Annotated in this window: 97 protein-coding genes, 3 tRNA genes and 2 pseudogenes (2 of these 102 only partly in view); 61 read left to right on the forward strand and 41 right to left on the reverse strand. The window is 45.0% G+C overall.

The window, feature by feature from the left end; all coding sequences use genetic code 11:
- From IEW69_RS04225 to IEW69_RS04240, 4 genes are all read right to left on the reverse strand, one after another.
- Positions 1 to 1,044, reverse strand: partial view of a hybrid sensor histidine kinase/response regulator gene (locus IEW69_RS04225; RefSeq protein WP_188625577.1) — the beginning only. Its footprint begins 2,892 nt before the window's first position; the window shows 1,044 of its 3,936 coding nt (coding positions 1-1,044); its start codon is at positions 1,042 to 1,044; the stop codon falls past the left edge of the window.
- A 317-nt stretch (positions 1,045 to 1,361) separates the two neighbouring features.
- Positions 1,362 to 2,873, reverse strand: coding sequence for a carbon-nitrogen hydrolase family protein (locus IEW69_RS04230; protein ID WP_188625578.1), 1,512 nt, complete (start codon positions 2,871 to 2,873; stop codon positions 1,362 to 1,364).
- A gap of 105 nt (positions 2,874 to 2,978) precedes the next feature.
- Positions 2,979 to 3,428 (reverse strand): hypothetical protein, encoded by a 450-nt coding sequence (locus IEW69_RS04235; protein WP_188625579.1) that lies wholly within the window; start codon positions 3,426 to 3,428, stop codon positions 2,979 to 2,981.
- A 94-nt stretch (positions 3,429 to 3,522) separates the two neighbouring features.
- Complete coding sequence (locus IEW69_RS04240) at positions 3,523 to 4,128, reverse strand: porin family protein (protein WP_188625580.1); 606 nt, start codon at positions 4,126 to 4,128, stop codon at positions 3,523 to 3,525.
- 350 nt (positions 4,129 to 4,478) lie between these two features.
- Here IEW69_RS04240 and IEW69_RS04245 point away from each other — a divergent pair, with 350 nt between their 5' ends.
- Positions 4,479 to 6,185 (forward strand): glycoside hydrolase family 3 protein, encoded by a 1,707-nt coding sequence (locus tag IEW69_RS04245; protein WP_188625581.1) that lies wholly within the window; start codon positions 4,479 to 4,481, stop codon positions 6,183 to 6,185.
- Between the two features lie 77 nt (positions 6,186 to 6,262).
- On the opposite strand, the gene IEW69_RS04250 is transcribed toward IEW69_RS04245, so the two are convergent.
- Positions 6,263 to 6,811, reverse strand: coding sequence for a thioredoxin family protein (locus IEW69_RS04250; protein ID WP_188625582.1), 549 nt, complete (start codon positions 6,809 to 6,811; stop codon positions 6,263 to 6,265).
- A gap of 334 nt (positions 6,812 to 7,145) precedes the next feature.
- Here IEW69_RS04250 and IEW69_RS04255 point away from each other — a divergent pair, with 334 nt between their 5' ends.
- Positions 7,146 to 7,769, forward strand: coding sequence for a hypothetical protein (locus IEW69_RS04255; RefSeq protein ID WP_229663505.1), 624 nt, complete (start codon positions 7,146 to 7,148; stop codon positions 7,767 to 7,769).
- Between the two features lie 82 nt (positions 7,770 to 7,851).
- Here IEW69_RS04255 and IEW69_RS04260 read toward each other — a convergent pair whose 3' ends face one another.
- From IEW69_RS04260 to IEW69_RS04275, 4 genes are all read right to left on the reverse strand, one after another.
- A complete protein-coding gene (locus IEW69_RS04260; RefSeq protein ID WP_188625583.1) occupies positions 7,852 to 8,427 on the reverse strand; it encodes a sugar O-acetyltransferase in 576 nt (191 codons plus the stop codon).
- A 64-nt stretch (positions 8,428 to 8,491) separates the two neighbouring features.
- Complete coding sequence (locus IEW69_RS04265; RefSeq protein ID WP_188625584.1) at positions 8,492 to 8,926, reverse strand: carboxymuconolactone decarboxylase family protein; 435 nt, start codon at positions 8,924 to 8,926, stop codon at positions 8,492 to 8,494.
- Positions 8,927 to 9,020: 94 nt separating this feature from the next.
- Positions 9,021 to 9,590 (reverse strand): Crp/Fnr family transcriptional regulator, encoded by a 570-nt coding sequence (locus IEW69_RS04270; protein WP_188625585.1) that lies wholly within the window; start codon positions 9,588 to 9,590, stop codon positions 9,021 to 9,023.
- Between the two features lie 14 nt (positions 9,591 to 9,604).
- A complete protein-coding gene (locus tag IEW69_RS04275; protein WP_188625586.1) occupies positions 9,605 to 10,150 on the reverse strand; it encodes a hypothetical protein in 546 nt (181 codons plus the stop codon).
- A gap of 172 nt (positions 10,151 to 10,322) precedes the next feature.
- On the opposite strand from IEW69_RS04275, the gene IEW69_RS04280 reads away from it, so the two are divergent.
- The 7 genes from IEW69_RS04280 (at position 10,323) to IEW69_RS04310 (ending at position 21,425) form a co-directional block, all read left to right on the forward strand.
- Entirely contained in the window at positions 10,323 to 10,895 is a 573-nt protein-coding gene (locus tag IEW69_RS04280; RefSeq protein ID WP_188625587.1) for an Xre family toxin-antitoxin system antitoxin, read from the forward strand.
- A 2-nt stretch (positions 10,896 to 10,897) separates the two neighbouring features.
- Positions 10,898 to 11,365: an RES family NAD+ phosphorylase gene (locus IEW69_RS04285; protein ID WP_188625687.1), complete on the forward strand. Its 468-nt coding sequence runs from the start codon at positions 10,898 to 10,900 to the stop codon at positions 11,363 to 11,365.
- Between the two features lie 48 nt (positions 11,366 to 11,413).
- On the forward strand, positions 11,414 to 14,635 hold the full coding sequence (locus tag IEW69_RS04290) for a UvrD-helicase domain-containing protein (RefSeq protein ID WP_188625588.1): 3,222 nt from the start codon (positions 11,414 to 11,416) through the stop codon (positions 14,633 to 14,635).
- An 8-nt stretch (positions 14,636 to 14,643) separates the two neighbouring features.
- Entirely contained in the window at positions 14,644 to 17,547 is a 2,904-nt protein-coding gene (locus IEW69_RS04295; protein WP_188625589.1) for a PD-(D/E)XK nuclease family protein, read from the forward strand.
- Positions 17,548 to 17,557: 10 nt separating this feature from the next.
- Positions 17,558 to 17,908 carry a bleomycin resistance protein gene (locus IEW69_RS04300; protein ID WP_188625590.1) on the forward strand — a complete coding sequence of 117 codons (351 nt, stop codon included), beginning with the start codon at positions 17,558 to 17,560 and terminating at the stop codon, positions 17,906 to 17,908.
- A 72-nt stretch (positions 17,909 to 17,980) separates the two neighbouring features.
- Positions 17,981 to 18,967: a pyruvate dehydrogenase complex E1 component subunit beta gene (locus tag IEW69_RS04305; RefSeq protein ID WP_188625591.1), complete on the forward strand. Its 987-nt coding sequence runs from the start codon at positions 17,981 to 17,983 to the stop codon at positions 18,965 to 18,967.
- Between the two features lie 73 nt (positions 18,968 to 19,040).
- Positions 19,041 to 21,425: a Tex family protein gene (locus IEW69_RS04310; RefSeq protein ID WP_188625592.1), complete on the forward strand. Its 2,385-nt coding sequence runs from the start codon at positions 19,041 to 19,043 to the stop codon at positions 21,423 to 21,425.
- Here IEW69_RS04310 and IEW69_RS04315 read toward each other — a convergent pair whose 3' ends face one another.
- Positions 21,426 to 21,902: an Lrp/AsnC ligand binding domain-containing protein gene (locus IEW69_RS04315; protein WP_188625593.1), complete on the reverse strand. Its 477-nt coding sequence runs from the start codon at positions 21,900 to 21,902 to the stop codon at positions 21,426 to 21,428.
- Between the two features lie 157 nt (positions 21,903 to 22,059).
- Here IEW69_RS04315 and IEW69_RS04320 point away from each other — a divergent pair.
- A tRNA-Asp gene (locus IEW69_RS04320) sits at positions 22,060 to 22,166 on the forward strand.
- Positions 22,167 to 22,238: 72 nt separating this feature from the next.
- Here IEW69_RS04320 and IEW69_RS04325 read toward each other — a convergent pair.
- The gene (locus IEW69_RS04325) at positions 22,239 to 23,546 is read right to left on the reverse strand and encodes an amidohydrolase family protein (RefSeq protein ID WP_188625594.1); all 1,308 of its coding nucleotides are present in this window, start codon (positions 23,544 to 23,546) and stop codon (positions 22,239 to 22,241) included.
- A complete protein-coding gene (locus tag IEW69_RS04330) occupies positions 23,539 to 26,559 on the reverse strand; it encodes an amidohydrolase family protein (protein WP_188625595.1) in 3,021 nt (1,006 codons plus the stop codon). The genes IEW69_RS04325 and IEW69_RS04330 overlap by 8 nt, the downstream gene beginning before the upstream one ends.
- A gap of 713 nt (positions 26,560 to 27,272) precedes the next feature.
- Between IEW69_RS04330 and IEW69_RS04335 the strand changes: the two genes are divergently transcribed.
- The 8 genes from IEW69_RS04335 to IEW69_RS04370 all read left to right on the forward strand — a co-directional run bounded on the left by IEW69_RS04335 (position 27,273) and on the right by IEW69_RS04370 (position 33,728).
- A complete protein-coding gene (locus tag IEW69_RS04335; RefSeq protein WP_188625596.1) occupies positions 27,273 to 27,716 on the forward strand; it encodes a cytochrome B in 444 nt (147 codons plus the stop codon).
- A 404-nt stretch (positions 27,717 to 28,120) separates the two neighbouring features.
- Positions 28,121 to 29,524 carry an anthranilate synthase component I family protein gene (locus tag IEW69_RS04340; protein WP_188625597.1) on the forward strand — a complete coding sequence of 468 codons (1,404 nt, stop codon included), beginning with the start codon at positions 28,121 to 28,123 and terminating at the stop codon, positions 29,522 to 29,524.
- A 90-nt stretch (positions 29,525 to 29,614) separates the two neighbouring features.
- Entirely contained in the window at positions 29,615 to 30,187 is a 573-nt protein-coding gene (locus tag IEW69_RS04345) for an anthranilate synthase component II (protein ID WP_188625598.1), read from the forward strand.
- A 1-nt stretch (position 30,188) separates the two neighbouring features.
- Positions 30,189 to 30,980, forward strand: a complete 792-nt coding sequence (gene trpC, locus IEW69_RS04350; RefSeq protein WP_188625599.1) for an indole-3-glycerol phosphate synthase TrpC — start codon at positions 30,189 to 30,191, stop codon at positions 30,978 to 30,980.
- Between the two features lie 23 nt (positions 30,981 to 31,003).
- Positions 31,004 to 32,200, forward strand: coding sequence for a GTPase HflX (gene hflX / locus IEW69_RS04355; protein ID WP_188625600.1), 1,197 nt, complete (start codon positions 31,004 to 31,006; stop codon positions 32,198 to 32,200).
- 11 nt (positions 32,201 to 32,211) lie between these two features.
- Positions 32,212 to 32,595 carry a 30S ribosome-binding factor RbfA gene (gene rbfA, locus IEW69_RS04360; protein WP_188625601.1) on the forward strand — a complete coding sequence of 128 codons (384 nt, stop codon included), beginning with the start codon at positions 32,212 to 32,214 and terminating at the stop codon, positions 32,593 to 32,595.
- Complete coding sequence (locus IEW69_RS04365) at positions 32,585 to 33,289, forward strand: peptidoglycan DD-metalloendopeptidase family protein (RefSeq protein ID WP_188625602.1); 705 nt, start codon at positions 32,585 to 32,587, stop codon at positions 33,287 to 33,289. The genes rbfA and IEW69_RS04365 overlap by 11 nt, the downstream gene beginning before the upstream one ends.
- A gap of 16 nt (positions 33,290 to 33,305) precedes the next feature.
- Positions 33,306 to 33,728 (forward strand): hypothetical protein, encoded by a 423-nt coding sequence (locus IEW69_RS04370; RefSeq protein WP_188625603.1) that lies wholly within the window; start codon positions 33,306 to 33,308, stop codon positions 33,726 to 33,728.
- Here the strand turns inward: IEW69_RS04370 and IEW69_RS04375 are convergent.
- Positions 33,697 to 34,572 carry a diacylglycerol/lipid kinase family protein gene (locus IEW69_RS04375; RefSeq protein WP_188625604.1) on the reverse strand — a complete coding sequence of 292 codons (876 nt, stop codon included), beginning with the start codon at positions 34,570 to 34,572 and terminating at the stop codon, positions 33,697 to 33,699. The two genes, IEW69_RS04370 and IEW69_RS04375, sit on opposite strands and share 32 nt — an antisense overlap.
- 53 nt (positions 34,573 to 34,625) lie before the next feature.
- On the opposite strand from IEW69_RS04375, the gene IEW69_RS04380 reads away from it, so the two are divergent.
- Both IEW69_RS04380 and aat read left to right on the forward strand, forming a co-directional pair.
- Positions 34,626 to 35,639: an App1 family protein phosphatidate phosphatase gene (locus IEW69_RS04380; protein ID WP_188625605.1), complete on the forward strand. Its 1,014-nt coding sequence runs from the start codon at positions 34,626 to 34,628 to the stop codon at positions 35,637 to 35,639.
- A 13-nt stretch (positions 35,640 to 35,652) separates the two neighbouring features.
- Positions 35,653 to 36,297: a leucyl/phenylalanyl-tRNA--protein transferase gene (gene aat / locus IEW69_RS04385; RefSeq protein ID WP_188625606.1), complete on the forward strand. Its 645-nt coding sequence runs from the start codon at positions 35,653 to 35,655 to the stop codon at positions 36,295 to 36,297.
- Positions 36,298 to 36,326: 29 nt separating this feature from the next.
- Here aat and IEW69_RS04390 read toward each other — a convergent pair whose 3' ends face one another.
- Entirely contained in the window at positions 36,327 to 39,221 is a 2,895-nt protein-coding gene (locus IEW69_RS04390) for a DEAD/DEAH box helicase (protein ID WP_188625607.1), read from the reverse strand.
- A 265-nt stretch (positions 39,222 to 39,486) separates the two neighbouring features.
- Between IEW69_RS04390 and IEW69_RS04395 the strand changes: the two genes are divergently transcribed.
- A complete protein-coding gene (locus IEW69_RS04395) occupies positions 39,487 to 40,074 on the forward strand; it encodes a GIN domain-containing protein (RefSeq protein WP_188625608.1) in 588 nt (195 codons plus the stop codon).
- A gap of 170 nt (positions 40,075 to 40,244) precedes the next feature.
- Here IEW69_RS04395 and IEW69_RS04400 read toward each other — a convergent pair whose 3' ends face one another.
- Complete coding sequence (locus tag IEW69_RS04400) at positions 40,245 to 41,252, reverse strand: helix-turn-helix transcriptional regulator (protein ID WP_188625609.1); 1,008 nt, start codon at positions 41,250 to 41,252, stop codon at positions 40,245 to 40,247.
- A 69-nt stretch (positions 41,253 to 41,321) separates the two neighbouring features.
- Here IEW69_RS04400 and IEW69_RS04405 point away from each other — a divergent pair, with 69 nt between their 5' ends.
- From IEW69_RS04405 to IEW69_RS04425, 5 genes are all read left to right on the forward strand, one after another.
- Positions 41,322 to 43,748 carry a TonB-dependent receptor gene (locus IEW69_RS04405; RefSeq protein ID WP_188625610.1) on the forward strand — a complete coding sequence of 809 codons (2,427 nt, stop codon included), beginning with the start codon at positions 41,322 to 41,324 and terminating at the stop codon, positions 43,746 to 43,748.
- A gap of 26 nt (positions 43,749 to 43,774) precedes the next feature.
- Complete coding sequence (locus IEW69_RS04410; protein ID WP_188625611.1) at positions 43,775 to 45,154, forward strand: DUF4374 domain-containing protein; 1,380 nt, start codon at positions 43,775 to 43,777, stop codon at positions 45,152 to 45,154.
- A gap of 84 nt (positions 45,155 to 45,238) precedes the next feature.
- Positions 45,239 to 46,759 carry an ankyrin repeat domain-containing protein gene (locus tag IEW69_RS04415; protein WP_188625612.1) on the forward strand — a complete coding sequence of 507 codons (1,521 nt, stop codon included), beginning with the start codon at positions 45,239 to 45,241 and terminating at the stop codon, positions 46,757 to 46,759.
- Positions 46,759 to 47,247, forward strand: coding sequence for a DUF2271 domain-containing protein (locus IEW69_RS04420; RefSeq protein ID WP_229663506.1), 489 nt, complete (start codon positions 46,759 to 46,761; stop codon positions 47,245 to 47,247). The genes IEW69_RS04415 and IEW69_RS04420 overlap by 1 nt, the downstream gene beginning before the upstream one ends.
- Before the next feature lie 14 nt (positions 47,248 to 47,261).
- Positions 47,262 to 49,460: a PepSY domain-containing protein gene (locus IEW69_RS04425; RefSeq protein WP_188625613.1), complete on the forward strand. Its 2,199-nt coding sequence runs from the start codon at positions 47,262 to 47,264 to the stop codon at positions 49,458 to 49,460.
- Here the strand turns inward: IEW69_RS04425 and IEW69_RS04430 are convergent.
- Positions 49,457 to 50,449, reverse strand: a complete 993-nt coding sequence (locus IEW69_RS04430; RefSeq protein ID WP_188625614.1) for an FAD:protein FMN transferase — start codon at positions 50,447 to 50,449, stop codon at positions 49,457 to 49,459. The genes IEW69_RS04425 and IEW69_RS04430 overlap by 4 nt on opposite strands.
- A gap of 333 nt (positions 50,450 to 50,782) precedes the next feature.
- On the opposite strand from IEW69_RS04430, the gene IEW69_RS04435 reads away from it, so the two are divergent.
- The 8 genes from IEW69_RS04435 to IEW69_RS17060 all read left to right on the forward strand — a co-directional run bounded on the left by IEW69_RS04435 (position 50,783) and on the right by IEW69_RS17060 (position 56,688).
- A complete protein-coding gene (locus IEW69_RS04435) occupies positions 50,783 to 51,454 on the forward strand; it encodes a YceI family protein (RefSeq protein WP_188625615.1) in 672 nt (223 codons plus the stop codon).
- Between the two features lie 199 nt (positions 51,455 to 51,653).
- The gene (locus IEW69_RS04440) at positions 51,654 to 52,370 is read left to right on the forward strand and encodes a pirin family protein (RefSeq protein WP_188625616.1); all 717 of its coding nucleotides are present in this window, start codon (positions 51,654 to 51,656) and stop codon (positions 52,368 to 52,370) included.
- Positions 52,370 to 52,666, forward strand: coding sequence for a hypothetical protein (locus IEW69_RS04445; protein ID WP_188625617.1), 297 nt, complete (start codon positions 52,370 to 52,372; stop codon positions 52,664 to 52,666). The genes IEW69_RS04440 and IEW69_RS04445 overlap by 1 nt, the downstream gene beginning before the upstream one ends.
- A 5-nt stretch (positions 52,667 to 52,671) precedes the next feature.
- On the forward strand, positions 52,672 to 53,778 hold the full coding sequence (locus IEW69_RS04450) for an MBL fold metallo-hydrolase (protein WP_188625618.1): 1,107 nt from the start codon (positions 52,672 to 52,674) through the stop codon (positions 53,776 to 53,778).
- A gap of 94 nt (positions 53,779 to 53,872) precedes the next feature.
- Positions 53,873 to 53,992 (forward strand): helix-turn-helix domain-containing protein, encoded by a 120-nt coding sequence (locus IEW69_RS04455; RefSeq protein WP_444543959.1) that lies wholly within the window; start codon positions 53,873 to 53,875, stop codon positions 53,990 to 53,992.
- Between the two features lie 360 nt (positions 53,993 to 54,352).
- Positions 54,353 to 54,727, forward strand: coding sequence for a DUF1493 family protein (locus IEW69_RS04460; protein WP_188625619.1), 375 nt, complete (start codon positions 54,353 to 54,355; stop codon positions 54,725 to 54,727).
- A gap of 512 nt (positions 54,728 to 55,239) precedes the next feature.
- Positions 55,240 to 55,935 carry a hypothetical protein gene (locus IEW69_RS04465; RefSeq protein WP_188625620.1) on the forward strand — a complete coding sequence of 232 codons (696 nt, stop codon included), beginning with the start codon at positions 55,240 to 55,242 and terminating at the stop codon, positions 55,933 to 55,935.
- Between the two features lie 564 nt (positions 55,936 to 56,499).
- Positions 56,500 to 56,688: a winged helix-turn-helix domain-containing protein gene (locus tag IEW69_RS17060; protein WP_188625621.1), complete on the forward strand. Its 189-nt coding sequence runs from the start codon at positions 56,500 to 56,502 to the stop codon at positions 56,686 to 56,688.
- A 296-nt stretch (positions 56,689 to 56,984) separates the two neighbouring features.
- On the opposite strand, the gene IEW69_RS04475 is transcribed toward IEW69_RS17060, so the two are convergent.
- The 8 genes from IEW69_RS04475 to IEW69_RS04510 all read right to left on the reverse strand — a co-directional run bounded on the left by IEW69_RS04475 (position 56,985) and on the right by IEW69_RS04510 (position 62,883).
- Positions 56,985 to 57,653: a DUF2490 domain-containing protein gene (locus IEW69_RS04475; RefSeq protein ID WP_188625622.1), complete on the reverse strand. Its 669-nt coding sequence runs from the start codon at positions 57,651 to 57,653 to the stop codon at positions 56,985 to 56,987.
- Positions 57,654 to 57,658: 5 nt separating this feature from the next.
- The gene (locus tag IEW69_RS04480; RefSeq protein WP_188625623.1) at positions 57,659 to 58,264 is read right to left on the reverse strand and encodes a hypothetical protein; all 606 of its coding nucleotides are present in this window, start codon (positions 58,262 to 58,264) and stop codon (positions 57,659 to 57,661) included.
- Positions 58,265 to 58,388: 124 nt separating this feature from the next.
- On the reverse strand, positions 58,389 to 58,859 hold the full coding sequence (locus tag IEW69_RS04485) for a cupin domain-containing protein (RefSeq protein ID WP_188625624.1): 471 nt from the start codon (positions 58,857 to 58,859) through the stop codon (positions 58,389 to 58,391).
- Positions 58,860 to 58,869: 10 nt separating this feature from the next.
- Entirely contained in the window at positions 58,870 to 59,928 is a 1,059-nt protein-coding gene (locus tag IEW69_RS04490; protein WP_188625625.1) for an alpha/beta hydrolase, read from the reverse strand.
- An 8-nt stretch (positions 59,929 to 59,936) separates the two neighbouring features.
- On the reverse strand, positions 59,937 to 60,668 hold the full coding sequence (locus tag IEW69_RS04495; protein WP_188625626.1) for a carboxymuconolactone decarboxylase family protein: 732 nt from the start codon (positions 60,666 to 60,668) through the stop codon (positions 59,937 to 59,939).
- 8 nt (positions 60,669 to 60,676) lie between these two features.
- Entirely contained in the window at positions 60,677 to 61,324 is a 648-nt protein-coding gene (locus IEW69_RS04500; RefSeq protein ID WP_188625627.1) for a flavodoxin, read from the reverse strand.
- 86 nt (positions 61,325 to 61,410) lie between these two features.
- The gene (locus IEW69_RS04505) at positions 61,411 to 61,866 is read right to left on the reverse strand and encodes a cupin domain-containing protein (RefSeq protein ID WP_188625628.1); all 456 of its coding nucleotides are present in this window, start codon (positions 61,864 to 61,866) and stop codon (positions 61,411 to 61,413) included.
- Between the two features lie 33 nt (positions 61,867 to 61,899).
- Complete coding sequence (locus IEW69_RS04510) at positions 61,900 to 62,883, reverse strand: aldo/keto reductase (RefSeq protein WP_188625629.1); 984 nt, start codon at positions 62,881 to 62,883, stop codon at positions 61,900 to 61,902.
- Between the two features lie 219 nt (positions 62,884 to 63,102).
- Between IEW69_RS04510 and IEW69_RS04515 the strand changes: the two genes are divergently transcribed.
- The 5 genes from IEW69_RS04515 to IEW69_RS04535 all read left to right on the forward strand — a co-directional run bounded on the left by IEW69_RS04515 (position 63,103) and on the right by IEW69_RS04535 (position 68,686).
- The gene (locus tag IEW69_RS04515) at positions 63,103 to 63,999 is read left to right on the forward strand and encodes a helix-turn-helix domain-containing protein (protein ID WP_188625630.1); all 897 of its coding nucleotides are present in this window, start codon (positions 63,103 to 63,105) and stop codon (positions 63,997 to 63,999) included.
- Between the two features lie 203 nt (positions 64,000 to 64,202).
- Positions 64,203 to 64,850, forward strand: a complete 648-nt coding sequence (locus IEW69_RS04520) for a hypothetical protein (RefSeq protein WP_188625631.1) — start codon at positions 64,203 to 64,205, stop codon at positions 64,848 to 64,850.
- 28 nt (positions 64,851 to 64,878) lie between these two features.
- Positions 64,879 to 67,128, forward strand: a complete 2,250-nt coding sequence (locus IEW69_RS04525) for a xanthine dehydrogenase family protein molybdopterin-binding subunit (RefSeq protein WP_188625632.1) — start codon at positions 64,879 to 64,881, stop codon at positions 67,126 to 67,128.
- A gap of 28 nt (positions 67,129 to 67,156) precedes the next feature.
- Positions 67,157 to 67,624 carry a (2Fe-2S)-binding protein gene (locus IEW69_RS04530; RefSeq protein WP_188625633.1) on the forward strand — a complete coding sequence of 156 codons (468 nt, stop codon included), beginning with the start codon at positions 67,157 to 67,159 and terminating at the stop codon, positions 67,622 to 67,624.
- Positions 67,625 to 67,711: 87 nt separating this feature from the next.
- Positions 67,712 to 68,686, forward strand: a complete 975-nt coding sequence (locus tag IEW69_RS04535; protein ID WP_188625634.1) for a chemotaxis protein CheB — start codon at positions 67,712 to 67,714, stop codon at positions 68,684 to 68,686.
- Between the two features lie 20 nt (positions 68,687 to 68,706).
- Here the strand turns inward: IEW69_RS04535 and amaB are convergent, their stop codons facing one another.
- Complete coding sequence (gene amaB / locus IEW69_RS04540; RefSeq protein ID WP_188625635.1) at positions 68,707 to 70,242, reverse strand: L-piperidine-6-carboxylate dehydrogenase; 1,536 nt, start codon at positions 70,240 to 70,242, stop codon at positions 68,707 to 68,709.
- 335 nt (positions 70,243 to 70,577) lie between these two features.
- Between amaB and IEW69_RS04545 the strand changes: the two genes are divergently transcribed.
- From IEW69_RS04545 to IEW69_RS04575, 7 genes are all read left to right on the forward strand, one after another.
- Positions 70,578 to 71,981 carry a tetratricopeptide repeat protein gene (locus IEW69_RS04545; RefSeq protein WP_188625636.1) on the forward strand — a complete coding sequence of 468 codons (1,404 nt, stop codon included), beginning with the start codon at positions 70,578 to 70,580 and terminating at the stop codon, positions 71,979 to 71,981.
- A gap of 65 nt (positions 71,982 to 72,046) precedes the next feature.
- Positions 72,047 to 72,814: a phosphosulfolactate synthase gene (locus IEW69_RS04550; protein ID WP_188625637.1), complete on the forward strand. Its 768-nt coding sequence runs from the start codon at positions 72,047 to 72,049 to the stop codon at positions 72,812 to 72,814.
- 44 nt (positions 72,815 to 72,858) lie between these two features.
- On the forward strand, positions 72,859 to 73,602 hold the full coding sequence (locus tag IEW69_RS04555) for a shikimate dehydrogenase family protein (protein ID WP_188625638.1): 744 nt from the start codon (positions 72,859 to 72,861) through the stop codon (positions 73,600 to 73,602).
- A gap of 2 nt (positions 73,603 to 73,604) precedes the next feature.
- Complete coding sequence (gene gldD / locus IEW69_RS04560; protein ID WP_188625639.1) at positions 73,605 to 74,195, forward strand: gliding motility lipoprotein GldD; 591 nt, start codon at positions 73,605 to 73,607, stop codon at positions 74,193 to 74,195.
- Between the two features lie 4 nt (positions 74,196 to 74,199).
- Positions 74,200 to 74,838 (forward strand): MBL fold metallo-hydrolase, encoded by a 639-nt coding sequence (locus IEW69_RS04565; RefSeq protein ID WP_188625640.1) that lies wholly within the window; start codon positions 74,200 to 74,202, stop codon positions 74,836 to 74,838.
- An 11-nt stretch (positions 74,839 to 74,849) separates the two neighbouring features.
- Positions 74,850 to 76,073: an ABC transporter permease gene (locus IEW69_RS04570; RefSeq protein ID WP_188625641.1), complete on the forward strand. Its 1,224-nt coding sequence runs from the start codon at positions 74,850 to 74,852 to the stop codon at positions 76,071 to 76,073.
- A gap of 77 nt (positions 76,074 to 76,150) precedes the next feature.
- Positions 76,151 to 76,531, forward strand: a complete 381-nt coding sequence (locus tag IEW69_RS04575) for a hypothetical protein (RefSeq protein ID WP_229663507.1) — start codon at positions 76,151 to 76,153, stop codon at positions 76,529 to 76,531.
- 3 nt (positions 76,532 to 76,534) lie between these two features.
- On the opposite strand, the gene IEW69_RS04580 is transcribed toward IEW69_RS04575, so the two are convergent.
- Together IEW69_RS04580 and mqnB are read right to left on the reverse strand one after the other, a co-directional pair.
- The gene (locus tag IEW69_RS04580; RefSeq protein WP_188625642.1) at positions 76,535 to 77,380 is read right to left on the reverse strand and encodes a menaquinone biosynthesis family protein; all 846 of its coding nucleotides are present in this window, start codon (positions 77,378 to 77,380) and stop codon (positions 76,535 to 76,537) included.
- A 34-nt stretch (positions 77,381 to 77,414) separates the two neighbouring features.
- Positions 77,415 to 78,047, reverse strand: a complete 633-nt coding sequence (mqnB, locus tag IEW69_RS04585) for a futalosine hydrolase (protein ID WP_188625643.1) — start codon at positions 78,045 to 78,047, stop codon at positions 77,415 to 77,417.
- Between the two features lie 65 nt (positions 78,048 to 78,112).
- Between mqnB and IEW69_RS04590 the strand changes: the two genes are divergently transcribed.
- From IEW69_RS04590 to IEW69_RS04605, 4 genes are read left to right on the forward strand one after another with little or no spacing between them, the layout of a single operon-like run.
- On the forward strand, positions 78,113 to 78,523 hold the full coding sequence (locus IEW69_RS04590) for a 6-pyruvoyl trahydropterin synthase family protein (RefSeq protein ID WP_188625644.1): 411 nt from the start codon (positions 78,113 to 78,115) through the stop codon (positions 78,521 to 78,523).
- 11 nt (positions 78,524 to 78,534) lie between these two features.
- Positions 78,535 to 79,170 (forward strand): GTP cyclohydrolase I FolE, encoded by a 636-nt coding sequence (gene folE, locus IEW69_RS04595; RefSeq protein ID WP_188625645.1) that lies wholly within the window; start codon positions 78,535 to 78,537, stop codon positions 79,168 to 79,170.
- Between the two features lie 10 nt (positions 79,171 to 79,180).
- Positions 79,181 to 80,056 (forward strand): ACP S-malonyltransferase, encoded by an 876-nt coding sequence (gene fabD / locus IEW69_RS04600; RefSeq protein WP_188625646.1) that lies wholly within the window; start codon positions 79,181 to 79,183, stop codon positions 80,054 to 80,056.
- 34 nt (positions 80,057 to 80,090) lie between these two features.
- Positions 80,091 to 83,801 (forward strand): sensor histidine kinase, encoded by a 3,711-nt coding sequence (locus IEW69_RS04605; RefSeq protein ID WP_229663508.1) that lies wholly within the window; start codon positions 80,091 to 80,093, stop codon positions 83,799 to 83,801.
- 17 nt (positions 83,802 to 83,818) lie between these two features.
- On the opposite strand, the gene IEW69_RS04610 is transcribed toward IEW69_RS04605, so the two are convergent.
- A complete protein-coding gene (locus IEW69_RS04610) occupies positions 83,819 to 84,727 on the reverse strand; it encodes a DUF8428 domain-containing protein (RefSeq protein ID WP_188625647.1) in 909 nt (302 codons plus the stop codon).
- 195 nt (positions 84,728 to 84,922) lie between these two features.
- On the opposite strand from IEW69_RS04610, the gene IEW69_RS17065 reads away from it, so the two are divergent.
- Positions 84,923 to 86,599, forward strand: coding sequence for a glycoside hydrolase family 10-like protein (locus IEW69_RS17065; protein WP_373284094.1), 1,677 nt, complete (start codon positions 84,923 to 84,925; stop codon positions 86,597 to 86,599).
- A gap of 309 nt (positions 86,600 to 86,908) precedes the next feature.
- On the opposite strand, the pseudogene IEW69_RS17070 reads toward IEW69_RS17065, so the two are convergent.
- The 3 genes and pseudogenes from IEW69_RS17070 to IEW69_RS04630 all read right to left on the reverse strand — a co-directional run.
- A pseudogene (locus tag IEW69_RS17070) lies at positions 86,909 to 87,598 on the reverse strand (acyltransferase family protein); the annotation flags it as partial.
- A gap of 9 nt (positions 87,599 to 87,607) precedes the next feature.
- Positions 87,608 to 89,527 (reverse strand): glucosamine-6-phosphate deaminase, encoded by a 1,920-nt coding sequence (gene nagB, locus IEW69_RS04625; protein ID WP_188625649.1) that lies wholly within the window; start codon positions 89,525 to 89,527, stop codon positions 87,608 to 87,610.
- A gap of 98 nt (positions 89,528 to 89,625) precedes the next feature.
- On the reverse strand, positions 89,626 to 90,372 hold the full coding sequence (locus tag IEW69_RS04630) for a DeoR/GlpR family DNA-binding transcription regulator (protein WP_188625650.1): 747 nt from the start codon (positions 90,370 to 90,372) through the stop codon (positions 89,626 to 89,628).
- Between the two features lie 227 nt (positions 90,373 to 90,599).
- Here IEW69_RS04630 and IEW69_RS04635 point away from each other — a divergent pair, with 227 nt between their 5' ends.
- From IEW69_RS04635 to IEW69_RS04650, 4 genes are all read left to right on the forward strand, one after another.
- Positions 90,600 to 93,707, forward strand: a complete 3,108-nt coding sequence (locus tag IEW69_RS04635; protein WP_188625651.1) for a SusC/RagA family TonB-linked outer membrane protein — start codon at positions 90,600 to 90,602, stop codon at positions 93,705 to 93,707.
- Between the two features lie 17 nt (positions 93,708 to 93,724).
- Complete coding sequence (locus IEW69_RS04640; protein WP_188625652.1) at positions 93,725 to 95,287, forward strand: SusD/RagB family nutrient-binding outer membrane lipoprotein; 1,563 nt, start codon at positions 93,725 to 93,727, stop codon at positions 95,285 to 95,287.
- Positions 95,288 to 95,296: 9 nt separating this feature from the next.
- A complete protein-coding gene (locus tag IEW69_RS04645) occupies positions 95,297 to 96,094 on the forward strand; it encodes a DUF4397 domain-containing protein (RefSeq protein ID WP_188625653.1) in 798 nt (265 codons plus the stop codon).
- Between the two features lie 89 nt (positions 96,095 to 96,183).
- Complete coding sequence (locus IEW69_RS04650) at positions 96,184 to 96,399, forward strand: hypothetical protein (protein ID WP_188625654.1); 216 nt, start codon at positions 96,184 to 96,186, stop codon at positions 96,397 to 96,399.
- 2 nt (positions 96,400 to 96,401) lie between these two features.
- On the opposite strand, the gene IEW69_RS04655 is transcribed toward IEW69_RS04650, so the two are convergent.
- Positions 96,402 to 96,728 (reverse strand): 2Fe-2S iron-sulfur cluster-binding protein, encoded by a 327-nt coding sequence (locus IEW69_RS04655; RefSeq protein ID WP_188625655.1) that lies wholly within the window; start codon positions 96,726 to 96,728, stop codon positions 96,402 to 96,404.
- A gap of 1 nt (position 96,729) precedes the next feature.
- Positions 96,730 to 97,740, reverse strand: coding sequence for an NAD(P)/FAD-dependent oxidoreductase (locus IEW69_RS04660; RefSeq protein ID WP_188625656.1), 1,011 nt, complete (start codon positions 97,738 to 97,740; stop codon positions 96,730 to 96,732).
- 93 nt (positions 97,741 to 97,833) lie between these two features.
- Between IEW69_RS04660 and IEW69_RS04665 the strand changes: the two genes are divergently transcribed.
- The 3 genes from IEW69_RS04665 to IEW69_RS04675 all read left to right on the forward strand — a co-directional run bounded on the left by IEW69_RS04665 (position 97,834) and on the right by IEW69_RS04675 (position 99,921).
- Positions 97,834 to 98,577: a UDP-2,3-diacylglucosamine diphosphatase gene (locus IEW69_RS04665; RefSeq protein WP_188625657.1), complete on the forward strand. Its 744-nt coding sequence runs from the start codon at positions 97,834 to 97,836 to the stop codon at positions 98,575 to 98,577.
- 87 nt (positions 98,578 to 98,664) lie between these two features.
- Positions 98,665 to 99,738 carry a peptide chain release factor 1 gene (prfA, locus tag IEW69_RS04670; protein ID WP_188625658.1) on the forward strand — a complete coding sequence of 358 codons (1,074 nt, stop codon included), beginning with the start codon at positions 98,665 to 98,667 and terminating at the stop codon, positions 99,736 to 99,738.
- Between the two features lie 109 nt (positions 99,739 to 99,847).
- Positions 99,848 to 99,921, forward strand: a tRNA-Asp gene (locus tag IEW69_RS04675).
- A gap of 107 nt (positions 99,922 to 100,028) precedes the next feature.
- Here IEW69_RS04675 and IEW69_RS16885 read toward each other — a convergent pair.
- Together IEW69_RS16885 and IEW69_RS16890 are read right to left on the reverse strand one after the other, a co-directional pair.
- Positions 100,029 to 100,952, reverse strand: a pseudogene (locus IEW69_RS16885) (ISAon1 family transposase); the annotation flags it as partial.
- A gap of 43 nt (positions 100,953 to 100,995) precedes the next feature.
- Positions 100,996 to 101,358, reverse strand: coding sequence for an ISAon1 family transposase N-terminal region protein (locus IEW69_RS16890; RefSeq protein ID WP_229663510.1), 363 nt, complete (start codon positions 101,356 to 101,358; stop codon positions 100,996 to 100,998).
- Positions 101,359 to 101,611: 253 nt separating this feature from the next.
- Here IEW69_RS16890 and IEW69_RS04685 point away from each other — a divergent pair, with 253 nt between their 5' ends.
- Both IEW69_RS04685 and IEW69_RS04690 read left to right on the forward strand, forming a co-directional pair.
- Positions 101,612 to 103,264, forward strand: a complete 1,653-nt coding sequence (locus tag IEW69_RS04685) for an RNA/DNA-binding domain-containing protein (RefSeq protein ID WP_188625659.1) — start codon at positions 101,612 to 101,614, stop codon at positions 103,262 to 103,264.
- A 243-nt stretch (positions 103,265 to 103,507) separates the two neighbouring features.
- Positions 103,508 to 103,581, forward strand: a tRNA-Asp gene (locus IEW69_RS04690).
- Between the two features lie 59 nt (positions 103,582 to 103,640).
- On the opposite strand, the gene IEW69_RS04695 is transcribed toward IEW69_RS04690, so the two are convergent.
- Both IEW69_RS04695 and IEW69_RS04700 read right to left on the reverse strand, forming a co-directional pair.
- Positions 103,641 to 104,330, reverse strand: a complete 690-nt coding sequence (locus tag IEW69_RS04695) for a response regulator transcription factor (RefSeq protein WP_188625660.1) — start codon at positions 104,328 to 104,330, stop codon at positions 103,641 to 103,643.
- Positions 104,320 to 105,792: a sensor histidine kinase gene (locus IEW69_RS04700; protein WP_188625661.1), complete on the reverse strand. Its 1,473-nt coding sequence runs from the start codon at positions 105,790 to 105,792 to the stop codon at positions 104,320 to 104,322. Before IEW69_RS04700 ends, IEW69_RS04695 begins: the two co-directional genes overlap by 11 nt.
- Positions 105,793 to 105,901: 109 nt before the next feature.
- Between IEW69_RS04700 and IEW69_RS04705 the strand changes: the two genes are divergently transcribed.
- The gene (locus tag IEW69_RS04705) at positions 105,902 to 108,274 is read left to right on the forward strand and encodes a TonB-dependent receptor (RefSeq protein ID WP_188625662.1); all 2,373 of its coding nucleotides are present in this window, start codon (positions 105,902 to 105,904) and stop codon (positions 108,272 to 108,274) included.
- 4 nt (positions 108,275 to 108,278) lie between these two features.
- Here the strand turns inward: IEW69_RS04705 and IEW69_RS04710 are convergent, their stop codons facing one another.
- The 4 genes in view from IEW69_RS04710 to IEW69_RS04725 are tightly spaced (at most 25 nt apart) and all read right to left on the reverse strand, a layout consistent with a single transcriptional unit that may run on beyond the window.
- A complete protein-coding gene (locus tag IEW69_RS04710) occupies positions 108,279 to 109,661 on the reverse strand; it encodes a mercuric reductase (protein WP_188625663.1) in 1,383 nt (460 codons plus the stop codon).
- A gap of 19 nt (positions 109,662 to 109,680) precedes the next feature.
- The gene (locus IEW69_RS04715) at positions 109,681 to 111,528 is read right to left on the reverse strand and encodes an alkaline phosphatase (RefSeq protein ID WP_188625664.1); all 1,848 of its coding nucleotides are present in this window, start codon (positions 111,526 to 111,528) and stop codon (positions 109,681 to 109,683) included.
- A gap of 25 nt (positions 111,529 to 111,553) precedes the next feature.
- The gene (locus IEW69_RS04720) at positions 111,554 to 113,086 is read right to left on the reverse strand and encodes a SusD/RagB family nutrient-binding outer membrane lipoprotein (RefSeq protein WP_188625665.1); all 1,533 of its coding nucleotides are present in this window, start codon (positions 113,084 to 113,086) and stop codon (positions 111,554 to 111,556) included.
- 19 nt (positions 113,087 to 113,105) lie between these two features.
- Positions 113,106 to 115,343, reverse strand: partial view of a SusC/RagA family TonB-linked outer membrane protein gene (locus IEW69_RS04725; RefSeq protein WP_229663511.1) — the 3' portion only. Its footprint extends 1,032 nt past the window's final position; only the last 2,238 of its 3,270 coding nucleotides appear in the window; its start codon lies off the right edge, out of view — the gene reads right to left on this strand; the stop codon is at positions 113,106 to 113,108.

Genomic DNA, 115,343 nt, shown 5'->3' on the forward strand with positions numbered 1-115,343 from the left:
GTATTTAAGTACGCCAACGCTGCTGGTGCCTACCCAAAGGGTGCCGGCACGATCTTCCAGAATGGAATACACCCCATCATTAGGCATATTACTCTCGTCATCCACTTCGTCTTCCACTGAAATCAACTTCCTTGTGGTCGCATCAAATAGCTGTAACGTCGTGTTCGTGCCAATCCAGAAGCGGTTGCCCGTTGTTTTTGCGAAGGTGTAAATCGGATTATATCCACCAGCAGAGAATTTATCCCCCCTGATGCTATAGGACTGAAAGCGGCCGGTTTTGCGATCCAGTCTGTTCAGGTTCACTTCAGTGCCAACCCAGATATTATGCTGCTCATCTTCTACAATGGCATTTATGGAGGCGACCAGCTCATCATCTTTTTCACCCTCCAGGAAATACCTGTGAAAGCGCTTCTGCGCTTTATCATACCGGTTTAGGCCTTTGGTCGTGCCCACCCACATACTCCCCGACGCATCCATAAACAAGGATAGAATTTGTGAACTGCTGATGCTATATGGGTTTTTCGGTTGGTGCGTCACGCGCTCCACCTTTCCACTCTGCGGATCCAGGATGTTCAAGCCCTCATCGGTACCCACCCAGATCTTGCCGTCGCCCGCCCGAAGCACAACGGAAATATTGTTGCTGCTTAAGGTGTTTTTATCTTTAGGATTGTGTTTAAAGGTCGTAAAGGTCTGGCTGCGTCTGTTGTATCGACTTAAGCCGTCTTTGCGCGTGCCGATCCAAAGGTTTGTATTTGAATCTTCGGCAATGTCTAAGATGCTGTTTGCTGCTATAGAATTTGGGTCGCCATGAACATGCTTGTACACGGTAACCTTATAGCCATCGTATAAGTTTAGTCCATCCATGGTGCCAAACCACATCAACCCATAAGAATCATTGTATATATCCTGTATACTGTTTTGGGATAAACCTTTTGCAGTTTTTAAGGGTATTAAGTCGATAATTACCCTTTGAGCAAAACACAAAGATCCCTGCAGAACGATGAACAGGAGGACCAGAAAGCATTTTTGTTTATGGATGAACATGCTTGAGCGCAATTTTACACGAATATATGGATTTATACTGGTTCGCAAATACGGAAAGTTCTAATACTTAGCGTCTTTGACATAAAGTGTCCACGTGTAAAGCGCATTTTGGTTCCGTGCTGAATCGCTTATCAACCGCCTATCGTTCGCCTTTTGTTCGCCTGGAGGCGAAGGATAGGCGAACGAAAGGCGAACGAAAGGCGAACAAAGGGCGGTTGAGCTGGCTTGTTGCCTGCTTTTCCTCCCGCTGCTAACCTGGGTATAGTGACAGGTGTTAGCCCCGGAAAATCATGGGCAAAAAAAATAAGGCCGGAGCCTTATTTTAACAATTTAATCTTATAAAGATCAGATCGTCGATCTGTGAGGGTCTTTACTGTACCATAATGATGCAGTTCATCAAGCAAGTGCAGGTCGACGTCGACCACGAGCACCATTTCCGTGTTTGGCGTTGCTTCTGCCTTAACCGCATTGGTAGGGAAAGCAAAGTCAGACGGGGTAAATACCGCAGATTGTGCAAACTGGATATCCATATTATTAACCTTCGGCAGGTTACCTACGCAGCCAGCAATGGCAACATAACATTCATTCTCAATCGCCCTTGCTTGTGCGCAGTGCCTAACACGCGTATAGCCATTCTGTGTATCGGTAAGGAAAGGCACAAAAAGAATCTGCATGCCCTGATCTGCCAGGATGCGGCTCAATTCAGGGAACTCTACATCGTAGCAAATCAGAATACCAACCTTTCCGCAATCCGTGTCAAACACCTGAATGGCATCACCACCCACCATACCATAGTATTTCTGTTCATTTGGCGTGATGTGCACCTTACGGTATTCTTCGGTTTTTCCGCTCCGGTGACATAGGTAAGCCACGTTATACATCTTATTGTCTTCATCAACAATCGGCATGGTTCCGGAAATCACGTTCACGTTGTACGATACCGCGTACTCTTGTATTTTCAATACGATGTCTGGGGTCATTTCTGCCAGCTTGCGCATGGCTTCCATTTCCGACAGGTGATTATAAGGCGCCAGTAGAGGGGTGTTGAAGAATTCAGGGAACACGACGAAGTCGGATTTGTAGCCCGAAACGGTGTCCACGAAGAATTCCACTTGCTCGTAGAAAGCTTCAATATCTGGGAACAAACGCATCTGCCATTGAACAAGTCCAATACGAATGGTCTTTGCCGAACGTGCAGAAGCATCAATACCTTGATAGTAAATGTTGTTCCATTCAATCAGCGTGGCAAACTCATGCGATTCGTGATCGCCAGGCAGGTAGTTCTTTAACACCTTCCGTACGTGGAAGTCATTCGAGATCTGGAACGTTAAAGTAGGATCATAAAGTTCCTTCGCTTTTACCTTGTCGATATACTGTCTTGGTGTAAGCGTATCTGCATGCGGGTGATATCCTGGAATACGGCCACCGGCGATGATGCTTTTCAGGTTTTGATTCTCACAAAGCTCCTTACGTGCTTCATAAAGACGGCGTCCCAATCTTAATCCACGGTAATCCGGAGATACAAAGATTTCAATGCCATAGAGCGTATCGCCATTTGGGTTATGTGTAGAGAAGGTATAGTTACCGGTAATAAGTTGGTAGGTGTGTTTATCGCCAAACTGGCTGTAATCAACAATGATGGATAGTGAACAGGCCACTACTTTATCATCAACTGATATACATAACTGCCCGTCAGGGAAGATGCTCAGTAGTTTTGCAATACTTTGCTTACTCCAGATCTGACCACCCATGGTGTCATAGGCTTGTTCCATCGACTCTTTTAAGTCGTCGTAATCAGCGAGTGTAAGTTTTCTGGTTTCAATATTCATGTTGTAGATCTATATATTTCAGCAATCTCTGCAGGATGCATGGTGCTGGCTGGCAAAGGTACTATTATACTATGGTTACAGCTGTGTTGCTGTTGCATGTAGCGCTTAGAACTTGCGTTTGCTTTCTAGTCCCTTGATCACAGCCGCAGCAACGAGGCCGCCGAACAGATACCAGGATACCGTTAGCGCCTTTGTTGGCTTGGAGTATGTAACTGGGAGGTCGTCCAGACCCATCGGTTCAGGTAGTTGCAGGGCGCCCACACCAGCGGCAAGTCCGGCTACGGCTCCTTTGATGTAGATGTTTTTGGTGCTGCCAAAGCCGATGGCGCTATAATATAAGCCATTGCTGATGACATCACCGGCAAGTGTCGCCAGGTAAAGGTTTTTGCCTTCCGGCGGATCAATGCCTACTGCATCCAACGATTTCTCCAGCGCTTCCTCGCCGAGCAGGTCTATGCGAGGTGCTTTTTCATAATACTGCTTTACGGTTTCGTGCAGGATGTTCAGTGCGATGGCACCTACAAATCCACCTATAAGTGAGTTGATGAGTTTCATAAGTATAAAAGGCTTGAGTACGGGAAATTGTTTGAAAAACGAAAACCCCGCCAATTGAATTGGACGGGGTTTTTCATAGGGGAATTGTGGTAGCTTAGAACTTATAGCCTAAACCAAATGACCATACCTGATTTTTAAATTCAGGTGTGTTGCTGTTTCCGTTTTCATTGATTTTCTGGAAATCTAAAGCATAACGGCCATGGATATCTAGGTTCTCAGTTAAACCGTAACGTGCACCGATTACACCACCAAGTAAGCTTTTCTTGAATTTATCGCTGTTATCATTTACGTCTTCTACAGAACCGTAACCAGTTTCAAACTTGTTTTTAGTAGACATTAAGAAGGAAACCTGTGGACCAACAACTAAGTCTAACGGACCTGCCAGTCTTACACTTGCAAGAATTGGAATGTCAATAAAGTTTGTGGTTTGCGAATATTCGCCGAAGTTGTTTGTTAATTTATAACCTTTCTGCGAGAACAATACCTCTGGGGTAAAAGATACCGCATCAGTTAAAGGAATGTCTGCAGTAACACCGGCGTTGAAACCAGTTTTACCTTCTGTATTGAAGTTATTGTTTCCATCATCTTTAATGATGTTAGCAATGTTTACGCCTGCTTTAACGCCAAATCTAACCGGGCTCTGTGCATTTGCTGCGCCAGCGATAAACAAGCCTGCAGCTAAAATAAAGATCTTTTTCATGTGTCTAATTTTTCTTTGTTGATTATACAACCTGTCTTCTGTTTTATGGAAAGAACAGGCTGGTTTCATAATGTTTGTTCGATACCACCTATGAAAGAAATGTGCCAAGGAAAGTCACAGGTTGTGAAATACTGAGAAAAGAAGCTGTTTTAGGCCCCTAGAAAGGCCGCTGAGGCAGATATGATGCCCATTGAGCAGGCTTTTCTGGCATCTTAAAAGTGTATCGAATTTGATACATTTAGGGGTAAAAAGCTGCGTTTGTAGCCTTTAGACCGATAATTGTAATAGCAGGCTCCGTACACGAATGTTCAGTGCTTTTCATAATTTAGCAGCTTATTTTAAACCCGGTAATGAATTTCAAGAAATACGCCGTGCTGTCCATGCTCGTTTTTGGCGCAGCAACTCAGGTTAACGCACAACAAAAATCCTATTTACAGACCCTGGCAGAGCCCAATGCCTGGGTAGATTCTGTCTTAAATAAAATGAGTAAGCGTGATAAGGTCGCGCAGATGTTCTTTATCCGTGCGCTTACCAATGCGGATAAAAAATATGAAGATTCCGTTGGCAAAGTGATTCGCCGTGCACGGATTGGTGGATTGGTTTTCTTTCAAGGTGGACCTGGTCGCCAGGCAAACCTAACCAGCACCTACCAGAAAAACGCCCGTGTACCTTTATTAGTAACCCTTGATGGGGAGTGGGGTTTGGGCATGCGCCTGGACAGTACCGTTTCTTATCCATACCAGATGGCGCTTGGTGCTGTTCAGGATACCAGCTTAATTTACAAGATGGGGCTTGAAGTGGCTAAAGATTTCAAGCGTGTTGGGATGCACATGAACCTTGCGCCTGATGTGGATGTAAACAACAATGCCGGCAACCCGGTAATCAACTACCGCTCTTTTGGAGAGAACAAGTATAATGTAGCTGCAAAGTCTGAAGCCTATATGCGGGGTATGCAGGATGGCGGTTTATTGGTAAGCTTGAAACACTTCCCCGGCCACGGTGATACCGATGTAGATTCGCACCATGATCTGCCGCAATTAAAGTTCACGAAAGCACGCCTGGATAGTCTTGAGTTGTATCCTTTTAAACACCTGATTGCTAAAGGTGCATCCGGTGTGATGATCGCGCACATGAATATTCCTTCGTTAGACAACACGCCTAATCTGCCTTCCACTTTGTCAAAACCTATTGTTACGGGATTATTGAAAGAGGAGCTTGGCTTTAAAGGCATCATCATTTCCGATGCAATGGAAATGAAGGGTGTGGTGAAGTTCTTTAAGGATGGTGAAGCAGATGTGATGGGCATTGAAGCCGGTAATGATATTCTTGAGCTGTCGGAAGACACCAGAAGAGGCATCAAATTGGTTCGTCAGGCGGTAAAATCCGGAAGGATCAGTATGGAACGGATTGATGAAAGTGTACGCAAGATCCTTACCGCGAAGTACTATGCCGGACTGAACGTGGAGCCGGAAATTAAGCTAGAAAATGTAGCTGCAGAAGTTAACCGTCCGGAAAGCCATGCTTTGGTGCAGGACTTGGCGAATGCTTCCATGACCATGCTGCGTGGCAAGCAGTTTATCAAGACTTTTGATAAACAGAAACGCACGGCCGTAATCAGCATCGGCACGCCAGGGGTAACCACTTTCCAGCACAGCCTGGCTACACAATACACAAATGCTGTGATGTTCACGCTGGATAAGAACGCAAATGCCAACGCCATTGCGAAGGTGCTTCGGGAATTGGGCATGTTTGATCAGGTGATCATCGGCATTCATGACACCCGCACTCGTCCTGGGAATGGGATGCCTTTAAGTGCAGACCTGAAGATGTTTATCAAAAACATGGCACAAAAGAATACCGCATTTGCTGTTTTTGCAAATCCATATAACCTGGCCAGCTGGTCCGGACTAGAAAATAGTAAAGGTTTGCTGATCGCTTATCAGAAGGAAGACTTCATGCAGAAAGCTGCTGCTGCAGTATTTAGTCATTCGGTAGAACCTACAGGTAAGCTACCGGTGAGCGTAAATACTTTCTTCAAGTATGGCGACGGGGAATAAGCCAAAAATGTAAGTATAAAGAAAGAGGCCTTTACATGTTTGTGAAGGCCTCTTTCTTTTTTATACTGTTTATGTTGTTAAGATTTTGCTGGTGCTTTTACTGCCGCGGTGGTCCAGTTCTTTAGGAAGGTCTGGATCTTTTTAACACTGTGACCAGGGCCATCAATTTTGGTTTCATCCTGATCGCGCTCCAGGTATCCGGAATCCTGAATGTGTAGCACTTCGCCTTTACTGTTTAATACGACGAATACGGGATAACCAAAACGGCCTGGGTTGCCAATTTTGGTTAGTACTTCCGTGTTTTTCACTTCAGGGCTGTAGTTTACCAGTACCCATTCGAAGTTGTCGGTTAGGTATTTGTTCAGTTCGGGTGTTTTATTTACCAGATCGTGGAAGCGGATACACCAGATGCACCAGTTGCCACCGACTTGTACCAATACGTTTTTGTCTGCTTTAGCAGCTCTTGCAACAGCGGCATCAATGTCGGCCTGTGCATTTGCCTGCGGGTTATAAATGGTTACGGCTTCTTTTTTCGCACCTTCCGTAGCTGTTGCTGGTTTCGTTTGCGCAAAAGCGCTGATGGAAAATACCGAAGCAAGCGCCAGGGAGAAGATCAATTTTTTCATTTTTGAATTGTGGTTTAGTTTATAATACAAAGGTAAGTGCAAAAATAAAGCCTAGTGTTTTTGTAGAGTAAAATTGTAGGGGAGCAATAACAAGTGATTTCACTTACACATAAACACTTAGCAATTGTTAGCTATATATAATGCGTGCAAATTTGTTAGTTTTGTTAAGATGGAAAAGATTGGCCATATAGAAATTCGTGTATCAGGGAAAAAGGGCAAGTTGGATTTAAAACCCGACACCCTGGATGTGCGCGAATTGATTGATGTTTTGTAATATTCTGAAGATCTATTATTTCCAGGAGATAAAAAGGGGCGTCCTTTAATGTCTTACGAGATGGAAGAAGGGTCCGTGCGCCACATTTTGAAAACCAGTATTCAGACCATAATTGGTTTTAATGCGATCATTGCTCAAGTAGATTCTAGCAGGAGTATTGATTTTCTGGAAATAAATACCGCTAAAGCGCTGGAGTCGTTTCAGGAAACAGCATATAAGAAAGACTTCAGCTTTTTAATTACGACATCAATAATGGATTCGGCGACGTTAACCATTGATAAGAGCACGCATTATATGCGTTCAGAAACCGTTTGGTTAGATGCAGAGTTCTACTTTTATGGCAAGATCACCAATGCTGGAGGCAAGGATAAAGCAAATATCCATGTTTTAACAGACGAGTACGGGACAATTCGAATTGATATCCCGCAGCGTGTGTTACAAAGTCTTGAAGACAACATTTTGTATAAACCTTTTGGTGTAAGAGCCATGGGACGACAGCAGGCTGAAACGGGAGAGTTGGACAAAAGCTCACTTCATTTTGTTGAGCTTGTAGATTATCATCCAAAATATGACGAGTCGTATTTGAAAGGTCTCCGGAATAAGGCTGCCTGGTTGAATGAGATAGAACCGGAATCATGGCTTAGAGAAGTTCGATATCATTTATATCAATTAAAGTTATGGTGATCGATTCGGCATTCTACCTTTATAAGGTAGTATTTTATGTCAGTATTTAGGTGACGAAACTTTACATATAGATCTTCGCGCGCTAAACGAACTCGGTTTTATCAGGATTAATCTGCTTAATTACCCGGCATGGATTTCCGGCAGCGAAGACATTGTCAGGAATATCTTTGGTCACGACGCTACCAGCACCGATGGTCGTGTTGTTTCCGATGGTTACACCGGGGCAGATGATTGCGCCACCACCAATCCAGACATTGTCGCCAATGGTGATGGGTGATGCGAGTTCAGGACCTTTAATGCGTTCTTCAGCAACCAGCGGGTGATAGGCAGTATAAATCTGTACGTATGGCCCGCACATTACGTTCTTGCCGATCGTAACTTGCGCACAATCCAGGATTACACAGTTGAAGTTCATGAAGAAGTTCTCGCCGGCGGTAATGTGGCTGCCGTAGTCGCAGAAAAATGGGGGTTGAATATCAATGGTGCTGCAGGCGCCCAGCAATTGTTTAAGGGTATCGTTGCGTTCGGCTAAAGGTTTCCCCATCTGCAGATTGTACTGTGCAGTTAAAGTCCTTGCTTTATCACGCATTTCAACGAGGGTGGCGTCACTGGCATCGTACAACTCACCATCGAGCATTTTTTGAAGTTCTGTTTTCATGAGACTCATTTATATTTAGTGAACAATGAGGATACCGCCATTGTTCACTAATCAGCATGAGGAATTAAGAAACGATGAGTCTGGATGTTATTGCAATTCTATTCCATGCATTTATGGTGGCAATGGCAATAATGAGCTGCGCGACTTCCTTTTCTTCGAAGAAGGACGCAACATTGTTGTAGATCTCATCTGAGACATGGTTGCCAATATGCGTTACCGCTTCCGTTAACGCCAGAACTGCTTTTTCTCGTGCTGTAAACAAGGTTGTTTCTGTCCAGGCATTCAATAGGTAGAGGCGTTGTTCGGTTTCGCCAATTTTACGTGCGTCTGCTGAATGCATGTTCAGACAGAAGGCACAGCCATTAAGCTGCGAAGCCCTCATCTTGATGAGTTCGAGTAAGATCGGTTCTATTTTGCTGCTGGATAAATACTTCTCTAACGCATACATAGCCTGGTATGCTGCTGGTTCTACTTTCTGGATGTCAATTCTGCTTTTCATAACTTTATTTATTTTTCATTTCAAAGGTCAGCAACAACAGAAAGGAAAATCTTAATGTAGATTAAGAAAGCAGGAATAGGTGTTTGGCAGGTAGTTATTTTTTCGCGCGGATTTTACTGAGGAACTCCGGCGTAAAGCCTAAATAGGAAGCCAGCATGTACTGTGGTACACGTTGTACAAATGCCGGAAAAGCACTATTAAAGTTGGTATACCGTTCTTCAGCGGTTTGGCTATAGAGATACTTAATACGGATCTGCGAGGCCTGGTGCAGCTTCTGGTAAATCAGCCTGAAGTACTTTTCCATGCCAGGGAGCTGTTCAAAGATATGGTCATACAGGTGGCGTTCGACAACGATGACTTCCGTTTCTTCTGCGGCCTGAATGTAGAAATCAGATTGGCTTTGGAACAGAAAACTGGTTAGATCAGAGATCCACCAGTTTTCAATCGCAAATTGCGTAGTTTGTTCAGCACCTTTGATGTCGATAAAGTATAGACGTAAGCAGCCTTTAACGACGAAATAGTTTTCACGGCAAATTGCCCCAGCTTCATGCAAGAAGGCTTTCTTCTTATAAGAAGCAGTCTTCAACATGCTCGCAAGTATCACTTGCTCATCCTCATCGAGATTCGTAAATCTATTTACGTGGTCAAAAAGTGCATTATACATCTTGCAATATGGTTTTATAGCTTTTTCACGGTTACGTTGAAGTCTACCCCGGCAACTGGCATTTTCTTCCACTCCGTGCCTTGAAAGCGGTAAGTGCCGCCATTAAACAGGCCTATTGAAAATACCGGGTTGTAGCCAGATTTAGTTTCCGTAAACTCAATAGCGACTAAGATGTCGCCTTTGGCTTTGATGTCATATTTCGCAAGATCTATGTTCATGCGCGACTTACCAGAAGGAATTGCAGTTACAATGGCTTCCTTAACCAGGTTCTCCGTTGGTTGTTCCTTCTTGAATTCATAGACATTCACCTTGATTCCGATCGGCTCTTTTTTGGTGTTCTCAATGCCAAAGTCGAGGTTCATCAACTGCAACATCTTACGGCCCGCATTCATCTTAATGCCTATTTGATGGCCTTTAGTTACTGCAAAACTGGTGTTGCTTGAGCCCGTTCGGGGTTTGTTGCCAATGCGTTTTGTTCTATCCTGCGCCTGCACGGAGCAGCTGAATAGCATAAATGCGAGGACAAGAAAGAGGGCTGGTTTAGGTGTAAAGATTTTCATATGCTGTTTGTTTTATGATGAAGACGATTGAACGGCGTAAAACGTTGCAAGCGTGCTTTAAAGTAGTATCAGATGGCCGTGTTTTTCCTTGGATTTGGTAAGAGGATTTAGTATGGTATAAAAACATTTAGAAAAAACTTTCGTTTACAATGGTAAATAATTATCTTTAGTTATGGGAGCGAAAAAAGGAATATCTACAACAGGTCAGTTCACGAACAAAGATTTAAGTTCCGGGCTAAGTGATTCTTCAGTAAGGGCTAAGCAATACGATATTGCAAATAGGGGCGGTTCGCAGCAGCTATCAGAGGCTGAAGTTGCGTATCAGAATACAAGAAGAGCAAATCATTTGTTGAATCCTTACCGTGCAACATTCAAGTCGCCAACGGTAAAGCTTTCCAGGATCAGAAAAGGCCTGGATGCCCAGGCAATTACCGATCTCATTGAAATATCGGGCGCCACTCAGGCCACCGTGGCGAGTATTTTAGATCTCACAGAGCCAACATTAAGAAAACACATCAAGGCAGGCAAGGAACTTAATACCGGCCTTAGTGAACACATCTTGCAGTTATTTCAGCTTTTTGATAAAGGCATGGATTCCTTCGGTTCATTAGAAGAATTCAAAAACTGGATGGCTCATGAGAGTATTGCGCTTTCCGCTCGCCCCATTGAAGTACTGGATACAATTACAGGAATTAACATGGTCATGGATGAGTTAATCCGAATCGATTATGGCATTACGGTTTAGTGATGCTGGTCTACAGGATTACGCAGACTAGATATGCGAATACATTAAATCCGCCAGGTATTGCTGCACGCTGGAATTCAGCAGGCGTACGGGTGCTATATACCGGGGGGAGCCTTGCGCTCTCCTGTCTGGAGTCTCTTGCACATAAGAATGGTGCTTCAATCGCTGCGGGTGATTTTTCTGTAAGCATTATCAATATAAACGCATCGGTGTCCATCATGGAGATTTCCATTGCAGAACTTGAGTCGCTTCACCAGGACTGGGCGGCTGTAGCAAACTATCCCATCACGCAGGCGCTTGGCGATAAATGGATTCGGGAAGGGGCATCTGCCGTTTTAAAAGTGCCTTCGGCGATTATTGACCTGGAGTACAACTACCTGATAAATCCAGATCATCCGGCTTTTGCGAAAATAAGCATCTCCAGTATATCTAAATTCACGTTTGACCCACGACTAAAAGCAAACCCTTAGTCGCGCCACGTAAAACTTATAATACCTAATTTCGGTTTTTCTTTACATATGCTTCAACCCATAAAGATTCTTCAGGCTTCGGCAGGCTCGGGCAAGACTTTCAGCCTTACGGTCCATTATCTTACGCTGCTTTTTAGTGCTGAAACCAAGTACCGCGAGATTCTTGCGGTGACCTTCACCAATAAGGCGACCGAAGAGATGAAAACCAGGATACTGGAGGTATTACAGGGGCTGGCTACCGGTGAAGATTCCGGACAAATCAATGCCTACCGCGAGTTGGTGCTTAAAGCACACCCCAACCTGAATCCACAGAGCCTTAAAGAAAGTGCGGACATCATCTACCGAAAGATCTTACACGATTACAGCCGCTTTTCTGTCAGCACCATCGACGGCTTTGTGCAGAAGGTGATCCGTGGCTTTGCTTTTGAGCTCGGCCTGGACTCCGGGTATGCGCTGGAGATGAATTATGATAAGGTGAAGAATGAACTGGCAGACCGGCTGGACAAAGCACTGGATAGTAAACCCAGGCTATTGCAGTGGATCATCGACCTCGCGCTGGAGCGTATAAATAATAACACGAATTGGAACTACCGGCGTGAACTGCTAGACCTCAGTAGCGAGATCTTTAAGGAGCGCTACCAGCCTTTTGAACAAGCGATCGATGCACTGTCGGAAGTTGTGGACTTGGATGAATTGTTCAAGGACTATCAAAGTCTGACGCGTGAGAACATCAGGCAGTTTGAAGACCAGGTGCTTCAACTTGCTGGCGACGGCTGGTCGCTGTTTAATGTGCTGGATGTGGATCCGAATATGCTAAAAGGCAAGTCGAGATCGCCACTCTTCAACCTGAAGCGCGTAGCGGAGGGTGATTTTAGTAAGGTCAGCAACCTGAATAAGTTGATTGATGACCCGGAACAATGGTTCCAGAAAGGGCTGAGCCATGAGCTTTATGACCAGCTTAACCCCATGCTTAAGCAGCTGCAGGAAGTGTATACAAACGGCCTGGCCGAATACGTGCTGGCACAAAGCTTTAACAAGAACCTGTACTTTCTGCGATTGATGCAGGAGATGGCGGCACTGCTGAAAAGCTACCGTGATGAAAGTAAGAACCTGCTGATCAGCGATGCGCAGAACCTGCTGAAAGGCATTACAGATGATGCGGGTGACAATCCTTCTTTCATCTGGGAAAAAATGGGAGGACGTTATAAGAACTTCCTGTTTGATGAATTTCAGGATACCTCTTCCAACCAATGGGGTAGCTTTAAATCGCTATTGAGTAATGCTATTGCATCACCCAGCAATACCCTGATTGATCACCTGATTGTCGGGGATACCAAGCAGTCCATTTATCGTTGGCGGAACGGCGATTGGAACATCCTGCACCAGCAGGCCAAATTGGAACTGGGTGCGCACAACGTAATGGACGACAGTCTGGAGGAGAATTACCGCAGTACCGCACACATCATCAACTTCAATAACAGACTTTTCAAAGACTTGCCCGATTTGTTGCAGCGGCAGCTTAACGATAACATTGCTTGCCAGGAGGCGAATCAGGGTCTACCTGAATGGTGGCAACAACAGGGTTTTGATCGTGTGGTTACCGACGTGTATTCCGGTGCTGCACAGAAACTAACAGCAAGAACCCTGGAGGGTGGTACGATAAAATTTCAGGTCATTAAGACCGATGCTGCCGGTAATCCGGTAAGCAAAAATAACTATAGCCAGGAAGCCATCAACCAGATGGTTGCTGAAGTCAAAATGCTGCTGGAAGAGAAGCAATATCAGCTGCGCGACATCTGTGTGCTGGTACGAAAGAACGCTGAGGCCATTGCAACGGTAAAAGCTTTACTGGACAATGGAATCAAGGTGATCTCCGGAGAGGCGCTGCTTCTGGCAAATAATAACGCGATAAAGTTGCTGCTCAATACGTTAAACGTACTGGCGGGTCTGCCTTCAAATACGGGCTTATACAAAGCGAATTGCATCAGTCTTTATGCACGATTACGGAACACGTCCGTTGATACGGCGCACTACTTTGCGCTGAAGTTTAAAACGCTGGACCAGCTTAGCGCGGTGTTACCAGCAGATTTGTGTTTGAACTGGCAAAGCTGGATTCAGCAACCGCTGCCAGAACTGATAGAGCGCATCATGCGGGCTTATGGTTTGGACCAGATGGAAGGGCATCTGCCATATCTTTTTGCCTTCAGAGACCTTTGCGGTAATTTCACACGGCAAGGTGAACGTGGGATCACGGCATTTCTAAGGTACTGGAATGAGGAAGGGACGCGTAAGACGCTGCCTTCTTCTGAAAATGCCGATGCGGTGCAGGTTGTAACGATACACAAGGCAAAAGGCCTGGCCTTTAAAGCCGTGTTGCTGCCTTTTTGCACCTGGGAAATTAATGGCAAACCCAACAGCATCTTCTGGGTACCCTCGGCAGGTACGCCATACCACCATTTGCAGAGCATTCCATTGAAATACAATAAAGAACTGGGCAATTCCAGCGTTGCCAGGCCATACTTCGAGGAACTGCTATTTAACAATATGGATGCGCTAAACATGCTTTATGTGGCCACAACCCGCAGTAAGGAGTACTTGTCCATCAGCACCATGGGTAAAAAAACAGATTCCATAACAAACATTGGGGATCTGCTGATCAAGGTGCTGGAGTTTGACCTTTCGCCTGAAGGCAGCTACTTATTGGATGACCCGGTGAATGCCAGGCAAAAAAGCGATGACCTGAAGCCGTCGATAAACCTTAAGGTTTATCCGACTTCCGACCGCCTGAGCAAGGTCTTTGATGCAGATTTAAAGCGCCGCGATTTCGACTTGCTGACTGGCAACACTGCGGGCCGCACGGGGAGTATCCTGCATGACGTGCTGGCCAATGCGAACACGCCTGATGAACTTGAGTCAGTGCTTGGTGACATGCTGGCTGCAGGGAACTTTAAAGCAGAAGAGTTGCCGCACTTGAAGGTTCAGGCGAAAGCGGTGCTGGAGCATACAGCGCTTCAGGACCTGCTGCGGAACAGCAAACAGAGCTTAACCGAGCAGACCATTGTTGACCGGCATGGAAAAAGTTATAGGCCAGACCGGGTACTCATCAATGAAAACGGACTTACACTGATCGACTATAAGTTTACGATGGAGCAGAGTGACAAGCACATTAAACAGGTGACGCATTACCGCGACCTGCTGCTGGAGATGGGCTATAAAAACGTTCAGACATTTTTGTTCTACGCAGTTACGGGGCAGTTAAAACAGGTATAATATATACAATGAAAGCATTTTTAAGAGAAGTAGCGGAACATCTGATATCGGAACTGGGTGATCAACTGCAGCATTCGGCAATCGTCTTTAACAATAAACGTCCGGTTGCCTACCTGCAGAAACACCTGGCAGACATCATTCAGAAGCCGTTCTGGAGCCCTTCTTTCTATACCATACAGGAGTTTTTCGCATTGTCTGCAGGCTTAAACCTAGCGGATGCCTTCACGCAGTTTTTTACGTTGTTTAAAGTTTACAACAAACTCGTGATTGCAGAAGGGGGGCACCCCATGGAACCGGCCAAGTTTTACCCGATTGCACGTATCATTCTAAGTGATTTCGCGCAGATTGATAACGACCTGGTGGATGCAGTGAAGTTATTTCAGGAACTGGAAGATATTGCGGAGATCGACCTGCAGTTTGAATACCTGACCATAGAGCAGCAGGAATTTCTGAGGAGTTTCTGGAGTTCTTATAGTGAAGGTAAGCAGAAGAAGCAGCAGGAGCAGTTTATCCGCATGTGGCGCAGGATGCCTGCATTGTACGAAAGCTTCCACGCAGAACTGCGGGAAAAAGGCATGATCACCATTGGACAGGTCTATCGCCAGTTGGCAGAAGACCGCGCTGCTAAGCCTGATTTTACAGATGCATTCGGTGCTGGTAAACTGGTGTTTGTGGGTTTTAATGCTTTGAGTCAGGCGGAAACCGTGGTGTTCAGAAAATTACAGGCCCAGGGGAAAGCGGTCTTTTACTTTGATACCGATACCTATTATATGAAGGACAAGTCGCAGGAAGCGGGCTTGTTCCTGAGAAAGAATCTGGAGCGTAATGGCTTGCTGAACGCTTTCACGCAGGAGCGCTCATTTTTAAAGGCGACGCATAAATCGGTAAATGTTTACCAGACGCAAGGTCATGCTGCGGAGGCTAAGGTGCTTCATGAGGCCTTGCAGCAGGATTATCCTTTGCTGCAGGATGCACAACATGCCGGTCGGGTTGCGCTGATTCTTGCCGATGAAACGCTGCTGCTGCCGGTACTGCAGACCATCCCAACGCAGTACCACGATGGGCAGAAGAGTCATAAGGTGGACCTGAACGTAACCATGGGTTATCCGCTTGCCGCTTCGTCCGTGTACGGGCTGGCGGATCTATGGCTTTGTGTGCAGGCCCAGATGATTGAGGGAAAAAAGGATACGGTGAACTTCAAGGAGGTGGAGGCTTTTCTTTCACATCCGCTGACAGGCGCTTCGGAGCGTAGCCGGAATAAGATCATGGATAAGCTGATTCTGGAGCAACTGGTGGAAGTCCCTGTTTCCAGGTTGATTGGACAGAAAGGCTTGCTGGCACTGTTCTTCAGTCCGGTTAAAAGGGTGGAAGATGCAACGCTGGCTTTTCAGGCCGTGATAAAATATATTTTGGAGCTGCAGCTTGCACAAAAGACGCTGAAGCAGACGGAAGCAGACCTCTTTATTGCAACACTGAAGGAGTTGAATAGGCTACATGATACGCTGACGGAACACCTGCAGCTCTCCAGAGATGGCTTTTCGTTGCAATTTGTGCTTTCGCTGATTCAAAAGGCGGTGCAGGGGATTTCGGTTCCATTAAGTGGAGAACCGTTGGAAGGCATACAGGTGATGGGCTTGCTGGAAAGCAGGAACCTCGACTTTGAGCACATTTATGTGCTGGGCGTAAATGAAGGGATACTGCCGCAGACCAGCATTGCAACGAGCTTTATTCCGGACAGCATCCGCCGTGCGCATGGCTTGCCGGTGATTGAAAACCTGGATGCAATTTCTGCATATATGTTTTACCGCCTGCTGCAAAGGGCTGAGCAGATTAGCCTGGTGTACAACGTGCAAACGGATGAAAGTAACACCGGTGAGCCGAGCAGGTTTTTGCGCCAGCTGGAATATGAGAGTGGGTACCAGTTTAACTACTTCGTGCACCAGCAGGAAGTGACTACCGATGGCCGTGTGCCTGTAGTGATCGAGAAAGATGCGCAGGTTATGGGATTGCTGGACAAGTATCTTACGGGTGAAAACAGGCTTTCGGCCAGTGCGCTGACCACTTATGTGACCTGCCCGCTGCAGTTCTTTTACCGCTATGTAGCGAAGATTGAAGAGCCTAAGGACGTGGTGGAAAACGTGGAAGCCAATGTGGTTGGTCTGATGCTGCACTGGGTGCTGGAGACGTTCTATCGCGATCTGCAGAAAACAGATGCCATGATGACGCAGGAGCGGATTAAGGCAAAAAGGCAGGAGCTGGACAGCTTATGTGAAAGGGCTTATGCTAAGATCGTTTTCAATGATGACAAGCATCCGGTGGAGCATAATGGGATGCAGAAGGTCGTGTTGGCCATTGTTGCGGCTTACGCGAATATTGTGCTGGACCAGGATGAAGCGCATGCGCCTTTCCGCCTGTTGGGACTGGAAAAAAAGGATGAGATTAGCTTCAAATTCAAGGTTAAAGGCGTGGAGCAAACCATTAAGTTGCATGGTATTATCGACCGTATAGATGAGAAAAATGGCATCATCCGAATTGTGGATTACAAGACCGGCAGTGACGATCTGCGGTTCAATTCCCTCGAAGAGGTCTTTGAGACGAACGGTAAAAAGCAGAATAAAGCTCTGATACAAACGCTGTTTTATACCCATGTTTTTGAGCAGGCAAATCAACACGCCAATGTTGCGCCTCACCTATACAGCATCCGGAATTTACGCACGGAAGGTGCATTGTTCATGGAGGGTAAAGCGAAGATGCCCCTGGAGGGTGAGCGCCTGGAGGCGATTAAAGCGCAGTTTATTTTGCTTCTACAGGAAAAACTTGGCGAGCTCTTCAATGCGGATATTCCATTTACCCCTACTACAAACGAAGAAAGTTTCACATATTCACCTTATACCACCCTTTGTGGTATGTAAAAGTACAGTCATGTTAAAGACCGCTATACCAATCCTTGCATCCTTGGATGCGCAGCAAACCATCGAGTTCTACACCAGTAAGTTAGGTTTCAAGCTGAACTCTCAATGGGACGGGTACCTCATCTTCTCAAAAGATGAGATTTCCATCCATTTATGGGCGACAGATGACCCTGAAATCCCGAAAGCAACGGGATGTTATGTCCGCGTAACGGAAGTAGATGAACTCTATTCGGCCTACGATGCGGCTGGGGTTGTGCACCCCAACGGACGATTGGCGGATATGCCATGGGGCATGCGACAGTTCTCCATTTTGGATAATAATGGTAACATTATACACTTTGGACAGGATAACACCCTGTAATTGTAATTAAAACACTACTTTTTAATTAGGTTACAATAGTTATATTTGCGCCAGTTAATACTTGAATAAACAATGAGAGAAATTCAGTTTAGAGAAGCCTTGCGTGAAGCCTTAAGCGAAGAGATGCGTAAGAACGAAAACATTTTCCTTATGGGAGAAGAGGTTGCGCAATATAACGGTGCTTATAAAGTTAGTCAAGGTATGCTTGATGAGTTTGGTGATAAACGTGTTATTGACACCCCAATCGCTGAGCTAGGTTTTACCGGTATTGGCATTGGTGCTGCAATGAATGGATTGATTCCGGTTATTGAGTTTATGACCTTCAACTTTTCTCTTGTAGCGATCGATCAGATCATCAACAGTGCTGCAAAGATGCTTTCTATGAGTGGTGGTCAGTTCTCCATCCCTATTGTTTTCCGTGGACCAACAGGTAACGCGGGTCAGTTAGGTGCACAGCACTCCCAAAATTTTGAAAACTGGTATGCGAATACACCTGGACTAAAGGTTGTTGTTCCATCTACGCCATATGAAGCCAAAGGATTGTTAAAACAATCTATCCTTGATCCGGATCCAGTGATTTTCATGGAATCTGAGGTGATGTACGGTGATAAAGGTGAAGTTCCAGAAGAGGATTACTACATTGAGATCGGTAAAGCAAACGTGGTAAAACAAGGTACTGATGTAACCATCGTTACTTTCGGTAAAATGCTAACCCGTGTTGTTAATCCAGCAGTTGAAGAATTGACCAAAGAGGGTATCAATGTAGAGGTGATCGACTTACGTACCGTTCGTCCGATTGACTATGCAACCATCATTGAGTCTGTTAAGAAAACCAATAGATTGGTTATCGTTGAAGAAGCATGGCCATTGGCATCTATCTCATCTGAGATTGCGTTCAATGTTCAGAAAAATGCTTTCGATCACCTGGATGCTCCGGTATTGCGTATCACTTGCGCTGACGTACCGCTTCCATATGCACCTACTTTAATCGCAGCAAGCTTGCCTAATGCAGAGCGCGTAATCAAAGCGGTTAAAGAAGTTATGTACGTAAACAAATAATATTCTTAAAAACTAAGATAAAGAATCCCGTTGGCGAAGAGCTACGGGATTTTTTTGTTTTAACCATTCCGACATGAGTCAACATTCTAACATCATTGCTGCGGAGCTTGGACTAAAGCCGCAACAGGTTAATGCAACCATCACCCTTTTAGATGAGGGGGCAACCGTGCCCTTTATTTCCCGCTACCGTAAGGAGATGACGGGGAGCCTGGATGAGGTGCAGGTTGCGGGTATTCGCGACAGGTTCCAGCAGCTTCGGGAACTGGATAAGCGACGCGAAGCGATTCTGAAGGCCTTAACGGCACTGGACAAACTTAGTCCGGAGCTGGAGCAGCAGATCAATGCGGCAGCTACGATCACCGAGATCGAAGATCTGTACCTGCCTTACAAACCTAAACGCAAGACCAGGGCTTCCGAAGCGCGTAAGAAAGGTCTGGAGCCTTTAGCACTAGCCCTTTTGGAGCAGCAGGTGAATCCGGATACAGAAGCAACGAAGTTCATCAATGCGGAACTGGGTGTAAGCAGCACCGATGATGCATTAGCTGGTGCAAGAGACATCATCGCGGAGATCATCAATGAGCATGTGGAAACCAGAACCACCATGCGCGAATACTTCAAACAGAAAGCCACCTTCAAGTCTACGCTGGTGAAAGGCAAAGAAGAAGAGGGTAATAAATATAAAGATTACTTCAACTGGGAGGAGCCTTTGAAATCGGCACCTTCACACCGGGTACTGGCTATACGCCGCGGGGCGCAAGAGGGTTTCTTAAAGCTTGATATCATGCCACCTGAAGATGGTGCGATCACCATTCTCGAGCGTCAGTTCATCAAGGGAAAGGGCGCTGCGGCGGCACAGGTAAAGCTTGCCATTGCAGATGCTTACAAACGCTTACTGGGGCCTGCTATGGAAACGGAAATCCGCAATGCTGCCAAGGAGCATGCCGATGAAGATGCCATCCGCGTATTTGCGGAGAACGCCAGGCAACTACTTCTTGCTGCACCAATGGGGCAGAAGCGTGTCATGGCCATTGATCCAGGATTCAGAACGGGTTGTAAGGTGGTTTGCCTGGATGAGCAAGGCAAGCTGCTGGAGAACACCACCATCTACCCGCACACGGGACAGGGCAACGTCGCGAAAGCTGCTGCTGCGCTGAAGGACCTTTGTGCAAAGCACAACGTTGAAGCCATCGCCATTGGCAATGGGACCGCAGGCCGGGAAACGGAAACGTTTGTCCGTGGCCTGCATTTAGAAAATGTCGTGGTTGTAATGGTCAATGAGAACGGAGCCTCCATTTACTCCGCTTCAGATGTGGCCAGGGAAGAGTTCCCTACGCAGGACATTACCGTGCGTGGGGCAGTGTCTATCGGCCGCCGCTTGATGGACCCATTGGCAGAGCTGGTGAAGATCGACCCGAAGTCCATCGGGGTGGGGCAGTACCAGCACGATGTGGACCAGCAGAAGCTGCAGCAGTCGCTGGATGATACCGTGATGAGCTGTGTAAACGCCGTAGGCGTAGAGCTGAACACTGCGTCAAAGCAGGTGCTGGCTTACGTGTCTGGACTGGGTCCGCAGCTTGCGCAGAACATCGTGTCCTACCGGAACGAGCATGGTGCGTTCAAGAACCGCGAGAGCCTGAAGAAAGTTCCCCGTCTGGGCGATAAAGCCTTTGAACAAGCCGCAGGCTTTTTAAGGATCCGCAATGCGGAACATGCACTTGATGCCAGTGGGGTACACCCGGAGCGCTATCAACTGGTGAACAAGATGGCCAGAGACCTGAACTGCACCGTCAGTCAGCTGATGAAAGATCCAGAACTACAACAGCAGATCAAACCACAGCAGTATGTAAGCGACGAGATCGGCTTGCCTACGCTAAACGATATTCTAAAGGAGCTTGCCAAGCCAGGCCGCGACCCACGGGAGCAGTTTGAAGCCTTCGCATTTACGGAAGGCGTAAACGAGATCAAGGACCTGAAGGTCGGTATGAAGCTACCGGGTATCGTCACCAACATCACCAACTTCGGTGTTTTCGTCGACATCGGTGTACATCAGGATGGTTTGGTGCACACCAGTCAGCTTGCAGACCGCTTTGTCGCAAACCCGAATGATGTGGTGAAGGTGAGTCAGCGCGTTGAAGTCACCGTTACGGAAGTGGATGAAGCACGTAAGCGCATCTCCCTGTCCATGCGCACTGGCCAGGCAGGTGCTGCGAAAAGCAAGGGGTCGAAGACTCAGGGCGCAGCAGCACAAAGCACTAAAAGCCACACCGCTTCGGAACATAGAAGTACGCAGGCCAAGGGCGGCTCGCAGCAGCCATCATCAAGAACTGCAAGCGCGAAGCCCCAAGGGAAAGTCAACGCGAAAGCATTACCTGCGAAAGCTGCGGCAGCCAAAGCAAAAACCGCAGACGGCGATTTACAGATGAAATTAGCGGCTTTGAAAGACCTCTTTAAGAAATAATTACCCCAGTTCTATTTGTCTACGGATACTTTCCTCCAGCGATATGAGCGTTTCAGTACGTTGAATCCCTTCAACAGCCTGAATCTCTTCATTCAAAACATGTCTGAGGTGGGAAGTATCCCGGCAAATGATCTTTGCGAACATGCTGTAGGCACCTGTGGTGTAATGTAATTCCACTACTTCCTTAATCTTGCTCAGCTGGTTTACCGCATCTTTATACTGAATACCTTTTTCAAGGTAGATGCCCAGGAAGGCACAGATGTCATATCCTGCTTTCTGCGGGTCAATGATCAGGTGTGAGCCCCTAATGATCCCCATTTCCTGAAGTTTCTTCATTCTAACGTGTATCGTTCCACCCGAAACGATCAGGTCTTTAGCGATTTCCGTGTAAGGCTTGGTGGCATCCTGCATCAGCTGTTTCAGGATCTCGATATCCAGATTATCAATTTCTAAATTTTGGCTTTCTTTTTTTAGCATCGTTTAAGAGATTAATTGCTTAATGCTAATGTAATTATTAATATCGTAATAATAAAAATAAATCATTATAATATTTGCAACGTAATGGAAGTGTTGTTACATTTGTATCAAGCAAGACGGAAAAAATGATCGTTCTTTTGAAAACTTGCTCTTATCCTGTTGGGTGGTGGAACTGGCAAACACACCTCCTTGTCTCGGTGGTGGAGAATCGGAAAACCCGTAAGGGCTAACTACTCCTTGAAGGTTCGACTCCTTCCCCAACAGCTGTTTTTTATGAATATTAGTTAACCAAAAAGAGCGACCCATTCCGGGTCGCTCTTTTATTTTACAGCCGGCCTAATTTACTTTTAAGCCGTATTTCTCACTGAACTTCTTGTTTAATTGTTTGTGCAGGTTATCAAGCGAGATGTTTCTGCCTTGGATAAATGCCTGCTCCACATTGATGGTCTTCATATCCAGCGCATCACCTGTGGAAATGAACAGTGTTGCATCTTTCCCAACTTCCAGGCTACCGGCGGTTTTATCAATGCCCAGCGCCCTTGCGGTGTTCAGCGTGATGGCCTGCAGTGCTTTCTCCTTGTCAAGACCCCATGCCGCTACTGTTCCAGCCATAAAAGGCAGGTTCCGCTGTTGCCAGTAACCATCAATGCTAATCACAATCGGCACACCGGCATTTGCCAGCACTGCAGCATTCTTGTAAGGCATATTCACATCATCGTCCACCGAGTTTGGCAGCGCATGCGGCTGTTTAACCACTACGGTGATGTTGTTTTCCTTCAGAAAGTCCGTGATCAGGTGCGCTTCATCGCCGCCGACAAGTACCGGCGTGATCTTGTGCTTCTTCGCGAAGTTTACCGCAGCCACGATGTCTTTCTGGTTGTCTGCCGTGATGAACAGCTTTTCTGTGCCGTCAAACACGTGCTTCATCGCTGCCAGTCGTGGGTTGGTCACTGATGGCTTTCCTTCAGCATAGGCTTTCGATTCCGCGAAGAAAGCTTCCAACTCGCTCAATGCCGCGTCACGTCTTTCACGCATGGCTTCTTCCGACATGGTCGAACGGCCAAAGCGCGAGCGCGGAATTGCAGGCCAATTTATGTGCATGGCGTCATCTGCACGCAATGCCGCGTCTTCCCAGTTCCAGGCATCCAGCTGCACCACAGAAGAACTTCCGGCGATGGTGCCGCCCTGCGGCGTAATCTGCGCCATCAGCACGCCGTTTGAACGCAATGTTGCGGGTACCTTCGAGTCGGTGTTGTAAGCCACCAACGAACGGATATGCGGGTTCATATTCCCAATCTCATTAAAATCAAGCGTCGCTTTAACGGATTCAAACTCTGTTAATCCCAGGTTCGTAATTGGCGCAATGAAGCCCGGGTAAATGTGCTTGCCATTTGCTTTAATCTCCGTGGCACCGGATTGTGCCCCGCCGCCGGCCGATACCGATACAATCTTTCCCTTATCGAACACCAGCGTACCGTTTTCAATTACGGTACCATTGCCGATATGAATGGTGGCGCCAGTGATGGCGATGGCCTGACTTTGTTTTGCCGCAGGGGAGATGTTTGCCTGCGCATAGCTTGTCGTGCTCACAAAAGTCGAGACACTAAGCAGACTTAATGCTGCGGCGATAATATATTTATTCATGTGAATGGCTCCTTTCTAAAGTATTGTATTCTGCAGCATATTCTTCCATGGTTTCGCAGTTGTAAATGCGCTGTGCTGGTGCTGCAGGTCTTTGCGTTCTGCCGCCCTTGTTTTTGCTGTCTAACATTTTCTTGATGATTCTCGCTTTCTCCGTTTGCTGGTCAGCTCGGACTTTCTCGTCACGCTCCATATCCCAGTACGCAACGCCGTCAACGAAGGTTCTTTCCGCTTTGGCGTAGATGGACAATGGATTTGCAGACCAAACCACAACGTCAGCATCCTTGCCTGGCTTCAAGCTACCCACTTTGCTGTCGATGTGCAGCATACGTGCAGGGTTCAGAGTCACCAGTTTCAAAGCTTCTTCCTCCGGCAGGCCACCATAAAGCACCGCCTTACCAGCTTCCTGGTTCAGGCGTCTTGCCATTTCCGCATCATCGGAATTGAAAGCGGTGGTAATGCCCACATTGTGCATGATCGCGCCGTTATAAGGAATCGCTTCCGCAACTTCCATTTTGTAAGCCCACCAATCCGAGAAGGTAGAAGCCGCAATACCGTGCGCCTTCATCTTGTCGGCCACTTTATAGCCTTCCAGAATGTGCGTAAACGTGTTGATCTTAAAGCCTAAGCTATCCGCAACATGGATCAGCATGTTAATTTCCGACTGCACATAAGAGTGGCAGGTAATGAAACGTTGGTTGTCCAAAATTTCCACCAGGGCATCCAGTTCAAGGTCGCGGCGGGTATTGCTCCCTTTTGCTGCCAGCGCTTTTTTGTACTCCTTCGCACGGGTAAAATCGTCAACAAACACCTGCTCCACGCCCATGCGGGTTACCGGGAAGCGCATGCCTGAACCAAAATTACTTTGCTTCACATTCTCTCCCAAGGCAAATTTGATGAAGCCATCGCTGCCGGCAAACTTCAGCTCCTCGGCGTTTTTACCCCAGCGAAGCTTGATCAGCTGACTCTGTCCACCGATCGGATTAGCCGAACCATGCAGCAGGTGAGAAGTTGTAACCCCACCCGCCAGTTGACGATAAATGTTTACATCTTCCGGGTTCACGACATCTGCAACGCGCACTTCCGCGGAGTTGGACTGTGCACCTTCGTTTACGCCACCAGTGATGGCAATGTGTGAGTGCTCGTCGATAATACCAGGGGTGATGTGTTTACCAGTGGCGTCAATAACTTTCGCAGAACCAGCTGCAAGACCTTTCCCTACGGCTTTAATCTTTCCATTTTCAAGCAGTACATCTGCATTCTGCAGGATACCATCTTTCTCATTGGTCCATACCGTAGCATTTCTAAGCAACACAGACTCCTGTACAGGTGCAGTTGCCAGTCCGAAGCTGGTGAATGGATAGATTAGGGTGCCATTTTCAGCAAGCTGTTTAGGGCTCTCCTTTTTAGGCTCTTCCTTATTTGCCGCGGTGAAAGTTGCCGTCCAGCGGCCGCTTTTGCCGTTTGAAACCACAGACTCTCCCTTGAAGGTCAAAGGGTTTTCGTTGGTTACATAACCACTTAAACGTACTTCCGAAGCGGGGTTCTTCAAGCTGAAGCTCATGCTTACCCAGTCGCCATTGCGGTTAAAGCTGGAGTTAATTTTTGTACTGTCGGTCGCCGAACGTTGTATCGTCGCACTATTGCCGCTGCCGGTACCTGCAATCTTAAGTACCAAAGGCGATTGTCCGTCGATGTTCAGGCTGTATGTTCCGCGCAGATCCGTTGTATTGATGCGGTTAACCACGAAACGTTTGCCCTGAACCCAGTTTTCAAACACGATGTTGCTGCTGTTGAAAAGCTTATCTGATGTAATCAGGAAATTCGCAAGTTTACCTTTATCTAAGGTGCCGACCTTATCTGAAATGCCAAGCATGGTCGCCGGGATTTCCGTAGTGGAAAGTAGGGCCTGCTTTTCCGAAAGTCCGTTTTCTATTGCCGTTCTCAGGTTTGTCCAGAAGTCACGAACCTGTTCCAATCCCGTTGTTGTTATTGCAAATCGGATCCCTGCTTTTTCCAGCGCAGCTGGATTTGTGGGCGACAGTTCCCAGTCTTTCATCTGGGTCAAAGTGATGTTTCTGGCTTCCGCAGGATCTTCCACCTCGAAAGCCTTGGTGAATGCAATTGGAATAATCAGGCTTGCGCCGGTCGCTTTAATTGCCGGGATGCGTTGGTATTCATCTCCTGAAGATTTGAAGATGTACTGTTTACCGAACGTTTTACCAATTTTATCTGCACGCAGGATGTTCTGCCAGCCATCTACCTCAAAAATCTGCGGTAAAGTTTGCTGCCTGTTAAACGCGTCCAGCGAGATGTTGTATTCCTGTTGTTGCTTGCCGTACCATTCCCCATCGTAATAGGTCTGGCGCAGCAAAGCAATCGAGCCCATTAGGGATGTTGGGTAATCATTCTTGGAAGTACCCTTGTTAAAAGAGAAGTTCGCAGCCGTTTCCCCTTTGATGATGTTCTGGTTTTCGCGCTCATTGCTTAAAGTCACTGCCGCAGAGGTTCCCCGCACAATACCGTCGCGGTTTACCACATTGACACTTCCGAAACCAATCTTTCTAAGTTCCTCGGCTTTTTTGTCGTCATTGCCAAAGATGGCACGCACTTCTGTTTCCGGGCGGATGGCCTCATTCCAGTTGTATGCACCCTTTTTGGTGGATACAAAGATCGATTGCCGGCCACCAAAGCCGCCGGTTGGCCTTGCAGGTTCAGTAACGCCATAGCTACTGAAAGCATCAATTAAGGAAGGGTAAATGTATTTCCCCTTCAGGTCAATCACCACGTAGCCTTTCGGAACTGTGGTTCCTGTGCCGACAGCCTCGATGGTTTGACCTTTTACCAGCAACGTTCCATTGCTGATGGTTTTATTGGCACTAACAACAATGTTGGCATTTGTGAAAGCAAACAACCCGGGGCGGTTGTCGAAAGTCCCGTTTACCGGGTAACTTTGCTGTGCAAATAACATTGAAGCAGAAAATACCAACGTCAACGTAAGTAGAATTTTCTTCATGTGAATATAGTTTCCCTAAAACTATCATTTATAAACCATTAAATCTTAATATAACACGTTTTTTACCCCTCATTTCTGAAGAATTTTTCGACATGTTGTCAAACCAGGTGTAGCGATCTCATGCATTTGCTTCAAAAACATCATCTTAAGGCCTTCCACGCCGGAAAACCTCCATAAATCAACAGGAATTTTAATCATATCACATACTTATGTGTCATTTAAAGCTGCACAGACATTGTCTACATGTATAATAAAGCAATGCAGCGCACAGATACACTCACAAACGGTACAATCTTGCAATTCCTCAGCAGGAAAACGCTTCAACAAGTAGCCGATGCCTCTACTTTGTCATTGCCATTGAACCTGAACACGGTCGACCCAACACTCGTTTCCAAGTGTTTCAATCGTAGAACGATTACCCCGAAAATAAATCCCGTAAATAATAATCAATTAATCTGTGGAGTGTATCTGTTCTTATTATCCTCCAAGCCCTGCAGTATGTGTTCTTGTAATTATCCAGGCCCTGCGGTATCTGTTCTTATAATCATCCAAGCTCAGCAGTGTGCGTTCCTAAAATTATCAACCCCACTATCCCTCCTCCAAACCTCCTCCGGCAATGCTCTACCCTAAAAATCCCCCTTCAAATATTTCAAACAGGCATTCTCTTTGTATGCTGCTTTTAATTATGTTTGAAACAAAATAATCCTATCCGTATGTATGAAATTTTAAGGAGTGCCCATTCAGGCTGGAGATACGTTGTTATCTTGTTATTGTTAGCCGCGTTCATCACCGCATTATCAGGTTTTACCGGTAAAAAAGCATTCACAGAAGGCAACAGAAAACTTGCCGTATTTGCACTGATCAGTTCACACATTCAACTGCTTATGGGGCTGTTGCTTTACTTCATGAACGACTGGTACAAATTGGACAGTTCCGTAGCATCTAACCGTTACTGGAAAATGGAGCACATTGCCATGATGGCCATTGCCGTAATCCTGATCACCGTTGGAAATGCGAAATCCAAGAAAGCCATTGACGGCGTTGCGAAACACAAAAGCATCTTTATGTTCTTCGGAATCGCTTTATTGATCATTACCGTAGCCATTTTCCTAATGGTGAAGGCAGATGCTTCAAGAACACTGTTTGGAATTTCATAAAAAACCATAGAGCACAGCAGTTTTAAAGTTTAATTTATAATTTTGCAGAAGAAGGAAGCGCAATAATCCGCAACCTTCCCCTGAAATAAATCGAAAAATAGATGAAATACAATGTTCAAAGCTGGCAGTGGCGTGGTTATTCTGAAAAGAATATCGTCGAAGCTTTGTGCAATATTTAGTTTTTTACTCTAAAACGAATAACACATAAACCCGGCGTATATTACGACCGGGTTTTTTGCATTTAAGACCATTCCCAAAACAATGCTACATTCATCATCAGCTGCTAAACATCACCATCAATCACCTAAACAAAAATACTAAACCGCTGAAGGTATGACCCTTTGAAAAGGCCCCTCGCCAGTTCAGGATCATCAACACTTCCGCATCGAAACCAAATTAAATAGATGAAAACGTTCGACATCAAAACATCCTTTCTAAAGAAGCTGGCCGATACAGCAACGCCAGTGAGCATCTATCTCCGGTTAAGGGACGTATTCCCGAATGCCATCCTACTGGAAAGCTCCGACTACCACAGCCGTGAAAATGCGGTGAGTTATGTCTGCGCGGATCCCGTGGCCGGCATTACCGTTATGGATCAGATCCTGCGCAAGTACTTCCCGGATGGAACAAGTGAAACCAAGACCGAGTTCGACCTGCCGGCAGAGATCGAGGCCTTTAAAGCCGCTTTCCAGACCGACGAGCTGCCCGACAAACGATATGTATCCAACGGTATGTTCGGTTATTTCACCTGGAAGGCCATCCCGTACTTCGAAGACATCACCTTTAAAGCGCAGACCCCGGAAGGTGAAGGCATCCCTGAAATGCAGTACCACATCTACCGCTACATCATCGCAGTCGATCACTTCCGCAACCAGGTGACCTTGTTTGAAAACACCTTTCAGGGTGAAGAAGCTGCCGGACTCGACAGAATCGCTTACCTCATTCAGAACAAGAACTTCCCGGAATATAAATTCAGCACCCAGGGGGAAGAAACTTCTAACCTGAAAGATGAGGAGTTCATTGCCATCGTTGAAAAACTAAAAACCCATATCCTGAGGGGCGACGTGTTCCAGATCGTTCCTTCCAGAGCTTACAAGCAAGGTTTCACCGGTGATGAGTTCAACGTTTACCGTTGCCTGCGTTCCATCAATCCTTCCCCATACCTGTTTTACTTCGACTACGGCAGCTTTAAGCTTTTTGGCTCCTCACCGGAAGCACAGATCACCATCAAAAACAATACGGCGAACATCTTCCCGATTGCGGGGACGTTCAGACGGACCGGAAACGATGAAGAGGATGCCGTGCTGGCCAAACAGCTGGAGGAAGACCCGAAAGAAAGTGCCGAGCACGTAATGCTGGTTGATCTCGCCCGTAACGACCTCAGCAGGCACTGCAACAATGTGGAGGTGAAATCTTTCAAAGAAATCCAGTACTACTCACACCTGATCCACCTGGTGTCTAAAGTAAGCGGCAACCTGCAGAAAGACGCTACGGCCATTAAGGTCGTCGCAGATACCTTCCCGGCGGGCACGCTGAGTGGCGCACCAAAATACCGCGCGCTCGAACTGCTGGATGAGAACGAAGGACTTGCCAGGAACTTCTACGGCGGTGCCATTGGTTACATGGGCTTTAATGAAGAGTTCAACCATGCCATCATGATCCGGACCTTCATGAGCAAAAACAACCACTTACATTATCGTGCAGGCGCCGGCATTGTGGCCGATTCCGTACCGGTAAATGAGCTTAACGAGGTAAACAACAAAATTGCCGCGCTACGTAAAGCCATGGAGCTGGCTAACGAGATTTAACATACCAATCATGGAAGCAATAAGCGAAAAAGCAGCAATGCATAATGCGCCTAATCGTTTCAGCAGCGTTAAAAAACAGAAAATATACTCATGAAAAAGAAAGTACTGATTATAGATAATTACGATTCCTTCACCTACAACCTGGTGCACCTCATCAATGAGGCTGGCCATGAGGCGGAAGTATGGAGAAATGATAAATTTAATATAGAAGACGTGGATAGCTTTGATAAGATCCTTTTGTCGCCAGGACCAGGCATTCCCGAAGAAGCAGGCTTACTGCTGGAAGTGATCCGGACCTACGCGCCAACAAAAAGTATCTTTGGTGTATGCCTTGGCCAGCAGGCCATTGCAGAAGCTTTCGGCGGCACGCTGCTTAACCTTGGCCGCCCCATGCACGGTATTGCCACCGCCATTGATGTGCAGGATAAAGCCGAGCTTACCTTCAAAGACCTGCCGGAGAACTTCAAAGTGGGCCGCTACCACTCCTGGGTGGTCAGCAATGAGGGCTTACCCGAATGCCTTACTGTGACCGCAAAGGATGCCAACGACCAGATCATGGCACTCCGCCACAAGGATTTCGATGTAAGAGGGGTACAGTTCCACCCGGAAAGCGTATTAACGGAACATGGTAAACAAATGATGATTAACTGGTTAGAAGCTTAAGATGAACATATTAGATAAAATCGTACTTCGCAAAAAAGAGGAAGTCGCCCAGGCTAAAAGCACCACAGCCATAAACACGCTGGAGGCCTCCGGTTACTTCAGCAGAACCCCATATTCCTTTGCGGCGTCCCTGTTACACCCGGAACGTACAGGCATCATCGCCGAGTTTAAACGCAGTTCCCCATCCAAGGGCGTCATTAATGGACAGGCTTCCGTAGCAACCGTTACGAAAGGTTATGCTGCTGCAGGCGCATCCGCACTTTCGGTGCTTACAGATCAGGACTTCTTCGGCGGCAGCTATGCAGATCTCGCGGTCGCAAGAGCAAACAACGAGATTCCAGTGCTTAGGAAAGACTTCATCATTGATGAATACCAGATCATAGAATCTAAATCGATGGGCGCAGACATCATCCTGCTGATTGCCGCGATCTTAACGCCGGAACAGATCAGCAGCTTCGCCCAACAAGCGAAGAATCTGGGCTTGAATGTGTTGCTTGAAGTGCACAACCGGGAAGAACTGGAGCGCAGCATCACCGGAAACATCGATGCCATTGGGGTAAACAACCGGAACCTGGCCGACTTCACCGTCAACATTCAGAACTCCTTTGACCTGGTCAATCTGATTCCGGATGCTGTGATGAAAATCTCCGAAAGTGCAATCAGTGATCCGGCGATCATAACCGAACTGAAGCAAGCTGGTTTCAACGGCTTTTTGATTGGCGAGAACTTCATGAAAACAGACGATCCAGCAGCGGCCATGCAGCGCTTTGTCAGTGAATTGAGATCGGTATAACTTTTGTACCTTTACGGTTCACAATGGGAAAACAAAAGTTTTATGACACAGCACTCAAACAGGAACGCGCTGTTCTTGTGGGAGTCATCAGACCAGGCGAAAAGCCTGAAGAAACTAAGGAATACCTCGATGAGCTGGCCTTTCTTGTAGATACTGCAGGTGGCGCAGTGGATACGGTATTCACTCAGAAAATGCTTAAGCCCGATCGCGCAACCTTTGTTGGTACGGGAAAGCTGGAAGAAATCAAAGGATATGTGCAAGCTGAAGAGATCGATATGGTCGTTTTTGATGACGAACTATCGCCTTCACAACTGCGGAATATAGAACGTGAACTTCAAGTAAAGATACTCGATCGCAGTAATTTAATACTTGATATCTTCGCCGGTCGTGCGCAAACTGCACAGGCGAAAACACAGGTAGAATTAGCACAGCTGCAATACCTTTTACCACGATTAACCCGCCTATGGACCCACCTTGAACGTCAAAAGGGTGGTATCGGTATGCGCGGTCCGGGTGAAACCCAGATCGAGAGTGATAGAAGGATGATTCTGGACAAGATCTCCCTGCTTAAAGACAGGCTGAAGCATATCGACAGGCAGAACGAAATACAGCGTAAAAACCGTGTACAGCTGATTCGCGTGGCACTCGTTGGTTACACCAACGTAGGTAAATCCACCATCATGAACATGCTGGCCAAATCAGAGGTATTTGCAGAGAACAAGTTGTTCGCAACGCTGGATACGACTGTGAGAAAAGTGGTGATCGAAAATCTACCATTCCTGCTGTCCGACACCGTTGGATTTATCCGCAAGTTACCGCACCACCTGGTGGAATGTTTCAAATCCACACTGGACGAGGTGCGTGAAGCGGATATTCTGATTCATGTGGTCGATGTATCACATCAGAACTTCGAGGATCAGATCAATGTGGTTAATGAGACCCTTAAAGACCTTGGCGCAAGAGATAAGCCGACCATCATGGTATTCAATAAGATTGATGCTTATGTGAGTCCTGAAGCAGCAGAGGATCATCATGAAGAGGAGAAAGTTACGCTTACCCTTGCGGAGTTCAAGAACAGCTGGATGGCGCAGCACAATGCACCGGCGCTGTTTATTTCGGCCCTGCACAAAGAGAATTTAGAAGAATTTAAACAGTTGATGTACGATATGGTGCTGGACTTACATACCCAGCGTTATCCGTACGACAAGCTGTTGTTTTAACACACAAGCATATGGAAAGTAAACGTCAACAGAAGTTTGCAGGCCTTCTACAGGAAGAGCTTGCCGCTGTTTTCCAAAAGGAAGGTGCTGCCTACCTGCCCAATACATTGGTTACCATTACGAAAGTAAGGGTATCCCCGGATCTGGCGGTTGCCAAGGTATATTTAAGCTTCTTAAATACCAGCAATACCACCTTATCTGTAAATACGGTGAATTCCCATGCCGGAGAAATCCGCTATAAGCTGGGTTCCAGAATACGCCACCAGGCGCGTGTGGTACCAACGTTAACGTTTTTTGTAGACGATACCAACGAGTACACCGAGCACATGGACAAGATCTTCGACAAGATTGCTAAAGAACGTAAAGAAAACGATAGCGCAGAAGATGACGCCTAAACAAAAGTTTGAGGCCCTTGGAAACAAGGGCCTTCAATTTCATCCACTGGTTCCATTCGAAACCAATACAGATCAACTCTTCCAGTTTGATCTCACCAGTTACAACCCTAAGCTTACCGAAGAAATCATCAGCGACACCACGGTATTCAGTAAATGGATCAGTCAGGAGCTTGCCGATCATGATGCACGCTACGGCATCGGTGGCTACAATGAACACCGGACCATCTATGCCAGAAGCAGCTATTTCGATGGGGTAGAAGAGCCCCGGAGATTACACCTGGGCACCGACATCTGGGGGCCGGCAGGTACACCCATTTACAATTTCTATGATGCGGAGGTCCACAGCTTTCAGTTCAATGACCACTTTGGGGATTATGGCGCCACCATTATCCTGAAATACAACATCGAAGGCGTTGAATTTCATGCTTTATACGGGCATTTGAGCCTGAATTCGTTATCTGGGTTGCAAGCAGGACAGAAAATCCCATCTGGCCGGGAATTTGCAGCCTTTGGCATACCAGAGGAGAACGGGTACTGGCCGCCACACCTGCACTTTCAGCTCATCATTGATATGGAGGGCAAAACCGGCGACTATCCCGGCGTGTGTCAGTACTCAAAAGCAGGTCATTACTTAGAAAACTGTCCAGATCCACAATTTATACTTAAAGATACCTTTGGAGTTGCAACAAGCTAAACCTAACAACCAGGCAATGCGTCGGATCTTCAAAATGTTTGCCTTTCTAGACCTCATCAGCATCCTTTTCATGTTTGCGCAGGTATGGTTCCTATTAACCCACCTGGGCAAAGTAAAACCCGATGCCTTTTCCATAATCAAAGCGAGCCTGACGGTGCTGATTTACGGTTCTTTGTTCTTTACGGCCATGGGGCAGTACAGCTTCAAGCGCTACGGCATGATCGTTTATTACATCCAGTTTCCCTTCCGCTTGTTCCTTATGGTGCTGTCCATCGGCTTCATTACGCTCCTGCCAGAGGTGATGGAGGTTGGCGAAAACCTCTTCAGCTGGTTGTTCCGGATCTGTATTGTCGCGGAATTCTTCCGCCTGTATTACACCATACTCGCTTATAAAAAGTTCGTCCGGGTCAGACAATTACCCGGATTGCGTCAGTTATAATGTGTGCATTGATCGTGTTTACCTTACCCTGGTACTCGCCATCTACCTGAAAGTGTGCGCGGTGCTTCGACTTGATTACCAGCTTATCTGTTTTAAAAGTCTCAATAGAATTGGGGTTAAAAGGCAGGTTGGTAAAGCGGATCTTTAAAATTTCAAGCACATTGTAGTTCTTCACCAGAATCACCTCAAACAGATCATCTTCCAGGCTACCTTCCGGATTAATCTTTACGCCCGTTCCATACATGGTTGCATTTGCAATAACGACCATAGAGGCTTCCGAGCGGATCTCTTCACCATCTATTTTCAGCGTCACCTCCATTTTATGATGGTTCCACAGCGCATGCCATGCTGCACGTGCATAACCCTTCATCCCACGTTGCGGCAGGTCATCAAATTTCTTGATGATGTAGGCATTGAAGCCGATGTCTGACAGGTGGATACAAAGCTCATCATTTACCACAACTGCGTGAATGCGTTTGGGTGTGCCATTTACAGCGGTATCCAGTGCTTCTTTAACGTCGACGGAGATACCCAGTTCCTTAGCCATGCCGTTGGCAGAACCTGCCGGAATAATGCCGACCGGCATTTCGGAGTTCAACAAACATTGCGCAACAAGCTTCAGCGTGCCGTCGCCACCTACCGCCATTACCCGATCCGGAGCGGCATCATCAATGCGCTTTTTCATCTGATCAGTTGAACAGTCTTTCGGCAGCTCGTAAATCTCGTAATCATGTGGAAGTTCGGAGAAATAGTGCTGAATTTCAGCTTTGTAATCGATCTCGCCATTGCCGGAACCCGGATTAACAATGAACAGAAATTTTAAACCATCAGGCTTAGGGTTCATGAAGTGTATTTTAATATCAAAACAACATTGCTGATCCCGATGTTTTAAAATCAATGAACAATTCTGTCAGCATTAAAGTCTACCACGGTTACGGCCATACCCACAACCTGGTGGTTTATGGAAACGCCTTTAAATTCAAAGCCAGAACGGTTCAGCAGTACAGCAACAATCTGTTCACAAACATTCTATACCTGCTTAAGCTTTTCATCCTGAAGCCCTTTCCGGGTTTGAGGCTAAGGCTTACCTTTCACGATCAAGTGGTTTATCAAACCTCAGAATACGACGGCTTTTTTAAATTCGAATTTAAGTCCTCCGCGGATGTTGAACCCGGTTGGCACAACGTAAAAGTTGAAGCGCTGGATGAGCAGGAGCAGGTGCTGGCAACATGTAGTAGCACCATCTTTGTGCCGCACATTACCCAGTATGCTTTCATCTCAGACATAGACGATACCATTATGGTGTCGCACTCTGCAACGGTGTACAGACGATTACGGGAGCTGTTCATTAAGAATCCGAGAACCCGGAAGACCTTTACCGATGTTCAGCTGCATTACAGCCTGCTCGCGCTATCACATACCACGACCGACCAGCCGAACCCTTTCTTTTATGTTTCCAGTTCCGAATGGAACTTATACGATTACCTAGTGGAGACCTTCCGCTTTAACAAACTGCCAGAAGGGGTGTTCCTGCTCAACCAGATTAAGATGTGGACCAACTTCCTGACTTCCGGCAAAACGGGGCATGAGGGCAAGCTCATCCGGGTTATGCGCATCATTGCGGCTTTCCCAAACCAGCGGTTTGTGTTCTTCGGCGATAACTCCCAGCGTGATCCATTTATATATGCCAGCATTGCTGAGAAATACCCCGAGAAAGTAGAAGCCATTTACATCCGGAACATCGTACCGGCCAATAAGACCACAACCGTGGTTACCCTTGCACCTGCAAAAGAGAAAGGGATTAAGATCTGTGTGTTCGACAGCAGTTCAGAAGCCATGGCACACTCACGTGCGGTAGGCCTGATTGCACCACTGGAGCGCATAGAAGGTATCGAAAAGGTATTAAATTAACTATACTTGCAGCATGGTTTTTGGACTTGATGAGCTATACCTCGCCTTTCCTGATCCTGCATTGGCAGATGCGGACGGATTGCTCGCTATTGGGGGCGATCTTAGCGCTGAAAGGCTCAAGAATGCTTATGCAAGTGGTATCTTCCCATGGTTCAGTGCGGGGGATCCAATTCTCTGGTTTGCACCGCATGAACGTTGTGTCATTTTCCCCGAGCGGGTGAAAATCAGTAAGTCCATGCGGAAAGTGCTGCTTAGCGAACAGTTCAGGATCACCTGGGACCAGGCTTTTGAGCAGGTCATCAAGGCCTGTGCATCCATAGACCGTACCAAGCAGGGGCAGGATGGCACCTGGATCACGGACGACATGCAGGAAGCTTACCTCAACCTTCATCGGCTTGGCATGGCACACAGCCTGGAAGTCTGGCAAGGGCAGGAACTTGTAGGTGGCCTCTACGGTGTGATCGTAAACAAGGTTTTCTGTGGTGAAAGCATGTTTAGCCAGATTAGTAACGCTTCGAAGGCAGCTTTAATTAGTCTTTGCAGAAGTGGCCAGTTTAAACTGATCGACTGCCAACTGCCAAATCCTCATCTCATGAGCCTTGGCGCCGAACTTATCCCGAGTCAGGAATACCTGAAAATCCTAAAGGAACAGGGATAACTTAGTTTGCAGCCGGAACGGTAACCAATCTAATTGAGAATTTCCTGAATATCAGCCTTGGTCAGTGATTTAAAGAAGCTTTCTTCCGTGGTGATCAATGAACTTGCAAGCCTTTTCTTACGGTTCTGCAGGGCAAGGATTTTTTCTTCAACGGTATCTTTGGCGATAAACTTATAGATGAAAACCTTTTTCTCCTGACCGATGCGGTGACTTCTGTCTATGGCTTGTTGTTCTACGGCGGGGTTCCACCATGGATCCAGAATAAACACATAGTCGGCCTGGGTAAGGTTTAAACCCACACCACCTGCTTTAATGGAGATCAGGAAGACCTTTAGCTCAGGGTCATTCTGGAAATCTGCAACGGTTTCTCCGCGGTTCTTCGTGGCGCCATCCAGGTATGCGTAACGAATCTGCTTTTCCTCAAACTCCGCTTTAAACAGGTTCAGGTGTTTTACGAACTGCGAGAAGATCAGTACTTTATGTCCCCCTTTAAGCACATTGTCGAGTGCATGCAGCACATTTTTAAACTTCCCGGAATCAGAGCTGTATTCCTGGTCAATCATTACGGGGTGGTTGGCCAGCTGTCTGAGCAAGGTTAGGCCCTGCAGCAGCTGCACCTGTTTCTCTTTGTAGCTGCCATCGTCCATGCTGCTCAGCAGGTCATTCCGGTAGGCAGATTTCGTTTTTTCATAATACGCCGCCTGATCCTCGCTCATGTCGCAATAGAACACCTGCTCGGTTTTCGGCGGTAGTTCTTCCGCAACCTGTTCTTTGGTTCTGCGCAAAACGAAGGGTTTGATGATGGCCTGCAGCTTTCTGGCTTTCTCCTCGTCTTTCTTTTTCTCAATGGCCTGCACGTATTCTTCATTGAAGAAAGTCTGCGTACCCAGTAGACCAGGGTTCAGGAAGGTAAGTTGTGTCCATAGGTCCCCCACGGAATTCTCGACCGGCGTACCGCTTAGGATCAGCTTGTGTCTGGATTTCAGGGAACGTACCGCTTTGAAGGACTTGGAAGCCGGGTTTTTGATGTTCTGACTTTCATCCAGAATGATGTAGTTGAAGTAAAAATGTTGCAGCAGTTCTGCATCAATCCGCGTAATGCCATATGTGGTAATGATGATGTCGTAATCTATAAAATGCGCAACATCCTTATTTCTTGCGCCACCGGTGTGTGCAAAGATCTTTAGCTGCGGGGTAAATTTTTTCGCCTCATTGAGCCAGTTGTAAATCAGCGAGGTCGGCATAATGATCAGCGAAGTGCTTTTGGTATTGTTGTGCTGATCTTCCTCTTTTATTTTCTGCAGCATGGCCAGGGTCTGGATGGTTTTACCAAGCCCCATGTCATCGGCAAGGCAGCCGCCGAAATGGTATTCCCGAAGAAAGCTGAACCAGTTGTAGCCGGCTTTCTGATAGCTGCGCAGCTCACCTTTAAAATGCACCGGCATTTCAGTGTCTTCAATATGCTCAAAGTCATTCAGCTTCTGAAGCTTCCGGTTAAGCGTAACATGCACGATGCTGTCTTCAGAAAGGTCGTTGATTAACCCAACATGATGTTTGTGCAGCTTCAGTGCTTTACTCGAATCCGAGAAGTTGAACAAGCTGCCGTACTGCGAAAACCACTTATCCGGGATGATCGCAATGGAGCCATCGGGCAGTGGAAACTCACGCTTTTTGCGGAGGATATGCTGCTTTAAGGCGATGAATGGCACGGCAAAGGATCCGAAATATACGATGGCATTGATGTCGAACCAATCGTTTTCTTCTTTGATCTCAAAATCTATGTGGTTGCTGGCAAACAGGAATTTCTTCGGCCCGGCAGATTGCTGGATCTCAAAGCCACGTTCCTGTAAGTCTGCGATATGTTCGTTGGTCCAGTTGAGTACCCCGTAGGCAGGGTCCACATCTGCTTTATTATTCAGCTCCAGGGTATAGAAAACCGGGCTGGACTTTTTAAGTCCCATTTTAAGCAGCTCCCCGTATTTGCCCTTTTCCCATTCCGTTTGGCGTTTAATGCGGTTGAAGGTATATTCTTCCCCTTCTTTAGACACCCTGACGGTAACTTTCTGTTCATCGCCCATGGCAAAAGTATAATCGCCATAGCGGAAGCACAGCTGCAGCTGGGAGATGCCATCTTCCACAAAAGAGACATTCAAGATGGGGGTAGGCTCGTTCCGCTCCGTTTTAATTTCAAAACCTTCCGCATAGACATGATACTTTTCTATAAGCGGCGCTACAAACTTTTCGAAATACGTTTCCTCAGTTGCTTTGGGGATGGTGATGTATCGTTTATTAAGAAATGGCTGAAGCTTTTTGCCTTCCATACCCGGTTCAAAGAAGTACAGGGTTTGATCCAGCAGGAGCCATGCAGGCTGATTACTGATCAGCTGCGCATCCTTGAACATGAAGTCGATACGCATCCCGGCATATTTAATGGTTGGGAAGTAGCGCGTTTCCAGGTTGTTTCTTCTGAAGTGGAACAGAATCGTGGCAGGTTCCAGCGCAATCTGCAGTCTGGACCCAACGGGCCACCCGTCTTTTGACATCAGGTAGAGCGATTTCGCCACTACGGGGTTCTTCAGGAGCTCCGCCAGTTTCTTCTCCACTTTTGGGCGCACATGGTCGTAGAACTTATCATCGAAAACCTTGCTGAAGAATTCGAATGGGCGGATCTGCTTTTTATGGTATTTCTTAATGAGGGAATCCTGTTCGATGTCATCAAGGGTCTTGATGATCTTCATGTCCGCCTCGGATAGATGCTTTTCAAATTCCGCTGCCGTGTGACTGAATATCCGCTGGTAGGTGAGGGAAAAGTCACCCTGTGGATTCAATTGAACAACATGTGGTTCAACCAGATAGCCCAAAAAATCATGTTTACACAAGGCGTACACTAATTTGAATGGCTTGGAACTATCTACACGTAGCATGGGATGAAAATAAATTTAAACTAATGGAGCGCTCGTATAAAAGTTTTAAACATACAGGATTTTCACTTTGTATCAAACATGAAATCGTGGAATTGAAAGTTTTTTTACCTGTTGGTCGAAATAAAGCTGGTTTTCGTCGAACTGCAGGTTCACATGGTCTAATTCGGCCAGAATTGCTGAAACGTTTTTACTGGGGACGCGTCTCATTACCAAACAAATAAAAACAGTTAAGCAATTGATTTACAAGCTTTAAGAAAAAAATATTATGAAAACTTCAGTAAAAACAATGTTCGCGCTCTTCACCGGAATTATCTTATTGTCAAATACGGCTGCGGTAAAGGCGACGGAGCCAGTTACCTACATCACAACTTTAAGTTCGGTTAAGGACATCCGTAAGATTGTGGTAAGTGGAAATGTGCAGCTGCTGCTGGTGCAGGATAGTAAGGAAAGCGTTAAGGTATATGATAAATACTACTCCAAAAACGCCCTGGTGCAGCAGCAGGGTAGTACGCTGCGCATCAGTTCTTACGCGGACAGGCCATTGTCTATCGTGGTGTATGTAAAGGAGCTGAATGCGATTGAAGCTTACAATACCGCGAAGGTTAGAACTGAAGGCTGTTTCAAATTACTCAATTTAGATGTGCGGCTGATGGATAGCGCTTCTGCAGACATCAATGCTAAGACCGTGTCTTTGTTCAGTTCGGTAAAAGGTGCTTCAGCACTTAAGATTGCCGGCACCTCGGATCAGCATACGATAGAGATGTGTGACTTGGGTAACATGACGATGGATCAGTTTGCGGCAGGGGCAACTGTAATTGCAAGTAAACCAGGAGCGGTGTTGGCGAGCCGATAGCGGAGGGAAGGTTAGGAGAAGGCTTCGAGTGAAACGCACACCAAACGCACAGCAAACCCAGACCAAACGCACAGCAAGCGCACAGAACATGTGCGATTGCTGTGCGTTTCATGTTTATCCTATTAGTGCCTGTTATGTGGTTTGCCTTATCTTAAAATGATCTGGTGCGACTATCCCAGCATCAAAGTTCGGCTGTATTCCAAGGCGATGAAGATTTCTTCCAGGAACAATATCATGGAGAGCTTACCAGATTTAACGGATTTAGGTAAGTATCCATAGTATTTTTTAAAAGCACTGCTGAAGTGCGTGGCATATTTATAGCCCATCTTCTCTGCAACCTCCGCGATCGTAATGTCCCCTTGCTTTAGCATTGTCTTCGCCTGATCCATCTTATGTTGGTTCAGATAGTTATATACGGTGTTTCCAAAAGCATTCTTGAAGTTGCGTTTCAAATTAAACTCATTTGTGCCTACCAGATGTGCCAGCGACCTCAAAGACAATGGTTTTCCGGAGTGATTAATTAGGATTTCTCTAGCTGCGAGCATTTTGTCCATGTCCTCTTTCTTTAGAACCACATGAGGCGGCATATCTTCAAGCTGCTCTAGCTGTAACAGCTGCAAGGCCAACAGTTCTATTGTTTTGGATTCCAGTATGAGTTGGTCACAAAAATTACTTTTGGTGGTATGACTTAAAAGCTGGAGTACGGTGCCGATCTCTGGAGTGAAAGGCATGTTTGTGCCAGCAAGCATCAGCGGTAACTGCTCATCTGACAATTTACTAAGTTGTTGCCAGGAATGATGGGCCGGCAGGTACCTGCTTAGAAAGGAAGTGCTAAGATTGATGCAAATTACCTCGTCCTTGGCACTGCTCATGAACATGTGCACAGCAGCTGGTTTGAAACCCAGAAGGTTGTGCTGCTGGCTTTCAATTGAAGCATAGGTTTCATCAGATCCTCGTTTCCTGAAGATCGCTTTACCCTTAAGCACAAATATCATCTGGAATAGCAAAGTAGCGGGCTGATCACCCATAAACGTTTTAACTTCTACATGATCCCGATCGTCAATGTTAATGGAGTAGTTGATTGCCAGAGACTTCTGAAGTAAATATACATTTTCCGGCTTTTGCTCAATTTCTCCCTTTAGCGTCAATTGTTCTCCCGATTGCGTCATGTGTAGCATATATCTTTGCGACTAAATTATTCTTATTAAGACCTATTCTAAAGAACACAGCCAAAAAGTTACATGTACATGCATAAAACACTACTATTTATATTTCTTTCCTTAATCTGTTTTGCTGGAAATGCCCAAACTGGTTCACTCTCCGGCAGGGTTACTAATGAAAATGGAGCTGCTGTTGAAGGTGCTACCTTGAAGATAAAAGAACTGAACAGGTCGGCCATAACAGATATGGAGGGTAAATATGAGCTGAGGTCAGTTAAGTACGGGTCGTATACCTTAGTTGTTAGCGCGCTGCAGACCGATGCTAAAAGCGTTAGTGTAAAGGTTGGCACCGGGAATACGGTGATGAATGTTAAAGTGAAGTCTGCAGGTGCAAGGGCGCTTGAACAGGTATTTATAGAGGGAAAAACAGAGAAGAAAACGATTGAAACATCAGGCTTTGCGATTAACGTAGTCGAAACCAAGGAGGCTTCCTTGAGAAATGTGCAAACCAATGAGCTGCTCGATCGTACGGTTGGGGTCCGCGTTCGTCAGAATGGAGGGCTTGGCTCTGCAGTAGAATATAATCTAAATGGGATGTCGGGAAGATCAGTGGGTATTTTCATTGATGGGATCGAAATCTCCACATATGGATCTTCTTTTAATCTGAATAGCATTCCCCCTTCCATGGTCGAACGAATCGAGGTATATAAAGGGGTTCTGCCTGCTCATTTGTCGGGAGATTACATGGGGGGTGCGATTAACGTGGTGCTCAAAAAGGATATTTCGCAAAATAATATTGCAGCATCAATATCCTACGGGTCATTTAATACCTATCAGGTTGACGCCAGTGCCATGTACCGGAATTCCAAAAATGGCTTTACGGCAAAGGCATCCGGGTTTTACACGTACACGGACAACAGCTATGAGACATGGGGTAAGTTTTCAAAGTTCATTACGCCGGATGGGCAGGTAGAGCGGTATTACAGAGCAAGACGTTTTAATGATTCTTTTAAATCAACAGGCGGGCGATTTGAGCTTGGTTTTACCAATGTAAAATGGGCTGATGCTTTACTATTAGGTTATAACGGGTCCTCAACCGATAATGAAATTCCTCACGGACAGGTGATGGCAAAGCCATATGTGGGCAGAACCAGTGAGGCGCAGGCGCATGTGTTCAACCTGATCTACAATAAAAAAGATCTTTTTACTAATGGCCTTTCCCTGAATGTTAATGGCGTATATAGTGACCGGAGTACCTATCTTCAGGATACCGTCGGTTATTTGTACAATTGGGACGGAAATTATCGCCTGGACTTCTACAACCGTCCAATGTACCGGGAAGGTTATGGTCAGCAGGGACTTGATGTGATCACGGATATAAGCAGAAGGATCACAACCTTACGTTCCAACCTTAGCTACGATATTTTTTCCGGTCACCGTTTATCCATCAATCATGTTTACTATACTGTTGACAGAGATGACGAAGACCTGCTAAGACCTGTGGCAAATGGCTCACTAAAAACCATCAGTGATCTCCAGAAGCAAATAACAGCTTTCAACTATGAAGCCCAATTATTTGGAGATAAGCTAAAAACCAACCTGTTCCTGAAGTACTATCAGCAAAACGTTGGCCGTACTACGCCCATAGTTTCTACAGTTGGTGGCCAGAATGTTGTTAATACCGCACGGAGTGACAAGAAAATTGATGCAACAGGATATGGTCTTGCAGCATCATACGCACTTAAACCCAAAATTGTCCTTATTGCATCTGCAGAACAAGCCGTTCGAATGCCAGGTGATACTGAAATTTTAGGCGATCCGAATGAAAACGTACTATCTAATTTCAGCATCAGGCCCGAGGTGGCCAGGAACATAAATCTTGGTTTCAGGCTGGGTAATTTCGAGATAGACAAACACAGGATTTCAGTATCTGGAAATGCATTCTCCAGGAATATCAAAGATAGGATCGTGCGACAGGTTAATAGTACATTATCTGACCAGGAGGTAGAGGTTTCGCCTTTTATGAATATTGGTCGTGCGAAGTCACTAGGATTTGAGGCTGAACTGGGTTATGCTTACAGCAACAGATTGAACGTGATGTTTACCTTTTCAAAGTTCAACTCGGTTTTTAAACAAGGGGACGATTCTGTAACTGGTCAGCGCCTAACCCAATATGAAGGCGAGCAACTACCAAATGAGCCATTTTTCACTATGAACGGAAATGCGCAGTACAGACTGAATAACGTTCTCCAAAAAAATTCTTTGCTCAACCTCTTCTATAATTTTGGATATGTCGCGCCTTTCAGGACCGTATGGCCAGAATCTGAATGGTTTACGACACCAACCCAGTTTGCGCAGGATCTTGGGCTTAGCTATAAATTTCCCGATCGTAAGCTGGTTGTTAGCCTGGATGCCAAGAACATACTCAATGCAGAGATCTACGACAATTTCGGTGTGCAGAAACCAGGGCGTGCATTCTTTGTAAAACTCAACTACAGTATAAACAGACTTTAAATTATCTAACATTAAATACTTATAGAATGAAAACAGAACTATTAAGAACAATAATGTTTGGTGCGGCCATTACTGCACTGTCATTATCAGCATGTAAAAAAAGCGATGGTCCGGGGGAAAATATTGCAGACAGTGATCGATGGATTACGATTTCAGGCGCCATGGATGATCCTTCAAACGCTGAAGTTGGTGATGGTAATGCTGGAACAATGGTATACAGCCTGACGGTTGAAGAAGCAAAGAATCCTGGTATTAGTGTAAACGTTTTTGATCAGGGTATGCACGTTAAATCACAACGTACAGCACGTTTGCAGGCTTCTGCTGATGGAAAGTACCTTTACAACATCCAATATGTAGGAGAAGATGGAGGGATTTTCAATAAAATGAGTGTGCATGGTGGAAAGGATTTCAGACCAGAAGGGTCCGAGGTCGATACGGAGCCTTATGTGAGTGCCTCACCACGTTGGTTAAAAGCTGTTGAAGGTGTCGGCATAGCCGTAAAAGCGGAAGCCAATGCAGTGGTTTACGAAGGTGCCAGTCCGAACTTTGTTTTCAAAGGAAGAACGGCATCCGTAGACGTAATCACGCTGGATCTGAATAATCCAAAGATCACAAAGGTGGCTGATTTTCAATTACCATTATCGCCGGAGGAAGTAGCTGCGGGCTACTATGTGAGCCGTATAGATGTTCCTGTGGTTAATAAAGCTGGTAACAAGGTATATATTGGCGCTGCTATTTCAAAGCATAATACGAGTTCCTTTACTATAGGTACTGATGGTCTGCCTGTTTTTGCAGCAGATAATGCAAGTCCGAGAAGCTGGGCAAAGACGTTGGTACTTGATTATCCTGCGCTTGAAAATCCAAAAGTGCTTACGTCTACACAAACCAGAGGCAGTACCAATGGCTACCGTAGCACCATGCAGTATGTTGGTACAGATGGACATGTTTATCAGGCAACCTCTGGTGAAGGACCAGGTAATGGTGGTTCCAAAATTCTTAAGATCAGTGCCGAAAGCAATGATTATGACAACAGTTATGTATTTAGTCTTGATCAGGCTTTAGGCGAAACCAACACCTATATCGAAACGTGGAAATATGCAGGTGACGGAATTGGCTTTGTTGTTTATAGTAAATATACTGGTACAGGAAACACACGTACCGGCGGCTATATTGCACGTGTAAACCTGAATAATAAAACGGCAACAAAGTATACGCTGCCTAATGAGGCTACTTTGAACTTTGGTCAGATCCAGGCGATTACCATGCATGACGAAGATGTTTTTATCGCAGTAGCACCCGTGGGTATGGATGGTAATATGTACATCTTCAATAGAAAAACCGGTGAAATGACAGTTGGTGCTAAATTAGTAAACAAGCCAGGTAATCAATATATTGGCGTTTATTAATACTAATCCTAAATAAAGAAGATCAGAAGCTGATTATTGCCGCATCTGATCTTCTGTACACATCCATATTTAAAAATATTTAAGATGAAAAAGTCACTACTTGTTGCTGTTTTTGCATTATCTGCATTGCTGGCTAAGGGGCAGCAGAATACCTTACTTAATCAAAAATTCTGGCAGGATAAGCCAAACGTTGCTGCAATTAAGGCTGAGGTTGAAAAAGGAAATGATCCTGCGCAGATGAACCCATCAAGCTTTGATCCGGTTGTTATGGCCATCAATGCTGATGCACCAACCGAATCAATTAAGTACCTGCTTTCACAGCCAGGAAATGAAATCGGGAAAGTAACACATGATAGCCGCAATTATTTACACTGGGCCGCAAGTAAGGGGAATGCAGAAATCATGGAATACTTGCTGGAGAAAGGTGCAAAGACAGACAATGAGGATAGTCATGGTTCAACACCTATACTTTTCGCAGCTGGGGGTGGTCAGCAGAATACAAAGGTGTACGACCTGCTGATCGCAAAAGGCATAAGCTTGAAAGCAAGCGTAAATGCAGCGGGTGCAAATGCACTTTTGCTTGCGATTGCCAATGATCCTGAATTGGTACTTACCAATTATTTCGTGTCCAAGGGCCTTGACCTGAATAGCACTGATGCCGCCGGCAATAATGCGTTCAGCTATGCGACAAGGTCAGGAAATATTGAGCTCCTTAAAAAGCTTTTGCAGAAAGGCATTAAACCAAATGCTAATGCGATGTTGATGGCGGCGCAGGGTTCAAGAAGAGGAGCAAACACCTTAGCGTTATACCAATATCTTGAAAGCTTGAACCTTAAAGCCAATGTGACCAATAAAAATGGTGAAAACGTGCTTCATTCTATTGTGAAAAGGCCAAAGCAAGATGAGATAATCAAGTATTTTCTTTCTAAAGGTGTTGATGTTAACCAGGTTGATGAAGATGGGAATAGCGTGCTGATGAATGCTGCGGGCTCAAACCGTGATCTTGCTGCTTTTGAGTTGCTAATGCCGGGTGTGAAGAACGTAAATCTTTCAAATAAAAAAGGACAGACCGCCTTAACACTTGCGGTTCGCGGAAATTCACCCGAGGTTGTTGCTTACCTGATCAGCAAAAAGGCTGATGTTAAGGTATTGGATAAAAACGGCAACAGTCTGGCCTATTATGCGGTTGAATCTTATCGTCCGACAGCAGCCAGAGCAGCTGGAGCACCACAAGGAGGTGCTGCGCCGGAGGGGTCTGATGAATTCGATGCCAAGATGAATTTGCTTAAGACAGCAGGATTGAATATTAACGCGCTTCAGGAAAACGCTAATACATTGTATCATTTAGCAATTGCTAAAAATGACGTTTCCATACTTAAGCGCCTTGCGCCGATGGGTATAGACATCAATGCCAAGAATAAAGAGGGATTTACGGTCCTACATAAAGCCGCCATGTTGTCGAAAGATGATGAGGTGTTAAAGTACTTACTATCTGTAGGCGCAAAGAAAGATGCCGTAACGAGTTTTGATGAGACCGCATTCGATCTTGCCAGTGAGAACGAATCCCTGACTAAAAATAATGTTTCCCTTACTTTTCTTAAATAATGATGCAAAAAATTTATAGAACAGCCTTTCTTTTACTTCTACTGACATTTGCCAAGCCATTCGCTTCCGTAGCGCAGGATGCCAGCAAGTACAAGTGTATGATCCAGATGACCAATTATATGGGTGAGGGTGCATACGTGGTGATCTCATTGATTAATGGTAAAGGCGCTTACGAGAAGACGCTTTACGTAATGGGCTCGGATAAGCAATGGTACAAAACAATCAAGGAATGGAATAAATTCTACCTTAAAAAGCCAAATGTCAGCGCCGTAACGGGCGCTTCAATTTCAGGTGGCGACCGGAGTGTGAAAGTGATCGAAATTGAAAAATCAAAGATCAATGCTGGTTATAAATTAAGATTTGAAAGTGCTGTTGAGGATAAGCAATATCATGTTAAAGACCTGGAGATCCCCCTGACTACGGAAGCACTTGCTGCTAAGAGCGAGGGTAGTGGATACATTCGTTATGTGCGCTTCAGCCCCAATTAAAAGTTTGTGATCGTATGACCATTTCTATATGGAGGTATAGCCATTTAGCATTGGCTATATCTTCTTTTTTCTTACTAATCCTAGCTTCGGTAACGGGTATAATTCTTGCTTTTGAACCGGTTTCTGCGAACTTACAGCCCTATCGCGTCAAACACTTCGATGAACTCAGGCTTGCGGAAACACTTCCGGTATTAAGAACGGCTTACCCCGGCATTACTGAACTTAGCGTTAATTCCCAGGGATTTGTACAAATTAAAGGTAGTGATGATGAAGGTCAGGAACTGACTGCCTATGTAGATCCCCGTAACGGGAGGGTATTGGGTAAGCCAGTCCCGCAAAGTGCCTTTTTTCAATGGGTGACCGCTTTACACCGGTCTTTGTTTTTACATGAAACCGGACGCTTTTTTATAGGCTTAACGTCATTCCTACTTTTGCTGATCACTATCTCCGGAACAATATTGTTGATTCAGAGACAACGAGGCGTAAGGCGCTTTTTTTCCCGGATAGCCAAGGATGATTCTGCGCAGTATTATCACGTTGTGCTTGGCCGCCTATCACTAATTCCAATAATCTTAATTGCGCTTAGTGGCACTTATTTGTCGCTGGTTAGGTTTGAACTAATTGATGTCTCCAAGCATTCGCCTGAAGTGGACTTTGATGCCATAAAATCTGCACCGCTTAGAAAAACCTCGGAGTTTGAAATATTTAAAACCACGAAGCTTTCTGCCGTAGAATCTATCGCATTCCCTTTTTCAACAGACGTTGAAGATTATTACACCCTGAAACTTAAGACCGCTGAAATAGCGGTTAATCAGGTCACAGGAGAAGTTCTGGCACGAGCGGACTATCCAAAGGCTGTGTCTTTTACCAATCTGAGCCTGGATCTTCATACTGGCCGGGCGAACAGTATATGGGCTATTGTTTTAGCGGTCGCTTCGGTGAACATTCTGGTATTTATCTATACTGGGTTTGCCATTACCTTAAAAAGACGCTCGAGCCGTACTAAGAATAAGTTTACGGCTGAAGAAAGTAAGTTTGTCATACTGGTAGGTTCTGAAAATGGCAGTACATTTCGTTTTGCAAAGGCTATTCATAACCAGCTGCTTAAGGCAGGCGAAAAGTCATTTATATCGGAAATGAATAACTATGGCGCTTTCCCGAAAGCAGCGCATCTGATAGTCGTGACGGCAACTTATGGGCTTGGGGACCCACCCACAAGTGCTGCAAAGTTTAAAGCGATGATCGAAGAATATCCCCAGCAGCAATCCATTCATTATTCCGTATTAGGCTTTGGATCTAAGGCTTACCCTGAGTTCTGCAAATTCGCCTACGATGTAAACTATTTGCTCTCAGCGCAGGCATGGGCCTTGTCTGCAACAGATATACACACTGTTAACGACAAGTCGCCGCAAGAATTTAGCTTATGGGCAGAAGCATGGTCGCAGCAATCTGGGGTGCAGGTGACGGTAGCCCCTGAGTGCTACAGTGGCTATGCTGGAAAAATGGAAAAGCTGCAGACACGTAGTAACTATCCTGAAACAACATTGCCTGGGGAATCATTTACGGTAAGCTTGAAGATGAGGAAGAGGCTACCTGTTAAATCGGGTGATCTGATGGCAATCTATCCTTTAAATGACCATCGTGAAAGGTTGTATTCCATCGGCGTAATTGATGGAGAAATACGGCTAAACGTAAAATTGCATGAAGGCGGCATCGGCTCTTCGTTCTTAAGGCAATTGAAAGCAGGTCAGATGCTTAAAGCAAGGATCATTGTCAATAAACACTTTCACTTTCCCAAAGGTGCACCTGAAGTACTTATGATCTCAAATGGGACGGGGATAGCACCCTTTCTTGGGATGATCAATGAGAACTCAAAACATAAGCCGTGTCATTTGTACTGCGGCTTCCGTGAACATGCTTCTTATGAGCGTTACCGGGCATATTTAGACGATAGTAAGGCTCAAAGCAAACTTTTAAGTCTTTATCCTGCCTTTTCAAGGGAGACAACAAAACAGTATGTTAGTGATTTGATTGAAAGAGATGCTGACTTTATCGCTAATCTGCTGAAAAGGGGCGGGGTGATCATGATCTGTGGTTCTTTGGCCATGTTAAAAGACGTGATGGACATCTTAGAAGGTATTTGCCAGTCGCAGACTGGGAAAGGGATCAGCTTTTACCAATCACATAATCAGGTATTAACGGACTGTTACTAAGATTTAAGCTGCCGATTTTTAAGTTTTAGTGATGGAGATGAAATGATTTCTCCATGGTCAGTAATTATAATATACCGGTATTCGGGAAATTGTTTGATGAACCCGAGGGCTGCGTTTTTCCCCAATACCATCATTGATGTACTGTATCCATTAGCTGTTTCTGCACTTGGACCAAAAACGGTAACACTGGTTAGGCCTGTAGCCGGATAGCCGGTTACAGGATTTATGATGTGGGCATAGCGCTTGCCATTGAAAGCAACAAATTTCTCGTAACTACCGGAGGTGACTACGGAGCTTTCGACTAGTGGAACAACAGCAATCAGCGCATTGCTGCGCATCGGATTGGTAATGCCGATGGTCCATGCACTTCCATCAGTTTGTTTCCCCCAGGTACTCATGTCTCCGGAACCGTTCACGATCCCGGCTTTAATACCCTTACTTAACATCAGTTCGCGGCTTTTATCTGCTGCATAGCCTTCTCCCAATGCCCCAAAACCTATTTTCATGCCTTTTAACTTCAGGAATATGGTGCAGTTGAGGCTGTCGAGAACAATATTTTTATAGCCAACTTTTTCCACCGACCTGCGGATGGTTCCGGCTGTAGGCATTTCATTCATTGAACCATCGAATTTCCAGATGCGGTCCATAGCTGCGAAGCTGATATCGAATGCGCCTTTTGTCATCTCGGACAGATGCAGCGCTCTTCGGGTAAGATTAAATACTTCAGGGTCTACTTTCACCGGCCGGATGCCAGCGTTGCTATTCACCTGTGACACTTGTGATTCAGGCTTCCAGTCGGATATCAGGAACTCTATACGGCTAACTTCACGGATGACCGAGTCAATATGCCGATCTGCAGACTGCGCGTTTTCGGCGACAATGCTGATTTGCCAGCGACTACCCATAAGTGTAGTAGTGCGATTACGGAGTACTTGTGCCGTGGTGTAAAAACTCAGAAAAATGAGCAGTGTAGATATTAATAGCCTCATAATGGAGCCACTAAAGTATATAAAATAGAGCATATTGTCATTGAGGTCGCTAGTTGTAGGATCATTAGGTCTCGGGCTGATTTGAATCTATCTTCAGTACACTTAAACCCTCACATGTTAATCAAAATTAAGATCAGGATTACATGGCGCCATCAAATTAAATGGGGAGTGTAGTAGACTTTGTAGATTCAAAGGTAGGAGCGTCAATCAGCAACAATATGCTGTAGGATGTGGAATATATTAACATACATCAATACTTAAATAAAATGTTGACCCTACCTTTGAACGATCAATTGCGGGTATATGATCTGTATGAAATTTAAATCTTAAAAAATGAAAAAATTACTTTTTGCGCTTCCTGCGCTTCTTCTCCTGGCATCATGCGGTGGGGCTTCTAATGATAATGCGAAAACAACCAGCGTACAGGCCGTTGCTGAACAAAAAGGGGAAGTGCTGGCTATCGATACAATTGGAACTATGATAGATTGGAAGGCTACACATAAAGGCGGCCTTGCTCCACGTTGGGGAAAAATTGGTGTAAGTTCGGGAACAGTTTCCGTGAACAACGACTCATTAAGTGGAGGTGAGTTTATCATAAACATGGGCTCTCTTTTTGTAGATCCAGCCTCTGTAACAGAGAAAGATAAGAAAGCCAGCGATCTTGCAGGGCACCTGACAAGCGCGGATTTCTTTGATGTTGCCAAATATTCAACAGCAAAATTTGTGATTACAAAAGTTGAACCCTTTACGAATGCACAATCATCTAGCCTTATAGCTGACCCTAATTATCTTATTAGTGGAAACCTTACCCTTAAAGACAGTACACTGAATATAACTTTTCCCTCGAAAGTTGAAATTACTGCGTCGGGTCTTACCGCTTCTGCTAGGTTTGTGATTGATAGATCTGCATGGGGAATTAACTATAAAACTGAAGGTAGTCCTGAAAATTGGATTATTTCAAAAGATATAGAAATTGGACTGATACTTAAAGCTAAAAGGAACTAATTTTCTGTTATTGAAGTTAAAACTGGCTGTTACTATCTAGAAAGCATCATCTAGTTTATTCTACAAGGGGCTATTCATTTAAAGCGTGCATAGCCTCTTTTTATATCATGTCTAACTGAATGTTGGAATTTGTCAATTCTTATCCCAGGTCAATATGTAGACCGAGCAGTCATCGTAACTTTGTTTAAAATTAAACACAATGGCACAGATAATACTTCACAAAGCAGATACCAGGGGCGGAGCAAATCATGGTTGGTTGAAGAGCTTTCATACATTTAGTTTTTCCAGTTACTATAATCCTGAGCGGATACAATTCGGTGCACTCCGTGTGTTGAATGATGACCAGGTTGATGGTGGTATGGGCTTCGGAGACCATCCGCATGACAATATGGAGATCATTTCCATAGCCCTTGAGGGGAGTTTGCAGCACGAAGATAGCATGGGGAACGTAGCTGTTATTGAACCAGGTGAAATCCAGGTGATGAGTGCAGGAACCGGACTTTACCATAAAGAGTTTAATAAACAGGCAGACAAGCCGGTGAAATTCTTACAAATCTGGGTGTTCCCGAATGAACGCAACGTACAGCCGCGTTACGATCAGCAAAAATACGATTTGGATAGCCATAGGAATGAACTGGTTCAAATTCTATCTCCAGATCGGGCTGATGCGGGCGTTTGGATACATCAGAATGCCTGGTTCCATTTGGCCAGGTTTGATCAGGAAAAAGAGCTTAGACATAGTCTACATATGCCAGGAAATGGAATTTACATTTTTGTTTTAAAAGGCGAGGTATCTGTAGCGGGTCAGGAACTTTCCGAACGGGACGGCCTGGGAATCTGGGACACAGATACAATTAGTATCAAAGCAAAACCTGGTGCAGAACTGTTGTTAATGGAAGTTCCAATGCAAGTGTAATGAGCGTTAACATATTGGTTGTATGTGTAAATCAGGATATCCTGAAAGTTATTGTTCGGTTGATAAATGCGAATGAAAATTGGGCTGCAGTAGGCAAGTCTAGTTTACCGGATGCCATTGATGCCTTGCTTGCAAACCACTTCGAATTATTGTTGATCGGATCTGGTTTTACGGAATCGGAAGAACAGGGAATGGCTGATTATGTACAAAATACCATCCCTGACTTGCGGATCGCTAAGCATTATGGGGGAGGAAGCGGGCTTCTTTCTGCTGAAATATACCAAGCGTTATCTTGAAAAAAATGAGTCGTAAGAAAAAGAATCTAATTGTAGCCAGCTCCGTTGTGCTACTTGTCTTTTTAGCTGGAGTTGCCTGGCAGGTCAATGATCAAATCGGGCAGCGGTACGCCCAAGAGGAAAACATCTCTAAATTCAAGGATTTAGCTTACTACAGTTCTACGCTTGATGAGTTTGTAAGTCCAGAGCAGATCATATCAGCCAAGGAAAAAACGACTGGAGGAAATCCGGGGTTTCTAAGGTTTTTTACAAAATCACCCTATGCGCCTCCAACTGACCTGCCGAAAGTAAAGCTTAGGAAGTCGGATTTTTCAAAGGTGCCGTCAGACATCGCCGTTTACTGGTTTGGGCACTCGGCAGCTTTAATGGAGCTGGATGGGCATCGGATTTTAATCGATCCGGTCTTCGGAAATGCAGGTCCTTTACCTGGAATAACCAAGCGTTTTGGAGATGCACCTTTAACGCGTGAAGACCTGCCGCCGATAGATATCTTGTTGATCACACATGATCATTATGATCACCTGGAAACAAAAACCATTAAATATTTCGCAGGTACGCAAACCCGGTTCGTCGTTCCTTTAGGTGTTGGCGCGAGATTGAAGGGCTGGGGTGTTCCTGAAAACAGGATTACTGAACTTGCGTGGCATGAAAGCTTTAATTTGGAAAGTATAAGTATCACCGCTTGTCCGGGTGTACACTATTCGGGGCGAAGCAATAAGGATAAAAACAAGACACTTTGGGCCTCTTATGTGCTGAAAGGAAAGGACAGGAATCTATTCTGGAGCGGAGACACAGGTTATAGTGACCACTTTAAACAAATCGGTAATCAATATGGACCATTTGATGTCGCCTTTCTTGAGATTGATGCATGGAACAACGGCTGGCCCAATACCCACCTTTTTCCAGAACAAGTTATACAGGTGGTCTCTGATGTTAAAGCCAAGACGCTCTTTCCAATTCACCTGGCAACGTTCGACCTGGCGCTGCACCCATGGAATGAATCCATACAGGTGGTGTCAGATCTTGCTGAAAAATCAAATGTAGAAATCATCACGCCTGTGATGGGGCAGAAGATTATTCCAGGCGTGACAAAGACCAGTAAGTGGTGGTAAATTCTATTTCTGAAGGTATTGGAGGTACTTTCGTGGATCATCTTCAGTGGTTTATGTATTGACGGAGGGAAAGTAGGGTTAACGCTATCAACCTTTGCATTTTAAAGACTGGGAAGCTAAGGCCATTCGATTTAGTACGCTTCAGGCGATCTGTGAAGCGCTAGATTGCCAGCCTGGGAAAATCCTGGAGTATGTGAATGAAAAGGAGGTTTGAGGTGGTGTTTGGATTATCAAGAACTCATCATCAAAAACTGGAAAATAGCGTTTGATTAATGGAATGAGTTCTTGATAATTGGACGGTTAGTTTGAAGCGTAGGTGGTTTGCAGAGGTGATATTTAGGGAGTCGCTTCCGGCTGATCAAAAATGGAGGGAATAATGAAAAACATAATTAAGAAGATTACCCAATAGCAAAAAGGTCTTTAGTACTCAGCAGATCCAGATGATTTCTTATTCTTTCAAGAATGTTTCTGTTTTAGGGAACTCAAGAAAGGTTGAACGACAGAATATTTCGATTGCATTTTTTTTTTTTAGATTTATAAAAATAATAAGCTTAGATCATAATTTATACCCCAGATGGAAGATATACAATTAGACAAGATCAGGGCCTTTATCTATGATGTTGGTCATGGATACACTTTTTCTTTCCCTTTTTATTTCAAAAGAAGATATATTACCAGGGATACAAAGCTGATATCTGATCTGAGGATCACAGGTGATGATGCCGATGAATTCTTTATGGAATTTGCAAAGCATTTCAACGTTGATGTGAGCAACTTCAAAATAGGAGATTTTTTCGGCGATGAAGAAGACTACATTACAGCTGCTATTAAAGATATCTTTAGAGATAAAGAAAGAGGTTTAAAACCCATCACCGTAGGCGATTTAGAAAGAGCAATATTAGCCGGAAGGTTAGACGATAGTATACTGGATTCCAGAAGTCCGCACTAAATATTAAGATGTTTTTTCCGCCCGTACCAATTTTTTTGTATCTAACATTACCCTTGTTAAATTTTCAGGGTTTAATTAACATGCGGAAAGTTCTCGTAATTAATTGCCCTTATCAAGAAACGGTCTATTTCTGAGACTATGTAATTCTTTAAACAAAGTGCGGATTATCGCCAATAGACCATCGCATCTAAATAAATCAAAAGCTTTACCACCCCGCAGATCTTTTACAGAAATTAAGTTTAACCCTCCCGGAAATCCAACGCGTTTAATGCCTTTGACGCTGAAGATGTTACATTTGGTTTTTCACCAGAGGAAATCAACTGGCAGCTAGTACAAGAATATGACTATCCTATTAGCTTCAACTTTCAAGTAGGTGAAATTGACGATAACCGGGGACGGTGATTGGAAAATCAGCGAAGCTAGTTATCAACAATTAGTATTCTAAACTAACTTTTTAATATAACTTAACGAACTAGAAACACAATCCTATAAACTCATAAAGTACCTCTCAGATGAAAATAAAAATCTTATCAACTATACTCCTAATTTTTGGTATGTACAGCGCCAATGGACAGTTTAAATTGTCTCAGAACTTCGTAGGCATACCGATTGAAACAAAAAATACAGATGGTTTTGTAGGAGATAAATACCTTTACCCAGACTGGATGACCGGGCACGTTCTGCAGGAAGATGGCAAACATATTAATGACATGTCTTTGAAATACGATTTATACAACGACATAGTTATATTTAATTCGACTGATAATGTTCCAATGGCCTTTAAGTATCCTCTCAAAGAGTTTCAGCTTATGCATAAGAAATCGCTGGCAGAACCATTTTCGCTATTTAAAAATGGCTTTCCTCCATTCGGTAAGTATACGGCTAAAAGTTTTTACCAGGTGCTAACTGAAGGGAAAACAACCTTAGTTAAAAAACCATATAAATCCATTATTGAAAGTATGCCATATGGTGAATCTGAACTTAAGAAGACCTTTGGCTTTAATGAGCTTTATTTTTTGCATCATAATGGGCAAATGGTAAAAATTCAAAAGAACAAAAGTTCAGTGCTAGAAGTATTTGAAGATAAGAAATCAGAATTGATCGAGTTTATTAAGGATAAGAAATTAGGTATGAAATCTGATCCAGATCTTGTAGCTGTGGTTAACCAATATAATGCGCTGAAAGGTCACGCCTCTGTGTCCAGATAGAAAGTAAACTGTTCGAATAAGCTTTAAAAGAAGCAACGCAATAATTAGGGTATTGTTAGTTTGTTAAGGTCATTAAATCAATTGTTGATTATACTTACGAATGTAATACACTCAGCCTCGAATCTTTCTGTTCATCAAGTTGCGTTTGCAATAACATAGACCACAACAATCGCAAAGGGTATAGCATTAAATCGATGTTGTGGCAATAAATGCCAGAGGGTAAGTACAGTATAGTTCTAGTAATTGCATGAATAACAGCTACCCAATGGTAGATTATATGTTGGTGTACCTAACTTTCCTTTCTTATTTTTAACTGCTAAAACAACGACCGGTGATCTGGTAGAGGGTTATAAAAGTGGGGGTAATGATTACCTAAAAAAGCCATTTAGTCTTGACGAGCTGTTCCTGAGAATCGAGGAACTTTTGAAGCGGAGTGGAAAGTCAAATGCGGTAGATTCTGCTGAATTTGCAATTGGAAAGTATGCATTCTGTCCCTATAAACAAACGTTAGTTTTTGGTGACGAAATATCTAAGCTTTCCAGTCGGGAATAGGAGTTATTGTTATTGCTGTATAAAAACAAGAATGGGTTAACAGAAAGGAGGCTAGCACTTTTATCGCTCTGGGGAGATGACAGCTTCTTTAACACCAGAACGATGGATGTTTTCATCACCAAGCTTCGTAAACATCTTAAAAAAGATCCTGCTGTAGAGATCATAAATATAAGGGGGGTAGGGTATAAGTTAATTTGCTAGTTCTCATTTAACCTTGTTTCGTGCAAAAACAGCTATCTTAAGGTAAATAATAACGCTATGATCAAGTTCCGCTTATTAGCGATGGCGCTATGCTAGATAGCCAAATTGCCTTACTTAATCTGTCGAAAAGCTTTCAGATAAAAGATAAAGTTCTTTTGATTACCTATCATTCTGACCAGGCTTTAGACAAGCTAGATGAAGGGAAAATTTGTCCTGCTATATATAGTCCTTTGAAGATTTATGTATGTGATTCTGCTACAGAGCCAACATTATAGTAAGTGGATAATGAAGGCGGTTTAAAAGTTATGGTAGAAGCCAATGTTTAAGAACAACTTATGCTTTAGCTTGGTAAAGACATCTTCCATTCGATAATCAAATCCCGTCTCAATCCGGTTAGCTTCACCGATGGTATAGCCCACTACCGCAAGGCCGCGGATTTCCATGTTGCCCTTCGAATCCTGTAGTATACCCAAGTATTCATTGTTCAGCTTTAGATAGAATTCTTCCGGATCTACCTGTAACCCGCTTAGTGGCTTTTCCCAACTCGCGCGGTAGCGCAGGCGAAGTTGCAGCGCCTCATCTTTTTCAAGCGTTTCATCCGTTCTAAACCGGTGACTCAATTTAGAGCTGTACAGCTTTTGTGTATATGCATACTGTTGGATAAAACGGTGTATAAACTTCCCGTCTTCCCGCCGGATCAGGTAACCTAAACCTACGTCATTAGCCGAATTAAGTGCTTTGTTGGCTACAACCTCCAGGTCCAGTCGCTCGAAAACCCTGTCGTTTTTATCTGCAGGGAACGGATGTTGTTTCAGCAGCTGCCGACCTTCTAATTTGGAGTTAATCTTCCAGTCATTTTGAAGTTTAAAGGAAGTATTGATGACGGGTAAAATGCCGAACTGGTTCTGGGCGGATGCCACTAAACTCAGGCCCATTAACAGGAAGAGGATCAGGTAACCTTTCATAGATGCTAAAAAAGTAAGTGGGGATTGTCTTTGCTAATGATCTTCGATGTACGGATCAGTGTGCCCTGATCGTCAACAAGAACTTCGTAGTCTGAAGTACTTCTGTCCTTAGTGCCCCTGATGACCAGTTCGTACCGGGTAGTGTACTTTTCTGCAGGCTCTTTTTTAGCAAGGAGTAACTGGAGCGTCTTGGCTGGTCCGGTCCACTGTCGTTGTACCTTTATGATTTTAATACGGCTAAATTCCGCTTCAAGCGTCTTTTCAATGGTATTGCGAAGCGCCTCGGGTAAGGACTTGAAGCTGATCAGCGTTTCTATATCCTGAAGTTTCCCGCCTTCATCAAACTCGATACTGTAAATGGTGCCGTCCTGTTTTACTTTGGCTTCAATGCTGCGGCCTTTCTGACTTTCTTCTCCATACCATTTGGTTCGGCGGCCTTCAAAAACCTGATCGACATATTGCAAAGCGGACTTAGGCACCTGAGCGGTTTTAATCGCGTATTCACGTTCTGTTTTCTGCTGCGCAAAAGTCGTTTCGACATTTAACAGCAAAGCAAAGGCGACTAGTAACAGGCTCCCCTGCAGTTTTTTGCATTTGTCTATTGGCTTCATGTTCACAAAGCTAGTGAAAAACGCGCCAGATCATAGCTTTACTGCTTAATAACGTTGGTATCCCGAACACTGCTAAAGGTAAGTGCCAAAGGCCTCCAGCGGTTAGCACCACGCTATGACAGTTTTACTTAGCAAGGTAGACGCTATCAGGTACAGCATCCAGCCAAACTGTAGGACCTTTCTCCCGGCCGGTTATGGCGAGCTGAACGAAAGTGCTATCTGCACTTGCACCGTGCCAATGGGGTAGATTGGGTGGACATTTAACAACATCGCCTTTTCGGAGGATCATTTTTGACTTTCCTTTTTCCTGGTAATATCCAACTCCTGCCGTAGCCAATACAATCTGACCCGCAGGGTGTAGATGCCATTTGCTTCTTGCACCCGGCGCAAAGGTGACATTCCCAACCGCCGTTTCATTTACACTATCTGCATCTACGAGGGATTTTACCCAGACCTCACCTACAAAGTTCTCGTTGGTGTTTTTCTCGCCTTTAGGGAAAATAGGTGCTGGTGTATGTGCCGCTTTTTGATCTTGCCTGCAGGCAATGATGGTGGCGATTACAACTGGTAGAAAGTATTTGATTTTGTAACGCATAGGAATAGTATTAAAGATTGGCTTTATAGAAATTAGTGAGTTTGTTTACTGCCTGCGTTACATATTCTGGCTTCCAGTAGGTTTGTATGTGCGTTGCTGCATCAATAATATACAGCTCTTTGCTTTTAGCCTTTGTTACTTTGCTAAATGCTGCGTCAGTCATATACTTTGTATCTGCCCTGCTACCAGCAATCATGAGCAAAGGTTGATTGATCAAATCTATGTTACTGGTGGCATCCCAAGTCATCAGATCGAGCATACTACTCATGGTATATAAGAAGGTTGAATTCGGATGTGCATGACTTCGATAATAGTATTCGTATCCTTCACGATAAAGATCCGTGGAGGTTTTCGCTATTTCTTCATCTGTGACACTTGCAATGCCAGCGTATTGAATTTCCTGGCCTGCAGCTTCCTGTGTACGGGCAAGGGTTGCTTTTTCCAGACGTTCTTGAATCGTAGCTACCTGCGCATTTTGAAATCCGTTTCTTCTTACCTCGCCGGAATTAAACATGCTTAAAGTAGCGACAGCTTTCAGGCGTTTATCAGCTTGTGCTGCTTTTAAAGTATATCCTCCGCCACCACAAATACCAAGCACCCCCAATCTACTGGGATCAACACCCCGATACCGACTAATGAAGTCTGCCATCCCATGAATATCCTCAACGCGATTTGCCGGCTTGTCCGTATGGCGTGGCATGCCACCACTTGCACCCTGAAAAGCTGCATCTGCAGCTATTGTTACATATCCAGCCTCTGCCAACCGTTGTGCATACAAGCCTGCAGTCTGTTCTTTTATTCCCCCATTAGGGTGGGCAATTACAATAGCGGGAAATTTATCATCAGCGTTATAGTTCGCAGGTGTATAGACATTTGCGGCAATCTCAATTCCGTTAAGTTTGTACTTAACCGGATGAATATTTACGCTTCCTTTTTCATTTTTAGTTATTGCCCCTTCATAAACCAGTGTATAAGGGTTCTGCTTATAATGTTGTCGAGATTGCCCGTCAACTGTTGCGCAGTTTACAAGGAAGAATGCCATCGTTGCTATAGTGTTTAGTGCTTTCATCCAATATGTTAATTTTTGCTTTTTAAAACTTCGCTCAACTCGTTTGCGGCAGCCAGGGTTTTCTCCTCCCCAATGATGGGTTTGACAATGCCGATGAATTGTTGTAGTTGCTGGGCAGTTAGACCGAGATTGAGGCAAATGTTCAAATGGGAGCGTAGCATAGGTTCAGCAAAGCCGATACTGCTGATCACTGCTATCGTTACCAGTTCACGGTCTTTAAAGCTGAGCACATCCCGTTCGAAAATGTCTGCAAAGAGATGTTCTTTAAGAAAGATCTCCATGGTTGGTGCAAAAGCTGCATAGCCTTTCTTTGGTTCGGTTTCTTTTACCCCCGTTAGCTTTTCTAATATCACTTTTCCCCGATCAAACTTCTTGCCTTCGGCCAGAATTGCTGATGCGTCAGCACCAATGACATCATTGAGGCCCTTAGCTTTACGATCGTCAAGTACCGTCATGAAAGTTTGCAAGCCACGGATGCTACGGGGAAATCCACAATAAGCATAACTATGCAGTATGGCTTCCTTGATTTCATTTACGGTAAGTCCAGCATCTAATCCGTTATTTAAATTCCCTTTTAACGCTGCTAAATCACCTTTGGCGGTCTGCGCCGCAATGGCTATCAGGTTTTGCTGTTTGTGGTTCAGCGCAGCTCTTTGCATATCCTGGGCATTTGAAATTGAAAAAAGGGAAAGGGAAAAGATCAGAATAATGCCGAGTGCTTTTAAGATACCTGTATTCATGTGCATAGCTATTTTAAGATTTCAATTTTCTGTAACCACTTATGGACTTCCAGTTGTGCCCGCTTTTCATTTTCGTCTTTCATCACAAACAGTATCCCATCCCGTTCTTTTCCGCCCTCTGTGGAGAAACCCTCAAGGATGTTGCAGTTTGGGGCTAACGCTTTTACAGTCTGAATGGTGCTCCCAATACCATACCCTGCATTGGTGTTAAAAGGGATGAGTGTTTTCCCTTTAAGATTGTGGCTTGTGAGGAAACTTTTCACTGGGGGAGGTAATTGCATGCCCCAGGTCGGAAAGCCTAGAAAGATAATGTCATATCGTGTGATACTGTCAATTTTTGTTTTAAGCGGCGGTAAGTAGCCATTACTATTCTCTTTTGCTACCTGTTCCACGATCGCCTGGTAGTTCTCCGGATAAGGCCTTTCCAATTCCAACGAGACTAGTGTTCCACCGACCTGTTTTTGAATGATTTCAGCAACTGCTTTGGTGTTTTTTGTCCTTGATAGGTAGACAATCAACACTTTTTTGCCCCTAAGCGTGCTTTCCCCAGACACATTTACTCCAGTCTCAGTACCTGACTGCTGTGCCTTTAAACAACCAGAAAACATACAGATTGTTGTTATTAGAAGAATGCTGAACTTGAATGTTTTTGCCATAATAAACAATTGATTACAAAGATCTTTTTTAGCAGGCCTATTTAAGTAGATGTATTACGGAGATGGTAACCAATGTTAAGGTTGCCCTACTTTTTTCCATAATATTGTTCATCAGTGACCTTCTCCAGCCAAACCGTTTTCCCTTTTTCCGAAGGCGAAGTTGCGATGTAAGTCACGCCCTGGTCTGGCGTTGCACCGTGCCAGTGTTCAACCCCCGGTAAGCACTTGATGACGTCGCCTTTCTTAATCGTTCTTTTAGCTTTATTTCTTTCCTGATAGTACCCAACACCCTCCGTAACGATCAGGACTTGGCCACCAGGATGAACGTGCCAGTTCAAGCGTGCATCCGGGTCTGAAATAGCAACTGAAGTGCCGTAACGAAATACACTATCTGCTGGGTTGAGCTCAGAGAGCCAGACGTTTCCTACATGGTGTACATTGGGGGCCTTTTCTCCCTTAGGGAAAATAGAAGTTTCTTCAGATGCGCTTTTGCAGCCAGTTAAAGCACCAAGGAGGCAGATGACAAACATGAATATTCTCATAGTTTTCGATTTTTTTATGGTTTCATTCTTACGTTATTTTCCAATCATTTTCTGACTTTGCGCTGGATATCGATGGCCATGTATTTCAATTTGAGATACGGCTGCTTCAATTTCATTTAGATCCGCTGTTGATAGTTGAACATGGGCAGCACCGATATTTTCTTCCAGACGATGTAATTTAGTGGTTCCGGGTATGGGAACAATATATGGTTTTCGCGCCAACAGCCAGGCAAGCGCAATCTGGGCGTTAGTCGCCTCGTGCTTCTCAGCAATGGTATTTAGCAGGCCCACCAGCGCCTGGTTAGCTTTCCGGTTCTCTTCCGCAAATCGCGGTACCGTATTTCGGAAATCATGCTCGTCGAATTTAGTGTTTTCATTGATCTTGCCGGTGAGGAAGCCCTTACCTAGCGGGCTGAATGGTACGAAGCCGATTTCAAGTTCTTCTAAAAGCGGTAGGATTTCCTTTTCAGGTTCACGCCACCAAAGTGAGTACTCGCTTTGCAAAGCCGTAACAGGTTGTACAGCATGTGCTTTACGGATGGACTGAACGCTAGCCTCGGAAAGTCCAAAATGCTTCACCTTGCCTTCCTGAATTAGATCTTTAACGGTCCCAGCGACGTCTTCAATTGGTACATTTGGGTCCACCCTGTGTTGATAGAACAGGTCAATACGATCTGTTCGCAACCTCTTAAGAGAAGCTTCAGCAACTGCCCGGATGGATTGCGGACGGCTGTCAAGTCCTTCACTGGTCTTAGCGTTTTTAAAGCCAAACTTCGTCGCGATGACTACCTCGTTACGAAATGGCGAAAGTGCCTCGCCCAGCAAGGCTTCATTAGTATAGGGGCCATAAACCTCGGCTGTATCGAAGAAAGTGACACCACGCTCAAAGGCTGTTCTGATTAAATCAATGGCTGTTTTTATATCTGATGCCGGTCCATAACCGTAACTCATGCCCATGCAGCCCAGGCCAAGTGCGGATACTTCCAGTCCAGTTTTACCTAATGTTCTTTTTTCCATTTTTCTGTTTTTGAGTGTTTATTGATCCGAATCCTTTCCCAACCACATCACCACTGCGGGATTTCGATGGTTAGAAACACTGATTACAAATATCCCCTTGATCCTGAGCCTTGGCGGTATATAAATTCCTGCTTTTATAACCATTTTTACTGATCGTAATCCTGGTTTAGTTACAACCTCATTGAATTTTTTAAGTTTGTGTAGGTAGACAAATCAGTCATGGAAAAAGAGTACAACTTTAAGACAATCAGTGAATATAACAGCTTTAACAATCACGAAACACTGCACCCCCTGGTGAGCGTGATTGACTTCTCGAAAGCAAAAAAACGCACTGGGTCTAAAATGAACTTCGATCTATATTGTATCTTCTTAAAGGATGTAAAATGTGGTGACTTGAAGTATGGTCGTCACAATTACGACTATCAGGAAGGCACATTGGTTTTTGTTTCACCTGGACAAACCATTGATGTTGAGAATAAAGTAGACTTATACCAGCCGATGGGACATGGTCTGGTATTTCATCCCGATCTGATCCGGGGAACTTCTCTTGGAAAAGCGCTAAGTGAGTATCATTTCTTTAGCTACCACACCAATGAGGCCTTGCACCTTTCTTCCAAGGAACGACAGTTGATATTAGATTTATTCGAGAAAGTTAAAAGCGAACTTGAGCAGTCGATAGATAAACACAGTAAAAAGTTGATTGCCTCCACGGTTGAGTTGTTGCTTAACTACTGTGATCGATTTTATGATCGCCAGTTTATTACAAGAGAGACCGCAAATAAAGGTGTTCTGGAGCATTTTGAGGAATTGTTGAATGGATACTTTAAATCAGAAAAGCCTTATTCCATTGGCTTGCCTTCAGTAGCTTATTGTGCCGAGCAGCTTCACTTTTCAGCCAACTATTTTGGAGACCTGATCAAAAAGGAAACCGGTAAGACGGCGCAGGAATTTATACAAGAGAAAATCATCAATGTTGCCAAGGATAAAATTTTTGAACGTGATCGGTCCGTCAGTGAAATTGCTTATGAGCTTGGGTTTAGATATCCGCAACATTTTATCCGGCTTTTTAAAAAGCGGGTGGGGCACACGCCAAATGAATACCGGACGCTCAACTAACGAACAACCTTCATCAACCAAATATAAATCTTATGAAAAATGTATTTTTGACACTATTGATCCTTATTGGCGGTGTATATACGTCCAGTGCACAGTCGCTTCTCAAGACTTGCCAGACCAGCAAAGCTGTCTGCTGGTAAGTAGTGCGAGCTGGATCCATGTGATCAAAAAATCATGTATATTGAACAACAACAATAAAAGATATGATTGCTAACCAATTCAACGGACACAAGCATGAAGGCACATTGAGGTCTGTACTTGTCATGGCCGTGCTCATGCTCATCATCGGCTTTATGGCCTTCGGATCAACAATTGGGCACAAAAGAAAAGTTATGCAAGGCAAACCAATTGCAGCCAAAGATAGCGTTGCTTCGGTAAAAGCCTTTGAAAAGGTCTATGCTGTACTGATGAGCCCACGGTGCATGAATTGCCATCCTGCGGGTGACGTGCCCTTGCAGGGCGATGATAGTCACCTCCACGCGATGTTGCCAAAAAGGGGTACTGACGGAAAAGGTGTCTACGCGATGAAGTGTATGAACTGCCATCAGCCCACCAACACACCGGGTCTGCATACGCCTCCCGGGAACCCGAACTGGCATTTACCACCGGCAGATATGAAAATGGTGTTTGAAGGCAGATCTCCTTATGAGCTCGCTAAACAGCTGGTCGACCCGAAGCAGAATGGGCATAAGGACATTAAAAAGCTTAAAGAGCATGCTGATGATGACCTGGTGCTGGCGGGTTGGAACATGGGGGAGGCACGTACACTTCCGCCAATGAGCCACGCAGAATTTAAAAAGGCCTGGATCACCTGGCTGAACACCGGTGCATTTGCGCCAAAGGAGCAATAATCATTCAAGCATCGTTAAGACATTCTAAATGGAAAACCTTAAAACAAACAGCAGCAGGCGTACTTTCTTAAAAACGTCGCTCTTAGCTGGCGGTGGGCTGATGATCCATTTCAGCGGCCTGGCTAAACTCGTCCTTCCACATACCGAAGGCGGGCAAGCTGCGGAACAATGGACTGAAATAAATGGCTATGTTAAAATTAGCCCGAAGAACGTGATCACCATCCTTTGCCCAAATCCGGAGTTTGGACAGAATGTGATGACTTCGCTCCCAATGATTGTGGCTGAAGAGCTGGATGTAGACTGGAAGAAGGTGGTTGTGGAGATGGGCCCGCACGATAATGTAAAATTGGGCCCACAGTTTACTGGTGGCAGTAATTCTATGCGAATGTACTGGAAGCCACTCCGGGAAGCCGGCGCAACGGCTCGCCACATGCTAAAGCTTGCAGCTGCAGAAACCTGGAGCGTGCCAGTAGATGAAATAACGACCCGGCAGGGTATGCTTTATCATGATAAAACCAGCAAAAAAGCTACTTACGGGGATGTTGCCGCCAAAGCAGCTGGAATGCCGGTGCCCAAAGGTATAAAGCTTAAAGATGTTAAAGATTTCAACGTTGTAAGGAAGTCTCAAAAGAATGTAGAAGGGGCTAAGTTAGTTAGCGGTAAACCGCTCTTTGGCCTGGATTATCAGCATGAAGGTATGCTGATAGCCATGATCCACCATCCGCCCGCCTTTGGTATGACGCACAAGTCCTTCGATGCCACTGCTACCCGCAAGATGCCGGGCATTAAAGATGTTTTTACCATTAAGGTTTACGAAGATGGCTTTGCACAGGGCGGTTTTGATGTCAGAACTTTTAATGACTTAATTGTTGTTGTGGGGAAAACCACCTGGGAGGTGATGAATGCCCGCAAGAAACTGGTTGTAGAATGGATGCCCATTGGAGATGTCAAAAACACAATGGCCGGCAGAGATGGAAAACGGGAGGTGGTTGTGCCGGGTGCCCTGGAGAGTACAACAACGCAGTTGTTGAAAATGCGGGAATATGAGAAAATGCCTGCCCAGCAGTTGAGGAAAGACGGTGACCCAGAAACTGCTTTTAAGAATGCTGCTCAGATTATTGAGCGCAGCTACGATGCACCATTCCTGGCACATAATTGCATGGAGCCGATGAACTTTTTCGCCCATGTGACAGATGATAAAGCATTACTGGTGGGGCCCGTACAGGCGCCAGGGTGGACTGAACCAACCTTGGCGAAGGTGTTAAATCTTCCGCCAGACAAAATAGAAATCCAGATGACCAGAATGGGCGGGGGCTTTGGGCGCCGTGCTTACGGGCACTATCTGGTGGAAGCCGCCCTGATCTCCAGGAAAGCTAAAGCACCTGTGAAACTGATCTACAGTCGTGAGGATGATACTACCTACGGTATTTACCGGCCAATGTACACCGCTACCTACCGTGCTGCATTAGATGCGGATAAAAATCTAATTGCCTTCCATGTAAAAGGGGGCGGCATTCCGGAACATGCCATTCATGCGAACCGCTTTCCGGCGGGCGCAGTAGATCATTATCTTGCTGAGGGATGGGAAATTCCTTCCAATATAACCATAGGCGCATTCAGGGCGCCAAGGTCTAATTTCAATGCAGCTGCAGAACAATGCTTTTTGGATGAGCTTGCAGAGGCAATGGGCAAAGATCCGATTGCTTTACGGCTGGAGCTTCTAAAAAGAGCAAAGGAAAATCCCGTTGGCAAGAACAATGAATATGATGCTGACCGGTATGCTGGCGTGCTGGAACTGGTGCGTGAAAAATCGGGATGGAACAGCGCAGTGCCGAAACCATTTAAGCGGGGCGTTGCCGCATATTTCTGTCACAACTCCTATGCTGCACATGTTGTGGATCTGGTGCTTAAAGATGGACAGCCCTATGTAGAGCGGGTTTTTAGCGCAGTAGACTGTGGTATTGTAATTAATCCGGATGCAGCGATAAACATGGTTCAGGGTGCAGTTGTGGATGGCATTGGTAACAGCCTGTACGGTGGGTTGACGCATAAAGATGGCGTGGTTCAGGAACAAAACTTCCATAGTTACCGCCTGATCAGAATGCATGAGGCACCAAAGTCAATTGATGTATCATTTGTACAAAATGATATAGACCCAACCGGACTGGGTGAACCACCTTTTCCACCGGTTTTTGGTGCTGTAGCAAATGCGCTCTATAAGGCAACAGGCAAACGTCATTATCAGCAACCTTTTACGCTATCTAACAGCAGGATCTAGTTGGACATTTTTTAATATTGAACTCATTATGATTACGCTAAATATCAATCAGAAAACTTACAAGTTAGACCTGGACCCAAATACCCCTTTATTATGGGTGTTGCGGGATCATGTAGGACTGGTGGGCACAAAATACGGCTGTGGTGTTGCGCAATGCGGCGCATGCGTTGTACATCTTGATGGTGAAGCCGTACGCTCCTGCGTTACAAAGGCGAGCCGTGCGGTCGGAAAGAAGGTGGTAACCATTGAGGGGCTTTCTGAAAATAACAGTCACCCACTGCAAAAAACATGGCTCGAACTGGATGTCTCACAATGCGGATATTGCCAGGCCGGACAAATCATGTCTGCCGCTGTGCTGCTACGAGAGAACAAGAACCCCACCGATCAGGATATTAATGATGCCATGGCTGGAAATATCTGCCGCTGCGGTACTTACCTCCGGATTAAGGAAGCAATCAAGTTTGCTGCAGCCGCGGGTAGCGGAGAGAAGGTCTGACTAAGTAGAAACCCTTGAATTGGGGGTTCTGGCGCACAATTCAACAAGAACCTCAAACCTTTCTATGTTTTTCATGGTATGTAAAATATGGAAAATTCTAATCCCTTGAACATCGTTGTTGTGGGTGCTTCGGCAGGTGGATTTGCAGCGGTGTCTAAGCTGCTTTCCTCCATTGATGGCGATCTGAATGCCACAATCTTTATTGTGGTGCATATCTCGAGGAATTCGGATGCCGAGATTATCTGCAAGATGCTTCAGAAACATACGACAATGCTTTGTAAGGTTGCGGTAAACGGCGAAATGATTGAGTCGCACAACGTTTACATCGCATCTTCCGACCATCACATGCTGCTTGAAAACGGCCGGATCCTGGTTCAAAAAGGCGCTTACGAAAATCACTATCGACCATCAATTGATGTATTATTTCGCTCAGCAGCGGCAGCTTACGGTGCCTGCGTAACTGGTATTATTCTCACGGGCATGCTGGATGATGGTACTTCTGGTATGTACGCCATTAAACGAAGTGGCGGCCTGTGCATCGTGCAGGATCCTGAAGATGCCGAATTTCCAAATATGCCATACAGCGTGATCAACAATGTAGCGGTTGATTATCAATTACCTGTTGCTGAAATGGGTCCAAAACTAATCCAATTACTTATGAATAGATCGTGTGTTAAGGGTGAGATACCAGGTGATGTTAAGATTGAAGCAGAGATCACCCGCAGGATGAGTAGTAACGCGGAAGACCTGAAGAAACTTGGCCCGGCAATGGATCTGACCTGTCCGGACTGCGGCGGGACCCTGCACAAAATAGAGCATGACGCGATACCAAGATTTCGCTGCTTTACAGGTCATGCTTTTACCGGCACCATCCTGGAAGATTTGCAACTAACAAGCCTTGAGGAATCAATCTGGACAGCCATACGAATGATGGAGGAGCGACGCAATCTACTTTCTGCCATACATGATAGCAGTGGGCGAAAAGTAGAGCGCGCCGAGCAGTTGACTGTTCATATCGGCCGGTTAAAAGCCATGTTACAGACCATAAACAAAGACGTGTAAAGACTGCTTTGCTCCTAATTTTAGATGTTAAATTTAATGCCTTGTGCCAGTGGCAGTGTATTTGAATAGTTGATGGTGTTCGTTTGTCGGCGCATATAGCCTTTCCAGGCGTCGGAACCACTTTCTCTGCCGCCGCCGGTCTCTTTTTCGCCGCCAAAAGCGCCCCCGATTTCAGCACCCGAGGTACCGATATTCACATTGGCAATGCCACAGTCTGATCCTGCGGCAGATAAGAACTGCTCCGCTTCGCGCAGATTTAAGGTCATGATTGCAGAGGAGAGTCCCTGTGGAACGGCATTCTGCAACGTGATTGCTTCATCAAGCGTCTTATATTTGATCAGGTACAATATGGGTGCAAAGGTTTCTTCCTGGACAATACTGAAGTGGTTTTCAACCTCCGCCACACACGGTTTTACATAGCAGCCGGAAGTGTAGCTGTCACCTTCCAACAGTCCGCCTTCAACCAGGAAGCTGGCGCCTTCTTGCTTCGCTTTTTCAATTGCCTTAAGGTAGCTTTCGACAGCGTCTTTGTCGATTAAAGGCCCTACATGATGGTTTTCATCCAATGGATTGCCGATGCGTAGCTGCTCGTATGCGGCAACCAGTCTCTCTCTAAATGTATCATAGATATCTTCATGGATGATCAGTCGCCGGGTAGAGGTGCAGCGTTGCCCCGCGGTACCTACAGCGCCGAATACAGCACCAATGACCGACATGTCCAGGTCTGCATCTTTAGATATGATGATCGCGTTGTTGCCCCCTAGTTCAAGTATCGATTTGCCAAATCGGCTGGCAACAGCGGTAGAAACGATCCGGCCCACCCGGGTGGAACCCGTAAATGAGATGAGGTTGATGCGTGGATCGTTGTTCATTTTATCGCCTATGGCATTCCCAATCAGCAGACTGCTAATGCCTTCGGGTAGTTCATTTGCTTTCAGCACTGCAGCAAGGATGTGCTGGCAAGCGATGGCACAAAGTGGTGTTTTTGAAGATGGTTTCCAGATACATACATTTCCGCAGACCAGCGCAAGGGCTGTGTTCCAGCTCCAAACGGCGACCGGAAAGTTAAAGGCGGAAATGATGCCGACGATCCCGAGTGGGTGCCACTGCTCGTACATCCGGTGTGAAGGGCGTTCTGAATGCATCGTCAGGCCATAAAGTTGTCTGGATTGTCCGACAGCAAAATCACAGATGTCAATCATTTCCTGTACCTCACCGAGTCCTTCCTGCAGACTTTTACCCATCTCATAGGAGACCAGGGTGCCGAGATCGGTTTTGTGCTTTCGGAGTGCGTCTCCAAATTGCCGCACAATGTCGCCGCGGCGGGGTGCGGGTACGGCTTTCCAGTACGCTGCAGCTGCAACAGCTTGTTGGAGAACGGTTTTATAATCTTCATCGCTTGCGGCTGCAACACTTGCGATCTTCTGGCCGTCTACCGGAGAGAAACTATCGATTTGACTACCATGCGTATCGCCCCAAATATTGCCAGTACTATAGGATGGATTGCTGTTTTGAATGCCAAGATTTTGCAGCATTTCTTTTATGTTCATTGCCATATGGATCAAATTAGATTTCAGATTCACAAATTATATTTTTTCGCGCAGTAACACACATCTTAGGGAGATTATTGTTATGCCATTAAGGTTTTCGTGACCGGAATTTTACCAGGTTGTTGATGAAGTTTTGTTACTTTGTATTTATAATCGAACCGCCCAGACCGGGCTTATCTATGCTCGAAGTAAAAATTCCTTTTAATTTCTTGCCTTTCATAATCAATAACTTAGCGAAAACGACGCATTTTATTGAAAATATTATAAGCATCCTGTTCTGCAAACGTCAACTTAATAGGTATATTAATAACGTTGAGCTGTTCTTTTAAATAATTTGTACGATGGAAGAAGAATTTAATTTTGATTTTAGTGATGATGCGCAACGTTCTGTAGAGCGTTATGAGGAGATGTTGAGGAACCAGGATCAATATTTCTTTGATGCCCATGCTTTTGAAAATATCATCGACTTTTATATAGAGAAAAATGATCCTGTTAAAGCTTTACAGGTGACCGAATATGCATCTAATCAACATCCTTATGCGGCAGTGTTTCCAGTGAAGCAGGCGCATCTGTATGTTGCTACGGAACAACTGGAACTTGCTTTTCAGGCCCTCGAGAAAGCAGAAATGCTGGAGGCTTCTGAACCGGAGATTTATGTGGTGCGTGGAAACATCTATGCCAACCTGAAAAGGTACAATGAGGCCCTGGATAATTACCACAAGGCGCTGGATATGGCGGATGCGACCGACGAGATTTTGCTGCAAATTGCCTTTGTTTATGAAAAGATGATGGATTATGAATCTGCCATCGTTTACATCAAACGCAGTTTGGAACAGAATATGGAAAACAAGGATGGTTTGTATGAACTGGCATTCTGCTACGATATTCTGGATAAGCAGGAAGAAAGCATCAAATTTTATCAGGAATACATTGATAAGGATCCATACTCCTATGCGGCCTGGTACAACCTTGCAAATTCATACCACAAGCTTGATCTGTTTGAAAAGGCCATTGACGCTTACGACTATGCCATCCTGATTAAGGATGATTTTGCCTCAGCATATTACAATAAGGGAAATGCATTGGTGCAGCTGGACAAGTTTGCGGAAGCCATTCAGGTGTATAAACAGACTTTTGAATACGAGAAACCAGACGCAGATACCTATTGTGCAATAGGGGAGTGTTATGAGAAACTGGAGCGCATGGATGAAGCGCGTTCCTATTATAAGAAGTCTGTAAAGATGGACAGCACCATGGCAGATGCCTGGTTCGGTATCGGTGTAACGCTGAACTTCGAAGAACGCTATTTTGAGTCGCTGCACTTCTATAGAAAGGCGATTGACCTGGATGAAGAAAACCCTGATTTCTGGTTTGCCATGGCTGATGCTTATTACAAGCTGGGCCAAATGGACAAATCGGCCGTTGCCTACGAAAAAGTGCTGGAATACAACCCTGTGGATGTGGAAGCCTGGCTGGATTATTCAACCCTTCTATATGAGTTGGGTAAATTGAGGGAGGCTGCGGACACCATTTCTGAAGCCATCAAAAATAATCCTGACGCCGCTGAGCTTTACTATCGCATGGTCGCTTATCTGTTCGCACTTGGCGAATCTGATGAGGCGCTCATTTACCTGGAAACTGCTTTGGTGACCGATCCGGACAAACATTATATTCTTTTTGAATACTTGCCACAGCTGCAGGAAAATGGATTAATTCTGGAGGTTATTAATAAATTTATGAGATAAGATTGATGCGCTAAACAGAATTCGTAAGCAGAACTTCTGATTTTTTTACAACCTTTGCAGCATATATGAATTACCAGTTAAATAATATACCGGAGCGCCCGGTAAAACCGCGTCAGAAAGGCCTTACCATGGTAATGGACAAAGGCTTAAGCTTGAGACAAGTTGAAGACTTTATTGATGTAGCCGGCGTACATACTGATATTGTGAAATTAGGTTGGGCAACTTCTTTTGTAACCCCGAACCTTAAAGAAAAGCTTGCAATATACCGTAGCGCAGGGATTCCTGTTTACTTTGGTGGAACGTTGTTTGAAGCTTTCGTGATCAGAAATCAATTTGATGATTACCGTCGCGTGCTTGAAGAATTTGGTATGGAATACGCTGAGGTGTCGGATGGTTCAATCGAGATTGAGCACGATGAGAAGTGTAATTTCATCAGCAAACTATCTGAGCAGGTTACCGTGATATCTGAAGTTGGTTCTAAAGATGCAAAGAAGATTTTTGCACCATATAAATGGATCAAGTTGATGAAAGCCGAGATTGAAGCGGGTAGCTGGAAAGTGATTGCGGAAGCTCGTGAAGGTGGAAATGTTGGTATTTACCGTGATTCAGGAGAAGTTAGAGAAGGTTTGGTTGATGAAATTCTTACCGTAATTCCTGAAGAAACCATCATCTGGGAGGCGCCACAAAAGGAGCAACAGGTATGGTTTATTAAATTGATCGGTACCAATGTAAACCTTGGGAATATTGCACCTGCAGAAGTGATTCCATTGGAAACCATTCGCCTGGGATTAAGAGGTGATACTTTCGATTACTTCTTGAATTCAATTAAATAAGACATTCAGGGTCAGCCTTGCTGCACTCGCTTAAGCTTAAGCGCATGAAATTATTTGGCTTGATTGGTTTTCCCCTGACACATTCGTTTTCTAAGCAGTATTTCTCAGGAAAGTTCGAAAGGGAAGGCATAGCGGACAGTGCTTATGAGCTTTATCCGATAGAAAGGATATCGCTGCTGGAAGCACTGTTGGCTGATCAACCTCAACTAAAAGGCTTGAATGTTACCATTCCCTATAAGTTGGCGGTGCTGGATTATGTAGATGAACTTGATGCTGCTGCGGCCTATATTGGTGCGGTAAACACCTTGCAAATCACTTATCCTAATGGTAAGCGCCTGGTCAAAGGCTACAATACCGATGCTTACGGCTTTGAAAATTCACTGAAACCCTTGCTTGAACCTCATCATCAGGAAGCCCTGATTTTTGGCGACGGTGGGGCGGCAAAAGCAGTGAAATTTGTGCTTGAACAGTTGAACATCGGGTATACATCTGTGGTAAGAAAACCCCAGGAGGGGTGTCTAACCTACGATGAACTGGATGAAAGCTGGCTTAAGAAAGCGACAATTTTAATTAACACGACACCCTTGGGTACCTTTCCGAATGTTGCTGCTTGTCCGGATATTCCCTACCAGTATATCACAGCACAGCATCTGGCGTACGACCTGGTCTATAACCCGGAGGAAACGGAGTTTCTGAAACGTGCGGCAGCAAAAGGTGCTAAAACCAAGAATGGCTTAGACATGTTACATCTGCAGGCGGAACGCGCCTGGGCAATCTGGACAGCTTAAATATGAAAAGAATACTGTTTTATCTGTCGTTTGTCCTGCTGCTGCTGAGTGCGTGTGCAGGCGAAGATGCTGTAACACCTAAACCAAGAGGGTATTTCAATATAGAACTTCCCAAAAAAGCCTACAACCACTATGCGGATGATTGTGCCTACAGCTTTGATTATCCAGTGTATGGAAAAGTAGAGCCTGATCTGGACAAACAGGCCCAGCCCTGCTGGAAGAATGTGGTTTTTCCGCAATTCAATGGCCGCCTGCACTTAACCTACCATAAAATAGATTCTAAAGAAGATTTCAATCGCCTGGTGGAGTACGCAAGGGAACTTGCTTTCAAGCACACCGTAAAAGCGAATGCAATTGATCAGAAATTCATCAATTATCCGGATAAGAAGGTTTATGGCGTGTATTATGCTATAGATGGCAATACCGCCTCATCGGTTCAGTTCTTCTTAACCGATAGTACCAACCATTATTTCCGAGGCGCGCTATATTTCAATGAAAGGCCGCAGTATGATTCTATTCAGCCAGTGATCAACTTTCTGAAACAGGATATCGATGTGATGATTAAGACTTTCAAGTGGAACGACAATAAATAAGATCATGATCAATATAAAACAGTTTACGTTTAATGCCTATCAGGAAAATACTTACGTCTTATTTGATGAGACAGGTGAATGTGTAATCATTGACCCAGGTATGTACGATGGTGCAGAGCAAAATGAACTGGTGCAGTTTATTGTTGGTGCTGAACTTAAACCCGTGCTGCTCCTGAATACGCATTGCCATCTTGATCATGTGTTCGGGAACAAATTCGTATTTGATCAATGGGGTCTGAAGCCGCAATTCCATCAGGGCGAGTTGGTGGTGTTGCAGTCCATTCCAGGCTATGCACCGCAGATGGGTTTGTCATACGAGTTGTCTCCTGAGCCTGAAGTTTACCTGCCTGAAAGTGGTGAGGTTCATTTCGGCAACAGTGTTTTAAAGCTGATCTTCGCGCCAGGGCACTCTCCGGCACACCTGTGTTTTTACGCAGAAGCGGACAATTTCCTGATTGGTGGTGATGTGTTGTTTTACAGCAGCATCGGCCGGACGGACCTGCCAGGTGGCAATCACCAGCAGCTCATACAAAGTATTAAGGAAAACCTGTTCATACTTCCTGCGGAAACCAAAGTATTTCCTGGGCACGGAAAGCCGACAACGATTGGATTTGAGCAAAAACATAATCCTTTCTTAACTTAAACCGGAAAGGCTTGAATACACCCTTTTATATCGCCCGCAGGTACCTTTTTGCAAAAAAGTCTACCAATGCCATCAACATCATCTCCACAATTTCAGTGGTGGGTGTATTTGTTGGTAGTGCGGCGCTGATTATTATTTTGTCGGTCTTCAACGGCTTTGAAGAAGTGGTACTGAAGATGTTCAACACGGTGACCCCACATCTGGTGATTTCACCAAAGCTGGGAAAGACTTTCGAGCCCAACACCAGCTATTTCAACAACTTAAAGACCAATAAAGACATCTACTCCTATACGGAGGTGCTCGCAGAAAATGCGCTGCTTGTCTATGACAAGAGGCAGAGTGTAAGTTTGGTAAAAGGCGTAAGTGATGATTATCTGAAAAACCCGAGCCTGGACAGCATCACCGTGCAGGGCAAGTTTGTGCTGAACAACGATGCCGGTCCGAATGCAGTTATCGGCTCTGCCATTCAGAACTACCTGATGGTGAATACCAATGATCCTTTTACACCGCTACAAATCTACTCTCCGAAAAAAGGTGTGGTTACCCCATCGGTTATTCCGGGCCAGGATCTGATCATCAAGTCTCTGCCAGTCTCCGGAATCTTCGAGGTGCAGCAGGATTTCGATAACATGACCATTGTGCCCCTCAAATTTGCAAGGGAACTGCTTGGTGAGGAAAAGGAGATTTCCTCCATTGAAATTAACCTGAAGCCGGGCTTTGATGCCGATGACTTTAAGGATCAGATCGAATCTGAGATCGGAGAGCAGTTTCACGTCAAGAACCGAATTGAACAGAATGTTGTGCTCTATAATATCTTGGGTACAGAAAAATGGGCGGTATATATTATACTGACCTTCATTCTTATTATTGCCATTTTTAACATCATTGGTTCTTTAACCATGCTGGTGTTGGATAAGCTAAAGGATATTGCGATCTTGAGGAGTTTAGGCGCCGGAAAGTCTTTTATCAAGCAGATATTTCTATTTGAAGGCATGATGATTACGATGGCAGGTTGTGTATTAGGACTGATCATTGGCTTTGTCTTCTGTTTCCTTCAACAGAAGTATGGGTTTATTAAAATGTCTAATGTAGCCTTTAATGCTTACCCGATTGCTTTTAAGTGGACCGACTTTCTGCTTGTTTTTTTTACCGTAAGTTTGTTTTCTTTTGTAGCCTCAGCGCTATCGGCCCGCTTGAGTGTTAAAAAGATCAATGAAATGAATAAAGATCTCTAAAATGAAACATGGAGATCTGGACCCTGCTCGACCAATAAGGATTATGATGGCGTAACCGCCGGACCAATAATTTTAAAATGATGAAAATAGTTAAACAAATATCTCTTGCTCTGCTGCTTTTAACCTTGTTCGCTGCATGTAACAACAATGCCGCAGATAAGAAGAAGGTCAAGTCGCGCGTGGTGAAAGGTTTGTATAGCTTTGGGCCGGAGATCCGCTCTTTTACGGATTGCGATGAAGCACGGGAATATTGGGTGGTCGACAGCGCCAACACGCTCGAGCTTGCCTACAGCAATATGAACTTCGAAAAACCGTATGAGCCGGTTTACATAGAGGTAGAATGCAAGATGGTAAAATCAGATAGCCTGAGTGTAACGGCCGATTATGATTCGACCATGGTGGTGACTAAACTCTTGAAAATTACCAAGGAAATTCCCGATGGTCCTTGTAACCAATAAACGCTAAGGGTTCAGGTATAAGCTTTGGTTGATTTCAGGGATCAGTCCCTTTTCCGTAGCCATCTTGAATAGAATGTCAATCGCTTTCCTGCCTTCAGTCCCGAGATCCAGGGAGTATTGATTAACGTAAAGTTCGATGTGCTTATACATCACCGCTTCTTCCATTTCCTGTGCGTGTTCACGAATGAAGTTAATGCCTGATTTGGGGTTTGCAAATGCGTATTCCACCGACTTGCGGAGTACCCGGTTAACTTTGTGCTGAACTTCCGGATCAATGTTCCGGTTGATGACAATACCGCCCAATGGGATCGCACAGCCGGTCAGGTTCTCCCAGAAACTTCCAAGGTCAACGATTCTCGACAGGCCTTTCTCCGCATAGGTAAACCTGTTTTCATGAATGATGAGCCCAAGGTCAATTTCACCGCTTAATAAGGATTCTTCAATATCAGAGAACACCTTTAACACTTTATTTTGCAGGTTTGGATAGGCAATGCCCAACAGGAAATTGGCCGTAGTCAGTACCCCTGGGATGCCGATGCTTGGACTGGAGCGCTCCAGCTGACTGGGATCGAGAAAACGTTCGTCTTTGCAGATGAGCAATGGCCCAACCCCAAAGCCTAAAGCGCTGCCAGAATCGAGCAGTGCATATTGTGCGGCAACATGTGCAAAGGCATGAAAGCTAAGCTTAGATATATCCAGCACGCCTTTGAGCGCCTTTTGGTTCAGCGTTTCTACATCGTCGAAATACACGTCGAACTCTAGTCCTTCGGTGTCAATCTTGTGGTGAATTAAGGCGTCGAAGATGAAGGTATCGTTGGGGCAGGGGGAAAATCCAAGGCTAAGTTTCATGTGGTAAAAGTAAGGACTAGGGGAGGAGGATAAGTTAAGCGTTTGTCAAAAACCGGATTGCCCAGTCGTTCAGGTTCTCGATGGCCAGGTTGATCTGCCAGTTCTCGCGTTTTCGGGGCTCTACGAAGTTGGAGACAGCACGGACCTGAATGGAGGGGATGTGCAGCTGGTTGCAGCAGTAGAAGACAGCGGCGCCTTCCATGCTCTCCAGGTCTGGGGCTAAGCGCGCCTTGATGGCATTTATACTCGGCTGATGGCCATGGACCTTGTTTACGGTAATGGCCGTGCCGGTGGGCAGTTGAGGGCTGATTACGTCCTGCGGCGGAATGGCGGTGTAGCTGCTTTCGCCAAAGCCGAGCTGCTCGATGGGTAGGAACTGCTCCTGATCTTCTGCGCCAAGCTCAGCGAAGGTGTCCGTACTCACCTGCACAACGGTTCCAGGGGGGAAATCCGGGTTAAAGCTGCCGGCAATGCCGAGGTTTAAAACCTGTTTGTACCGCGACTGATGTAGCTTGCGCCCAAGCGCAAAGGCTGTTGCTGTCATCCCAACGCCAGTTATCAGCACATCAAAGTCTGGCGTCTCCAGCTGGTTTTCATGCGCTAACTCGAAGTATTTCAGTATGTTTTTGATCTCGAAACCGGTGGCGGCCACCAATAGTGTTTTCATATTGCTAAGGTAAAGAACTTTCTACTTAATGGTTTCTGCGTATATTTGTAATCAATTCACAAGAAATGATTTACATCACACGCAAAGCATCTTTTAATGCTGCACATAAATTATCCCGCCAGGATTGGTCTGACGACAAAAACAAAGCTGTCTTCGGAAAGTGCGCTAACCCAAACTGGCACGGACACAACTACGAACTTTTTGTAACTGTTAAAGGTGAAGTAAACCCAGAAACAGGCTTTTTGGTGGATCTGAAGTGGTTGAAAGACATCATGAATATCCACGTGGTGGACAAGATTGACCACATGAACCTGAATCTTGATGTTGACTTCATGGCCGGTAAACTGGCTTCTACAGAGAACCTTGCCATTGCCATCTGGGACATTCTATTACCACACATTGAGGCTGCAAATGCCAGTCTGCACTGCATTAAAATTTATGAGACCGAAAACAACTATGTTGAGTACTTCGGTTAAGGACAAGCAAAATGGATAAACACACACAAGATTTTACGGAAGAAGAAAACGAAGGGTACGTTAAAATTGACAGGTATAATCAAGAGCGAATTGACGCTATTGCTACCCATTATAAAGATATTCTTGAGCAAATTGGAGAGGATCCAACACGTGAAGGCCTGGTAAAAACGCCGGAACGCGTAGCGAAAGCACTGCAGTTTCTTACCCACGGCTACGATACTAAGCCTGAAGAGATCCTTCGCTCTGCCATGTTTAAAGAGGATTATTCACAGATGGTCGTGGTGAAGGACATTGAGATCTTCTCGATGTGCGAACACCACATGCTGCCTTTCTTTGGTAAAGCACACATCGCTTATATCCCGAATGGGCACATCGTTGGTTTAAGCAAAATTCCAAGGGTTGTTGATGCCTATGCACGTCGTTTACAGGTGCAGGAAAGATTAACCAATGAGATCAGAGATTGTATACAATCGACCTTGAACCCTGCAGGTGTTGCCGTGGTTATAGAGTGCAAACACCTTTGTATGTCTATGCGTGGCGTTCAGAAGCAGAATTCGGTGACCACAACTTCTGCGTTCACCGGGCAGTTTGCTAAAGAGACCACCAGGGCAGAGTTTTTGAGATTGATTACAGCAGGTTTACACTAAACATTATTCAATGAAAGCATACGTATTTCCAGGTCAGGGGGCACAATTCTCTGGCATGGGCAAAGCATTATACCAGGATCCAGCATCTAAGGATCTTTTCGAGCAGGCAAATGAGATCATGGGTTTCCGCATCAGCGACATCATGTTCGAAGGTACTGACGAAGCACTTAAACAAACCAACGTTACACAGCCGGCCATTTTCCTACACTCCGTAATCCTTGCCTTATCCTTAAAGGAGAACTTCAAACCGGATATGGTGGCAGGTCATTCATTAGGTGAGTTTTCTGCCCTTGTTGCTGCAAAGGCACTCCAGTTTGAAGACGGATTGCGCCTGGTAATGGCAAGAGCAAATGCCATGCAACGTGCTTGCGAACTTCAGCCTTCTACCATGGCCGCTATTTTAGGCCTTGCAGATGATGTTGTAGAGCGCATTTGTGCGGAAATTGACGAGGTTGTTGTGCCTGCAAATTATAACTGCCCAGGACAATTGGTGATTTCCGGCAGCATTGAAGGCATCGATCTTGCTTGTGCAAAGCTTACTGAAGCTGGTGCTAAACGCGCTTTGAAGCTGAATGTAGGTGGTGCTTTTCATTCACCATTGATGGAGCCGGCAAGAATTGAGCTGCAACAAGCCATTGAAAATACAATTATTTTAAGTCCGCTGTGTCCAATCTATCAGAACGTTGACCCACGTCCGAACACAGATCCGGCACAAATAAAAGCCAACCTGATCACCCAGCTTACCGATGCCGTAAGATGGACCCAAACCATTGAGCAAATGCTTGCTGATGGCGCTACTGAATTCACTGAAGTAGGTCCTGGCAATGTACTTCAAGGTTTGGTTAAAAAGGTGAATAGGGCAGCTGTAACCAACAGCGCAGGTTAAGAATTTTCTACGGGAATCCCGTTAATTACTGGTTATGAGCATAGGCGCGAAAATAAGGTTTCTGTTACTGATTTTGAGCCTGTGCTGCATAGCCACTGCTGTATCACTAAAGCATTCCATTTCTAAAAAGGACCTGCTCGACCATGAAGCTTCTATTTTACAGGAAAACCTTTCTGTTCGGGAACATCTGGTCTACAATTACCTGAAGGATCCTGCCGAGCTTAAAAAAGCACAAGCATTTCACCTGAATGAAGATTACGCACTGGATTTTATCCAGCGCTTCAAGTCTAAAGGAATACAGGTACTGACCTTCAAAAAAAATGAACTTCTTTTCTGGAGCTCCTTTAAAGTCTTCCCAAAGGAAATCGCCAAAATTGGAGAAGGAAATTCCTTCAATCATTTTCAAAATGGCTGGTCTGAGGTCATCAAAAAAACTACCGGCGACTTCACGATTGTGTTCCTGATTGAGGTCAAGAACCAGTATAAGTTTACCAATAAATTCCTCAACAACAACTTCGTACCGACTTTAACGGATTCCAAAGCACTTACCCTGGCCAGTTATAACGATACGGAGGTGCAGGGCATCAATGACCACAATGGCAATCTGCTGTTCTTTGTGAAACTGCTGCCGGGTTATGTGGATACGATTTATTCTAACCTGGAGATCTGGTTGTGGGTTGTGGGCTTGTTCAGCTTCTGCCTGTTCATCAATTCACTTTGTGCCCTGCTGGTGCGTTCAGGCAGGTTGATGCTGGGCACTTTGGCCATTGCAGTGTTCTTCCTGATCCTGCGATTAACTGATCTGGAATTCGGCTGGTTCAATCACCAGTTCAACTTCCAGCTGTTTGATCCGAAAGTTTATGGGGAAAGCTACATGCTGCCCTCCCTCGGCGATTTCCTGCTGAACATCATTTCCCTCACCTGGGTGTTCCTGTTTGCCTATACTTACAAAGACCTTTACGTTTTACCCCCTAAGTTAAAGTCGAATAAGGTCGCCGGAATACTCCTGCACCTGCTGATGATGCTCATCTTTGTCGGCATTGGGTTTCTTTTCGATCATATCGTATATGGTTTGATCATCAATTCTAAGATCAATTTCCAGATCACGGACATTGTTGGCCTGGGTTGGCTAAGTTGGATCAGCATAGCCATCATCTGTCTGGTCTGGTTCAATGCCTTTATTTTAGGGTATATTTTGATGACGCTAAGCAAGCAGCTGGAGATCAGCAACCGCCAGCGGCTCGTAATCTTCCTTGTGACGGCAGGCGTGTTTATGATCGGCTACCTGAGTCTGGAGTTTGCCATTTTCTTTACCGCATATTGCCTCTTTGTGCTGCTTCTGGGCTGGAACATCTATCTGCAACAGGCTAAATTCTACGTGTACATCTATGCTTCGATGTTCTTTTGCCTGGCATTCGTATCTGCCATGAAGTACCTGGAATACAACAGCAAGCGGGAGCAAACCATGCGTTACACCATTGCGCAACGCCTGCATTATACCGACGATCCCAAAGTATTAATGGCCATTAAAACCCTTGAAGAGGGGGTTACCAAAGATAAGCTTGTGGCGCAAAGCTTTGTTGCCATCAACGAAAAGCAGCCTTCCACGTTGGATAAGTACATCAACAAAAACTTTCTGGAGGGCTACCTCACACAGTTCGAGAATACGGTACTCGAATATGGCAATGAAGCCACTTCAACAGATTCCGTTCCCAATAAGCTGAGCTACTACCGCAATCTGGTGCGCTCCGGCTCTGTTAAAATCTCTACTTATTTCTACCGCTTAAATGATCCTTTTGGCTTTGAGAACTACTTCGGGATCATCCCGGTCTTTAATGAGCAACGGTTAATTGGAACGCTGTTAATAGAGCTTAAATCTCAGCAATACAACTACTATAGTAAGTTTCCGGAGCTGCTGCTTGAGGGTCGCACAACCCGGGAGGAGTCGTATAAGGATTATTCCTTCGCATTTTACAACAATGGGAAGCTATTCCGGCAATCCGGACCGTACACCTATAAGTTGTCTGCGGGTGACTTTCAGGGCATGCAGAGTCCCACTTTTGTGGATGATGAAGAAGGCTACAATCACCTGGTATATAGCCCGGGAGATACGAAATTAATCATCATCAGTAAAGAGCATGTCGGTGCGGTGATGCATCTTGCTACACTTTCCTTCTTCTTCCTGGTGTTCATTATCTTCTCGGCTGCTTTGTACATTCTCATCTGGATGGTCAAGAACATTGACGAAAGCTGGACAGGTTGGTTCAACATCAACCGCTCGCTGATGATCAATGCAAATAAGATCTTGTACAAGACCAGGATACAGTTCTCCATCATTCTTTCCGTTGTAGCGACCTTATTGATCGTGGGCTGGACCACCTACTTCTACATCAGTGCAGAGTACCGTAAACAACAGGATGAGCTGATGCGGGAGCGTGTGCGTAAGATCCAGATCTCCTTTGAAAAGCAGATTGCTGATGGGGGTTTGCCGGAAGTGAATAGCCAGTCATTGTTGGACTTTAACCAGTTTGCAGATATGAATGCATCGTACCTGAACCTGTTCAACATCAAGGGCGATTTGCTGTTCAGCTCACTGCCCAATATTTATGAGAATGGCCTGATTGGAGATAAGATGGCCTCTAACGCCTACATCTATCTTCATGAGCTGCAACGTTCTGAGTTTCTGAATCCTGCGGAGCGGATAGGGGAGTTCACCTACTCTTCGGCCTATGCCCCGATACGGGATCGTCAGAATAAAACAGTCGCCTATATTGGACTACCCAATTATGGTAACGAGTCTGATTACCAGAGTAAGATCAGTTTGTTCGTGAATACGCTGATCAACATCTATGCGCTGGTTTTTGTTGCTATCGGAATTCTGGCGGTGTTTCTGGCCAACCAGATTACCAGTCCACTGACCTTTATACAGGATAGTATCCGCAAAACGAAGCTGGGACAGATCAACAAACCGATCCTGTGGTCGCGCCATGATGAGATTGGGGCCTTGATCAAAGAGTATAATAAGATGATTGCGGCGCTGGAAGAGAGTGCAAGGAAACTTGCGCGTTCAGAGCGGGAGCATGCATGGCGGGAGATGGCCAAGCAGATTGCACATGAGATCAAAAATCCACTGACACCATTAAAACTGGGGGTACAGCTCCTGGAAAAGTCCTGGAGGGAACAGGATCCAAACTTCGATAAGAAGTTCGATCGCTTCAACAAGTCCTTCATTGAGCAGATAGACAGCTTGTCTACCATTGCATCCGAGTTTTCCAACTTTGCCAAAATGCCCGATACCAAGCTTGAGAAGCTGCAGGTACTGCCGATTATTGAGGAGAGCAAAAGATTGTACGGCAGTGCAGATAACACGCAGATCATCATTGATAATCATGCAAAACAGAACGTACTCATTTGGGGCGATAAAGGACAGTTAAGCCGTTCTTTTAACAATCTGTTCAAGAATGCCATTGAGGCAGCAGAGGCCAATACTGTTCATTGCTTAATTTTCGTAAAGCTCTTTACAGAAGCCAATGAACTGGTGATTGAGGTTGCTGATAATGCCAAAGGCATAGACATCGCTTTGCAGGACCGCATATTCGTTCCAAATTTCACGACAACGTCTTCAGGTACAGGATTGGGGCTGGCCTTTGTAAAGCAAGCGGTGGAGAATGCTGGCGGTAGCATCACGTTCAGTTCGGTCGTGAATGAGGGTACAACTTTCTACTTACGCTTCCCAGTCGTTTAAGAGATCCAATTCAGGGGTTAGTCGAGGTCTACTGAACCTTTACCCATCACGTATCCATCTGCATATAAGATGATGGCATAGGTGCCCTTGATAAATTCCTTAGGATTCACCCACTGTATGCTATAAGCGGTGTTATCATCGTTAAAGGAGATTGTGATCATGTCACTGTATTGCATCTCCTGTCCATCCGCTTCAAACATGTTGCTTTCATTCGCAAGCAGGTTTCCTGCAGGATCAAAAACGCGAAGGTAGATCTGGTGATAGTCTTTTTTAGCAAGTTGATTAGGTACTACGGTAAAGTCGATCTGTAGCTTCTTCGCCGAGGAGGCGCTTTTCGTGCTGCTGCTTTTGCCGTTGTTCTTCACACGGAAAGCCTGAACATTTACGTTTGCGGCCTTCAATGCTGCACTCGTTTTAACCAAAGCGTTGAGCTCCTGATTGTTTTGGGCAAGTTGCTCCGCTTTTTCATTAATCTGATCTACAGATTTTTGCAGGCTGTCGCGAACATTCTTCAGTTTGAGGTTCTCTTTACCCAATCGAGCAATCTCTTCATTGTAGTTGTATACAAATTCTTTTAACTCTTTGATCTGTCTTTGAGCGAGTGTAAGTTCACCTTGAGTAAGTTTTCCTTTTTCAAGTGCTGCCTTGAGCTCTGCAATTTTGATTCGGGCAAGATCCTGCTCTTTAATGAGTTTATCGTTCAATTGAAGGTTTATGGCGCTGACTTTATCGAGTTCCACTTCAATCTTTTCGACTTCCAGCTTCAGCCGGTCTTTTTCGGTATTAACGGTTACGAACCGTTCATTCTCATGCTTATCTTTAAAATATAAGTAAACATTACTACCCAATAATGCAACAATGGCAATGGTCAGAAAAAAGATCTTGTTGCGATCACCCTTATTTATCTTGGTACTTTGTTCAGACATTTTATCTTAAATAATAATGCTAAGTGTGGTTTACAGCTGTTTTTAAAAAATCTAACATACTACAAAACTTTAGAATATTGGCTAAAAGCAGCTTTGGATTGTATCAGACTTTAAATAAATTCGTTTAAATGGTTAGCAAGCCAGTACTTTTGCATACTGTTATTCACACAAATACACATCAGTAAGAACTTAAGAATGCCTAAAAACAAAATTTATGCAATTCTCATTGCACTACTCATAAGTACGCCCATTCTGGCGCAAACTACATCAAAAATAAATCCAAAACGTGAGTTTCGGGGAATATGGGTTGCAACTGTTACAAACATCGACTGGCCTTCGAGGGCTGGATTGTCGGTAGATCAGCAAAAACAAGAGCTTATCGCTTTACTAGAATATCACAAAGGCAACGGTATGAACGCCGTTGTACTGCAGGTAAGACCTGCAGCAGATGCTTTCTACGCCAAGTCGCGTGAGCCCTGGAGCAAGTGGTTAATGGGGAAGCAGGGCCTTGCGCCAGCAGCCGGTTACGATCCTTTGGAGTTTGCAATCAAAGAAGCACATTTCCGTGGTATGGAACTTCATGCCTGGTTTAACCCATATCGCGCCACCATGAGCGCCAATGAAGTTGTTAGCCCGGATCATATGACCCGCAAGAAACCGGAATGGTTCTTCAGCTACGCTGGAAAAAAGCAGTTCGACCCAGGAAAGCCGGAAGTACGTGAGCATATCGTACAAGTGATCTTGGATGTTGTGAAAGGCTACGACATCGACGGCGTGCATTTCGACGATTACTTCTATCCTTACCCGGTAGCCGGACAGAAGATTCACGATGAACAAACATACGCGCAGTATAGAAACGGTTTCAACAACATCAATGATTGGCGCAGAAACAACGTCGACATTTTGATTAAGGAGTTATCAGACAGCATCCATCACTATAAAAAACACGTGAAGTTCGGCATCAGTCCGTTCGGCATCTGGCGGAACGATTTCGAACATGCGGAAGGTTCTTCCACGAAAGGCATGTCCAACTACACAGAGCTGTTTGCAGATTCACGGAAGTGGGTTAAAGAAGGCTGGGTAGATTACATCAATCCACAGATTTACTTCTCTTTCACCCGCAAGGCGGCCCCATTTGGCACCTTGGTAGACTGGTGGAGCAACAATACTTATGGAAGGCACCTGTACATCGGTCAGGCCGCATACCTCGTTAACCAGAAAGCAGAAGCTGCATGGCGCCTGCCGGAGCAAATTCCAGATCAGATCCGCTATATCCGTGATAACAATCGCGTGCAGGGTAGCGTGTTCTTCAGCTCAAAATCCTTCTCCACAATTGCACGTGCAGCAGGCGACTCCCTCCGTTTAAGCTTATACAAGTATCCGGCTTTGCCACCACAGATGCCTTGGCTGGACGAGATCGTACCCAATGCACCGAAAGACTTCAGCGCAACAGCTACGCCTACTGGTGTGCAGTTAAAGTGGGAAGTTCCTTCAGCAGCTAGCGATGGCGAAACCGCTTCAGGCTACGTAATCTACAGATTTGAAGAGGGTGAACAAATTTCAGTAGCCGATCCAAAAAACATCCTCAAGATCAGCTTTGAAGATTATACCATGTTCCTGGATACACAAACAGAGAAAAATAAGCGCTATACCTATCTGGTTACCGCATTAGACCGTCTGAAGAATGAAAGTGATCCGACAGGACCAGTTGGGGTAGAAACCCGCGCGTCAGACTTTGATAAAAATGTGCTTTCGGTACATGATGTAAAGGATGACAAACCAAAAACAGATCTGGGCAATGGCCCAGGCAAGGGAAGCGTTAATGGGACTGAAGTGAGCGCTGAAGAAGTTGTTATACAACCAGGACTGTAATCCGGATTCAGTACCATCTGCATTACCTACTTTAATCATGTTCATCGTCCTCGGTAGAAGTCCCGAAAGGAAGAATACCGTAATGGCGTTTTTACCATAAACCACGAAGGGCAGGGTATAATCACTGTATTTATTTACATCGATAATCCAGTAGCAGAAGGCCAGGATCATTGTGGCGAGGCCGCCCGTGTAAAGCACGAAAGAACTGGTCCACAAAGATTTATTTAATGGAAACTGTAGCCCCCAGACCATACCGCCAATAAACAGCATTAAGCCGGTGCAGAATAACCAGGAGATTTTGTAGCTATCCTCCAGATCCTTTCTGCGTAGGAAAGCACCGACCAGCACGCCAATTAAGCCAGATGCAATTGCGGGCATTGTACTTAGAATGCCCTCGGGGTCCCATGTTTTGGCAGATTTCCAGAGGTGTGCTTCGGTTAAGATGCTGCGATCAATCCACGCACCCATATTGGTTTCCTTTTCCAGATTTGGATAGCCGGTGCCCGGAACCGGGATAAAGGTCATGATGATCCAGTAAAGGATTAGTATGCCCCCGGCGATGCGCATGATGTTCTTCTCCGAATTCTTCAGGAAAATAATACTGGAGATGAGGAACACGACAGCAATTCTTTGCAAGACGCCAGGAATGCGCACGGTACTCAGTGCAGCAACAGGATCAGTGAAAACTTTCGGGTAAAGTGAAAGGAACAAGCCCAGTCCAAACAATATTGCCGCGCGTTTTGCAGCTTTAAGGATTGTTTGGCCATGGGCTTGTGTGTCTGCCTTCTTGGAAGACATGGCATAGGTGATGGAAACACCTACAATAAAGAGGAAAAATGGAAAAATCAGATCTGTTGGCGTACAACCATGCCAGGAAGCATGTTCAAGTGGTGCGTAAATGTGTCCCCAGTCGCCCGGATTGTTTACCAGAATCATTGCGGCTACCGTCGCACCCCTGAAAACATCCAGTGATAATAAGCGTTGATTAGATTTTTCCATTAAATATTATTAGAACTTCCAGCGAACAAACGCCTCCATTGCTTCATATTCAGCGAGGCCAAGCTCGTCGTATCTGCGTGCAGTTTCACGGTTGCGGTCTTCCGCTCTTTTCCAGAACTCCCTTTCATCATCACCCGGGAATACGGCACGGTCTTTCTGCGACTGGTGTTTGAAGATGGCGTATTTCTTTCTTTCCACCTCCTGTGGACTAAGTGGTACAGCCATTTCAATTTCGTGGGTTTCGAATTCATGCCAAGCACCTCTGTACATCCACAACCAGCAGTCCTGCGCCCATGCTTCTGTTTTGCGAAGCTCCGTTAGAGCATCCAGGATGATGTTGAAGCAAACGATGTGTGTGCCATGTGGATCTTCAAAATCGCCAGCGGCGAAAACCTGATGTGGTTTTACCTGCTGAAGCAACTCAATGGTACGGCGTACATCTTCACTAGTAACCGGGTTTTTCTGGCTCTTTCCGCTTTCATAGAAAGGCAGTGCCATGAAGTGAATGTGATCATCTTCCAGTCCGCAGTACCTTGCACCAGCAATGGCTTCCCCTTTACGGATCAAACCTTTAACGGTCTGAATTTCTTTGGTGTCGATCTGATTTGGCTTTTTAACTTCCAGGAAACTGCGCATATCTTCATACATCGTTTCCGTAGGTGCAGCGTCTAACCCCATTTTCTTTGCAAAGTCGATGTTGAACTCCACAAACCTTAATGCATCATCATCCCAAACAGCTGTGTTACCAGAAGTTTGATAAGCAACATGCACATCATGCTGCTGATCTACCAGGCGGATGAAAGTTCCACCCATAGAAATTACATCGTCATCCGGATGCGGAGAGAAGATAAGCACGCGCTTTGTGGATGGTTCTGCACGCTCCGGGCGCTGCGAATCATCAGCATTTGGTTTGCCACCCGGCCAGCCGGTAATGGTATGCTGAAGTTTATTGAATATATGAATATTGATGTTGTAAACCGGGCCCTTTTCAATGGCAAGTTGTGCCATGCCATGGTTGTTGTAATCGTCTTCCGTTAACTTAAGAACAGGTTTACCTAAAGTATTTGCAAGCCAGATCACCGCTTTGCGGGTCAGCATCTCCTCCCATACGCAATCTTTTACCAACCATGGTGTATCAAATCGGGTCAGCAGGCTTGCTGCTTCCACGTCTACAACAAACTCAACATTGTCTGACATCTGCAGGTACGTTGCCGGTACTTCGCCCGACATTTCGCCTTCTACAGCTTTCTTCAGAATGGGTGCTTTTTTACCATTCCAGGCCATAAGGATGATTTCCCTGGCATGGAAGATGGTACCAATACCCATGGTAATGGCTTTAGTTGGTACAAAAGATTTACCCCCGAAATCACGTGCAGCATCTTTTCTGGTCAGGTCATCAAGGGTTACCAACCTGGTTCCCGAGTTTGGTGCCGAGCCCGGCTCATTGAAACCGATGTGACCGGTTCTACCGATACCGAGAACCTGAATGTCTAATCCACCAACTTCGGCAATTTTCTTTTCATAGTTCAAACAAAAGGCAGGGATATCTTCAAGCTTAAGTGTGCCATCTGGAATGTTGATGTTATTTCTATCAATGTCAACGTGATCAAAAAGCTGCTTGTTCATGAACGACACGTAGCTTTGATCTGCATCTGGCTGCATCGGGTAATACTCGTCAAGGTTGAAGGTGATGACGTTCTTAAAACTCAACCCTTCTTCTTTGTGCATGCGCACCAGCTCTGCATATACACCAACCGGTGTAGCCCCTGTTGCAAGTCCCAAAACCGCAGGTGCATTTTCGCTTTGCTTTTTACGGATCAGGTCTGCAATTCTGTTTGCTACCTTGATGGATGCCACTTTCGGGTTCTCGAAAATAGTAACCGGCAGTTTTTCAAAGCGCGTTTCTTCTAATAGATTTAATCTAGCCATTGTAAGGTTTTTAAAAAAATTGGTTCGGAGCAGTAAATATAGCTACTCTGCGCGCTTAATTTGCATTTAAATGACAATCGAGAACTGCTGAGAAAAACTTAGTGGATATTTAACCCTCTGGACCGATATTCCCGTAGGCATTCTTCTTCTGCAGGGAGCTCCGTAATCAGGTGATGGATGTTTTCTAGACCTGCCACTTTCAACCGTAGGGTGATGTCCAGCTTTTCGGAAATACACAGGATGGCGACATGCTTAGAACATTGAAACATGGCTTTCTTAAGTTCATTGATCTCCCAATCGGTGTCGGTTAAGCCATACTCTGGATGAATAGCACTCGTACCAATTAAACACAAATCCGCGTTTATGCCGGCAAGCTGGCTAATTACGTGCCCGCCGAAGGTTACCTTGGAATTTTTAGAGAATATACCTCCAATGAGAATGACTTCAATACCATCATACTTGGCAAGTTCAATGGCTACGAAAGGACTGATTGTAAAAAAGGTCGCTTTGAGATGAACCGGAAGCTGCTTCACCAGCTCAATGATGGTTGTGCCGCCGCCCGTTAGGATAACCATGCCATTTTTAATCAGGCTGATCGTTTTTTTTGCAATTACAATCTTGGCCTCCCGTGCGTAAATCGCGTTGTCATCATAGGCCGATTGGTACGATCTGGAGAGTGCGCCGCCATGAACTTTCAATAGCTTCTGACTTTCGGAGAGTTCCTGCAAGTCGCGTCTAATCGTGTCTTCAGACACCTGCAACATATCTACAAGATCTGTGGTCAGCACCCGATTGTGTAGGTTGATCTGGCGCATGATTTGTTCATGCCGCTCCCGTTTTAACATATAGCATTTGGTTTGTGCCAATTTATAAATAATTATCAATAACACGATCTGCGTGTTTATGCGGGAATCTGCCTGCTTTTCAGAATTAAATGTTACTCAAACATTAACCAGGTATTTAATAATCAAAAAATATAATGATATTTACCTAACAAGCTGAGGAATGCGTGTTACTGCGCGTTTCGTTTGTACGTTCTAGGTTAACTCATTATTCACAAACAAACTAATTCATGAAAAAAAAGCTACTCATGTTTTTATGGGGCATTATTTTGTTCGCAACAAACGCTGTTGCACAACAACTTAATGTTACCGGTAAGGTGACCTCTTCTGATGGTCAGCCAATACCAGGTGTCTCGGTAAGGGTCAAAGGTGCCCAGGCGGGTACACAGACCAACACATCCGGTGTATACACCATCACTGCCCCAAGTGGCGCAGTGCTATCTTTCTCTTACATCGGTATGACTCCACAGGAGAAAACGGTTACTGGCAACACCATCAATGTGGTACTTGCCGATGATGCACAAGGTCTAAACGAAGTCGTAATTACGGCTTTAGGTCAGCAGGTCTCCAAACGTTCACTTGGTACCGCACAACAGGCCGTAAAAGGCGCAGAAATCGCGAACACACAACGGGAGAACTTCATCAACGCATTACAAGGCCGTGTGGCTGGTGTGGAAGTAAACAACTCTTCAGGTGTTCCTGGTGCATCTTCTTCCATCACCATCAGGGGCGTAAGTTCCATCAGTGGGAACAATCAGCCGCTTTTCGTAGTTGATGGTTTGCCGATCGACAACAAAACCCTAAGCACTACTGCTTTCACTTCAGAGAAAAGCTCATCAACAGCTTTCAATAACCGTGGGGTGGATTTTACCAATCGTGCAGCAGATATCAACCCGGAAGACATCGAGTCTTTAACCGTGTTAAAAGGTCCTGAAGCTGCGGCTTTATATGGTATTGATGCGGCCAATGGTGCTATCGTAATTACCACAAAGAGAGGTAAAGCAGGTGCAGGTTCTGTAAACTACAGCAACAGCTTCCGTGTAGAAACCATACGTTCAACGCCGGAAATTCAGCATAAATATGATATCGGAAGTGCAGGACAGAATAATGTCGTAACGACTTCAGGTGGTTCATACCCTTCATTTGGGCCAGCATTCCCTGCAGGCACAAAGTTGTATGATAACGTTGATGAATTCTTCCAGCAAGGGTTCACCCAAAAGCACAACTTGTCTTTTGATGGTGGCTCTGATAAGGTGAATTATAGAATCTCAACTTCTTATGTAGATCAGCAAGGTGTGGTACCCGGTAGTACATATGAGCGCTTCAACATTACAGGTGCTTCACAAGGAACGGTAAACAACTGGTTAAAAACAGACCTTTCCATGCAGTATAGCTACTCAAACAATGATCAGGCTTTCAAAGGTAGCGGCGGTCCGCTTCTTGGATTGTTGGTATGGCCACAAACAGACGATGCCAGCAACTACCTTACTCCAGCAGGTCTGAGAAGAAGAATATCACTTCCAGGATTCCCTGAAGGACAGCAAAGCGAGATTGATAACCCTTATTTCAACGTAAATAAGAACAAGATCAACTCAAAGGTGAACCGTATCGTTTCCAACTTTGGATTGACGATTACACCGTTCTCATGGGTTAACATTAAGTCAAACATCGGTATCGATGCCTACACCAGCCAGAACATGATCTTGCGTCACCCGGAAAGTGCTTCAGGTTTCTCAAGAGGTGGTTTGCTGGATGTTGCAAATGACGTTACCCGCAACCTGAACATGCAGAACTTGATCAATTTCACCAGACAAAACCTGAGTGAAAACTGGACTTTCGATGCAACTTTAGGTAATGCAATCCAGGATGCACGTTCAAACATCGACGCCGGTTCAGGTGAAAACTTCCTTGATCCAAACTTTGTATCCCTGAACAACACGGCGACAAGATTAAACAGCACCACGATTCAACAGCGTCGTCTGGTAAGTTTCTTCGGTCGTGCAACTTTTGGTTACAAAGACTTCTTATACCTTACTGCAACCGGACGTAATGACTTAACCTCAACCATTCCGGTTGATTCTTACTCTTTCTTCTACCCATCAATATCGGGAAGTTTTGTCTTCACCGACGTGCCTGCTTTCAGCGGTTTGAAGAAGTTCTTTACTTCAGGTAAATTAAGAGCGGCTTACGCACAAGTGGGTAAAGACGCTAAACCTTATGCTTACCAGCCTTCATTAGAAAATAAACTTACTGTTGGTGGTGGTTACGGTTATGGCTTCACTGGACCAAACCCTGGTCTTAAGCCGGAATTTGCGAAATCTTACGAGTTCGGTACTGAACTTGCATTCCTGAACGATCGTTTAGGTATTGACGTAGCTGTATATCGCAAAGAAACAAAAGATCAGATTGTAAATGATATCCGTGGCAGTTATGCAACAGGTTTCATCCTGCTTAACCTAAATGGTGGGGTTACCCGCAATGAAGGTGTGGAGGTGAGTGTTAGAGCGAGACCTATTGAGCGCCCTGGATTTAGCTGGGATATCTTAGCCAACTTCGAACACGCGAAAGGTACTGTACTTGCATTACCAAACGAATTGCCGGAATCTTATGTTTCTGATACCTGGTTATACGGAAACGTACGTAACGGAAATACACCGGGTGAATCAACAAGATCACTAACTGGATTTTTCTACCTGCGCAATAACAATGGCGACGTGCTGATCAACCCTTCTTCAGGTCTGCCGGTAAGGTCAACAACCTTCATCAGTGCTGGATACGACAGACAGCCTGATTTCAGCTTAGGTATAACCAACAGCTTTAGCTTCAAAGATTTCTCCCTTTCATTCCTGATCGATACCCGTAAAGGTGGAGACGTGCTAAATGCAACACAACATTACCTAACCACTCAAGGTTTAAGTACACGTACACTAGATCGTGAAACCCCTAGAGTTGTTAAAGGTGTGTTACAGGATGGTAGAGAGAACTCCGCTAATCCAACACAAAATACAATCGTTGTTAATCCTTATCTGCAAAACAGCTACTACACGACAACAAGTGAAGAGCAGTACATTGAAAAAGATATCAACTGGATCAGACTTAAAGATGTGACTTTGTCTTACCGTTTACCTACAAAGCTTTTACAAAGACAGAAATTCTTTAAATCCGCAAGTGTATTTGTTACCGGGACAGACTTATTCCTGATCACAAACTACACCGGACTTGATCCGGTTGTAAACGGCAACACTGCTGCTGTGGGCGGTTCAGGATCAGCCGGTATAGATTTTGGAAACTTCCCAATGCCAATTGGAATGAACTTCGGAATTAAAATTGGCATGTAATCTAAATTGAAATAATCATGAAGAAATTATATATCACTATGCTCACTGCTGCAGTAATGCTTGCTGGCAGTGGATGTAAAAAGTATTTGGATGTTAATACAAATCCAAATGCACCACAAACGGTGACACCAAACCTTTACCTGTCGCCAATGCTACACTGGATGGTTACAGCCCCGCAATACGATGCGCGCTTTATCAACCGGTATACGCAAAACATGACCTTAACCACCACCAACAGTAGCTGGGACCGCATGGGTTATGATCCAAGTTCAGATAACGGCGGTGAGTTGTTCCGCGATGTGTATTGGAGTTTCGGCCAAAATCTGGTTGATATGATGACCAAAGCGGAAGCTGAAGAACGTTGGGATCTATTGGGTGTTGGCTACGTGCTAAAAGCATGGGGCTGGCAGGCACTAACCGATGTTCATGGCGAGATCATTGTTAAAGAAGCAATCGATCCAACCAAAAATGTGTTCAACTACGATACCCAGGAATACACTTACGAAGAGGTACAACGTTTATTGGACCTTGCCATCACCAACCTGCAAAGAACTGATGGTGCTGTTGATGCAGCATTCCTTGGTAAAACGGACATCATCTATAAAGGCGACCGTACCAAATGGTTAAAGTTTGCTTATGGCTTGTTGGCGATGAACCTAAATCACTACAGCAATAAAGCATCTTATAAGCCAGATGAGGTTATCGCAGCAGTTGATAAAGCGTTTGAAAACAACAATGATGACGCCCTACTGCTTTACACAGGCGTGTCAAACGACGACAGGAACTTCCTGGGCTCAACAAGAGCGAACTTCAACACTTACAGACAAACGTCATTCATCGTAAATCTGATGAATGGCACGGAGTTCTCCGGTGTGGTGGATCCTCGTATGACAAGAATGCTTTCACCTGCACCAGACGGCGTATATCGCGGCCTGGAGCCAACTTTCGGTAGTGGTGCATTAACTGCAAACCAGATTCCAAATAACATCTACGGATATACCGGAACTGTAGCGGTAGGTACACCAGTACGTTACCTGTTTGATGATAAAAGCAGAGTGCCTGCAATGACTTACTCACAGTTGCAGTTCATCAAAGCGGAAGCGGCATTCAAGAAAGGTGATCGTGAAACGGCATTAACTGCTTACAGAAATGGTATTTCTTCGCACATCGACTTTGTGAATGCGAGAAACCGTGACAACAATCAAACGCCAACCCAGATTACCACAGAAGAAAAGAATACTTTTCTGGCCAATCCGGCGATTGTACCAACAGCAGCTAATTTAACGTTATCACACATCATGGAGCAAAAGTACATCGCTCAATGGGGATGGGGTGCGTTGGAGCAGTGGATGGACTTAAGAAGATACCACTATACAGATGCAGATCCTGCTACAGGTCAGCAGGTATTCGGTGGATTTGTAATTCCGGTAAACTTGTATCCAGATAATGCAAACAAGCCAGTTTACCGCATCAGACCACGTTATAACTCTGAGTACATCTGGAACCGCGAAAGTCTTGACAAAATCGGAGGTCTGGCGCTGGATTACCATACCAAAGAAATGTGGATCACTCAACCTTAATCTCGAATCATGAAGAAAATAAATATAATTACAGCAGTTCTCCTACTTTCCACGTTTTTCGTTTCCTGTGAGAAGGATGGCGTAAAGGAACTGGAAACAACAACAACAGAAGCTGGTGCTCAAATTAAGTTTTTCAACTTCGGTGTAACTGCACCGTCCATGAACTTCTACGCGAACGACCAGAAGGTGTCGGCAGTCGTAAGTGCTACCGGTACGGAAGCACTTACAGGTGTTAATTATGGCAGCGTATTCCCGGCAACAAACTACGCGCTGATCACTGGTGGTAACTATACCTTCAAAGGTATCGTGCCTTCAACGGCGGTGGCAGATGCAAATGCGGTAATTGCGAGCATTCAAGGAAACGTTGAAAATGGTAAATCATATTCATTGTATACCAGCGGTCCCTTTAATGCAGCTGCAAAAACAGTTGACGGCTTTATTGTAGAGGATGTTATTCCTGCAGCAAACACCACTGCTGCGCACGTGAGGTTCGTAAATACCATCGCAAATGCGACTGCAGGATTTGATCTTGTTGCGAAAAGTACAACCACGGCTGCGGAGATTGTTATTGCAACTAACATCGGTTACAAAGCTGCTTCGACCTTCGTGGAAGTTCCAAATGGTGTCTATGAGATTTACGCAAGATACCCTGGAAGCCCTACGAATGTGATTACCAGAAATGGTACCTCTAACGTATCGTTTATCGCAGGCAGAGCATATACCATCAGCTCAAGAGGAGATATGACCGTTACCGGCGCAACCGCTGTGAACAGGCCATTCCTGGATAATACATCCAACAGACCTTAACCGGTTTAAAAAAGTAAAAGCCCATACCATTACGGTGTGGGCTTTTTATATTTATATATTTTTATACTTTTGATAAAAAAGATCTCAATATGGCAAGCTTTACACTTACTCCTGAAACTGCTGAAAAAGTTAAACTTAAATTCCTGCGCAAATACAGAGATTTAGCACAGCAAGATTTGCCTTTTAAGCCGGGTATGGAAGAAGCGCTGGTAACACAATTAATGGAACTAGTTAAACGGGATCGCCGTTATGTGGAGTTTACCATCCAAAAGGCCCTTGCAGATCCAGACGGAAACAGGCTTTAAGCCTAAGTTCCGTGTAGTTTTACCACCAAGCCGTCCATTGCTGGATTAAGCTTCAGCTGGCAGGCTAACCTCGAGTTTGGCAGCAAGTCTGGAAGGGTATCCAGCATTGCATACTCATCGTCAGACATTTCATTCAGCTTTTCTTCGCCTTCAAGCACATCCACACAGCAGGTGGCACATAGTGCCATACCGCCACAGGTAGCAAGAATATCGTATTCAGAAGCTTTCAGAAACTCCATTAAACTTAAGCCCATATCTACCGGTGCTTCCATTGCGTGTATCGATCCATCCGGATGCTGTACGCTTACTGTAATGTTATTTTCTTCCATATTAGAATTCTGCTACACCGTTTACCGTAGTGTATTTCATGGTATATTTAATGCCTGGGTTCATGTACTGGTATGCACTGTGGCTCATTAAAGCCGCTTCATGGAAACCACAAAGGATAAGCTTTAGTTTGTTTTTGTAAGTATTGATGTCACCAATTGCATAAATACCTGGGATGTTGGTCGAGTAATCATCTGTATTTACTTCAATGGCGCTTTTGCTGATGTTTAATCCCCATTGCTCAATAGGACCTAATTTAGGGCTCAAGCCAAACAAAGGAATCAAGTGATCTGCTTCCACGTTGGTTACTTCCATCGAACGGTTGTGAATGATCTCTACATTTTCCAGTTTACCAGTACCACTTACAGAGTTCAGGTTGCTGTTCAAGATCAGGTTAATTTTACCGCTATCCGCTAGTGCCATCACCTTGTTTACCGAATCTGGTGCACCCCTGAAGCTTTCACTTCTGTGTACCAGCGTAAGCTGATCTACCACATCTGCAAGAAAGATGGTCCAGTCAAGTGCCGAGTCACCACCACCTGCGATCACCATTTTCTGATCACGGTATTTCTCTGGATCAAGGATCATGTAGTTCACACCTTTACCATTCTCAAACTGCTCAAGACCAGCTACAGCAGGTTTACGAGGCTCAAAACAGCCAAGTCCACCAGCAATAACAACAACTTTCGCTTCGATCTGTGTACCCATGTTTGTGGTAAGCAAGAAATCGCGCTCGTCACGTTTTTCAAGACTTTCAATTCGCTCGCCTAAGGTAAATCCAGGGTGGAAAGGTTTCGCTTGTTCCATCAGGTTATCAATCAGTTCCTGTGCAAGAACGGTCGGATATCCAGGAATGTCGTATATGGGTTTTTTAGGATATATCTCTGAAAGTTGTCCGCCTACCTGAGGTAAATAATCTATCAGGTGACAACGCATTTTTAGTAAACCTGCTTCAAATATTGCGAAAAGACCAACCGGTCCGGCGCCAACAATGGCTATATCTGTAGAAATCATGTATTTAAATTTCCTGCGAATTTACGAAATTTGTTTGTAATGATTCTTGATTGTAGACAAATGCTTCAGATCTGACTATATTTGTCCCAATTGATGACAAAGAAAATATATTTCGCTTCTGATTTCCACCTCGGATCACCTAATCACCAGCAAAGCCGGCTGCGGGAAGACCGGATTATTCGCTGGTTGACCTTCATTGAGCCAACATGTTCTGAATTGTTCCTTATGGGGGATGTGTTTGACTTCTGGTTTGAATATAAGATGGTCATTCCTAAGGGCTACGCCCGATTACAGGGTAAACTTGCCACGATGAGCGATGCCGGCATCAAGATCTACTTTTTCAAAGGCAATCACGACATGTGGGTAAATGATTACTTTACCACGGAGCTGGGCATGCAGATCGTGAGTGATGATTTTCAGATGGAGCGCAATGGTAAACAATTCTATCTGCATCACGGAGATGGCCTCGGCCCTGGTGATCATAAATACAAGTTCCTGCGGAAGATCTTCCGCAATCCGGTATGCCAATGGTTATTCTCCCTTGTACCCCCACGGATCGGCATCGGCATTGCCAACGCCTGGTCCGATAACAGTCGCACCAAAAAAGCGCACGCTTTCACCGTACCCGAAGACGAATGGTTGTTTACACATGCTACGGAAGTACTTCAGAAAAAGCATTACGACTACTTCATCTTTGGCCACCGCCACCTGCCATTAGACCTTAAAGTAGGCGAGAACAGTCGCTATGTGAACACGGGAGAGTGGATGAACTACAGCTCTTATGCCGTTTTCGATGGCAACGAGCTTGCCCTGAAATATTTTGAAAAGGAATATTAAGCGAAAAACCTTATTTTTGCATTCCAAACTTATAACCTGACCAGGAATATTCTATTGATGGTCAGGCCATTTAATTTCTAAAAACATATGTTAGAAAAATTAGAAGCTATAAAACTGCGCTGGGAAGATGTAGAAGAGCAGTTGAGCAATCCTGATACCATGCAGGATATGAAGCGCTTTGCACAACTTAATAAAGAATATAAAGACCTTACCAAGATTGTAGACGAATACAAAGTTTACAAGAATGTAATGAGCAATATTGAAGCAAACAAAGAAATCCTAAGCAATGAGAAAGATCCTGAAATGCGGGAGATGGCAAAGGAAGAACTAGATTTGCTGTTAAAGGAACAAGAGGAACTGGAAGAACGCGTACGTTTAATGCTGATTCCTAAAGATCCTGAAGATGCGAAGAATGCCGTATTTGAAATCCGCGGTGGAACCGGTGGTGATGAAGCAGCGCTATTTGCTGGCGACTTGTACCGTATGTACACCCGTTTCTTCGAACAGAAACGTTGGAAAGTTGAGGTTGTAGATGTTACCGAAGGTACTGCAGGTGGTTACAAAGAGGTAATCCTTAAAGTGTCTGGTGAAGATGTATATGGCCAGCTGAAATACGAATCTGGTGTTCACCGAGTACAACGTGTGCCGGAGACTGAAACCCAGGGTAGGGTACACACCTCTGCAGCTTCTGTAGCGGTATTGCCAGAGGCGGAAGAAATCGACTTCTACCTTAACCCTGCAGATATAGACTTGCAGACCTCCCGTTCAGGTGGTGCTGGTGGACAGAACGTAAATAAGGTAGAAACGAAAGTTCAGCTTACCCACAGGCCATCCGGAATTGTCGTTGTTTGTCAGCAGGAGCGTTCACAATTAGGGAACCGTGAAATTGCTATGGAGATGCTTAGAAGTAAGCTTTACGACATCGAAGTGCAGAAGAAGAATGGCGATATTGCTGCAAGGAGAAAAACCATGGTATCTACCGGTGACCGTTCAGCAAAGATCAGGACTTACAATTACCCACAGGGAAGGGTTACCGATCACCGTATCGGCTTAACGCTTTACAATCTGAATGCGGTAATGGATGGCGGTGTGCAGGAGTTGATTGATGCGCTTCAGTTTGCTGAAAACGCAGAAAAGATGAAAGAAGGCGCAACCATTTAAATTTTAGGCGCTGGGAACTAAGTACTTATCCGGCGCGCTAAGATTTTATAAAATAAATGTTGCAAAATAAGATGTTTGCTCTATATTTGCATTCCCGAAAGGGACAAACGGACCGGTAGTTCAGCTGGTTAGAATGCCGCCCTGTCACGGCGGAGGTCGCGGGTTCGAGTCCCGTCCGGTCCGCAAAAGCCACTCCAACGAGTGGCTTTTTTGTTTTTACAGCTTTTTTTATTTCAAGCGCTCCTGCGGGGATTTGGGATCGAGTCAAAAACTTGTGGAGTAAGGGCGTTTTAAGCATAAAGTTGGGTAAGGCGATACAAGAAGAACTCGGTGCTTCTGACTCCCCTAAACTGGCTTCTGAATGCCTTTATTTTTGCATTAAAGGACTCCGCTGAAGCATTCGTAGATCGACTATCAAAGTAGTTCAGGATGGTTTGATAATGGTACTGAATGGATCTTGAAATCGTGTTAAAGGACTTAAAGCCCGATTGTCTTACTGCCTCATGCCATTTGGCGAGTCTTGCCAGACCGTAAAGTTTGTCGGTAGTTTTCTCAAAGATATTGCTTAGTTTGAGGCTCAAGTTATAAGCTTGCTTAAGTTTAGGATACTTCTCGAAGAGTAGATCAGCTCGCTCTTTCTGGCTCGGTGACCAGGCATCCGGTCTTCTGTACAATGCGTATCGACTCCGAGCTAGTAATTGCTTTAATGTATCACCGTTTGAGAGTACTTCTGCATGGAAGGTTTTTTTTGCTTTTCTAGCCTGGTCTATAGCCTCATTTTCTACATCTAAGGCTTCCCAGCGGTATTTAATGCGCATCTCCTGCAGCGCTTCAGTTGCTAGTTTCTGAACATGGAACCTGTCAGTCACACGAACCGCTGAGCGGAAGCAACGCTTCGCAATGAGCTCCATATTACCTGCCATGTCCAGGGTAATCTCAGTGACTTTCCTTCTTAGGTTTTCGGGAATTTTCTGCAGTACTTCTATAACGGTATCTGCCTTTGTACCAGCAATGATGGCGACAATAGCGCCCTTTTTACCCTTGGCAGCCTTGTTGGTGAGTATTGTATAAAGTTCCCCATGAGATAACGAGGTCTCATCGATGGACAACTGAGTGCCTAAGTTCTCGGGGAAAAGCAGCCAATCTTTTGCATGCGACCTTTGGTTCCAGTCCTTGAACCCACTTAATGACTCGCGGTAGTTGCGCTGCAGGGTTTTCCCTTTTACCCCATAAAAGCCACCTACAGTATGGACCGAGCTAGGGCTGGTATCGACTGATTTCTTTTAAAAAAGCCGCGAATCCCTCTGTTATTCGCGTGCCTTCTGCAACAATATTCCAATCCCGGTAAGCCACTTTGTTTGTGCTGGTATTGAGCCAGCGACGACGTTTGATATGAAGGAACACCTTGTGCCCGCGGATGGGGAAGTCCTGCACGGTAATCGTGGGGAAAAAGCCTTTGGAAAGCAGTTTCTCTCCATCAGGCACATTCGGGGTAATGTTAACTTCCTGCAGCTCTAGATGAAAAACATCTTCTTCTTTGCGCACTTCTTTGAGTTCGAAAAAGTCAAGAATGAAATCTGGAAGTAGTAAGCTTATTAAGGTGTGGTATCCGTCCTGCATGAAGTAAGAAATCTAAACCACCAAAGCTAAAAATATAAGACCTAGTCCACAAGTTTTTGACTTGATCCGGGATTTGTATATATGCTATCTTCATATTCTTCTAAGATAGTCTTTGCAGGACATGGGTGACACATTCGTGAATTATTGTCATAAGTAGCTCATGATAAATTATAGGGCTGGCTGATTGCAGCAGTGCCTTTGAGGAGTGGATGTAACTTCTTTTTAATTCGGTATCTTCGGTTTTATTTTCCACATGAACTTTTTTGAAGATCAAAATGTTGAGTACAAGAGTCTCAAGCATGCGATAGGACCAAAGTCCAATATCACTGCATTAGCCGAAACCTGTGTTTGTTTTGCTAATGCACAGGGCGGACTTATCATTGTCGGGATAGAAGATGGGCTTACAGCTCCTGATCCTTTTCAGAAAGTTGCGGTCGAGGACCTGAATACTGTTATCGCCCGACTTAGATCAATGACTGATGGAGTTGGTATTGCGGGACAAGAGATATTGCAGCATGATAATGGTGGCGAATACTTCCATTTCAGAATTTTGCCTTCGACAAGAGCAATTGCTACAACGATTTCGGGAAAAGTTCTTATCCGGATCACCGACAAGTGCTATCCAGTAGGCAGCGAAGAACTGACGAATTTGGCGGCCGAAAAAAATGCATTTCAATGGGAACTTGTTGTGCCATTTAAAGTTTCTCTTGCAGATGTAGATCAAAACGAAGTTAGAGCCTTTGTTACTGACATAAAAGATTCTCCAAAGGTTTCTGATTTCCTAAAACAGTTGGATGTTGAAGATCTACTGAAATTCTATCAGATGCTGAGTTCGGAAGGCTATCTAACTAATCTTGGCCTAATCTGGTTAGGAATGCCCCAACAACGGGCTCGAGTAAGTTATCCAATAACACTTCAATACATTGTGTATAATGAGCGTGATGAAAAAATTAGGAAGCGAGACTGGCACTTTCATAATTACAATCCAAAAAGCTTATTACTGGATATCGAAAAAGAGGCTGTTGAGTTAACATACAGTACTGAGCTACCCGACGGGCTATTTAGGAAACAGGTTAGGAACTATCCCAAAGAGGTAATAAGAGAACTCTTAATTAACGCCATTGCACATAAGCGTTTTACGGTCTCTGGAGATATATTCATTGAGGTTTACACAGATCGGCTTGTTATTACTAATCCTGGAGGATTACCACTAGGCATCAATAAAAATAACATATTACATGAACGTCACCGCCGTAATCCACACTTTATACAAACTTTGCATGATCTTAGTTTAATGGAGGGTGAAGGATCTGGATACGATCTTGTGTATGAAAAGCTGGGACGAGATGCTAAGCCATTACCTGATATTGAAAGTAGCTTAAACAAGATGTCAGTGACCGTTTATTCTGGCGTAGTGGATACCGAGGTGTTAACCATTTTAGATTATGTAGACAGGCATTTCAATCTTACTCAAAGGGAATACATCACGCTTGGTTTGATTGCTCGAGAGCGAAAAGTTCTTCCAACGCTTTTATCTCAGAAACTTCAGTTAGCCCAAGAAGATCGTCTCAGAGGCTGGATTGGTTCTTTATTAGAGAAGGGGATTATTGAAACAAGGGGTGTAAAGAAGGGAACGCAATACCTTCTGAATCCAAATCTGTTTTCTCAGGCGAAGCTAGACATTAAGCCTTCCCTGAAAACCATAGCACCTCACCAACTAGATATGTTAATTCATGAGGATTTAAAATATAATGGTGCAAGTAAGCTATCGGAGATTCATTCCCGTTTGAATGAGGTGCAGGAAGAAGATATTCGTAGAAGACTTTACGCTCTAGTTAAATTAGAAGCACTATCTATATCTGGAGGCAAAAGAAATAGGGCCTATGCGTTGGCAAAAAAAAATTAAATGTAAAATAAAACTTGAAATGATTGATTGAGTGGTTTGATTAAGTTATTGAATTACAGGTTGTTACTGGATTTTTCTTTTATTAAGTTTATTTTTTGTTCTCGATCATATTATATTAAACTACTTACTGGTTACTCATTTATTGAGGTGGCTGCATAAATTCTTTCCGCCCTGGAGGCGCTTTTTTCATTTATCCGCTATTATTAGAAAGATAATTATATATTTGCACTCCCAATGGGAAACGGACCGGTAGTTCAGCTGGTTAGAATGCCGCCCTGTCACGGCGGAGGTCGCGGGTTCGAGTCCCGTCCGGTCCGCAAAAGCCACTCTAACGAGTGGCTTTTTTGTTTTTACAGCTACTTGCTTTAGCGCTACTCTAGAAAATCAACTTATAGCCCGCACCTCTGATGCTCATCAACTGCACGCTGGCTTCATCTTTCAGCATTTTGCGTAGATGGGACATAAACACATCCATACTGCGGGCATTGTAAAAACCATCATCACCCCAGATCTCCAGCAATGCAGTCTGACGCGGAAGTAGCGCATTACGATGTTTCAATAACAGTTCCAATAAAGCGGTTTCTTTAAAAGACAACTTGTGCGTCGTCTGAGCGGTAACCAATACCTGGCTCAGGGGATCCAGCTCGCATGCCCCAAATACAATTCTGGTTGAAGACTCTGGTGCTTTTGCGCCAACTGCGCCAAAACGACTGAGTAGCGATTCCATGCGCACCAGCAATTCACCCATATTAAAAGGCTTTTTCAGGTAGTCATTGCCGCCACTCTTAAAACCTTTGATCACATCTTCCGGCATTGATTTAGCACTCAGGAAAATAATTGGAATACCATTGTCCAGCTTCCGGATATCTTCCGCCAGCGTATACCCATCCTTCAAGGGCATCATAATGTCGAGTACACAGATATCCGGCGGACCTGCACGAAACAGTTCCAAAGCCTGCTGTCCATTACTCGCAACCACAACATCATAACCGCTACTCGTCAGTCCGTCGCTGATAATTTGCAACAGCGTCGGTTCATCCTCCGCATATAGTACCTTATGCTTCATGGTATGCAGGTAATTTGATGATAAAGTTACTTCCTTTTCCAACAACACTTTTGACTTCTATACTGCCATGGTGCTGCTCAATAATCTGCTTTACGTAATGCAATCCTAGTCCAGAGCCTTTTACATTATGCACATCGGCTTGCGCTGGCACCCTGAAGAACCTTTCAAAGATCCGTTCTCTGTAAATCCTGTCGATGCCAGGACCATTGTCTTCAATGCTAATCTGAACATGCGTCGGGTCACAGCTGCAGGAAACCCTCACTTTTGCCTGCTCACCGCTATGTTTAAGTGCATTATCAATAAGGTTATAACATACGTTCGTCAAGTGGACCGGGTCTCCATCTACAAAGCAGGGTATTTCTGAAGGAATGTAATCAATGCTGACACCCATACTACGTTCTCGCAAGCGCATGGAATCCACAACCGTTTCCAGGCCCTGCTGTACGTCAAACAATTCCGGACGTAACTTCATCGCTCCATTATCGAGTTCCTCCAGGTTCAGTACTTTATCAATCATCAGGTTCAGGTGGTTCAGTTGCGCCTTACTGATGTCCAGATATTTCTCAAGCTTTGCCGGATCTCGGGATAGTTGGTATCGGGTGATGGCATCTAAAGCGGCTTCAATTACGGCGAACGGCGTTTTCAGTTCGTGTGTCATGTTTCCGGTAAAAGCAATTCGGGCTTGCGAATACAGACGCTGGTTTCGGAGTACCTTAAACAAGAAAATAAATGCAACAGCAGTCAAACCGAGCATCAAAAATGAAGAAACCAGGTAGTAGCGCATCCGGTACAATACCACGCTGTCAATAGAGGGGACCACCAACTGGTAGTTGTGAAAAAAGAAGTTCAGGTTATACGCATATAAGGCACTGCGGTAGTCGGCATTTTGCGCAGCCTTCCAGGCGGCATAGTTTTTCGGTTTGCCGGAATCATAGCTGTACAAAAGGTAGGTACTTTTTACATCCAGCCCCATTCTTGAACATTCCACTTTTACCAGGCTATCCATGCGGCGAAGATCCCGCTGGTCGGCGGCTATCGCCGAAGCCATGGTTTGCCCTTTATCCAGTATGTGCGTCACGCGGCTACTATCTTTAGTGGTCCTTGGTTTTTCGTTGGCAATCCTAAGGCTGATGTCAATGTACGCACTATCCTTATCTAGATCCGAGCTGAATCTGGCGGATCCGATGCCTTTACCGCGCATCGACATAAAAGATTGCTTAAATAAAAGCCATTCCGGTGAAATGAAAAAGTTGCGGAAGTTCTCACTTCTTTCGCGACCATGCATGATGCTGAGGTAATCATTCTTGCTCGCCGCATTTTTCACCACTTCCTCCAGGTCTCTTTTTACCTGAACCTGTTGCGCGCTGAACAATTGTGTCAGCCATGCAGCCTGAAGCGCGATGCTGGCGAGCATGGCCAGTGCCACCAGTGGGTATGTGTATTTGTTGGACCACCATTTCATACTACGAATTTGCTCATAATCCGCCGGCTTTAATGCTGATTACTGACGATTTAACCTTGTTTAACATTGCTTAACGAGCCATTACATAGCCTTGAATTAGGTTTGTGACATGAAAAAGCTCATCCTAATTTACATCATGCTACTGCCCTGGATTGCGCAGGCACAGTCGACACTCACTGGAAAAGTTAAAAACATAGACGGTCAGCCGCTTGATGCAGCAACAATCACCCTGAAGCAGGGCGAAAAACAAATTGCCTTGGCCTTCGCCGACCTTGGAAATTTCCATATGAACTTTCCAAATGCAGGAACATACCGCATCACAGCAAGCCTTGTTGGATATAAGCCACTCGACATGGAAGTTGCCCTACCGAAAGAAACTATTTTGCTGGTCCTCCATCCAGAAGATCAGCAACTGGAAGAAGTGCAGGTCACTTTTAAGCAACCATTGATCCAGCGGAAAATTGATCGTGTAACCTTCAACGTGGAGCAAAGTATACTTGCAAGCGGTGGCACTGCATGGGAAGCATTAAGCAAAGCGCCGGGTGTACAGGTTACCAGTAGTAATGAAGTCACTGCTAACCGGAAGAACGTTAAAGTTTACCTCGACGGGCGGCCACTTAGCCTATCCGGCGATGAACTGTCAGCTTATCTTCAGGGCTTGCCTTCAGATCTGGTCTCGCAAATCGAAGTATTTTCTAATCCACCGGCAAAATTTGAAGCGGCTGGCACATCTGTGATCAATATCATCACCCGAAAAGCGAAACAGGAAGGCCTGAATCTGACCCTAAATGGCGCATTCACTCAGGGAAACTACAGTAACTACAATTCGAACGCCACTTTCAATTACAGGAACAATAAGCTCAATGTATACGGCAGTTACGGATTCATACACCGGCAAACCTTTCAGGATCACAACGTGACCATAGATTTTGGTAATGCAATCTGGAAAGATGTAAATCGAAGCATTACAACGTCGGATAATCATGCGTACCGATTGGGTGCCGATTACCAACTCAGCACCAATCAGGTGTTAGGATTTCTAATCAATGGCAGCAATCGCAATAGCGATACCCGAGGGCATACCGACACAAGAGCGGAAACGACGCAGATGCGACTCGATTCTACATTAATATCTGACAACAGCTCGACCGGTACGAATAACCAATTTGCATATAATGTAAACTACAACCTGAACCTGGACTCGGGTAAACGCATTTTAAATATCGACTTAGACTATTCACCGTATCAAAGCAGCAGCGAGGCCTATGCCGACAACCGCAGTTTTCTACCAGATGGACAACAAACCACAAATCTGTTCCACATTTTTACGCCAAGCACGCAGCACATCGACATCTATTCTGCGAAGGCAGATTATAGCGATAAGCTATTCGGGAAATTTGATGTCAGTAGCGGCTTAAAGTACAGTCGTACGAAAAGCCAGAATACTTTCACGTATTTTAATCGGGAACCCGCGAACTTAGTCCTGGTTCCGGAAAACGGCAATCGCTTCATTTATCGTGAAAACATTATGGCGGCATACACCAGCCTTTCCGGGACTTTTGGAAAGTTGTCGGTGCAAGTGGGACTGCGTGGCGAGTACACCCGCACAAGTGGTTTATCCATCACGCTTGATGAACTAAATGAACGAAACTATTTCAAATTGTTTCCAACAGCATTCTTGCAATATAAGATCGACGAGCACAATGAACTGCTGCTGAATTATGCTTACCGTATTGAACGTCCGGAGTATAACCGCCTGAATCCAGCGAAGCGTTATGCTTCACCCTACAACATTTATGTGGGCAACCCAGCACTGCAGCCCTCATTTGTGCAGAACATCGAATTGGGCTATTCCTATAATAAGCGCTATCATGTCAGGGCCAGTTACACCCTGAAGCGCGATCTCTTCACGAATATCAACATTCAGGATAACGAAACGAAAATCTATTTCGGTACCCAGGCAAACCTTGGCTTAAGTCGCAGTACAAGCCTTCAGCTTTCTGCTGATTTTACACCAGCAGCCTGGTGGGACATAAATGTGCTTGCTGAAGGCTACTGGCAACAAGAAAAGTCACCCTACTTAAGTAGTAGTTATGATTTCAACATCATTTCCTACTATGGCACCATAAAACAGTCCTTTACTATAGATAAAAAGCGCGCGTTAAAGGCGGAGCTGAGCGGAACTTTCACCGGTCCCGGCTTGCAAGGCATATACCGCGCAAACCATAATTCGGCTATCGATGCAGGTATTAAGATGAACGTACTGCAAGGTATGGGGACCTTAAGACTGGTTGCGAATGATGTTTTCAATACTTATACAAACAACATCAGCATAGATTTTCTTGATCAGCGCAGTTCGTTTTTCCATCATAATGAAAGCAGAAGTGTAACCCTCAGCCTTTCTTATCGGCTAGGAAAAAATGTGAGCGCCTCCCGTAACCGCACAACTGCTAGTGAGGAGGAACGTAAACGGACAAATTAGAGGCTTACTCCTCCAGGGTCATAAACAAATTATTCAGGGATTCTGAATAGGTGGGGTGAGCAAATACGCCGTCCCTAAGCACATCATAAGTAAGGCCGCCCATCATGGCCAGCTGTATAACACTCATGACCTCGCCACCTTGTTCAGCCAGTATTGCTGCACCGAGGATCTGCCGGGTATCGGCATCTACAACGGCCTTCATAAAGCCATCGGTTTGCCCAGTTTCCGTTGCACGTGCCACCTGTTTCATTGGTAATTTTGCCACCTTTATATTATAGCCTTGCTCCAGGGCCTGCTTTTCTGATAATCCAATTCGCCCAAGCTGTGGGTCGGTGAACATACAATAGGGTAAGGGGCGACCGGCTGTGCTACGGTTGGCGCCTTCAAACAGGTTCCGATAGACAATGATATAATCATTATAAGCAATGTGCGTAAATGCGGGACCACCGTTAATGTCGCCTAATGCATAAACACCTTTTACATTGGTCTCCAGTTTTTCATTTACCTGAATGTAACCTTTCTCGTCCAACTGAATGCCGGAGACCTCCGGTGCCAGCGTGGCTGTTAAAGGTTTTCGACCGGTTGCCACTAAAATGTGCGAGCAAGTTATTTCCTGTTCGGTGCCGTTGACGGTTATGGTCGCTTTTATAAATTCGCCTTGTCGTTCAAATTTTATCGCCTGACTGTTTGTATAGATCTTCAATCCCTCGTTTACTAAGATCTCGTTCAACTCTTCTGAAACATCTTCATCTTCCCGGGCCATAATGCGGGGGCCGCGTTCAAGCAGGGAGATCTTACTTCCGAATCGGTGGAACATCTGCGCAAATTCCAGCGCAACGTAATTGCCGCCTATGACCAGCAAATGATCCGGCACTTCTTCTACATCTAACAATGTGGTGGAAGTGAAGTATCCGACCTCGTCTAAACCTTCGATTTCCGGGATCATGGGTGTTGTTCCCGCATTTATGAAAATCAGGTCAGCCGTTAACTCCAGCTCTTTGCCATCGTTAAGTTTTACAGATAGTGTCTTGTGTCCGGTGAAAGTCGCCGTTCCGAAGATGAGGTCCAGGTTTTCAGTTTCGTCCATACTGTTCCTGCTGCTGTCGCGCCAACTCACAACCAACTCGTCTTTACGTTGCTTAATTTCCTTCATATTAATATGGGAGCCCGCTATATGAACACCCAGAGGAGCGGAGTGTGCAACCTGATGTGCCGCCTTTGCAGAGGCGATCATCGTCTTCGTAGGTGTACAGCCGTCGTTTATACAGGTGCCTCCAACAAAACGTTTCTCAATGATGGCTGTATGTTTGCCGGCTTTCGCCAGTTCTTTACACAGTGGAGATCCGGCTTGCCCTGAACCGATCACAATGGCGTCGTAATGCTTCATATCTAAATCTAAGAAAATCCTACTTTAAAAGTTCAAGCACCTTCTTCGGAATGTCGGTATTTTGTAGAAAGCCAGTAAACTGATTCGCACCAGGACCATAACTGAGCAGTGGTACCGGTAACCCTGTATGGTCACCAGTCGTATACGTAGCCATAACTGTCCCCGCCTTATAATTACCATCAAGTACAATCAATCCTCCCGTTTCATGATCGGAGGTGATAATCACCAGGGTCTCCCCATCTTTATCTGCAAATTCCAAAGCCTTACCAATCACCCGATCAAAGCTCAGATACTCATCAATACTTATGTTTAATTTATTACTGTGTCCGCCATGATCAATCTTTGCACCTTCTACCATCAGGAAGAATCCCTTTTTGTTATCGGCAGATAAGAATCTCACACTTTTATCGAAAGCTTCTTCAATAAGTCTGAAGTTTTCAGCAGGCCGATCATTGTCGAAGCATAGCACCCGCTTGTTCTTGCCACCTGCAGGCAAAGCTGTTAAACCCTTATGGACCTCAATTCCACTTGCTTTCACCTTATTCAGAATTGCATCAGCGTTAGCATTGAAAACATCGTTGTTGCCGCCAATGATCAAGGATAGCGGACTGCGACTTAGATCCTGTGCGATGCTGTCGCTCTGATCACGCTCGGTTTGGTGTGCATAGAAAGAAGAAGGGGTGGCTCCAGTTACACGGTCATTGCTGACAATGCCTGAACGGACTCCCATTTCAGCCAGTTTTTCTGGAAGGTTCGGGATTGCTTTTCCATTAGCATCCATACCGATGTAACGGTTATTCGTTTTTTCTCCCGTAGCCATGGCCGTTGCGCCTGCTGCGGAATCGGTGGTATAGTCATTTGCTGCGGCGGTGTTTGAAAAGCCTACATGTTTAATCATTGTCGCATTCAACAACCCGCCGTTGGCTGTGGCAGCCACCCAGAAAGACGAAAAGCCGGATCCATCACTAATCAGCAGAATAACGTTCTTCGGTTTGCCTCTACCATTATCCGTTTTGAATGTTGGCTGATAAACCTCGTGTCTGCCCTTTGCTGTATAGGTATTGTCTGGATATTTATTTAGGAACTCTGCCATTTCAGCTGGAGCGTCTGTATTCAGGTATTCTACACCCATCTTTATAAAAGCCTGCCAGCAAGTCTTCGTATCCGGATTCCCCCAAAAGCGGATTGGCTTTCCAACCTGATGTACAGAATCTACGAAGTTTTTGGCTCGCAGCGAATCTGGTGCCGTCATGCGTCCTAGTCCGTTCCATTTGCTGAAGTCCTGAAAGTTCGCGCTAAAAAAAGCCACACGGCTCAGCTCATCTGCGGTGTAAGGTGTACTCCGTTTACCGTCAAAAAAGAAGATTTCGTCAAAATCCTTGAAATTTGCAGCAGCGGGAGCGTCACCAGTGATAACCAGCTTCACTGCATCCGGATTGTTCCTAACGTCAAAAAGGTGACGAACCGGTTTTAACTTCGCTTCAAGCAATTTCAAAGCCGGTGTGCCGCTGGTTTTCAGGTCTATCATAAACTGCAGCCTGTTGCCATTCTTATAAGCTTTATTGTTTCCGTTCAGCTTCATCTCACGAATTAACGGTTCGATGTATAAGCTTTCTATCGTGCGCTTAGGGTCAATCTCTTCTTCCGCATGGGCTACATATAGCGCCGTGCCCCGCTGAAAAACATCAATCTCCATAGATGCGAAGCCATTTGAATGTGCAGTATAGAAAGGCTGAGGTTGTAGGTAGTCATTATGGGAATGTGCATTGCGGCCAACATCGTATTGTTGAGCAAACAATGGAATCGAGGCGCTTGAGAAAAGTAGGCTGAGCATGATACTGCTCAACCTGTTATTAGTTATGTTCATGAAAGGGTTTTTGTATAATGTATTTTTAAGGCTGGAACCAAACATTGGTATTGTGCGTAGGCATTTTGCCATCCATATTTTGTTGTATCCATTCTAGTAGCTTTGGATTGTTCTGTTCATTATCCGAATATACATATCGGACCGGAATAGCTGACAAAACTGAAGGACCAGGACGTAATTGTGGGTAGCCAAGTCTTTTCCAGCCAGCCCAAGCCTCAAAGCCATTTAAATAGGCATCTATCCATAGTTGCTCGGCAATCTGCTGAATGGGGTTTGTTGCTGATAGTGCTACTGAAGGTTGGGCAAAATAGGCATTCAATTGTTCAGTGGAAATGAACGGCGTTTCAGCCTGACTTGCGGTTCCTACTGCAGACCATTTTTCCATCGAGGCTCTGATTGCGGATTCATAGGCTGCACCGGCGGTACCATTTACACCCATGTTGCGCTGAATCGCCTCCGCTTTTAGCAACAACAATTCTGTATAGCTCATCAGAAAGGCCCGGTTCTCTTTGCGGATCCTTTTGCCAATAACAGAATAGTCGTCTTTATTCAAACCCGTACTTGCATAATCAGCAAGTTGTTCGGCATTACTTAAGCCTGCACGCTGTCCGCGATACGTTAGGGGCTTTGAAGGATCCTTAAGCCTTGCGTTATAAGCGTTTTTTGTAGGTGCCGCAAATATGCCCAGACGTGGGTCATTCTTACTGCTAAGCAGGTTTACCAGCACATCACTTACTCTTGCATTTCCATTGAAATCAACACCGCTACCATCTGCAGGCGGATTCTGGATAAACCAGTAATAAAGATCCGTGTTGTTATTGTAAGTTAGCGTTGCTTGATCATTGTTGTTTTCAAAAACCGGATGATCCGCTGGATCATTGAATATTCTTGATACAGCTTCATTGACATTGACTTTGGCAGATTGTCTCATCAAAATCCTTAATGCAAGTGAATTTGCGAACTTACGCCAGCGCAGGGTATTCCCGCTAAATAGAATATCGCGGTTAATGGTAACTCCTGCTGGGAGCGACTTCAGCTGCTGGTTTGCCGCTTCCAGATCTTTTAACATCAGTCCGTAAACTTCCTGTTGGGACTGAAAGCGTGCGAACTCCATACCGCTGATGTTGCCCATACCCGCTTCATCATAGGGTATGTCACCATACGCATCGGTCACTAAAGAAAGGATGTAGACTTTAAGAATAGTTCCTACTGCAACGTATTGCGGAAGGTTGGTCTTTGTTCCGATATCTTTTAACTGATTTACATCTTTTATCAATCGCATTGCACCGTTCCACTCTTCACGATAGGAAGCACCGGTAAGGTTGTATCGACCATCCTCTTCGCTGGTGCCGCCAAGCCATGCCAGTTGTTGTACATATTGCCCGGCGCGACTTCCACTCGCAGTCATAACATTTGCCGCTCCTTGGATTAGTGGTGGTAAAAGCATTTCGGCAGGTACTGTTGCCGGATTATTGGGATTGATATTTATTTCTTCGAATTTGCTGCATGAACTGAATAACGCTACGATCAGGCAAACCATTATAGATGATTTCTTCATTATATAATTTGTAAGTAGATTAGAAATTAAGATTTAAGGAAAATCCAAAGCTCCGGGTAGATGGAAGTGACATGGCCTCTACACCCTGAAACTGTCCATCATAGGCAGAAACTTCAGGATCAATGTTTGGTACATCAGACCATAACAAGAGATTCCGTCCCACGAAAGATATGGAACCGGTTTTTACGGCTACCTTTTGCAGCAGCAAAGCAGGTAGGGCATAGCTCAGTTTTACCTCCCTTAGCTTTAGGTAAGATGCGTCGAATGTTGCAATTGCATCATTGTTGTAATAGGCGCGCCAATAGTTACGAACAGTCACGGCGGTTGTGTTTGGGTTTTTGGTGTCCACATCAACACCTCCACCGATCATTGTTCCAGCACCATTTGCATCCCGGTTAACGAGTGATTCTTTCAGACTTCCTGCGTTTATGCCTTCAATGTAAGTTCTTGAATGCACAACACCACCTTCCTGCATGCTAAACAACACGTTTAACGACACCTTCTTGTATCTAAAGTTGTTGGTGATACCCGCTGTAAAGTCTGGATTTACATTGCCCAAATAACCCCAGTCGCCATTTTCTTCTTGGGGCAAGCCGTTCCTGTGTGTCAAGCCTTGCTGGTTATAGATTAGATAGTCCCCGTATAATGATCCAAATGAACCATCACCTTTTGTATTTTCCGTTCTTAATTCAAGGGATGCCCAACGCTCCAGCTGTCGAATTCTTGAAATGCCTATGTTTTCAGCAAGCGATATTACTTTATTGCGGTTCATGGCAAAGTTCACAGAAGCATCCCAGCTGAAGTTGCTCGACTTAACAGGTGTCGCACTTAGCATAACTTCCAAGCCTTGATTGTTCATTTTACCGACATTCATAAGTTTGGTATCGTAGCCGGCAGATGGATTCAGCGTCACCGGAATGATCAGATCAGTCGTTGTACTTTTATAGTAGGTTACATCCAGTCCGATACGGTTATTTAGAAAACGCGAGTCAAACCCGAATTCGTAAGACGCGACTTTTTCCGGACGGATATCGGCGTTAGGATAATTATTGTTATGAACAGCGACAGTTGCGCCGTTCCATCCTTGTGAAACCTGGAAGTTAGATGCGGTTTGATAAGGTTCTAAGTCGCGGCGAACAGACGAAACACTACCTCGCAGTTTTAAAAAGCTCAAAGCAGGGCTACTCATATTGAATAGGTCGGAAGCCACAACGCTTAGGGAGGCGGAAGGGTAGAAGTACGAGTTGTTCTGTTTAGGCAAAGCGCTTGACCAATCGTTTCTGCCTGTCAAGTCCAGAAATACGACATCTTTAAAGCCGAGTTGTGTAGTTGCATAGATAGAGTTAATTCTTTTTTCCTGGTAGGTGTTTCCTGCCACAATAGGTACGGCATTGTTTGTTAAATTATAAACATTAGGGATAGCAAGTCTTCCTGCGATGGCACCAAGGCGTTTAGATACCTGTGTCAGGAGATTTCCTCCGGCATTCGCATTGAAAGAAAAACTTTCCTTAAACTTCGTGTTGTACGAGAGCAGGACATCATGGTTGGTTTCCAAGAAGTAGACATCATCTTCCTGGTAGTTGCCATTAACGAACTGGGCACTTGATGTGGCATGTCTCATCGTACGTTTGTCGTTATAGAAATCACGACCGGTTCTAACCATAAGGCTCAGGTTAGGCAAAAATGCATAGCTCAGCTTCACATTCCCGAAAACACGGTCGCGATTGTTGCCATTTAAGTTCTCGTTGGCAACAAAGTAGGGGTTGTTGAGCCTTGCTCCATTCGCGTTGTAGATCGGCGTATTTTGAAGTTGGTTAGAAGAACCTGGTGACCAGTAATTTCTAAGGCTCGCCATATTTACGTTTCTTGGCATGTATAGAAAGATCTTCATAATGGCATCTTCATTTTTAGCCCCATAGCTGGTCCTGTTGTCACTAGCTGTGTTCACATAGTTCAGGTTCGCGTCTACCTTTAGTTTTGGTGTAATTGCATAGCCTGAATTGAAACCTATGGTGTTGCGGTTGAGATCGGTGTTCTCGACAATCCCTTTTTGGTTTAGGTTCGTATAGGATAAACGGAAGTGCAGCTTATCATTGCTGCTTGCAATGGATAAGTTGTTGGTATAGGTTTGTCCGGTTACGAAGAAGTCTTTCAACTGATTTGGTGAGGCTACAAATGGAGTTGGTATGCGTGAACCGGTTATCGGATCAATAGGAGAGTCAAACTGCGGAATCAACTGCCCGTTCATTGCAGGCCC

The organism is Pedobacter quisquiliarum, from assembly GCF_014642175.1.
Taxonomy (GTDB): domain Bacteria; phylum Bacteroidota; class Bacteroidia; order Sphingobacteriales; family Sphingobacteriaceae; genus Pedobacter; species Pedobacter quisquiliarum.

Bases quoted from the DNA above. Each gene is read 5' to 3' on its own strand.
- IEW69_RS04230 (WP_188625578.1), bottom strand. From the start codon at position 2,873: ATGAATATTGAAACCAGAAAACTTACACTCGCTGATTACGACGACTTA.
- IEW69_RS04235 (WP_188625579.1), bottom strand. From the start codon at position 3,428: ATGAAACTCATCAACTCACTTATAGGTGGATTTGTAGGTGCCATCGCA.
- IEW69_RS04240 (WP_188625580.1), bottom strand. From the start codon at position 4,128: ATGAAAAAGATCTTTATTTTAGCTGCAGGCTTGTTTATCGCTGGCGCA.
- IEW69_RS04245 (WP_188625581.1), top strand. From the start codon at position 4,479: ATGAATTTCAAGAAATACGCCGTGCTGTCCATGCTCGTTTTTGGCGCA.
- IEW69_RS04250 (WP_188625582.1), bottom strand. From the start codon at position 6,811: ATGAAAAAATTGATCTTCTCCCTGGCGCTTGCTTCGGTATTTTCCATC.
- IEW69_RS04255 (WP_229663505.1), top strand. From the start codon at position 7,146: ATGGAAGAAGGGTCCGTGCGCCACATTTTGAAAACCAGTATTCAGACC.
- IEW69_RS04260 (WP_188625583.1), bottom strand. From the start codon at position 8,427: ATGAAAACAGAACTTCAAAAAATGCTCGATGGTGAGTTGTACGATGCC.
- IEW69_RS04265 (WP_188625584.1), bottom strand. From the start codon at position 8,926: ATGAAAAGCAGAATTGACATCCAGAAAGTAGAACCAGCAGCATACCAG.
- IEW69_RS04270 (WP_188625585.1), bottom strand. From the start codon at position 9,590: ATGTATAATGCACTTTTTGACCACGTAAATAGATTTACGAATCTCGAT.
- IEW69_RS04275 (WP_188625586.1), bottom strand. From the start codon at position 10,150: ATGAAAATCTTTACACCTAAACCAGCCCTCTTTCTTGTCCTCGCATTT.
- IEW69_RS04280 (WP_188625587.1), top strand. From the start codon at position 10,323: ATGGGAGCGAAAAAAGGAATATCTACAACAGGTCAGTTCACGAACAAA.
- IEW69_RS04285 (WP_188625687.1), top strand. From the start codon at position 10,898: ATGCTGGTCTACAGGATTACGCAGACTAGATATGCGAATACATTAAAT.
- IEW69_RS04290 (WP_188625588.1), top strand. From the start codon at position 11,414: ATGCTTCAACCCATAAAGATTCTTCAGGCTTCGGCAGGCTCGGGCAAG.
- IEW69_RS04295 (WP_188625589.1), top strand. From the start codon at position 14,644: ATGAAAGCATTTTTAAGAGAAGTAGCGGAACATCTGATATCGGAACTG.
- IEW69_RS04300 (WP_188625590.1), top strand. From the start codon at position 17,558: ATGTTAAAGACCGCTATACCAATCCTTGCATCCTTGGATGCGCAGCAA.
- IEW69_RS04305 (WP_188625591.1), top strand. From the start codon at position 17,981: ATGAGAGAAATTCAGTTTAGAGAAGCCTTGCGTGAAGCCTTAAGCGAA.
- IEW69_RS04310 (WP_188625592.1), top strand. From the start codon at position 19,041: ATGAGTCAACATTCTAACATCATTGCTGCGGAGCTTGGACTAAAGCCG.
- IEW69_RS04315 (WP_188625593.1), bottom strand. From the start codon at position 21,902: ATGCTAAAAAAAGAAAGCCAAAATTTAGAAATTGATAATCTGGATATC.
- IEW69_RS04325 (WP_188625594.1), bottom strand. From the start codon at position 23,546: ATGAATAAATATATTATCGCCGCAGCATTAAGTCTGCTTAGTGTCTCG.
- IEW69_RS04330 (WP_188625595.1), bottom strand. From the start codon at position 26,559: ATGAAGAAAATTCTACTTACGTTGACGTTGGTATTTTCTGCTTCAATG.
- IEW69_RS04335 (WP_188625596.1), top strand. From the start codon at position 27,273: ATGTATGAAATTTTAAGGAGTGCCCATTCAGGCTGGAGATACGTTGTT.
- IEW69_RS04340 (WP_188625597.1), top strand. From the start codon at position 28,121: ATGAAAACGTTCGACATCAAAACATCCTTTCTAAAGAAGCTGGCCGAT.
- IEW69_RS04345 (WP_188625598.1), top strand. From the start codon at position 29,615: ATGAAAAAGAAAGTACTGATTATAGATAATTACGATTCCTTCACCTAC.
- trpC (WP_188625599.1), top strand. From the start codon at position 30,189: ATGAACATATTAGATAAAATCGTACTTCGCAAAAAAGAGGAAGTCGCC.
- hflX (WP_188625600.1), top strand. From the start codon at position 31,004: ATGGGAAAACAAAAGTTTTATGACACAGCACTCAAACAGGAACGCGCT.
- rbfA (WP_188625601.1), top strand. From the start codon at position 32,212: ATGGAAAGTAAACGTCAACAGAAGTTTGCAGGCCTTCTACAGGAAGAG.
- IEW69_RS04365 (WP_188625602.1), top strand. From the start codon at position 32,585: ATGACGCCTAAACAAAAGTTTGAGGCCCTTGGAAACAAGGGCCTTCAA.
- IEW69_RS04370 (WP_188625603.1), top strand. From the start codon at position 33,306: ATGCGTCGGATCTTCAAAATGTTTGCCTTTCTAGACCTCATCAGCATC.
- IEW69_RS04375 (WP_188625604.1), bottom strand. From the start codon at position 34,572: ATGAACCCTAAGCCTGATGGTTTAAAATTTCTGTTCATTGTTAATCCG.
- IEW69_RS04380 (WP_188625605.1), top strand. From the start codon at position 34,626: ATGAACAATTCTGTCAGCATTAAAGTCTACCACGGTTACGGCCATACC.
- aat (WP_188625606.1), top strand. From the start codon at position 35,653: ATGGTTTTTGGACTTGATGAGCTATACCTCGCCTTTCCTGATCCTGCA.
- IEW69_RS04390 (WP_188625607.1), bottom strand. From the start codon at position 39,221: ATGCTACGTGTAGATAGTTCCAAGCCATTCAAATTAGTGTACGCCTTG.
- IEW69_RS04395 (WP_188625608.1), top strand. From the start codon at position 39,487: ATGAAAACTTCAGTAAAAACAATGTTCGCGCTCTTCACCGGAATTATC.
- IEW69_RS04400 (WP_188625609.1), bottom strand. From the start codon at position 41,252: ATGCTACACATGACGCAATCGGGAGAACAATTGACGCTAAAGGGAGAA.
- IEW69_RS04405 (WP_188625610.1), top strand. From the start codon at position 41,322: ATGCATAAAACACTACTATTTATATTTCTTTCCTTAATCTGTTTTGCT.
- IEW69_RS04410 (WP_188625611.1), top strand. From the start codon at position 43,775: ATGAAAACAGAACTATTAAGAACAATAATGTTTGGTGCGGCCATTACT.
- IEW69_RS04415 (WP_188625612.1), top strand. From the start codon at position 45,239: ATGAAAAAGTCACTACTTGTTGCTGTTTTTGCATTATCTGCATTGCTG.
- IEW69_RS04420 (WP_229663506.1), top strand. From the start codon at position 46,759: ATGATGCAAAAAATTTATAGAACAGCCTTTCTTTTACTTCTACTGACA.
- IEW69_RS04425 (WP_188625613.1), top strand. From the start codon at position 47,262: ATGACCATTTCTATATGGAGGTATAGCCATTTAGCATTGGCTATATCT.
- IEW69_RS04430 (WP_188625614.1), bottom strand. From the start codon at position 50,449: ATGAGGCTATTAATATCTACACTGCTCATTTTTCTGAGTTTTTACACC.
- IEW69_RS04435 (WP_188625615.1), top strand. From the start codon at position 50,783: ATGAAAAAATTACTTTTTGCGCTTCCTGCGCTTCTTCTCCTGGCATCA.
- IEW69_RS04440 (WP_188625616.1), top strand. From the start codon at position 51,654: ATGGCACAGATAATACTTCACAAAGCAGATACCAGGGGCGGAGCAAAT.
- IEW69_RS04445 (WP_188625617.1), top strand. From the start codon at position 52,370: ATGAGCGTTAACATATTGGTTGTATGTGTAAATCAGGATATCCTGAAA.
- IEW69_RS04450 (WP_188625618.1), top strand. From the start codon at position 52,672: ATGAGTCGTAAGAAAAAGAATCTAATTGTAGCCAGCTCCGTTGTGCTA.
- IEW69_RS04460 (WP_188625619.1), top strand. From the start codon at position 54,353: ATGGAAGATATACAATTAGACAAGATCAGGGCCTTTATCTATGATGTT.
- IEW69_RS04465 (WP_188625620.1), top strand. From the start codon at position 55,240: ATGAAAATAAAAATCTTATCAACTATACTCCTAATTTTTGGTATGTAC.
- IEW69_RS04475 (WP_188625622.1), bottom strand. From the start codon at position 57,653: ATGAAAGGTTACCTGATCCTCTTCCTGTTAATGGGCCTGAGTTTAGTG.
- IEW69_RS04480 (WP_188625623.1), bottom strand. From the start codon at position 58,264: ATGAAGCCAATAGACAAATGCAAAAAACTGCAGGGGAGCCTGTTACTA.
- IEW69_RS04485 (WP_188625624.1), bottom strand. From the start codon at position 58,859: ATGCGTTACAAAATCAAATACTTTCTACCAGTTGTAATCGCCACCATC.
- IEW69_RS04490 (WP_188625625.1), bottom strand. From the start codon at position 59,928: ATGAAAGCACTAAACACTATAGCAACGATGGCATTCTTCCTTGTAAAC.
- IEW69_RS04495 (WP_188625626.1), bottom strand. From the start codon at position 60,668: ATGAATACAGGTATCTTAAAAGCACTCGGCATTATTCTGATCTTTTCC.
- IEW69_RS04500 (WP_188625627.1), bottom strand. From the start codon at position 61,324: ATGGCAAAAACATTCAAGTTCAGCATTCTTCTAATAACAACAATCTGT.
- IEW69_RS04505 (WP_188625628.1), bottom strand. From the start codon at position 61,866: ATGAGAATATTCATGTTTGTCATCTGCCTCCTTGGTGCTTTAACTGGC.
- IEW69_RS04510 (WP_188625629.1), bottom strand. From the start codon at position 62,883: ATGGAAAAAAGAACATTAGGTAAAACTGGACTGGAAGTATCCGCACTT.
- IEW69_RS04515 (WP_188625630.1), top strand. From the start codon at position 63,103: ATGGAAAAAGAGTACAACTTTAAGACAATCAGTGAATATAACAGCTTT.
- IEW69_RS04520 (WP_188625631.1), top strand. From the start codon at position 64,203: ATGATTGCTAACCAATTCAACGGACACAAGCATGAAGGCACATTGAGG.
- IEW69_RS04525 (WP_188625632.1), top strand. From the start codon at position 64,879: ATGGAAAACCTTAAAACAAACAGCAGCAGGCGTACTTTCTTAAAAACG.
- IEW69_RS04530 (WP_188625633.1), top strand. From the start codon at position 67,157: ATGATTACGCTAAATATCAATCAGAAAACTTACAAGTTAGACCTGGAC.
- IEW69_RS04535 (WP_188625634.1), top strand. From the start codon at position 67,712: ATGGAAAATTCTAATCCCTTGAACATCGTTGTTGTGGGTGCTTCGGCA.
- amaB (WP_188625635.1), bottom strand. From the start codon at position 70,242: ATGGCAATGAACATAAAAGAAATGCTGCAAAATCTTGGCATTCAAAAC.
- IEW69_RS04545 (WP_188625636.1), top strand. From the start codon at position 70,578: ATGGAAGAAGAATTTAATTTTGATTTTAGTGATGATGCGCAACGTTCT.
- IEW69_RS04550 (WP_188625637.1), top strand. From the start codon at position 72,047: ATGAATTACCAGTTAAATAATATACCGGAGCGCCCGGTAAAACCGCGT.
- IEW69_RS04555 (WP_188625638.1), top strand. From the start codon at position 72,859: ATGAAATTATTTGGCTTGATTGGTTTTCCCCTGACACATTCGTTTTCT.
- gldD (WP_188625639.1), top strand. From the start codon at position 73,605: ATGAAAAGAATACTGTTTTATCTGTCGTTTGTCCTGCTGCTGCTGAGT.
- IEW69_RS04565 (WP_188625640.1), top strand. From the start codon at position 74,200: ATGATCAATATAAAACAGTTTACGTTTAATGCCTATCAGGAAAATACT.
- IEW69_RS04575 (WP_229663507.1), top strand. From the start codon at position 76,151: ATGATGAAAATAGTTAAACAAATATCTCTTGCTCTGCTGCTTTTAACC.
- IEW69_RS04580 (WP_188625642.1), bottom strand. From the start codon at position 77,380: ATGAAACTTAGCCTTGGATTTTCCCCCTGCCCCAACGATACCTTCATC.
- mqnB (WP_188625643.1), bottom strand. From the start codon at position 78,047: ATGAAAACACTATTGGTGGCCGCCACCGGTTTCGAGATCAAAAACATA.
- IEW69_RS04590 (WP_188625644.1), top strand. From the start codon at position 78,113: ATGATTTACATCACACGCAAAGCATCTTTTAATGCTGCACATAAATTA.
- folE (WP_188625645.1), top strand. From the start codon at position 78,535: ATGGATAAACACACACAAGATTTTACGGAAGAAGAAAACGAAGGGTAC.
- fabD (WP_188625646.1), top strand. From the start codon at position 79,181: ATGAAAGCATACGTATTTCCAGGTCAGGGGGCACAATTCTCTGGCATG.
- IEW69_RS04605 (WP_229663508.1), top strand. From the start codon at position 80,091: ATGAGCATAGGCGCGAAAATAAGGTTTCTGTTACTGATTTTGAGCCTG.
- IEW69_RS04610 (WP_188625647.1), bottom strand. From the start codon at position 84,727: ATGTCTGAACAAAGTACCAAGATAAATAAGGGTGATCGCAACAAGATC.
- IEW69_RS17065 (WP_373284094.1), top strand. From the start codon at position 84,923: ATGCCTAAAAACAAAATTTATGCAATTCTCATTGCACTACTCATAAGT.
- nagB (WP_188625649.1), bottom strand. From the start codon at position 89,527: ATGGCTAGATTAAATCTATTAGAAGAAACGCGCTTTGAAAAACTGCCG.
- IEW69_RS04630 (WP_188625650.1), bottom strand. From the start codon at position 90,372: ATGTTAAAACGGGAGCGGCATGAACAAATCATGCGCCAGATCAACCTA.
- IEW69_RS04635 (WP_188625651.1), top strand. From the start codon at position 90,600: ATGAAAAAAAAGCTACTCATGTTTTTATGGGGCATTATTTTGTTCGCA.
- IEW69_RS04640 (WP_188625652.1), top strand. From the start codon at position 93,725: ATGAAGAAATTATATATCACTATGCTCACTGCTGCAGTAATGCTTGCT.
- IEW69_RS04645 (WP_188625653.1), top strand. From the start codon at position 95,297: ATGAAGAAAATAAATATAATTACAGCAGTTCTCCTACTTTCCACGTTT.
- IEW69_RS04650 (WP_188625654.1), top strand. From the start codon at position 96,184: ATGGCAAGCTTTACACTTACTCCTGAAACTGCTGAAAAAGTTAAACTT.
- IEW69_RS04655 (WP_188625655.1), bottom strand. From the start codon at position 96,728: ATGGAAGAAAATAACATTACAGTAAGCGTACAGCATCCGGATGGATCG.
- IEW69_RS04660 (WP_188625656.1), bottom strand. From the start codon at position 97,740: ATGATTTCTACAGATATAGCCATTGTTGGCGCCGGACCGGTTGGTCTT.
- IEW69_RS04665 (WP_188625657.1), top strand. From the start codon at position 97,834: ATGACAAAGAAAATATATTTCGCTTCTGATTTCCACCTCGGATCACCT.
- prfA (WP_188625658.1), top strand. From the start codon at position 98,665: ATGTTAGAAAAATTAGAAGCTATAAAACTGCGCTGGGAAGATGTAGAA.
- IEW69_RS16890 (WP_229663510.1), bottom strand. From the start codon at position 101,358: ATGCAGGACGGATACCACACCTTAATAAGCTTACTACTTCCAGATTTC.
- IEW69_RS04685 (WP_188625659.1), top strand. From the start codon at position 101,612: ATGAACTTTTTTGAAGATCAAAATGTTGAGTACAAGAGTCTCAAGCAT.
- IEW69_RS04695 (WP_188625660.1), bottom strand. From the start codon at position 104,330: ATGAAGCATAAGGTACTATATGCGGAGGATGAACCGACGCTGTTGCAA.
- IEW69_RS04700 (WP_188625661.1), bottom strand. From the start codon at position 105,792: ATGAAATGGTGGTCCAACAAATACACATACCCACTGGTGGCACTGGCC.
- IEW69_RS04705 (WP_188625662.1), top strand. From the start codon at position 105,902: ATGAAAAAGCTCATCCTAATTTACATCATGCTACTGCCCTGGATTGCG.
- IEW69_RS04710 (WP_188625663.1), bottom strand. From the start codon at position 109,661: ATGAAGCATTACGACGCCATTGTGATCGGTTCAGGGCAAGCCGGATCT.
- IEW69_RS04715 (WP_188625664.1), bottom strand. From the start codon at position 111,528: ATGAACATAACTAATAACAGGTTGAGCAGTATCATGCTCAGCCTACTT.
- IEW69_RS04720 (WP_188625665.1), bottom strand. From the start codon at position 113,086: ATGAAGAAATCATCTATAATGGTTTGCCTGATCGTAGCGTTATTCAGT.